The organism is Natronococcus pandeyae, assembly GCF_008122205.1.
GTDB lineage: Archaea > Halobacteriota > Halobacteria > Halobacteriales > Natrialbaceae > Natronococcus > Natronococcus pandeyae.
In genome coordinates this window covers 557,988-670,014 of the sequence record NZ_PHNJ01000001.1, presented here as the reverse complement: position 1 = coordinate 670,014, position 112,027 = coordinate 557,988, and the positions used below count along the sequence as shown (strand labels likewise).

The window sequence follows — 112,027 nt, the reverse complement described above, 5'->3', positions numbered from 1 at the left end:
ACGAGGAAGCGAAGACCGTCGCTGCTCGCGGCATCAAGTCCGCGGCGGAGCGCGACACCGGCTCCGGTAACGGCGTCTTCCTCTGTGAGATTACCGACGAAGGCGTGGACATCCACGGCCACCACGACTTCGAAGAGGTCATCTAACGCGGTCGCTCGTCCCCGCTTCTTTACTCCTCCCCACTCCGTGAGCATCGCGGCTGCCGCGCCCGCAACCGCCGGGGAGCCGACGATGTCGCCAGAACGCAGGGCGTTCTGGCTGGCTCGCAAGAGGCTCTGCTCCTGGGAACGTTGTCATTCCTCGGGCTACCGGTCGGTCCCTTCGAGGGTGAGAGCTCCCTGGCCGAACATCCGGCCGTCGCCGAGGCGGCAGTCGTCCCAAAGCCGGATCGACAGCGTGGAACCATCGTCAAGGCCTCCGTCGTCTCGAGCGAGACGGCCGACCCGTCCGACGAACTGAAAACGGAGATCAAGACCGACGTCCGCGAGGAACTGTCCGCACACGAGTATCCTCGCGAGATCGAGTTCCGTTCCGAACTCCCGGAGACGGTAACCGGAAAGATCCGACGTATCGAGCTTCAAGATGACGCCGCAGAGGAAGCTGACGAGACGACGTGAACAGCTGAAAACGACGGTCGTCGGCTCACGCCCCTCGTCGGAGGAGTGCGATTCAGTCGACTTGCTGTGAGGCTTCGAGGTCGGCCGTTTCGGCTCGCTCGAGGGGAGCCGTCTCGGCTCGTTCGTACTCCGGCATCTCGATCTCCTGTGCACGGCCCGTTTCGCTCGAGCGATAGATGGCGTCGATCACGCGCTGGACCGTCAGCGCCTCCTCGATGGTGTTCGTTTCGGGTTCGACGCCCGCGGCGATGGTCTCGAGGAACTTCGCGTCCTGTTCTTTGTGGCCGGTCAGCGAGGAGTCGCCCGTCATATCGACGTCGGCGTAGTGGTCACAGCCGGCGGTTCCCGCCTCGAGGATCTCCATGTCGGTGGAGCCGATGTCGAACTGTGCACCCGCGTCGGTCCCGCGCACGCGGAAGTCCATACTCGGTTCGCGGTTCGTCGCCCAGGCGGCCTCGAGCGAGATCGTTTTCCCGCCCTTACACCGAACGAACGCGGTGACGGAGTCGTCGACGTCGTAGGTTTCTGCCTCTGCGTCCCAGGCGTCGCCGAAACCGTCGGGATCGGCGTACTCTGGGTCCATGCCGAAGGTCGTCCTGACGACGCCGCTGACCTCGACGATCTCCGGGAAATCCATCGCGTACAGCGCGAGGTCGAGGGCGTGGACGCCGATATCGAGCAGAGAGCCGCCGCCAGCGAGATCTGGATCGGTGAACCAGGAGCCGGGACCCGGAACTCCGCGTCGGCGAACGTAGTTCGCCTCGACGTGAGTCAGATCGCCGAATCGGCCGCGCTTGTCCTGTTCGTCGAACATCGCCATCGATGCGGCGTGGCGGTTGTGGAAACCGACCATGCAGACTCCCGGCGCGGCGGCGGCCGCGTCGGCGATCCGTTCCGCGCTCTCGAGCGTGTGCGCGAGCGGTTTCTCGACGAGAACGTGACAGCCAGCCTCGAGGGCGTCGACGGTGATCGGTTCGTGGAACCGGTTCGGCGTCGTCACGATAACGGCGTCGACGTCGTCGTCGACGACGAGTCCCTCGTGGGTCTCGTAGGTCTTCGCCCCGAACTCGGTAGCGAACTGCTGGCGCTGCTTCTCGACGAGGTCTGCTCCGGCGACGACGTCCGCGCCGAACTGTTCGACGTTTTTCGCGTGGAGATGGCCCATTCCGCCCAGGCCGACAATACCCACGCCGATTCCATCACCAATCACCGAGAAACCCCCCATTTCTCGCCCATCGTGCCGGTTGCCATCTGAAAAATGTCGCATTTCGCCATCGTTTGCGCGCGATCCTGACTCATACTGGAACGCGGGGAGCAACCGGAATAAGTATTGTGTCCCGTAAATCTGTACAACGACGATGTTATATCCTACATCTTACACTATTAATCGGTGCGACAACGGCGTCATATAAGTATTATTATACTATTACCCGAATTATCGCGATATCGCAGGGGGAAATCGATACTTTCGCTGAAGAATCACGGCGGGTGATCGGACCAGCTAAGAACGTCGAGATGAGAACACCCGGCGATGGTCACAGTTACGATCTGGAACGAGTTTCGACACGAGCGAGAAGACGAGGACGCCGCAGCGGTCTACCCCGACGGGATCCACGCGACGATCGCCGACGCCCTCACAGACCACGAGGTGCGGACGGCGACGCTCGACGAACCCGAGCACGGGCTCACCGAGGAGGTTCTCGAGGAGACGGACGTCCTGCTCTGGTGGGGCCACATCGCCCACGACGAGGTCGCAGACGAGGTCGTCGACCGCGTCCAGGAGCGCGTACTCGAGGGGATGGGGCTGCTCGTGCTCCACTCCGGACACTTCTCGAAGGTGTTCAAGCGACTGATGGGGACGACCTGTAACCTCCAGTGGCGCGAGGACGGCGCGACGGAGCGACTGTGGGTCGTCGACCCCGGCCACCCGATTGCGGACGGAGTCGACGAGTCGATCGAACTGCCCCAGACGGAGATGTACGGTGAGCCGTTCGACGTCCCAGAACCCGACCGGCTGGTCTTTACGAGCTGGTTCGAGGGCGGCGAGGTGTTCCGCAGCGGCTGCTGTTACCGCCGCGGGAACGGACGGATCTTCTACTTCCGGCCGGGCCACGAGACGTACCCGATCTACGAGAACGAGGAGATCCGACAGGTGCTTCGAAACGCGGTCGACTGGGCGAGCCCGACCGGTGGCTCCCCACGGACGTTCGGCGAACGCGAATGAATTGATCGGAATTGGGGTGAAGACGGGCGATCTGACGGCCGTCTTAAAATTCTTGGCGGCCCTCGTCGGTGACGACGCTCTCGAGCAGCGAAATGGGTGTCGCGTCGTAGGAGGGGTTCTCGATCGTGAACCCTTCCGCTGGCTCCGACATCACCTCGCTACCCGGCCGGAACTCGTTTTCGAAGACGAAGCCGCTGTCGACGATCTTCGAAGCGGAGCCGATGACCGTGACGGGAACGCCGAGCTGGTTGGCCGTCGATGCGATCGGAAAGGTTCCGACGCGGTTGTACAGCGTCTCGCCGACGATACAGTCCATGCCGATGACGATCCGATCACACTCCTCGAGGTAGACGCCGTGTGCGCTGTCGGTGATCAGGGTCGCGTCGACCCCCTCGAGGTCGGCGAGCGATCGCGCCGTCTTGCGACCGATGAAACGCGGTCGAGCCTCAGTGATGTAGACGTCGAACTCCTTGCCCGCCTCGACGGCCTGTTCGAGGGCCTCGAGGACGGTCGAGGAGTAGTCGTGGGTCAGCAACGTCGCGCCGTCCTCGAGGTACTCGACGGCGTTTTCGGCGGCCAGTTCCTTCCCGGACTCGACCCGGGAGACGACCGCATCGATTCGCTTCTGGGTGAGTCGCTTGGCCTCGTCGACGCTGTCGACGTCGGCTTCGGTAACGTCGTCGACGACCCCCCGGACGGCGTTCTGAAGCGAGGCGTGGGAGGGGTTGGCCCGCCGAAGGACCGAACCGTTCCGCTCGAGGGCGCGCTCGTACTCCTCGACGGTGGCGAACTCGCGCTCGAGCAGTTCCTCGAGCGCACGAGTGGCGTTTACGGCCACTACCGAGGAGCTGTGCGTCTGCATGTCCTTGATCTCCTCGACCGTTTCGTCGATCATATCTCCACGAATTCCCGTAAGGGCAAAAGGTGTTCCGGGTGGCACCGGCGGTCCGTCGCCGCGCTGACCCCGCTCAGTCGTCGAACTCGAAGATCCGTCTCAGTTCGTTCTCGATCCGCTCGCGAAACTCCTCGAGGACGGCGTCGAACTGCTCGTCGTCGCCGACCGTGGCTCGGACCTCCTCGACTCGCTCTTCCGGGAGTTCGACGCGGAACTCCTGGCTGCCGTCGTAGATTGGCTCGCTCTCGCTCAACACCTTTCGGTCGACGGCACGGAGCACCTCGGAGTCGTACCGGCCGTGCAACTGCTGGTAGGCGTTCGAGTACGCCTGCTCGAGTTCCTCGAAGTAGTAGACGTACTTCTCCTCGAACTTTTCGGGATCGAACTCGGTCACGAGTCGTACTGGGTGGGGGAGCGGGTAAACGGTTCGGGAACGCTGGGGGAGCTACCGTCGAACTGTGTTCGACTACTCGGTGATGGTTCGATCCGTCTTTGTTCACCGTGACACCGGGGGTTTCCGCGTCCTCCCCAGCCGATTTCTGCTCACGGGTGCGCAGCACCCGCTGCTCACGGACGCGTAGCGTCCGTTCACACGGTATGCGAGACCTCCGGTCTCGCACTACTCGCATGGTCCGCGGAACCTGCGGTTCCGCGCTCCGCTCACGCTGTTGGCTCATCCCTCGCGCACCGTCGACCGACGGCTCGCTTAGCGCTCTCCGCCGGTCAGCGCACGCCGACGCAACGTAGACCGGCTCTCCAGCAGGAAGATCTCCGCCCGTACCTCTCGTTCTGACTGCTCGTTCCTTACTCTTTGAAGTCGAACCGCGGGCCGCCGTAGGTCGGCGGATCCGGCTCGAGTTCGACCCCGTGCTCGTACCGGACGAAGTTGAGGTAGAAGGGCCGACCGCAGCCCTCGACCGGCTCGCCCTCGAGGTCGGTGACCGGACCGTCCTCGCCGCAGACGAAGGCGATGCCGTCGGCAGACTCGCGGTCCGGATCGTCCGGGGTGGCGTACTCCCACCCCGGCTGCGAGACCTTCGTGACCGAGCGGTCCGCGAGGTCCGGGGGTCGCTCGAGGTTGTGAACGGCGCCGCAGTGTGGACAGGTGTAGCGGACGGTGACGGTCATCGACGGTGCTAGGGGCCTCGAGGACGTAAATCTGCGGTGGCGCGCGCTGTCGGCGGACCGAACGCGAGTGAGGTCGGCCGACGATGGTGTGCAAGGGATGAGCGAACGGGGAGGGACGACCCGTGAACGAATCAGCTGGGGAGGACGTGAAAATCCCTGTTGCCAGCAGACGAGGTCTACTCGAGAAGAATATCGTGTTCTGTACAGGTCGAGCAGATAACGGAGAGGCAATCAATCTCTCCGATAGCTATCGGAAGCAGCGTGCCGAATACAGTCCTTCGTTCGATGGAAAAGGGACTGCTGATCACAATCAATAACGTCACAGAGCGGGCGCTAAAACTCCTGTACGATCACGATCCGTTCGGGTTCGTGAATCTGATCGCCATGCAGCCCGCCGAGTCCGTGAGGGTCGTGCAGGTGAAAACGAACAAATTCACCGCCGAGGACTGTCAGAAGTACCAGAAGCGAACCCGAAAGCTACCCTCTGGACGCGCAGAGTTCGAGGTGTGGGTTCGCGTCGATCGTCATCAGGACTACTATAGACGACGACACTATCACGGCCCTACCGCGTTTCGTTGTCGGTCTGGAGCAGTTCCAGGCGTTCTTTATTCGTAGGGGTTTTCGACGACGACGGTTTCCTCGCGGCCGGGTCCGACGCCGACCGCGTAGATCGACGCCTCGAGTTCGTCGGCGACGTACTCGAGGTAGGTTCGAGCGTTCTCGGGGATCGCCTCGTACCCCTCGGCAGCGACCTCGGCCCAGTCGACCTCGGACCAGCCGTCGAAGCTCTTGAAGGTGGCCTCGCAATCGCCCCACTTCTCGGTCGTCGGCGGCATCGTGTACACCGTCTCGCCGTCGAGTTCGTAGCTGTGTCCGACCTTCACTTCCTCGAGGCCGGCGAGGACGTCGATGTGATTGATCGCGAGTCCGGTAAACCCGTTCGCGCGCGCGGCGTGGCGCAGCATCGGCATATCGAGCCAGCCGACCCGCCGGGGACGACCGGTGACGGTTCCGTACTCGCCACCCTCGTCGCGAATGTAGGTCGCGAGTTCCTCCTCGTCTGTATCTGCACCCGTCTCGGGATCGTACCCTGGCGTCTGTCCCTCGACGCCGCCGAGTTCGGTCGGGAGCGGGCCCGTTCCGACTCGCGAGAGGTAGGCCTTGACAATGCCGATGACCTCGCCCTGCCCGACGACGGTCGGGCCGAGGCCCGTACCGACGGTCGCGCCGCCGGCGGTCGGGTTCGAGGAGGTGACGTAGGGGTAGATACCGTGATCGATGTCGATCGAGGTGCCCTGTGCGCCCTCGAGCATCACGTTGTCGCCCGCGTCGATCCGGTCCTGGAGGTAGGTGCCGCAGTCGACGGTCATGTTCTCTTCTGCCAGGCGCTCGCCGTACTCGCGATAGGTCTCGAAGAGGTGCTCGACGTCGAACGCCTCGCCGACGTCCGCACCGAAGACCTCCTCCGCGAGGGCGCGTTTCTGCGGGACGACGTACTCGAGTCGCTCGCGGAGGACGTCGGGATCGAGCAGATCGCCGACCCGGATGCCGCGGCGGCCGGCCTTGTCCTCGTAGGTCGGGCCGATTCCGCGCTTGGTCGTGCCGGCGGCGAGGTCCGCTTTCTCGTCCTCCTCGATGCCGTCGAGGACGCGGTGGTACGGGAGGATCACGTGCGCGCGCTCGGCCACCCGAACGTCGGGATCCAGTCCCTTGTCGTGGAGCGTGTCGATCTCCTCGAACAGTGTCTCCGGGTTGACGACGCAGCCGTTGCCGAGCACACCGACCTTGCCCCGGACGGCGCCGGACGGAACGAGCGACAGTTTGTACTTCTCGCCGTCGTGAACGACGGTATGGCCTGCGTTGTCGCCACCCTGATACCGGGCGACGACATCGGCGGCATCGCCGTAAAGGTCGACGACGCCACCCTTGCCTTCGTCGCCGAGTTGCGACCCGACGATTGTGACGGTCATAACAGCGGCGGATTCTTGCCCAGCCGATAAACAGATTACGGTATGACGGGGGAGATTCGTCGTTGAATACTCACGAACGTGAACATCTTCCCCGGTTCGTCGGCGCTGCAGGCGACGACGAGACCACTTCCGTGCAGTGAGAACGGTGAACGCCGTCCATCGACGCGTTCCATCACGCGAGAACGGGCGACCGCATCAGCGATTTTCAACGATCGTTAGCGTGAGATCTCCGCGATCGGAAGCGTTAACTACTGACAGGAACTGGCACTCAGTTGAGAATGGTCGTTTCATTCGCAGAGAGTAACTTTTAAAGGGCCCAAAGACAAGTTAACAAATGCCATGATAGACCGACTAGAGAAGGAAGTCGATATGCTGGAACGACATCTGCAGGTCCTGAAGATGGTTATCGAGAACGAACCCATCGGAATCGTCAAGATGTCGAACGAGACGGGGTACCCCCACCACAAGGTCCGCTACTCGCTGCGCGTCCTCGAGGAGGAAAACCTCATCGAGCCCTCGAGCCAGGGCGCGATCAAGACCGAGCGCACCGCCGAGTTCGTCGACGAACTCGACGGCAAGATCGACGACATCGTCGACAAACTCGACGGAATGAAGATCGAAGACGTCGCAGAAATCGAAGGATAGAGTTTCTTTCTCCGCCGTCTGTCGCCGTCACGGTCCCCCGGGACGGCGGCTCACATCCCGTCCGATCCAGCGCGAGCGTCGCCGCTCGCCGGGCGGTATCCCGCGAAATCGGTGAGAATACGGCCGACGTTACAGTTCGGGGACGTTCATGTGGAACCCTTCCGAACGCGATTCGGCCAGACAGAGGTGGTAGCCCTGCTTTCGCGAGAGGTTGACGTAGCTCAGCCGCGAGCCACGGCTGAGGAACCCGCCGCTGGTCGCCTGCTCGACGACCTCGAGCGCGCCCGGCTCGAAGTAACTCGAGGTGACGACGGTCGCCGCCGCGAGGTCGGGGTAGTTCGCCTTGACCGCCGACGCGGCTTTCTCCATTTCCTCGAGCATCGCCTGCGAGGCCGGCTCCCGGGAGTCGTTCAGGTTCGCGACGAGGAGCGGACTCCCCATCTTGTCGTAGGCGACGACGTCGAAACCGACCTGATCGGGAACCGCTTCGGTCTCGTCGTCCTCGAGCGAGATCGAGGCGTGGAGTTCGGCGCGGTCGATCCGGGGAATTGCGTCGTAGAGGTCGCCCAGCGCGTCCGCGTGGCCAGTATCGCGAATCTCGTAGAGGACGACCGACGTGAGCCAGTCGACGAACCGATACTCCATCGACGAGGTGAGCATGTCCTCGTAGGAGTCGCCGTCGACGACGACATCGGACTCGTCGAACTGGGTGTGGTGCTCGAGCCGCAGGTTCGGTTCGACCTCGCTACGGTCGGCACCCCCATCGTGGGCCGTGTCGAGCGTCGGTTGACTCTTCGACGCGTACCGGACGAAGAGGTTCGTCCCGGACAGCGCCTCCTCGCGCGATAGTTGCGTGCCGGCGGTTCGCTCTCGGTCCGCCCCGGTGGCAGCGCGGGCTCGCTCGAGTTCCGTCTCGAGTTCCTCGACGCGCGACCGGAGTTGCTCGACGGTCGACGACAGCTTCCGGTTCTTCGAGCGGAGCTGATCGCGTTCGGTCTCGAGTTTCTCGACTTTCGTCCGGAGCGCGTTCCGCTGTTTCTCGACCGTCGCGAGTTGCTGGTCCGCCGTCTCGCGTCGCTCGTCGTCCGCCCCCGCTCCGGTCGACGTGGCGTCCGAACGCTGTGTGCGATCGGGCTGGCGTGGCGACTGGGAACTCGAGCGTCCCTCCTCGGGGTTCGAGGGTGCCGACTGCGTCGATTCCGTCTGTGTTCGATTCCCGGCAGCGTCCTCTCGCCCGGATGGCCCGGAGCCGCTCACGGAGGTTGCCGCGTCGCTCGCCGCGGTGTTGTCCGGATCGATCGACGGGATGCTTCGCGTCTCGCGCCACTGCTCTTCCTGCTCGAATCGCTCCTCGAGTTCGGCATCCTCCGACTGCTTTGCCCCCTCCGAGTCCTCGTCGATCCAGTCGATGTCCTGTCGATCGAGTTCTCTGGCCGCCGCCTCGACTGCTTCGGGATCCGGCGACGAATCCGTCCGCGTGCTCCCGCCGTCGCTCGCCTCGGTGTCCGGTGCCGTCGATTCGTCGGCGTCCGTACTCGTTTCGTCGGCGTCGGCACTCGTTTCGTCGGTATCCGTCTCCGTCGTGTCGCCGGTGACGGTTGCGGTATCCGCCGACGGGTCGACGGTCTCGTCCCGGTCGTTCACACGATCCGACGCGTTCGGGTCGGCCGGCGCGTTCGACGTCTCGCTGTCGGCGGGCTCGGTGATCCCCGTCGGCGACTCCTGACTCGTCTCGGCCTCGTCGGCCGTGGTGATTCCCGAAGCGGTGTTCGACGTCTCACCGTCGAACGACGCCGAATCGGCGCCGGAACTGGCGGCCGGCGTCGCCGAATCGGTCTGCGGATTCGACGCGCTCGTTCCCTCCGGCTCCGGTGGCTGGCTGTCAGTTGCCGGCTGCTCGTCGGTCTCGGCAGTATCGTCGGTGACGTCGGTCTCGCTGGTGACGTCGGTTTCAGCGGTCTCGTCACGTCCATCGGTCCCGGCGATCGACTCCGTCGCGTCCGAGTCGGGTGTGGAGTCATCCGAGCGGGGAACGTCCGCGACCTCGATCTCAACGTCGATCACCTCGTAGATCCCGACCTCGTCGGCCGCGCGCTCGAACGCCTCGTCGCCGGTGAGCAACCGCTCGGCGCTGCCGATATAGGCGGCAGCCATCCGCCGGCCGCCGTAGTAAATAACGTAGTAGTCCCCGCTGAGAACGTTCTCGCTCAACTCGATGTAGCCGGTGAACGAACCGTTCTGGAGCGTTTCGTCGACCTCGCGGAGCGGGGTCTCGTTCGTGTAGTACTTCGCCCTCGTCTCGCCTCCCTGTTCTTCCATCGCACAGAGCAACGGCAGCGAAGGGTGTGGTGCCTCGTAGCGAGTTCCCGATTCGTTCTCGAAGTCCTCGACGGCACCGCCGACGGTGCCGACGATGCGACCGTTGAGCAGAAAGAGCCAGGATCCAGCCGCGGTAACGGCGCCCGAAAAGTCAGAAGCAACGAGATCCCGGAGCCCGTCGTATCCGCCGCTGAAGGCACGAGAATCCCATTGTTCGACGCGCTCTTGCGTGCGCGAGTCCATAGTCAAACATGCGGGATCCGGGACAAATACGTTTCGCCTAGATTCTCGTTCGCCTATATTTTCGACTCGGCGTCTTCGGCCAGCTCTTTCATGCGCTTGCCGATCCGGCCGGCACTCGAGAACTCGTCTTCGCTCATCGCCTTCGCAAGCGCGTTCCCGAGGACGAAGACGGCGTGTTTGTGTTCGCTCTTCGATTTGTGGACGTGCGAGGGGTCGACATCGAGCTGGCGGTACGGCTCGAACAGCGTCTCGTTGACCTCCTCGCGCTCCGAAAAGTATTCCATGATGACGACGAGTTCTTCGTGGAGCTCGAGGAGTTCGTCTTTATGCATAGACGCGTGTAGGAACGGTTTCAATTTAAGCGTTGTGTGCCGATCGATCGCAAAGCAGGATAGGGGCGCTCAGTCGTGCGATTCCCTCCCTTCGGTATCGGCGAGGTGCAAATCGCCAGCGAGGACGAGGATCCAGCCGCCAAACGCGAGCGCGGCGACGAACTCGGGGACGGCGAACCACGCCCAGGAATCCGTCGTGCCGGCCCGAGACACCAGCCAGACCAGCCACGTGACGGGATGAACGATACCGAACCAGATCGAGAGCAGGCCGAGTCCTCGCGCGCCGTCGAGAACCTGACCGGTGCCGTAGACCCACTGTGCAAACGGCGCCACGCCGAAGAACGTTAGCGCGGCCGCAAAGTGGAGATTCCGCTCGAGGTAGTACTCCGTGTGTCCGAGAAAAAAGACACCGACGCCGATCATACCGACGACCGACGTCACGAGGAGGACGACTCCCAGTCGTTCGACCCGTCCGAAACTCGTCACCCAGAGTCGCCAGGCAAACGGGATTCCGAAGAGGCCACCAGCGATCAGCCCGCCGTTGAACAGCAGGAACGTCCTCGTCCCGGGGCGGCCCATGTCCGAGAGCGCACGTCCGTGCCAGGTGAACGTCTCGGGTGTAGCGAGAACGGTCGCGAGGACGATAGCACTCAGCGCGACGAGTGGCGCAGCGAGCCCGCAGTAGGCCGCAGTCCGTTTCGAAAATCGACTGTGATCGCGAAGACGCACGCTATCGGTTCGAATCTATCAGCACATCAACCTGCTCGTTCGTCACCGCTCGAGCGGGATGTATCGAGACAGCGCGAGAACAGCTGGGGAACAGAACCGAGGCAATCAGTCCGAAGCGACCTGCGGGTTTCTGTCCCGCTGACCCGCCGGGAACCAGGCGAGTTCGTGGTCGGCGGTGACGCGAACGGCGACGCGCTCGTCCAGATCGATCCGGTCCGAGTGGTTGTGCATGCACTCGATGGTCTCACCGGTGTCGAGTTCGACGCGGTAGAGGACGGTCGGTCCGAGGTAGCGCCGGTAGACGACCGTCCCGTCTGCTTCCGTGTCGGCTACCTCGGTCGGGAAGGCGGTCACGTCGTCCGGTCTGACGAGCAGGTCGACGGTAGTCCCGTCGTACTGTTCGGCGAGCCCGTTGACGTTGTCGCGGAGTACCCGTCCGAGCGCGGTGTCGACGTGATCCCCGCGAACCGCACCCGAGAGGAAGCTAGCGTGGCCGAGAAATCCCGCAACGAACCGCGACTCGGGCTGCTGAAAGACCTCTTCGGGGGTATCGATCTGTTCGATATCCCCGTCGTTCATTACGGCGACGCGGTCAGAGATCGACATCGCCTCCTCCTGGTCGTGCGTGACGGAGATGGCGGTGACCCCCGTCTGCTTGATGATCCGGCGAACCTCCTCGCGCATCTCGACGCGCAGATCGACGTCCAGATTCGAGAACGGTTCGTCGAGCAAGAGCATCTCCGGTTCGGGCGCGAGTGATCGCGCGAGCGCGATCCGCTGCTGTTGGCCGCCGGAGAGTTCGTCCGGGTAATCCTCGCCGTGTGTCTCGAGGCCGACGAGTTCGAGCAGTTCTGCGACGCGAGCCTCACGTTCCGGTTCGGACCAGTCCTGGAGTCCGAAAGCGACGTTCTCCCGGGCAGTGAGATGCGGAAAGAGGGCGAACTCCTGAAAGACGACCCCGATACCGCGTTCCTCGGCGGGAACGAACCGACCGTTCCCGGCGACGGGGTCGTTCTGGAGGTGGATATCGCCCTGGTTCGGTTTCTCGAGTCCGGCGATGAGTCGCAGGGTCGTCGTCTTGCCGCAGCCGGACGGTCCGAGCAACGTGAGAATTTCGCCGTCGCGAACGGAAAGCGAGAGATCCGAGATCACGGTCTCGCTGCCGTAGTGTTTGGCGACGTCTTCGAGTTCGAGGACGACATCGTCCGTAGACTGTGGTGACAGCGTCTCCCGCTGCGGTTCGTCGGCCGTCGTCGTGAGTAGTTGTCCGTTCCCCATATCGACTCTCCGGCGTCTGCCGGCGCACATTCGATTTAGGTGTGCCTAAAACACTTATAATTGCCGGTCGATTCCAGCTCGACGGGATTAGAGTTCGATACCGCTCGGGATCAGACTGTGTTTGCGGAGGAGGTTCCCCTCCTCGTCGTAGACCAAGAACGTCTGTTTGTCGTAGCTGACGAACTCGTCGCCGTCGAGCAGGAGTCGAATCTCGTACAGACCCTCGTCGTCCGGTTCCTGTTCGCCGTAGCCGCGGGCGGCTCGGATGAACTTCAGGACGTCGTTAGCATCCTCGTTGAGTTCGAGGACGAACTCGCCGGTGGTTCGGTTGGCCAGACTCACGACACCGTCGGTGTCCGAATCGAGCGACCCCTGCAGCCGAAGCGCGGCGTCGGTTTCGGTGTCCTCGAGAACCTCGCCGTCAGGACCGGTCAGGCGCTCGCGGAGATCCGTCGCTGGGCCGGTAAAATCGATCGATACCGACGGTTTCGACGGTTCGCCATCGGTTTCGACCCAGTCGACATTGCTGACATCTAGCGTGAAGTGCTCGCGCCTCATTCCGTACCGTGGGTTGGCGCTCCCGCCGTATGAACGTAACGCACGACTAGTCACCATTCCAAAATATCCGTCAGTCGGTGTGAGTCTTACAAGCAATCGTGGTGTCTGTTACCGTTCCATCAACATCTAGAGGCTCAATCAATTCTCGAACGACTCGCCAGTTCCGTCTCGATGGCACTCGAAGCGACCGAGCCACGCGGTCGTTTTCGACCGCTCTATCGGTCCGTAGCGAACGCTTTTTGCACCCGCGCGCTCTCGGATCGACCGAGATGGACCGTCGAACAGCCGTCCGGGAGACGTACGACCGGATCGCGAGTCACTTCGCTTCGACCCGCGAGTACGCCTGGCCGGAAGTCGAAACCTTCGTCGAGGGTCACGAGGGGCGGCTTCGCAGCGGCTCCGTCGGTCTCGATCTCGGCTGTGGTAACTGCCGCCACGCCGAACTGTTGGCCGGGGCAGGCCTCGAGCACGTCGTCGGCCTCGACGTGAGTCGCGGATTGCTCGAGACCGGGCGGGAACGAGCGCTCGAGCGCGAGTTCGACGTCTCGCTGGTCCAGGGCGACGCTGCGACGCTCCCGCTGGCTGACGGCGTCGTCGATATCGCCGTCTACGTCGCGACACTCCATCACCTGCCGACGCGGACGGCCCGCCGGGACAGCCTCGACGAACTCGCCCGCGTGCTCGATTCGGACGGCCGAGCGCTCGTCAGCGCCTGGTCGACCGCTCACGACAAGTTCGACGAAACCGAGGGCTTCGACACGACCGTCGAGTGGACCCTCCCCGGCGGCGAAGCCGTCGACCGGTTCTACCACATCTACGCGCCCGACGAGTTCGAGGCCGACCTCGAGGCGAGCGATCTGACGGTGCTCGAGTGGGAACTCTCGAGCGGGAACTGTTACGCGACGGTAGCCGGATCCGAGCGCTGAGATGTGGGGAAGGCTCGCACCGATCGGATCGAAAAGGAAGAGCCTTAAACGAGGAGCGAAAACCAGAGACTGCGCGCGGATGGTCTAGTGGTAGGACCTGAGCCTTCCAAGCTCATGGCCCGGGTTCAAATCCCGGTCCGCGCACTTTTCGACGAACGGACGTGAGGAGAAAATGCGTGATAGAGGAGATTTACGGAAGACGCACGCTCGCGAGTAAAACGAGCGAGACCGTCTTCAGGTGGTTCAAATCCCGGTCCGCGCATTTCTGCTGCGAGCAACACCGCGAGCAGCAGAAATCGTATAGGGATTTGAAGCACGCGAGTCGCAGCGTCCGAACGGAGTGAGGACGACCGTCTCGCAGTCGGGTTCAAATCCCGGTCCGCGCATGGAGACAGCGGAGCTGTCTCGTAGTTTTCTCCGTCCGCAGTAGATGAACACAACATGCAGATCAGAGCTCATACTCCGGGTTCGAATAGCGACCGATCCGTTGTACCGCGATTTCAATACCTGTTAGGATCATATCAGACTCGAGCCTACCGAGTGGAAATGTTCCTGCTGCGGATCGATCGAAATCGCGGAGTAAGACGGCTTCTAGCAGCGTTCTCAGAGACGAGAGTCTCAGAGATTGGTTCTGTCTCAAGTCGTAGCAAATCAGTCTGAGGCTTCAATTACTACGAATCACTGTCCAAAGCCAGATTAACGATGACAGTAGAACCACCCCCATTATTGATAACAAGCCGATCAAGTCAATCCACAGAACAGAGGTGTAGAGATGATAATAGGAAGGACATATAATATTTCGTGTTCATTATAACTTGTTCTAAAATAATTCAAACGTCCAGTTCTTTCCGGCAATCTTAACAATAGCTGTATCCTTTATTTGTAGTATGGATAGACGGACGGTACTAGCGAATACTGGTATTACCTTCTCTGCTGCACTCGCTGGCTGTTCCGAGCTCGAGGACGAGTCTGATGAGGTAAATGGTGACGACCCCGACGATCACGACCAAGACGGCAGTGACGGTCCCGAAGAGGACGATGGCCTCGGTGGGGACGACAGCACCGACGATACCGACGGCCAGGATGACGACCAGGATGACGAAGAAGAGGAGTACGAGATCCAGGAAGAAGAGGAGCAGGAAGAGCAGGAAGAGCAAGACCAGGAAGAAGAAGAGGAACAAGAGGACGCAGAAGACGATGAGGACGATGAGCCGGAAGAACGACCAGATGTGGCCCTTCCCGAGGAAGCTGAAGCGCATCTGGACGTTCTGAGTCACGATCTCGACTCGGATGGGAGCGGGTGCGAGTTTTACGCGGAACTCGAGCGAATCAGCAGCGACGACGAGTACCACGTCTCGTTTGATACCGAGGTAACGCTCTACTCTGATGACGGTGAGACGATCGCGGAGAAATCCGGCCCGAGTGTGAGTAGAGATGATCTTGGTGAAGGTAAGAGCCGAGTCTACACGGTCAGCTTCGACGATTGCGAGGGAGCCGACCAGTATACGTTCGAAGTCGTGAATTTCAGTGCCATCCGTTCAGCCGATGCGATGGAGGCTGACGTCGACATCCATTCCGAACTCGAGGAGAAACTCGAGATCGATCACGAGTTCAGTTGGGTTGGCGAACCTGGGAGTGGTCAGTGTCGGCTCACGATCGGTGCCACGAACGTCACTGACGAGTACGTCATCAGTGCCACCGTGAATAGTGATTATCTCGAGCGCGGGCTCACGAACCTCGGGCCAGGTGAATCAGATGAAAAGGAGATCGAGGGATCCTGTACTGAGGACGTCGAGAGTTATCTGGTTCAGATCGGAACGGAGGACTACGAGTTCGAAGAAGCCGAAGTGGTCAATGATCACAACGAGGAGATTGATGCAGAAGGAGAGGTGATCCTCTCTGAAGAAGCTGAAGAGCATCTGGAGGTTCGAGACCACGCCTTTGTCTGGCGTGATGAGGACAGGACCGAGGTTGAGGTTCGCGTTGAACTTGAGAAAACCAGCGCCGACAAATATCAACTCTCCTTTAGGTTCGATACGCACGTCGATGACGATGACGGTGAGAACATCACCGGAAGTGGACGCCTTGGTGCGAGCGAGCGTGAGCAGCTCGACGAAGGCGAGAGTCGAGTGTACTCAACCGGTGTAGATCTTGTGGAGGGGATTGAAGATGCAGCTGAGTATACAGTCGAGATGGCACGCTTCCATGCTTCCGTGCATGTCGATGATCTGGAACCCGACTTCGATCTGGATTCCGAGCTCGACGAAAAACTCGAGGTCACGGACTCTTCGATCAGTGCTGAAGAGAGTGGTGACTACATTCCGCTTTACAATAGGTACGGTAGGCAAAGCTGCAGTAGGTCCGCAACGGTGGAAAACATCACTGAGGACTATCGGCTCACTGTTAGAGGGCCAGACGGCGAGCGCCACAACAAAACGATCGAACTCGATCCGGGTGAAACAGCCGACTTTTGGTTCAGTAGAGGCTCATGTGCTTCCGACGACCTTACGTACGGTTTCAATATCCATTCGGAGGGAGTCGAGGAGATCGACGACTCGTAGTACAGCTCTTCTCTAATTTCAAAATGGATTTTCTCACCTGCTGGCTAAATTGTAGAGTGGATGGAACCTACCCGTTCTACACTCCCACGTATAGGAGTTTAGTACGTCCGAGTTAGGAATGGACCGGAAGAGAAGCAGATTCCAGAGGCGGCAGAGACGGGGACATTCCTCCGTATAAGCCGGTCTATCTCTCGAGAGAAGCATGGGAGGTAGAGATGTGTATCGATAACGTCGGCTAGGTTAGAAAAGCGCGTGGGCAGCGACCTACTACACTATCTACCGAACCGCTCTGTACAGATGCGGTGTTGAGCAGAGAATTACCCCCTTCGCTGGGCTATTTCGTACGCTAGACCCATTGGTAGAAAGATCCAGAGTACGATGAAACCGATCGTCTCAACGGAGGGAGCAGAGTCGACTAGTGCGCTGTAAAGAAAGAGTGTACCCGTAGCGATAACCCCGACAATACCTGAAACATACTCCGGGTCAGACCACGAATTCGGACGCTTGTCCGTTGTCATACTTCCTATTTGTACTATGATTAGTTTAAAGATAGTCTCGGAACAATACTGGTCCGCACATATTCTCACGCGAACAACGTCACGAGCAGTCGCACTCATACTGCTCGTGCCGCTTCTTATGATACGTGCATAAGCTGGCAGTCACATGTTGGATGGTACCGGAAGCGGGTGGACCTGGCTCGGCACGTGGCTGGTCTTCTTGCTCCTGATCGGTGGCGGTAGGTACCTTCTTTTCAGGGGAATTCTCGAGACCAGCGAGCGGGAATCGGACACCGCCCTCGAGGAACTGCGACTCGCCCTTGCCCGCCGCGAACTCCGGAGCGAGGAGTTCGAAGAACGCCGAAAGCGGCTTCAGGTAGGCGAGTAGGACGCAAAATCCACGACTCGAGTCACTCCTCGGAAACCGAACGCTCCGCTTCACGCGGTGGGTCGAAGACGGTAACCTGGCCGCCCTGGTGGGCCGTGATTTCGTACCCGACCCATTCGAACGTCACGCAGCCCTCTCCGTCGACCGTGTGAAAGAGTTGGGCCAGGGCCTCGGTGTCGATGACGCTGTAGAGGGGCGGATGAAGCTCTGTTGGGGAGACGCCCTCGAGTTCGGCTACCTCCTCGACGATAGCCTCGGGGAAGTCGGGAGCGCTGTCGGTCGGCCGGTCGTGAAACCCTGTAGACACGGATCCTGCTTTCCTGTCTGTTAATAAATGTTTTCTGGTGACAGCGGTCTAATTCTTTAGACAGCTATCATCCAATATTGTCGCGACAGTCGCCGTAGCAACGTACGGAGGGTCGAGGAGGCGCTATCCCAGCCTCTGGAGCTCCGAGAACGAACTCGTCGGTGGTTGTGTCAGATACTCGAAGATAGGATCGAAACCGCCGTCGCGACTCGAACAACGCGCCTTGCGTTTCCTGGCACCGACGATACCGGCGTGGCAGACGTTTCGGCGCGTATGAGCGACACCAGTACCAGGTACGACGAGGGAGATGTCGTCGCGACCCCCGACGGCCGCGGCGTCGTCGCGGCCGTCCTGACGAGCGGGTTCGAGTTCCCGCAGGGCGAGGACGAACTCGCGGATGTCTCGGCGAGCGACGACCAGCCGGCGTACGTCGTCGGACTCGAGGCCGTCGGTTCGGCGGTCTACCGGGCCGGCGCGTTAGAAGCGAGCGAGCTCGAGGACGGCGACGCGACCCGGCAGACCGACGGCGAGGCACTGACCGAAGTCGTCGACGAAGACGTAAACGGGCTGGATGGTCTCCCCGAGGGGTGGGACAGGGATAGCGTCCTCGAGTACTGGTCCTCGATCGGCGGCTCGTGGGCGGAGTGCGCCGACGACATGACCGACGAGTTCGAAGAGGACCGCGCGAAAGAACACTGTTCCGCGATGAAAGACGAGGTGCTGCGGACTCAGCGCTGGCGGAATCGGTTCTGACTGCCGGCGCGGGGATTCTCGATCCAAAAAAGCAAGTATTCCAGGAGCGGCGCTACTCCTCGGTCTCCTCGTCCGACCCCGCGCTCGGGACGACCCACTCGAGTTCGATCTCCAGTTCGATCTCGTCGTGGTCGTCGTCTTCCGGTTCGCGCTCGAGTTCGACCTCGAATTCGAGCGTGTCGGTCGGCAACTCGACCGTGACGGAGTCGTCGTCGGTCGAGACGGTCAGTTCGTCGCCGGCCTCGAGTTCGTCGGCGAGTTCGCGCAGCCAGTCGGCGGCCATCTCCGGGGACTGTTCGAGTTCGGCCTCGAGTAGTTCGCCGTACGTCATCGCGTCGGAGTACGGGACAACCGACAAAAAACCGCTCGGTGATCGTCACCGAGTTCAGCCGTACGTCGAGGCGACGTGCGATGCGATCTCGTCGACGACGGCCGGATCGTAGCTCCAGAAGCCGGCGAACTCGTCCGGATCCCGCTCTTCGGCGAGTAAGGCGCAGGCCTGCTGCTCGTCGTCACCGCCGTCGAACGTGAGAAACCAGAACTCGCCGATCTCGCCGGAAGCGGTATCGGACCCGTCCGAATCGTCGGCGTCGCCGACATCGACCGCGTGGATCGTCAGCCCGTTCGGGTTCGGTGGGGAGTCGTCTGTCCGTCCGTAAACGTGTATCTCGAGGTTCGTCTCCTCGGCCAGCCGCTCGTAAATCGGGAGCTGATGCTGCAGGAGCGACAGTCGCTGGAAGCCGACGCGGAGCGTCCCCTCGCCGACGCGCCACGCTCGATCCTCGATCTCCCGACTCGTCGCGAGAAGCTGGCGACGATCGAGGGAGTACCACACCGTGTCGTCGAGGATCTCGAGCAGAACTCGGTACTCGGCGTTCGCGAACGCCTCGTCCCAGGGGCGGTAGATCGGCGGCTCGAGAAACTCCCGAACCTCGCGCATGCCGATCGAGGCGACGAACCCGCTCGTATCCCGAATGACGAGAAACCCCTCGTCCCGCGCCACTGAGGGAAGCGGGGTGTGCGTAACTGATACCACGCGGGTTTCGAACTGGTCGACGATGTCGGGATGAGAAGTCGGCGCGTAGATGGTGATCGTTCGTTCTGTCCGGTCGAACCGATCGAGAAACTCGCGAAACGTCATCGAGTTCCTCCCCGCCCGTGTGGTAGTTCAGTGGACATACTCAGGGAACGGTTTCCGCGAGACAGGCCAATCGAACGAACGACCGCGTCGCCGGCGGACACGGGGCAAACGAGAGCGTGTCCGTCTCCTCGTCGTAGTCGACGATACCCGCTTCAGCCATCGCTGGAACGTGACGATGCCGGAGATCTCGGAGGACCTGATCCCGAGTTTCGCGGCCGGTTATCCCGTACTCCGACGCTCGCGGCCAGCCAGTGACGATGTCGGCGACCTCCTCTAGCGACGCGGTTTCGTGTTCGAGTAAGAAGTACAGCGCGTACCGTCGCTCCTGGTTCTGAAGGATCAAGAACGCGTTGTCTATCACGCTCCGATCGGTACGGGATCGATCCGAGGCGGACTGTTCGTTATCCATTCGCATGGTAACATATGCCAGTGGTCCGCGTTACGTCTTCCCTTGCACTCGCTACCCACATCGGATCGTCTCACTCCTCGAGCGGCGGCGTCGCCAGCCGATCGGTGAGGTCGACCATCGTGGCGAAGACCAGCCCCAGAACGGTTCCGAACAGAAGGTGGCCGACGAGGCTCTCGGCGGCGAAGACGGGGAACTCGCCGGCCGGGTCGGCACCGAGCGCCTCGACCCAGGCGGGAAGGACGAGTACGGGCAGGATCGCCCAGATTGAGAGGCCGAAGACGAACCCTGCGGCGACGACGCGGAGCCAGACGCCGGTTCGCGAGAGCGCGTCGGTTTCGACGGTCATCCGTAGAGTTCCAAGAATGAACTCGCGCGTGACGAGGAAGCCGAAGAGCACACCGAGCACGACCCCGTGGGCAACGTGGATTCCCCAGCCGACGATACCCACGGGATCCAGCCCGTAGATCGCTGGAATGGCCGCTTGTACGACTGCCGGATCCAGAGCCCAGACGAGCGCGCCGAACGCGAGGGCGCCGATCGCACCGCCGACCGCGCCGCCGACTACCCACCCACCGCTTCCACTCATTCCGGTCTCGGCCGTCTCGCTCTGTTCGGTGCTCATGGCGAGAGGTGCTCCCACGAACAGCAGCAAAAAGGCTCACCCGGAAAGCCTAGCCCGCAGATTCTCCTGGAAAGCCTACCCTGCCGAGTTCCACGGGCACGAGGCCGATCCGTGCCAGCAACTATAGTAGCTGGCACGTAAGCGGCGGGTGTGGAGTACGAACTGCTGGGATGGCCGCCGGACGGACCGAAGCTACGTCTCGATCACGAGCGGTTCAGCTACGCCGGGAAGTTCGTCATGACGAACACGGGAAAGGCGGTCGCTCGAGACGAGTCCGGAACGATCGTCGGAGCCCTCGCGTTCAACGAGGACCGCACGGACGAGGACACCCTCTGGCTGCGGTACGTCACCGTCGCAGACGACCGCCGCGGCGACGGCATCGGACCAGCGCTCGTTCGACACGTTCGCGAGCACGCCATCGAGCGAGGGTACGACCGTTTCCGGATCGCGGTCAACAACCCGTTCGCCTACGAGGCGCTCTACCGGGCTGGCTTCGGCTACACCGGAGAGACGACCGGGATCGCCGAACTGATCCTCGAGCACCCCGACCCCCTCGACGATTCGACCGACGACGGCTCCTCGAGACGCGACCGCTATCAGGACGGCCTCGACGAGTTTCGGAATCGAGATCTCTCGGAGGAAGAAGAGACCTTTCTCGAGGAGAGGAACGACTGCGGGCCGCCCGAACGAGACCACACGACGGACGAACAGCCGCACACCGAGTGAACCAGCAGACTGGAGCTACCGGACTGACCGACTGTAGGCTGTAGTGGTCCGGTCGTCTCACCGGCGCGCAGTGCCGCGGCGAGCGACAGCGAGTCGCGGCTCGAAACGCGAGGGACGAGCGAGCGTTCGCGAACGCGAGCGAGTCGGCTGGGGAGGACGTGGAATCCCTGGTGTTCGTGTGAGTCGCTGTTCTCGAAGTCGTCGGTTACAGCACTGTTTTCGAAGTCGTCCGACGCCACTGTCCCCGAAGTCACTGTTCTCGAAGTCGTCGGTTACGCCACTGTCCCCGAAGTCGCTACGCTGATCTCGAACTCCCTATTCGACTATCGGAATCTCGAGCGAGAAGCCAACGATTCAAATCCGAGAGCCACGAACAACGGGTAATGGGTAACGCTGCACTGCGAGACATCGCGGTCATCGAGGACGTGTCGTTCGACGATATCGAGGGCGTGATCGCCGTCGACGCCCACAACTGGCTCTACCGCTACCTGACGACGACGGTCAAGTGGACGTCCAGCGAGAAGTACACGACCGCCGACGGCACCGAGGTGGCGAACCTCATCGGCATCGTCCAGGGCATCTCGCGCTTCTTCGAGCACGACGTGACGCCGGTGATGGTCTTCGACGGCGGCCCCTCCCAGCTGAAAGAAGACGAGATCGAGTCCCGCCGCGAGCAGCGCCGGAGCTACGAGGAACAGCTCGAGACCGCCCGCGAGAAGGGCGACCAGGTGGCCATCGCCCAGCTCGAGTCCCGCACACAGCGGCTGACGGAGACCATCCAGGAGACCAGTCGGGAACTGCTCGAGTTGCTCGACGTCCCGGTCGTCGAGGCCCCCGCCGAGGGCGAGGCCCAGGCCGCCCACATGGCCAGGCGCGGCGACGCCGACTACGTCGGCTCGGAGGACTACGACGCGTTGCTGTTCGGCGCGCCGCTGACGCTCCGACAGCTGACGAGCAAGGGCGACCCCGAACTCATGGATCTCGAGGCCACCCTCGACCACCACGACCTGACGCTCGAGCAGCTGATCGACGCCGCAATCCTCATCGGGACGGACTTCAATCCGGGCGTCTCGGGAATCGGCCCGAAGACGGCGCTCAGCGAGATCACCGAGCACGGGGACCTCTGGAGCGTGCTCGAGGCCCGCGGCGACACTGTCGAGTATGGCGACCGGGTTCGCCAGCTGTTTCGCGACCCCGACGTGACCGACGACTACGAGTTCGAGACGACGCTCGAGCCGGATCTCGACGCCGCACGGGCCTACGTCGTCGAAGAGTGGGGCGTTCACGCGGACGAGGTCGAGCGCAGCTTCGAGCGGATCGAGGAGCACGCCACCCAGACGGGGCTGGACCGCTGGACGTGAGTCGTGGCGGTGGCGCTCTCACCTACTGTTTCACCAGACAAACAGTCGTAAAATGTGCGTTTATCTGACCGCGAAGGAAGGCGTAAAAACGGACGCGCTTGCATGGTACGCTATTTCATGCCGGTCTGGTTACAATGGTGGGTTTCCGTGAGAAATGCAGCGACTATTCGGGAACTGACAGCGGACGAGCGCTGTGAAACCTTATCTGGGGCATAATAATCCGTCTCTCGGGAATAATCGTAATTGGGTGATTGCCTATGTCCGAACAGACTGAACGCGGTAATTCCCGCACCGAGCCGAAGGACGGTCGACCGCCGGACGAAGAGCCGCGCGGTCGGCGGTTCGCTCCAGGAGCGTGGATGGCCTCGACCGTCGTTCAGACGATCGTTGTACTCGTCGGTCTCGCAGTCGTGCTGTTCGCCGTTGGACAGGCAGTCGGCGCCGACCTCCTCGGCATGGTCGGGGAGGCGCTCGCGACCCACACCGGTCAGTGGCTCGCGGTGGCAGTGATCGCACTGATCGTCGTCGGTGCCGCGCTGCGAGCGATGAGTCTCACACGAGCGCGTTGGTAACACACGCACCCCGTTGGTACCCTCACACGCAACCGACACGACACGATCCGGTTCGACGTAGCTCACCCACATTTTTCGAACGGCACTGATCCGCCCAGTCAGCGGTAAACGACGCTGATACACACGGACAGCGGTAAACAGCGCTGATCCGCTTGATCAGCAGCGGCTGGAACCGGTGGCAGAACCTTCGAGTCGAAACGAATCGCGATCGTCTAGAACAGGTGCTGATCCTCGTCTAACAGCCGTGCGGGACCGCCGACGTCCCAGACGGTCGTCGAGACGCCGCAGTCCGAAACTTCCTCCTCGACGCGGTCGACGTGCTCCTCGGTCGTATTGACGTAGACGCTGGCGCCGGTATCGGTCGAGAAGTAGACCGGGATATCCTCTTCCTCGCGGAGTTTTCGCACCGCGTTGAAGATGGCGAGCGTCGCCGGCTGCCAGTAGACCCACCCCTCGGGGCCGGTCATCGTCGTCGCGGCGAGCGAGAGCGAGTCGTGTTCCGCGAGTTCGAACGCCCGTTCGAAGTCGTCGTTCCGGAGGGCGTCGCGCATCTCGGCGATCTGCCCGTGAATGTGGGCGTTACGGGCCTGGAACATGTGGCTGTCGGCGGCCTCGTCGTGGGCGTCCTCGGTCTCCTTGTGGTAGGGGACGAGGCCGACGACGATCTTCAGGTCCTCGTGGAGATCGCTGGAGAGCCGCTCCGATCGACAGTCGTCGTCGTTCAGTCCGGTGTGAAGCTGCGAGAAGGCGCCGGTAACCGCGCGAGCGGCCGAGGCCGACCCGACGCGAGCGATCGTCGAGATCGTTCCCCGGTCGGCGTCGAGCTCGGCCGCCTCGGCGAGGGCCATCGCCGCGGCGGCGAAGCCCGACGACGAGGAGCCAAGCCCGACGTTCGTCGGGAAGCTGTTCTCGCTCTCGAGGCGCACGGGGTAGACCGTGTGTGCGGCGTCGGAGAGCTTCCGAGCCTTCTCGACGACGGCATCGACGCGCTCGGCGGCGCGACCGTCGAGTTCCTCGCCGTCGACGACGTAGGTGTCCTCGTCGTACTCCATCGAGAACTCGACGGTCGTCCGAGTGTGGCTCGGGGCCGTACAGACGCTGATGCTGTCGTGGTAGGGGAGGCGCTCGATATCGTCGCGCATCCCGTGATACTTGACGAGTCCCTGGATCGGGTGAGCGATCGCGGTCGCTTTCATACCCTGATAGCTGGCTGAGGGCCGCTTAAAGCTCACGGCATCCCGCGACCGGCGATCGCGCCGGCGTGCTCTGGGGGTGTCGTGACGAACGGGAAACGACGAAGTGACGACTCGACCCTCTCAAACCGTCGGCTCGGGGACTGATTCGTCGGCCGCCTCGCGCCACGATCGAGCGGGTTCCCAGCCGAGGACGTCCTCCGCCTTCGCGGTCGAGTACGCGGCCGCGTCCCCCTCGACGGCGCAGTCCTCGGGGAGTCCGCCGTAGTGTTCGCGAACCAGGTTCCGCAGCGGGCGGCCGAGCGCGTTGTCCGGACCCACGCAGTTGAACGCCTCGTGGCCCGCGAAGTCGGCGAGCAGGGCGGCCTCGACCGCGTCGACGACGTCTCTGATATCGACGTACGACCAGAAGTTGCCGGCGCCGGCGGCGAGGTCGCCAACGTACTCGTCGTCGCGACACGGGTAGTCGCCCGGGAACTGGATCCACGAGGGACGCACCGACGCGACCGGGACGCCGTCTCGACGGGCGACGGTCTTGCCGATCTCTTCGGTCACGACCTTCGAGAGGCCGTACGGGTCTTCGGGCCGCAGGGCGTGGTCCTCCGTGACCGGGAGTTCGTCGGGGAGCGGCGTCTCCTCGGCGAAGAAGAAGCCGTAGGCGCCGTCGGACGACGCCTGGACGACTCTGGCCCCGATACGGCCGGCCGCCGTCAGGACGGCGTGTGCCGCGATGGTGTTGTTCCGGTAGAGATCCACACCAGGGTGACGTCCTGCGACCGGAATCGCGGCCCAGTGGACGACCGCGTCCGGCTCTGTAGCCGTGAGCGCGTCGAACACTGCACCCGAGTCGGTCAGGTCCAGCGCGCGGTACTCGACATCGGGGTGGCCCGCCTGCCCGGGATGGGTCCGATCCAGACAGGTGACCGCGTGTTCGTCGGCGAGTCGATCGACGATCCAGCGACCTGACGAGCCCCGACCGCCCGTAACTGCGACGTTCATGGATGATTTCCGCGCGCCAGGGGCCAAAGCGTGGCGATCCGCGACGAGGGACCCCGAAGCAGGCGGCGCTTCGGAACCGGTCGCGCTCGAGTAAATCCGAACGCTGAAACGAGACCCCTCCTACCACACCCCTATGGGAACCCCTCTCGAGAGCCGCGAGGAACAGGCCGCCGAGGTCGTCGACCGACTCGAGTCCGAGTACCCCGACTCGACCATCTCGCTTCGGTACTCGAACCGTCTCGAGTTGCTGATCGCGGTGATCCTCTCGGCGCAGTGTACCGACGAGCGCGTCAACAAGGAGACGAAGCACCTGTTCGAAAAGTACGACGGGCCCGAAGAGTACGCGGCCGTCGACGAGGAGGAACTCGCCGAGGACCTGAACTCGATCACCTACTACAACAGCAAGGCGGGCTACATCAAGAGCAGTTGCGAGACGATCCTCGAGGAGCACGACGGCGAGGTCCCCGACACGATGGACGAACTGACCGAACTCTCCGGCGTCGGCCGGAAGACGGCCAACGTCGTGCTCCAGCACGCCCACGACGTCGTCGAAGGGGTCGTCGTCGACACGCACGTCCAGCGTCTCTCCCGACGGCTCGGGATCACCGAAAAAAAGCGCCCCGAAGCGATCGAACAGGAGCTGATGGAACTCGTCCCCGAGGGCTACTGGCAGCAGTTCACCCACCTCTGTATCGATCACGGGCGCGCGGTCTGTACGGCCCGGAACCCCGACTGTAGCGACTGCGTGCTCGCCGACGTCTGCCCCTCCGAGAAGGGAGACAGCGAGATCGACCTCGCCTCCGGCGAACCCTGGTAGCCGGCCCGTCGCCGACGAAATTCCGCCGCCGTCCGTTGCAAGCCAAACCCCTTTTCGGAAACCGACGGAACCCTCTCGTAGAATCACTATGTCCGACAACAGTGACGAGACCGGAAAGGACGAGCACGGACGAGACGTCGAACTCACACACGAGGACACGGACGTCGAGGAAGAGGACGAAGAAGGGCTGACCGAAGAGGAAAAGGAAGCCCGCGAACGCCAGGACGAGGAGCAGCGACGCCAGGATATCGAACACAAATCCGACGACCGGGAGGACGACGCTCGAGAGCACGTCAATCCGGACAACCACCGAGACGAAGAGCCGTTCAACAGCTAACGAACCTGTTCGACGTCCGAGGCGACTATCTCTCTCCCGTCCGCTACTCGGGAGATCCGGTCCGACTCCGCTTTTATCGTTCGCTCCGCTCGAGTAGCCGTTCCACCGGACGGGGTGCCTGCTCCACCGGGTGAGTATCGAGGGTCAGCATGGCGGTTACCGGCAGTCGGGACTATCGAGCAGAGCTACCGGCAGTTGGGAGTTCGGTTTCGCGGTTCAGAATTAGAGTCGAACCTGAAGCGGTCGAGTCGGTACGTAGCGATGCGGACCGTACGGCACGCCCAAGTAATTCAGAGAACCGAGAATATTATTTCAACTATTTTTGGGAGGAGATATAAATGGTGGGAGAGCAACCGAGTTACAACGATGACCCGAACACACGACAACCTATACGAAGTACTGTCGAACGTGCAACGGCGGCAACTGCTATTCGCCTTGCTGGAAGAGACTCCGCAATCGGATTCACCGAAAGAACTCGAGACACTGCCCGACGCCAGAGGAACCGGTGAAGCGGAAAGAGTCGAACATCGGCACGTTCATCTCCCCAAATTAGACGCGTATGGATTTGTCGACTGGAGTCCCGAGACACGTCGCGTCGAACGGGGACCGCAGTTCGACGAAATCAGACCCGCGTTGGAACTTCTGGCCGCACACCACGAGGGGCTTCCATCAGCAAAATGAGGCGGTATTTCTGTCTTCCTCTGTACTGTCTCGATTCAATTAAACAGCGTTCTCATCGCCTCGACAGTCGTTATCAGCACCCCGATGATAACGAGAGTTATCAAATCCATTGCCAGACCGAAAATAGAAATCTGAATCCCTATCGTCGTGAGAGCAATCGTGTCCTTGAGATCTCGAGTAGTAGAGGACATAACGGGTAGCTATCATCCAGGAATTATATAGTTTAATATATGACAGGGTCGGTGGTCCTCGAGAAAGAGTACACATCGATCCACGACAGGAGCGCGGTTCTCGCTCGCGTCGCTCACGGGTCGTTCCTCCCCGTTCGCGTCCGCAATTCTCTCTACTTCGTTCTGAACCGCACTCACTCCGAACCGCGGACAGTGCGATCGGGTGTGCATCGACGTCCAGCGGCTACTGTTCCCGCTCCTCGAGCGACGCCGTCGGAACGACCAGCGTCTCGAGCGTCCCGTCGGCACCGATACTGACCGGCGAACCCACGGGAGCCGTTCCGACCGACCGGCCGTCGACGACGAGCGTCACCGCACCCTCGTCGCGTTCGACCGCGAGTTCGACCGCGTCGTCGGGGAGCACCCACCGCTGCGTCCGAGTGGTGAACGGTCCGATCGGCGCGACCGCGACGGCGTCGACTGACGCCGAGAGCGAGGGTGCGTTGACGGCACTGGCGTAGCCGCCCGTTCCCGCGGGCGTCGCCACGACGACGCCGTCCGCACGAAACGAGTCGACGAGATCGCCGCCGCTGCGGACGCTGTACTCCGAGATCCGTGCCGGTTCGTCCGTCACCAGCGTCGCGTCGAACAGGGCGCGGGACGTCGCTCCCTCGAGTTCGACGCCGAGAACGGGGTGTGTCTGCGTTCGCGCCTCTCCCTCGAGCGCGGCCTCGAGTGCCTCGGGAAGTCGATCTATCGACACCGACTCGACTCCGCCGACGTCGCCGACGGGAAGCACGGGCGTTCGCGTTCCATTCCGGGCGACGTCCGACAGCGCCGGTTCGCCGGCCGCGAGCAGTAGCGACGGCTCCGCGGCGAGGACGTCCTCGAGCGAGTCGCTGACGATCGTCGCATCGCGATCCGCGAGACGGGTTTCGAGAGCGTCGACGGCACCGGTGAGCGTCTCGCTCGCGGCCGTTTCGTGATCGACGACACCGACGACACTTCCGCCGTCGCCCGGACTCCACGCGGCATCCATGCTCGCCAGTTCACCCGGCCGGTGCAAAAGGATACGGTTGTTCGCGATCGGGACGTCATACGGACTGCTGTAAGTCATTTCCAGAGCAACCGCGAGGGTCCTGCGGTTGCTCTGGCAAATCGTTACAGAAGACCGTCTCAGTCGTCGTACGGCCAGTCGCCGGTGATCCGCATCCCTTCGGCGAGGTCCTGGGCCTCGAGATCCTCGATGATCTCCTCGGTCGAGCGACGTTCGACGGTGGCTTCCTCGCTCGCGAGTGCGACGACCAGATCGGTCAGGAGGATCGCCTGCTCTCGAAGGTCGCGCTTCTCGAGTTTGTCGAACGTGTCGGCGAAGGTGTGGCCCCAGCCGCGACCGACCTCGTCGGAACTCGACATGACGTGGTAGCCGGGGACGCCCCACTGGACGAACGGCCAGTGGTCGCTGTGAGGGCCGAGTCGAGGGACGATATCGACCGAGTGGCCGTACCGGTCGGCGACCGCCTCGGCGGCCTCCTCGAGGCCGTCGAACCCGTGGGTGGTGAACTCGAGCGTTCGACCCCGGACGACGCCGTCGTTGTTGACGATCGCCTCGATCGTGTCGTGGTCGGTCTCGTCGGCGTGGTAGTTGGAGCCGACCAGTCCGACCTCCTCGGCGCCGTAGGCGACGAACTCGACGCGGGTCTCGAGGTCGTCCTCGCGGCCGGCGAGCGCGTTCGCGAGTTCGACGACCATCGCGGTGCCGGCGCCGTTGTCGAGCGCGCCCTCGGCGATGTCGTGGGCGTCGACGTGGCTCGTCACGAGCACGCGCTCGTCCGTGTCGGGGCCGAGTTCGGCGTGGACGTTCTGGCTCTCGGCCGAGTGGATGTCGGCGTCGACCGAGACCGTGACGGCCTCGCCGTCGAACCGCCGGGCCAGGCGCGCCCCAACCTCGCTCGAGACGCCGACGGCCGGAATGTCACCGATCGGATCGTCCGCGGTTCCAACGCTGCCGGTCGGCGGCAGACAGCCCTCGACGTGGTTACGGTAGACGAAGCCGACGGCACCGTTGTCGACGGCGTGGTAGTACTTCTCCCGGCGGTGGACGTACCGGTCGTAGTAGTCCGGAATGTCGCTGCGGACCATGACGACCGCGCCCTCGACGTCGGTCTCCTCGAAGTCGTCGGGGAGGCCGTAGCCGAGGTCGATCAGCGGTGCCTCGACGCGGTCGGACGGGCTCCGGGGAAGCGCGATGCAGTCCTGACTGGTCTCGCCGGCGAGGATCGAACTGTCACCGCGGGCCCAGCCCTGAATGTCGAACGACTCGAGCCGGGCGTTCCGGGCGCCGACGTCTTCGAGCGCGTCGCGGGTGAGCGCTGCAGCTTCTCGCTCGCCGTCGCTGCCGGCCATTCGGTCGCCAATATCGACCAGGCGCTCGAGGTGGTTCCAGCCAACGTCACTGGTGAACAGGTCACCGATCCACGTAGTCATGCGCGAACCGTGGATCCACCATCGGGTAATAGTATCGGCTTCGTCGACGCCAGGTCACGGTTCCGCGCGAAACGCGCGAGCGACGAGAATCGTGGCTCGCGGAGAGACAGGAATAACTGAATCTTTTTTACCCCGCTCGCACTCGAGGGTGGTATGCGGGAGACGCTTGCCGAGTGGCGGCCGGCTATCGACGAGGCGATCGCCGATCTCGTTCCGCGCGAGGTCGACCCCGAGTACCTCGAGGAGTTCTTCGGTGAGCCAACCTACGAGTACGATTCGGAGGGGATCCAGCGAGCGCTGGCGGACCCTCTCTGGGAACTACTCGACCGGGGCGGAAAACGCTGGCGCGCAGTGCTCTTTCTGGTCTTCATCGACGCCTTCGGAGAGGATCCGGCCGACTACCTGCAGTACGCCTGTATTCCGGAAATTCTGCACAACGGAACGATCATCGTCGACGACGTCGAGGACGAGGCCGCGATGCGTCGCGGAGGGCCGGCGCTGCACCACGTCTTCGACGAGGACATCGCGCTGAACGCCGGCAACGCGATGTACTTCCTGCCGCTGAAGATCCTGACCCAGGATCACGCCGACCTCCCGGCGGACCGGCGGCTGGCCGCCTACGAGATGCTGATGGACGAACTCAACCGGACCCACCTCGGCCAGGGGATGGACATCTGCTGGCACAACGAACGCGAGGTCCGGGTCACGCCCGAGCAGTACCTCGAGATGTGCGCGTGCAAGACCGGCTGTCTGGGACGGATCGTCGCGCGACTGGCGGCGATCATCACCGACCAGCCGGCCGACGTCGAGGAGGCCGTCGCCAGCTACGCCGAACTGACCGCCGTCGCCTTCCAGATCGGCGACGACATTCTCGACGTCGAGAACTCGCTCGGTCGCGCCGGCGAGTTCGGCAAGGAGTTCGGCAACGACGTCCGCGAGGGAAAGAAGACGCTGCTCGTGATCCACGCGATGGAAGAGAGCGACCCCGAGACAGCCCACCGACTCCAGGAGCTCCTGCAGGACGACGACAACACCGACGAGGAGATCCTCGAGGCGCTCTCGATCCTCGAGGAGGCGGGGAGCATCGAGTACGCCCGCGAACGCGCACTCGGTCTGGCCGCCGAGGCACGCGGCGAGATCGCCGATCTCGACTTCGACCCGGAAACCACGCGTAAACTCGAGGAGTTCACGGAGTTCGTCATCGACCGCGACGTCTAACAGCGCGATCGCTGCTGTCGGCTCCCGAACGTATTCTGCGGCGTGACTGTTGTCGTATCAGATCGGTAGGATTAGGTACTACAGGCAGGAGGTCGTACGCCCGATATGGCCGACCACTCGACGGGGACCGAGGGGCCGACCACCTCGAGCCCCTGGCCCGTCCTCGTCGCCGTCGGACTCGTCCTCTCCGAGGTCGGCGTCCTCGTCGACCTCTTCCCGATCGCGGTCGGCGGAATCGTACTCTTCGTGGCGAGCATCACCGGCTTCGTCACCGAGTCGGGGCACGTCTCGAGTCCGTGGCCGCTCGCGATCGGTCTGGGACTCGTCTTCGTCGCGCTGGGCTCGCTGCTGTACGCTATCGGGACCGAACTCGTGACCGTCGCCGGCAGCGAGCAACTGTTCGGCCTCGTGACTCGCGGCATCTCGATCGCTGTCGCCGGCGTCGTCACGGTCGTCGGCGCGATCCTCCTGCGCTATCGAAACACCTGATCAACACCGTCCAGATTCACCATGAGCAGACGCGCATTCGACGCCGAAGTCGCACTCGACCTCGCAGTCAACCTGATTCCGCTCGCGATCATGCTCTTTTTCGTCGCGGTCTTCGCCGTGTTCAATCCGTGGGGGTTCGACCCCCTCCGATCGGGAATCCAGTTCGCCATCCTGCTGTCGATGATCGGCAGCCTCGCACTCGTGACCTACATCGCGGCCCGGGTAATCGAGAGCGACGAGCACACGCGGGGCGAGACGCCGGAGTCACGGTGACGCTTCGGCACTGTCGGCTGGAACGGGTTATCGCGACGATAGCGGACCGCCTCGCCGTTGTCCCAGAAATGGTTGCAGCCGACGGTCTCAGTTGATGATGAGGACGAACCCGGTCAGCGCCATCATCAGGGCGATTCCGACGAGCAACAGCCCGAACAGTTCCTTCTCTTCCATACCCGTGTCGACGGGAGAAACCGACAAAAGTCTATATCACGTCACCGAACCGTCGGCTATGACGACCGACGGCGACCGAAACGCTGGCCGAACGTTCGGGGGACGGCGACTCGTCCTCACTCTGGGCCTCGCGCTCGTCCTCGCGACGGCCGCCTTCGGCGCGCTGCTGGGCTCCGTCCTCCCCGCCCAGAGCGGCCTCGAGGAGGTCACCGTCCTCGGCATCAGGTTCGTCGTCTCGCCTGTGACGTTCGCTCTCTACGGCGGCGTCTCCGTAGGGGTCTTCCTGGTGACGCTCGTGCTCGTCGTGACGGCCGTCTCCCGGTTCGACGAGCACGCTGTGTGACGATCGGCGACGCGGTTACGGTATCTTCGATTCCGCTTCGACGTAGATCCGGTCGGCTTCGGGGACGCGCGCTCGAATCGCATCTTCGACGATATCGACCGTCTCCTCGACGCCTGCAGTGTCGAGGTCCGAACGGAACCGGATGTCACACGCCACGAGCACCGACTCCGGACCCAGATGCATCGTCCGGAGGTCGAGCAACTCCTCGACGCCGTCGACCGCGTCGATGGCGTCGACGATCTCGGCGCGTTCGCGGCGAGTAACGCCCTCGCCGACGATGAGACTGCGGTTCTCCCACGCGAGCGCCAGCGCGAGGAACATCAGCAACAGCCCGATCACGATACTCGCCGCGGCGTCGTAGACGACCGCCCCGGTACGGTCCGTGAGGTAGACGCCGAGAATGGCGACGACGACGCCGATGACGGCGACGAAGTTCTCCGTCGCCGCCGTGAGCAGGGGTGCGTCCTTCGAGCGCCGGAACGTCTCGAGCAGCGAGCCAAAGCCCTCGACGTCGCTCTCGCGTTTCATCCCGCCGTAGGACTTGTAGAACGCGTAGGACTCGAACAGCAGGGCGACCCCGAGGACGACGTAGTTGATCCTGACGTCGGCCTCGGCGAACGGCGATCCGAGGGCGCCGTACCCCTCCCGGACCGACGCGAAGCCGGCGATGCCGAACAGGAGCACCGTAACGACGAACGCGAAGAAGTACTGCTCTTTCCCTCGTCCGAACGGGTGTTTCCGGCTCGCGCCCGCCTCGCTGAGTCGAAATCCGAGGAGCAACAACACCTGGTTCCCCGCGTCGCTGAGCGAGTAGTACGTCTGGCTCAGCATGCTCACGTTCCCAGTCAGCAGGTAGGCGACGAACTTCGCAACTGCGATGACGAGACTCGCGACCAGCGAGACGAGGACGACGACGCGCGTCGAGACCATCGGTTACGCTTCGTATCACGTCGCCAGTCGAGTAGGTTGGGGAGGGAACCGCAAGGCGGGGCCGGAACTGGACCGCTCAGGCGAGGCCGATCTGTTCGCTGTAGGCACCGTGCTCGGCCTCGAACACGTCCATGATCTCGCCCATCGTCGCGTAGGCCTTCACCGCGTCGATGATGTACGGCATCGTGTTCTCGCCGCGATCGATGGCCCCCTGGAGTTCCTCGAGCGTCGCCTCCACCTCGGCGTCGTCGCGTTCGTCCTTGACGTCCTCGAGTCGCCCGAGCTGTCGCTCCGCCGTGGTCTCGTCGACCTGGAGAATATCGGGGCTGGTATCCTCCTCGATCGTGTACTCGTTGACGCCGACGACCACTTCCTCCCCGCGTTCGACTCGTTCCTGGTACTCGTAGGAGGCCTCCTGGATCTCGCGGAGGAAGTAGCCCTCGTCGATCCCCTCGAGAATCCCGTCGCGGACCGAGCCGTCGCCCATGTCGCGGATCTCCTCGATGTAGCGCATCGCGCGCTCCTCGGTCTCGTTAGTGATAGACTCGACGGCGAAGCTCCCGCCCAGCGGATCGACGATGTCCGCGGCGCCGGACTCCTCGGCGATGATCTGCTGGGTTCGGAGCGCGACTCGGACGGCCTTCTCGCCGGGCAGCGCGAGCGCCTCGTCGAAGCTGTTGGTGTGCAGCGACTGCGTGCCGCCGAGGACGCCGGCTAAGGCCTGGATCGTCACGCGGGCGACGTTGTTCAGCGGCTGCTGGGCCGTCAGCGACTGGCCCGCGGTCTGGGTGTGGAACTTGAGCCGCTTGGACTCGGCCTTCTCCGCACCGTACCAGTCGTCCATCACGCGGGCGTAGATGCGCCGCGCCGCCCGGTACTTCGCGATCTCCTCGAAGAAGGAGTTGTGACAGTTGAAAAAGAAAGAGAGGCGAGGCGCGAACTCGTCGACGTCCAGCCCGCGATCGATCGCGTCCTCGACGTAGCCGAAGCCGTCGGCGAGGGTAAAGGCGAGTTCCTGGACGGCCGTCGAGCCGGCCTCGCGGATGTGATAGCCCGAGATCGAGACGGGGTGGAACTTCGGCGTCTGCTCGGTCGAGAACTCGATCGTGTCAGTGACTAGATCCAGGGAAGGCTCCGGTGGGATCACCCACTCCTTCTGGGCGATGAACTCCTTGAACATGTCGTTCTGGAGGGTTCCACGGATGTTCTCCCGCGGAACCCCCTGCTGGTCGGCCAGCGCGATGTACATCGCGTAGATCACCGGTGCGGAGGGGTTGATCGTGAAGGAGGTCGAGATCTCCTCTAAGTCGATCCCGTCGAAGAGGATCTCCATGTCTCGGAGGGTGTCGACCGCGACGCCCTCCTTGCCGATCTCGCCCTCGCTCATCGGATCGTCGGAGTCCAGTCCCATCAGCGTCGGCATGTCGAACGCCGTCGAGAGGCCGGTCTGGCCCTGATCGATCAGGTAGTGAAACCGCTCGTTGGTCTCTTCGGCCGTTCCGAAGCCGGCGAACTGACGCATCGTCCACGTGCGCCCGCGATACATCGTCGGATACGGGCCGCGGGTGTAGGGCTCCTCGCCGGGGAAGCCGAGATCCTCGAGGTAGTCCAGATCGCTCACGTCGTCTGGCGTGTAGAGCCGGTCCACCTCGGTGTTCGAGACCGTCGCGAACCGATCCTGGCGCTCGCCGTGTGCCTCGAGTGTCGGTTCGAGCGTCTCTTCCTCCCACTCTTCGGTGGCCTGGCGAATGGACTCGAGATCCTCGTCGTCGTACATGATCGTAATTTTTGCCGGACAATCCATTAAGGATTCCGGGTGCGCGCCTAGAGGCGCATTCGATCCCGATCGGCGTTGATTCGATCGAACGCCCAGTCGACGTCGACCGAGCGCTTTGGCGGACCCGAGAGTCCGCTGCGGCTCACGATCTCGAACGTGTGGTTGCGTGCGTCCGGCGTAAATGGGGCCGCAGCCATGATACGTGCCACGTCGGCACGCGAGATCGACCCAGAGACGGAGTCGCCGCCCTCGCCGACGACGACCTCGCCGCTGGGCGGTTCGTTCGTGAGTTTGCCGGGTCTGAGGATCGTGTACTCGATCCCCGACCGACGGATCGCGGTCTCGGCGTCTCGCTTGGCTCGCAACGACCCCCGGATGATGAGTCTGGCTGGAAGCGGGAGTCCGGGTTTGGAGCTCCCGACGCCGATCGCACTCTGGTAGACGAAATGAGAGATGTCCTCGCTCACCGCCGCCGTCAGCAAGTTGCTGACCCCGGTTCGATCGACCAGCTTGCCACCGATGGTGTGGCGGTAACTCGGCGGCGTGCCGAGCGCACAGCAGACGATATCACAGCCCTCGACGGCCGTCACCGCGTCGGCCGGTTCGAAGAAATCGACCACGGCGACCTCGTCTGCTCCGAGTCGCTCGAGTTGCTCGACGTTCGCGTACGATCTGGTCGTGGCGCGGACGGTGAGATCCGTCGGTCGCAACACGGCCAGCAGTTCCGTTCCCGTCTCACCACTCGCACCCGCAACGAGGACGCGCTCTGAACTCTCGTCGGTCATCGGACGGGATACTCGCTGAAGGCAGAAAACCCTCACCAGTGGTCAGCCGAACGGAGCGTCTCGTCTCCCGTCACTCCTCCTCGGACTGGAGCCGTTTCGTCGTCTGGACCAGCGGGTGGCGCGCGTAGTCGACGACCTCGATGTCATCGATCGACTCCAGGCCCTCCTTCGCCGCCGTCCGGGCCATCCCGAGATCGATCGCCCGGTCGATGACGATCACGTACGCGTCCATCTCGTCGATCGACAGCCGGTCGGCCGCGAGCACGCGATGGTGGCCGTCGGCCAGCAACAGCGCCCCGCCGTTGTCGATCACGACCAGCGGTTCGGCCAGTCCGTGCTCGAGTTCGTAGCGCCGGCCCTCGAGTTCGTCGGCGTACACCCGCCCCTGAGTCGGGGTGAGATTGCCGAGCGGGACCGTCCGTCGCTCCTGGCGCAGTTCGATGTCGTGGATCTGCTCGAGTGTCCGGACGAGTTTGCCGACCTTCTCGGGCGTCGCGCGTTCGATCTGGCTCCGGATCACGTCGGCGTTCGAGATGATGCCGACGAGGTTCCCTGCGTCGTCGACGACGGGGAGTTTCTGGATGCCCGAACGCAGGATGACCCGGGCCGCGTCGGTCACCTTCATCTCCGGGTGTGCGACGAGCAGGTCCGTCGTCATCACCTTGAAGATCGGGTCGTCCTCCTCCGCGACCAGCAGATCGCGAGCGCTGATGAACCCCTCAACGCGGCGACGCTCACAGACCGGAAACCCGCTATGGTTGTCGCTCTCTGCGATTCGATTCGCGACCTTGCCGACCGTCGTGTCCGGCGAGACCGTCACCACGTCGCGGGTCATGTAGTCCTCGACCTGGGGTTTGCTCCTGTCCGACGCAATCTCCATACGGTGCCACACGGGACGCCAGTGCAAAAGCGCTGTCGCCGCGCTGTCGTTCGCTGCCGGCCGTGTTCAGGTGGACTCGCCGGAATCGGTGCTGTCCGGCGCAAACAGCCACTCGCTGGTCCGGACGTAGGTGCCGACCGGCGTCCCCGGTCGCGTCTCCATCGCCTCGAAGAACCGGTTCGTGATTACCTCCTCGACGACGCTGACGATCGATTCGACCTCCTCCACGTCGTCCGCGCTGGCGAGAATTCCGATCTCGAGTTGGGCACCCGCCATGTCCGCGTGACCGCCCGCGCTGCCGATCTGGTCGAAGGCGTCCCGCAGCGTCTCGCCGAGGTCGACGCCGTTCGACCGTGAGCGGGCGGAGACGAACACCATCTCGTCCATGAACCCGAAGACGAGCGTCGTCTCGACCCCCTCCATCGTGAGCAGGCGGTCGGCCGCCTGCGGGAGGGCGTCACGGTCGCCGATCTGGCCAACGCTCGCGACCGCGACCGATCCCCGCTGTTCTCGGTTCTTGATCGCCCGTGCGATCGTCTCTAAGGTGTCGCCCCCGAGTGACGGCTGCTCGATCCGGCAAAGCACGTCCGTGTCGACGTGTGGCCAGAGCGTCGACGCGGCCTCGAAGTCGGCGGCCGAGACCTCTCGCGTAAACTCGTTCGTATCGACCCGGATGCCGTAGAGTAACGCCGTCGCCGTCGCTCGATCGAACGTCTCGAACTGGTCGACGTACTCGGTGAGGACGGTACTGGTCGCGCCCGCGTGTTCGCGCAAATCGACGTACTCGCTCGCCACCGGCCCGCGTGGCGGATGGTGGTCGATGACGATATCGACGTGGAGATCGTCCGGCAACTGGTCGTTTACCCCCGGCCGGGAGTGATCGACCAGCGCGAACGCCGCGTACTCCGAGAGCGAGTCGGTGGGGTCGAGATTGCGCAGGTCGAGTTCGAGCAGGTTGACCATCGCCCGATTCTCCTGGTGTGAGATGTCGCCGAAGTAGCAGGCGTCCGCCGAGACGCCGAGCGACTCCGCGATCTCTGCCAGGGCAACGGCGCTCGCGATGGCGTCGGGATCGGGGTTGTCGTGCATCACGACGGCGAGTCGACCGTCGATCCCCTGCAGGTGACGTCGCAGTTCGATCGCGGACTCGGCCGCCGAACTCGCCGCCTCCTCGAGGACGCCGTCGACCATCGCCTGCTCGGCGTCGACGACGTGGTCCGCGAGTTCGTCGAACGTCTCGCGGTCGTCCGGTGACGGATTTCCGCCGAGATACGCGACGATCGACGCGGTCGGGAACTGTGCCCGGGCGCGCTCGAGCACGAGACGGTTACAGTCGGTTCGATCGCTGCCGACGAGAACGACGTCGGGCGTCTCGATGCTCTCGAGTACCGCGGGATCCGTCGGATCGGCGTTACGAGCCGGGATGCTCTCGTCGCGGAGCGTCTCGACGTTGTTCCCGTTTTCCGTGATGACCAGTAGCTGTCCGTCGTACTCGGGAAGCCGCTCGGCAACCTGCCGACCGACAGTTCCACACCCGAGTACGAGCCGGAAAACCATATACCGCGGCTTGCAACCCCGACGGGTAAAAACTACCGGCTTAGTCGATCCACGCGACCGGAAAGAAGGTGTCGACAGGTTTCACCGAACGACCCGTCGAAATCCGGAAATCGTCCCGCCTGGCCCCTTCAGCCGATAACTACGGCTGCGGCATCGAGAGCCGCGTCCGCGATCGGACCGAACACCGGGAGCGCGACGACGGTCAGCACGGCAGCGAAGACGATCGCCGCGTAGAGTCCCGTCGGCTGGGAGAGCGTGCCGCGATCCGCGACGGGGTCCTCGATCCAGACGGCCTTCACCAGCCGCGCGTAGTAGTACAGCGACAGCGCGCTGTTGACGACCAGCGCCGCGGCGACGACGAGCATTCCGGCTTCGATCGCGCCGACGAACAGGAAGTACTTGCTGAAGAAGCCGCCCAGCGGCGGGATGCCGGCGAGACTGAACATGAAGATCCCGAGCGCGAAACAGGCGACCGGGGCCTGGGTCGCGAGCCCGTTGTAGTCCTCGAACGTGCGGCCGACGCCCCAGTACTCCGCGAGCGCGACGAACAGGAACGCACCCGTGTTCATGAAGCCGTAGACCAGCAGGTGCATCATCGCCGCGCCCATCACGAGTTGCCCGCCGTCCGCGGAGAGACCGGCGAGTCCGATCAGCGCGTAGCCGGCGTGACCGATCGAGGAGTACGCCAGCATCCGCTTGACGTTATCCTGGGTCGCCGCGGCGAAGTTGCCGAGCGTCATCGTGACGATCGCGAGGATGACGAACGCGAGCGACCAGTCGATGCCGATCACCGCCGTCGTCGCCTCGATCGGGAACGCCGTCGTGAACACGCGGAACGCGATCACGAAGCCGGCGGCCTTCGAGGCCGACGAGAGGAACGCCGAGATCGGCGCCGGCGCGCCCTCGTAGGCCTCGGGCGCCCAGAAGTGGAACGGGACGCTCGCGGTCTTGAACGCGAAGCCGCCGATCATCATCAGGATGCCGAGTCCGAGCAGGCCGCCGTACTCGCCGGCACCCTCGAGGTTCTCGGCGATCGCGTCGAGTTGCAGGTGGCCCGTCGCGCCGTAGACCAGCGAGACGCCGTAGACGAAGATCGCCGACGAGAGCGCGCCGATCAGGAAGTACTTCAGGCCGGCCTCGACGCTGCCGCGGTTGTTTTTCAGGATCGAGACGAGCGCGTAGGATGGGAGGCTGGCCAACTCGAGCGCGATGAAGATCGTTACCAGACTGTTGGCGGCGGCCATCGTGGCCATCCCCGTCGCCGCCAGCATGACCAGCGAGTAGTACTCGGCCTGGTAGGCGTGATCTTCCATGTAGTCGTAGCTCGCCACCGCGACGAGCGCGGTGACGACGGCGACGACGACCATGAAGAACAGTGCCATCTGGTCGACGATGAACTGGCCGCCGAACAGTTCGACGACGCCGCGGCCGCCGTCGACCGACGGCGTGCCGACGCCGGCGAGCATGAACCAGACGGCGACGCCCAGCGCGGTCAGCGAACCGATCGCCGACGTCCCTGCGAGCAGCGATCGGTTGCTCGTCCGCGGGTTGATGCTGTCGAAGACGAACAGCAACAGCGCGGTCGCGACGAGGATCAACGCCGGCGCGAGTGCGGTCCACTCGGGCAGTTCGAACACCGCCATTACAGTTCACCTCCGTTCTCGAGTATCGGATCGACTGCGTCGGTAATCATCTCGAAGATCAGTTCGGGCGCCACGCCGAGGAGGATGATGATGCCCAGCAGCACGAACATCGGTGCGACGTCGTGCAGCGGCGCGCGGCCCACTTCGTAGTCGGTTTCCAGGTGATACGGTCCGAAGACGGTGCGCTGCAGTGCAAACAGCAGGTAGCCGGCCACGATGACGATGCCGAACATCGCCAGCGGGGTGAACAGTTCCGAGTACGGAAGCTGTTCTGCGCCGAAGGCCCCGAAGAAGATCGTGAACTCGCCGAAGAAGCCGCTCATTAGCGGCAGCCCCATGTAGCCGAAGGCGCCGGCGACGAGGATGCCGACCGCGACGGGCATCCGGTCTGCCATCCCGGACATATCCGTCACCATTCGGGTGTGGGTCGCGTTGTAGATGACGCCGACCGCCATGAACATCAGTCCGGAGATGAGTCCGTGGCTGACCATCTGGAAGGTCGCGCCACCGACGCCGAACTGCGTGTAGGCGATCAGCCCGAGGATGACGTAGCCCATCGACGAGACCGAAGAGTAGGCGACGATCCGCTTCAGGTCGGTCTGAGCGAGTGCGAGCATCGCGCCGTAGATGACGCTGATTACCGCGATGGCCGCGATCGGGATCGCATACGCTTCGACCTGCTCGGGGAACATCGTGAAGTTGAATCGGAGCAGGGCGTAGGTCCCCATCTTCAGCAGGACGCCGGCCAGCAGCACCGACGCGGGGGTCGGTGCCTCGACGTGGGCGTCCGGCAGCCACGTGTGGAACGGAACGATCGGGACCTTCACCGCGAACCCGAGGAACATCGCGACGAACACGATCGAGGCGAGCGTCGAGCCGCCGACGCCCAGGAAGCCTTCGGGCCCGCCGTCGAGCATCGCCGACGCGACCTCGGGCAGCGCGAAACTCGTGACGGCGTCGCCGAGGCCGAAGACGAGCGTGATGAACGCACCGAACATCAGCAGCGACGCCACGTTCGTGTAGACGAAGAACTTGATCGCTGCGTACTTCCGGCGCGGGCCGCCCCAGACACCGATCAGCAGGTACATCGGGATCAGGACCGCCTCCCAGAAGATGAACCAGACGAAGAAGTCGAGCGCTGTGAAGACGCCGATCAGGTTCGCCTCGATGAACAACAGGAGCCCGTAGAACTGCGACTCACGGTCGTCGATCGGCGTCCACGAGCTCATGATCGCGAGCGTCGTGAGCACCGTCGTCAGGACGACCAGCGGGAGACTGATCCCGTCGAGTCCGACGAACCACGAGATCGTGTAGTCGCCGAGCTGGATCCACTCCATCTGGGACTCGAAGGCGAGTTCGCCGTCGAGTAAGGCGTTTCCGCTGCCGTCGAACACCGTGAACATCCACAGGCTGAGCGCTGCGGGGATCAGGCTGATGGCGAACGCCAGTTTGCCAGCGATACGATTCGGCGCGATGAACGTCACCAGCGCGCCCACCAGTGCGACCGCGATTAGCGCTTCGATCATCATACGAACCACCCTCCGAGGATCCCGAGCACGATCAGTAAGACGATGAACCCGGTCACCAGTAACGCCGCGTAGTTAGTCACGATACCCGTCTGGATCCGCTTCACTCGATCACTGCCGAACAGACTGGCCGTCGAGACGCCGTCGACGGTGCCGTCGATGACCGTCTGGTCGAAGCGGTCGGCCGCTCGAGCCAGCGGGAGCGTCAGTCCCTCGGCGAGCCAGACCTGGTACTCGTCCTGGTAGTAGTTGCTCCGCAGGACGTCGTAGGCGCCGCCGAGCTTCTCGGTGTGGCGCACGGGCTCGGGAACGTTGTAGAGCTTCCAGGCCACGCCGGCGCCCGAGAACGCGAGCGCCAGCGAGAGGCCGGCCGCGATCAGGACCGTCGTCGACTCGGTCCCGATGAAGCCGGTGTCGTAGACGTCCCCGAGGAGTTCCGTGTAGGCGACGTACGTCGTCCCCTCGAGTCCGCCCTCGAGCCAGGACTCGAGGAACGTCAGTTCGATGCCGGTGAGTTTGTAGACCGGCGCGAGATTGGCGATTCCGGCGACGACGGCGAGGACGCCGAGCGTCAGGAGCGGGAGCTTGATGCTCCAGCCGACGCCGTGTGGGTCCTCGGCTGCCTCGCTTCGCGGCTTCCCGTGGAAGGTCAGGAAGACCATCCGGAAGGTGTAGAAGCCGGTGAAGAAGACGGCGACGAGACCCATCGCGTAGGCCGCGAGGATCAGCGGCTCCTCGAGGCCCACGATCAGGGCGTCGTACAGGATTTCGTCCTTCGACCAGAAGCCCGAGAACGGGATGATCCCCGCGAGCGCGAGCGCGCCGGCGACGAACGTCCAGTAGGTGACGGGCGCCTTGTCCTTGAGGCCGCCCATCTTCCACATGTTTTGCTCGTGGTGCATCAGGATGATGACGGCACCGGCACCGAGGAACAGTAGCGCCTTGAAGAAGGCGTGGTTCATGAGGTGGAAGACGCCGGCGACGTAGCCGCCGACGCCCAGTCCGAGCATCATGTAGCCGTACTGGCTGATCGTCGAGTACGCCAGCACCTGCTTGACGTCGTCTTTGACACAACCCATCGTCGCCGCGAACAGGGCCGTGAAGCCGCCGACGAACGCGACGATAGCGAGCGCCGTCGGGCTGAGCGCGTAGTAGCCGAACATCCGGGCGACCAGGTAGACCCCGGCCGCGACCATCGTCGCTGCGTGAATAAGCGCGGAGACGGTGGTCGGCCCCTCCATCGCGTCGGGGAGCCACGTGTGTAGCGGGAACTGGGCGGACTTGCCGACGACGCCGCCCAGCACCAGCAGCGCGGTGATCGTCACCCAGGTCTCGGCACCGAAGCCGAACAGTTGCTCGTTGCCGTCGATGGCGGCCTCTGCGGCCGCGATGAACGAGTCGTTACCGGCGAACTGGAGCGTTCCGAACGTCGCCGCGATGGCGATGACCCCGATCAGGAAGAAGTAGTCACCGAAACGGGTGACGAGGAACGCCTTCTTCGCGGCCGACGGGGCCGAACGGGTGCGAAACCAGAAGCCGATCAGCAGGAACGAACACAGCCCCACCAGTTCGAAGAACATGAACGCCATCAGCAGGTTGTCCGCGTAGACGAACGCGAGCATGCTGAAGGTGAAGAGTCCGAGACCGGCGTAGTACCGCGGCAGCCCGGTCTCGCCCTCGTCGTTCATGTAGCCGAGGCTGAAGACGTGGACGAGGAACGAGATCAGCGAGACGATCACCAGCATCAGCGCCGCGAGCGGATCGATCAGGATGCCGAACGTGAACTCGATCCCCTCGGGGCCGACCTCGCTGGCGGCGTCACCAGCCGCCCACGTGTACAGTGTGTCGTGGTAATACCCTTCCTCACCACCTGCGACGGCCGCGAGCATCGCGAGCGAGAGCGCAAGTGAGCCGCCCGTCGCGACGATACCCGGGATCGCCCCCTTCTTCGGCAGATAGTTGCCGAAGGCGAGGGCGATGACGAACGCCGCAAGCGGGAACAACGCGATCGCCGGAGCGTAGTCGAATAGCCCTTCCATCTTACCACCTCATCGTCGTCGGTACCGTGACGTCGACGTCACGGAAGTTGCGATACAGCACCAGGATGATCCCGAGTCCGACGGCGACCTCGGCGGCGGCGAGCGCCATCGTGAACAGGGCGAAGACCTGTCCCGTGAGGTTGCCGTGGTAGAACGCGAACGCGATCAGATTGATGTTCGCCGCGTTCAGCATGATCTCGACGGACATCAGGAACATCAGTGCGTTTCGGCGCGTCAGAATCCCGAAGAGGCCGATGCAGAACAGCGCCATCGACAGCAACACGTAGTACTCGATGGCGACGCTCATCGGTCCTCACCTCCCGTCTCGGTGTCGGAGGCGTCCTCGCGGGCGACGTCCGTTTCAGCCTCGTCCCCGAAGCCGCCGTCCGTCGTGGCCACCTGACTGCTGTCGGTGCTGCCCGGACTGCCGGAGACGCTCGTGAGCGCCGCGACCGGCTGTCCCTCGCTCTCGCGTTTCGCGAGCACGAGCGAGGCGTCGAGTGCGGCGTCGAGCACGACCGCGATCAGGATGAACGCGGCGAGGAACGGTTCGGTGTTGCCGACGTTCCCCTCGGTCGACTGCAGGGCCGTGAGATCGAGCATCGCGTAGCCGATCTCGGAGGTGATCGAAATCCCCTCGGGATAGCCGGCGTCGGCCATCTGCGTCGTAAAGGACGTGTTCAGTACGACCAGCGCCATTACGCCGAAAAGCGCGACGGCGAGCACGCCGGGAAGCAGTGATTCGCCGAGTCGGAGTCGCGGACCGGTCGTCATGTCTGTACCACCTCGCTCGTCTCGGTCTCGTCGCGCTGTGTGAGCATCACGGCGAACGTGATGAGGATGAGGACCCCGCCCACGTAGACGAGAATCTGCATCATGGCGACGAACTCGGCCGCCAGCATCACGTAGTAAACCGCGACGCTGACCAGCGTTACGCCAAGCATTAGCGCCGAGTGCCACGGGTCGGCCAGGAGCACGACGCCGAGCGCACTGGTGAGCGTGACGAACGCAAACAGCGCGAACGCGATCAGCTCGTATGTCATTGGTTTTGTAAACTGCCCGTTCTCGGGGACGGGCGACCCGGTTACTGGTAATCGACCTCTCCCTCACCCTCGCCGATCCACGCGCCTCGGTCGGGTTCGCGTGACTCGAGCGGGTCGATGTCCTTGTACCACGGTACCGCTTTCAACTGCTCTTTGTTGTACACCAGGTCGTGTTTGGTGTCGCCCGTGAACTCGAAGTTCTGGGTGAGCAGGATGGCGTCGACGGGACAGACCTCCTCGCAGAGTCGGCAGTAGATACACTGTCCGATGTGGAGGTTGTACTGTTCGCCGTTGCGCTTGTCGTCCATCACGATCTGGATCGTGTCGTTCGGACAGACGTTCTCGCACTGGCGACACCAGATACAGCGCTCCTGGCTGAACTTGTGGACGCCCCGGAACCGCGGGGAGACGTCCGGTGCGGTTTCGGGATACTCGACGGTGAACGTCGAGCCGTCCAGTGCGTGTTTCATCGTCGTTGCCATCGATTTGAGTAGTCCGATCATGCTATCAGCCCCACAATTACCGCGGTCAGGATGAGGTTCGCGAACGCGAGGACGAGCAGTCCCTTCCAGCCGATCTCGATCAGCTGGTCGATGCGGACCCGGGGCACCGCCGAGCGGAGCCACTGGGTCAGCAAGAACACGCCCCAGATCTTGACGAGGAACCAGACGATCCCGATCGACTCGGGGCCAGGTCCGTCCGGACCGCCGAGGAAGATCGTCGCGATGATCGCCCCGCCGAGGAAGATGTGCAGGAACTCGCCGAGGTAGATCAACACGAAGTAGACCGAGGAGTACTCGGTCTGGTAGCCCGCGATGATCTCGGTCGGTGCCTCGGGTGTGTCGAACGGGTTCCGACCGACCTCCGCGAAGTTCGCCAGCAGGAACAGCACGAACGCGAACGGGTTGACGATCGCGAACCAGGCCGGGATCGCGACGGGCCCGAGCGCGACGAGCGTCTCTTGCTGGACGGCGACGATCTCGCTCATCCGCAGGGAGCCGGCGAAGATGACGACCGACATCCCCGTGATGACGAGCGGGATCTCGTAGGCGACGTTCTGTGCGACCGCCCGCAGTCCGCCGAGCATCGAGTACTTGTTCGCCGAGGCATAGCCGGCCATCACCAGGCCGATACTCGCGATGCCGGCGACGGCGAAGACGAACGCCAGACCGACTTCGGGGTCGGCGAGGTGGATCCCGCTCCCCATCGGGATGACGGCGAAGCCGAGCAGCGCCGACGACGCCACGACGATCGGTGCGAGGTCGTAGGCCGGTCGGTCGGCGTTCTCGGGGATGATGATCTCCTTGGAGAGCAGGCGAACCGAGTCGGCGACGATAATCAGCAGGCCGGCCGGTCCGAGTCGGTTGACCGCGATTCGATCCGTGAACGCGGCGGTGATCTTCCGTTTCGCCCACGGGCCGGCGACACCGGTCATCGCCAGCATCAGGTTTCCGACGACGAACGCCGCGAGAAACGCCGCGAGCAGTTCGCCGGCCATACCGAACTGATCCAGCCCGGTTAGCTCGCCGATCCGTTCGGGGAGCAAGACGGTGTCGCTTTGCTGTAGTGGCACCTCGATCATCGATCCACCTCCCCGAGTACGATGTCGAGGCTGCCGAGCGAGGCGATGAGGTCAGGAATGTACTCCCCCTCGGTCATCACTCCGAGCGTCGAGAGGTTGTGGTAACACGGGCTGCGGATCTTGAACCGACCGGGCTTGTCGGTGCCGTCCGACCGAATGTAGATGCCGAGTTCGCCTTTCGCCCCTTCGACGGCGCGGTAGACTTCGGTGTCGGCATCCGGCTTGAGCGTCCGCGGAACGTTGGCCTGGATGTTTCGCTCGTCTTCGGGCCACTCCTCGAGCAGGTCGAGACACTGCTCGATGATCTTCGCGGACTCCTCGACTTCCTGCATGCGACAGAGGACGCGGGCGTAGTTGTCACAGCCGTCTCGAGTGACGACGTCCCACTCCAGGTTCTCGTAGTAGCCGTAGGGGTCGTCCCGGCGGAGGTCGTAGTCGACGCCCGAGGCGCGGGCGACTGGTCCCGTGCAGCCGTAGGATTTGGCGACTTCCGGCTCGAGGATCCCCGTATCCGTACACCGAACCTGGAAGATCTCGTTGCTGGTGACCATGTCGTTGTACTCGTCGATCTTCGCGGGGAGTTCGTCGAGGAAATCACGGGTCTTCTCGAGGAACTCCTCGCGGGGTTCGGGCAGGTCCCAGGCGACCCCGCCGAGTCGGAAGTAGTTGAACATCAGTCGCTGACCGGTGAGGTCCTCGAGGATGTCCTGGACGACCTCGCGGTCGCGGAAGGCGTACTGGAAGACGGCGGTGAAGTCGCCGTAGACGTCGAGACAGAACGTCCCGAGCGCGAGCATGTGCGAGGCGATCCGACACAGTTCGGCGCCCATCGTCCGGATGATCTGGGCGTACTCCGGGACCTCGATGTCCGCGAGGTCCTCGGCCGCACGGGCGTACGCCCACTCGTTCAGCAGCCCCGCCGAGACGTAGTCCCAGCGGTCCGGGTAGGGCATGATCTGGTGGCGGTAGGTGCCCTGCTGGCACATCTGCTCCTCGCAGCGGTGCAGATAGCCGATGTCGGGGTCGACGTCGACGACCGTCTCACCGTCGAGGACGGTCTTGACGTGGAGCACGCCGTGGGTGGCCGGGTGGTGTGGCCCGACGTTCAGGAACATCGTGTCGGACTCCTCGTCGTGATGGTCCGGCTGGATCGGGTTGGCGTGCTCGGAAAGCGTGACGATCTGGGGTTTCTCCTGGTCGTAGTCGAGCGAGAGCGGGTGGCCCTGCCAGGTTTCGGGCAGGAGGATTCGCCGCGGATCGGGGTGGCCCTCGTAGTCGATGCCGACCAGGTCGAACGCCTCCCGTTCGTGCCAGTCGGCCGTCCGGAACACCGGCTCTGCCGTCTGACTGACGGGCTCGGTGGTCGACGTCGGAACGACGACCGAAACCTCCTGGGTCGGATCGTCGTACTTCTTCAGGTGGTAGATCGACTCGTACCGGTCCTCGTACTGCTGTGCGGTGAGACAGGAGAGGTGGTCGAACCCCGCCTCATCTCGCAGGTCGAAGAGGACGTCCTGGACGTCGTCCGGCCGGATGACGAAGCCGGGAGCATTGAGATGATCGTCGCGCCTGAGCGCACGATCACCGATCAGCGCCTCGAGTTCGTCCTCCGTGACCTCGCCTGGAGTCTGCTTTTCGAGTCCCGTGCTCATGGTGAATCAGCCCAGTTGTACCGCATGACGAGGTCCTCCTCGTCGATGTCGTCCGCGAGTTTCTGTACGAGTTCGTCCTTCGGGAGGTCGCCGAACTGCTCGAGTTCGTACGGTTTGACCACGACGGGCGAGGTCTCGCCGTTGCGGATCCGCTCTTGCAGTTTGGCGACGCCGTAGATCAGCGCCTCCGGACGGGGCGGGCAGCCGGGGACGTGGATGTCGATCGGGATGATCTCCTCGGCACCTTTGACGACGTTGTACCCTTCCTGGAACGGGCCGCCGGAGATCGTACAGGAACCCATCCCGACGACGAACTTGGGTTCGGGCATCTGGTCGTAGACGCGCTTCATCCGGGGTCCGAACTTCGAGACGATAGTTCCCGGAACGATCATCACGTCGGCCTGGCGCGGCGAGGCGCGGGGAACCCCCGCACCGAAGCGGTCCAGGTCGTGTTTGATCGCGTAGGTGTGGATCATCTCGATACTGCAGCAGGCGATCCCGAACTGCAGCATGAACATCGAGTTCCCCCGAACCCAGTTCATGAACTTGTCGAACTTCGTGAGGATAAACGGCGACGATCCGAACGCCTCGCGAAGCTTCGAGTTGAAACGGTCGTCGGGACCGGCACCCATCCGCGACTCCCGGGTATCAGTCGACGGGACGGTACTCTCGTAGATATCTTGCCGTGGTTTGTCACTACTCATGGTCGATCAGCTCCGGGGTCGACCTGTCGGGGCGTTTGTGCCCACTCTACTGCACCGTTGCGCCACGCCCAGGCGAGTCCGACCAGCAGGATGGCGACGAACAGCAGCATCGGCCCGAGCGCGTGGAGCAGGCCGTACTCCTCCGCGGCGAGTGCATCCTGGTAGACGACCGCCCACGGAAACAGCAGGACGGTCTCGATGTCGAAGACGACGAACAGAAGCGCAACCATGTAGTACTGGATATTGAAACGGATGCGCGTTCCGCCGGTCGGAACTTCGCCACTCTCGTAGGTGGCACGTTTGCTCGTTTCGGGGACACTTGGTCGCAGGAGGTAGGATACCGCCATCATCCCGAGCGGTATCAGCAATCCTACGAGCGCAAGCGCTCCGATAGCGATCCAATCATTCATCTCCGTAACGTTCGAAGGTTCAGACCGCACCCATATAAGGGTTGATTCTTCGAGTTTCGGCCGATAGGAGCACCAGCGTCCGTTTTCGTAGCCGAAGATTTCGGTCGAATGATCTCGGATGACGTTCGCTGACCGATCTGTCCGTAAAGAACAGGTTACCGTTCAGTTACGTACCGATCAGAATCCGTTGAACGGACGGCAGCAGACGGTATATAGCTCGTTGACAGTCGGCTACCAGTCGCTCGTCTGATCGTTCACGATTTGCACTAGTACCGAACGCGATAGGAGTCGTCGATTCCGGCGGGTTTCATACGGACTGTTGTAACTGTTTACCGGCGCAGACGGAGGGCGGGTCCCGGGTGCGCCGGAAATGACTTACAGCAGACCGTATCACTCGCTCGAGAACTCCGCCGTTCCCCGGTCGTGGAGCGCCCGAGAGACCTGTCCGACCTCCTCCTGTAGCCCTTCGTGGTACTCGAGGAGTCGCTCTCGGACGGTCTCGTGCTGTCGGGCGAGGATCTGGGCCGCGGAGAGCGCCGCGTTGAACGACTTGCCCGCGTCGACAGCTACCAGCGGCGCGCCGGTCGGCATCCCGATGACGCTGTCGACGGACTTCTCCTGGACGGGAACCCCGATCACCGGCAGGGGGTAGGCGATCGAGGCCGTCATGTTCGGCAGGTCCGCGGACTTGCCCCCGGCGCCGGCGATGAGCACCTCGAGGCCCCGCTCCTCCGCCGTCTCGGCGTACGCCGTCATCAGGTCCGGCGTACGGTGGGCCGAGGTGACGTAGGTCTCGAAGGTGAATCGGGCGTCGGGCGGATTCTCGTAGTCGGTCTGCTCCTCGAAGCCGAGTTCGTCGACGAACGCGTCGTAGGCCCCCTGACGGGAGCCGCCGGTCGACATGACCCCGAGATCCGAGTCGCTGCCCATCACGATCCCCACGTCGGGGGTTTCTGCGTCGGGCAGATCCATCTCGGCCTCGCGGTGCAATCGATCGATCAGATCGGATACGGTGTCGCTCATGGGTTCAGTGGGACTCACTCCGAGGTGAAGGTGACGGAGTTCTCGAGGGCGCGTGCGGTCTCGAGCAACTCCTCAGTCGTCTCGTCGTCCCGCGCGGACAGCGTCACGTGACCCATCTTCCGCAGGGGACGCACCTGGCGCTTGCCGTACCAGTGGAGGTGAGCGGCGGGCGTCTCGAGGATCCGCTCGACGTTCCGCATCTCGGCATCCTGGGAGTCGTCGACGTCGCCGAGCAGGTTCACCGACACCGTCGGCGATCGGAGCTCCGTCGAGGCGAGCGGCCACCCGAGAACCGCCCGGACGTGCTGTTCGAACTGGGAGCTGTGGGCGCCCTCGATCGTCCAGTGGCCCGAATTGTGCGGACGGGGTGCGATCTCGTTGAGCAGGATTTCTCCATCACTCGTTTCGAAGAGTTCGATGCCGTAGACCCCGCGACCGTCCATCACCTCGAGCACGTCCCTCGCAACTTCGCGGGCACGCTCTTCGGCGGCCGCGTCCGAACCCGCCGGAACGATCGTCTCCCGCAGGATCTCGTCCTCGTGGACGTTCTCGCCGATGGGGAACGTGGCGGTCTCGCCGTAGCCCTTCACGGCGATCACCGAAATTTCGCGTTCGAAGTCGACGAACGATTCGACCATCGCGGGGCCGGCGACCGACTCGAGGGCCGCGTCGGCCTCCTCGGCCGACTCGACGGGGACGTTTCCGCGCCCGTCGTAGCCACCCGTCCGAGCCTTGAGCATCACCGGCGCACCGTAGTCGTCGATGGCCTCCCGGACGTCGTCGGCATCCTCGACCGCCCGGAACGGCGGTACCGGGACGCCGGCGTCCTCGAGCGCCCGTTTCTGGACGAGTTTGTCGTGGATCGTCTGGAGCGTCGACGGCCTGGGATGGACCGGCGTGCCCGAATCCTCGCTGACGCGCTCGAGGGCCTCCTGGTCGGCCAGTTCGATCTCGAACGTGAGGGCGTCGGCACGCGCGGCGAGTTCGCGAATTCCCGCCTCGTCGTCGAAGTCGGCGACGATCTGGTCCCGAGCGACGGGTGCGGCCGGACAGTCCGGCGTCGGGTCGAGCACGACGATCTCGACACCGAGCGGCGCGGCCGCCTCGGCGAGCATCCGTCCTAGCTGTCCCCCGCCGACCACGCCGAGCGTCGGTCCTGGCGTCTGTAACGTCGTCATTGCGCGCTCGTTCGCTTCGGGCTCGTTTAAGGGTTCTCACTTCACGTCACGATCGTGCTCACTATCTGGAACCGACGGTTCGAATGTGAGCACAATCGAGAACACTACGAAAGCCCTGCCCTTTCCGTGGTGATCTCGGTGCCTGCGTGTCGTCTCCGGTTACGATCGATCGCAACACGCGACCGGAATCAGCTACTGGATCGGTCACGCGAGAACGGTACCTCTTTTACTCACCCAGACTACGGCTCGCGTATGACCACGCTCGGACTGGTGGTTGCGGAGTTCAACCGATCGATCACCGAGCAGATGGAAGACGTCGCCCTCGAGGCCGCCAACGACGCCGGCGCCGAGGTGTACGAGACGGTCCACGTCCCCGGTGCGTACGACGCGCCGCTCGCGGCCGACCGGCTCGCTCGCCTCGACGACGTCGATGCGGTAGCCGTCATCGGCACGGTCATCACGGGCGACACCAACCACGACCAGGTGATCACCGACGCCGCCGCACAGCGGCTCTCCGACGTCAGTCTCGAGCGTGACACTCCCGTGACGCTCGGCGTGACGGGCCCCGGCATGTCCGCCGCCGAAGCGCGCGAACGCGTCGAGAACGCGGCGAAGGCTGTCGACGGCGCGCTCGATCTCGTCGCCGAACTCCCGGATCCCGATTCACAACAATGACGATGGAATTCACCGACCGCGTAACCCGAGTCGAACCGTCCGCAACGCTCGCCATCTCCGCGCTCGCGACCGAACTCGAGAACGACGGCGTCGACGTCGTCGACCTTTCCGTCGGCGAACCCGACTTCCCGACGCCCGAGAACGTCGTTCAGGCCGGGAAGGACGCGATGGACGCCGGCCACACCGGCTACACGACCTCCGCCGGCATCCTCGAACTTCGCGAGGCGATCGCCGACAAGCTGGCCGACGACGGTCTCGATCACAGCACGGACGAGATCATCGTCACGCCCGGCGCGAAGCAGGCGCTGTACGAGATCGTCAGCGCGCTCGTTCAGGACGGCGACGAGGTCGTCCTGCTCGACCCCGCCTGGGTCTCCTACGAGGCGATGGTCAAGATGGCCGGCGGCGACCTCACGCGCGTCGACCTCTCCGATTCCGACTTCCAGCTCGAGCCCGCGCTCGACGACCTCGAGGCCGCGGTCTCCGACGAGACCGACCTGCTGATCGTCAACTCACCGTCGAACCCGACGGGCGCCGTCTACTCCGACGAGGCGCTCGAGGGCGTCCGCGATCTGGCCGTCGAACACGACGTCACCGTCATCTCCGACGAGATCTACAAGGAGATCACCTACGGCGTCGAACCGACGAGTCTGGGTACGCTCGAAGGGATGGCCGACCGCACGATCACGGTCAACGGCTTCTCGAAGGCCTACTCGATGACCGGCTGGCGGCTGGGCTACTTCGCCGGCCCCGAGGAACTGATCGACCAGGCCGGCAAGCTTCACAGCCACTCCGTCTCCTCGGCCGTGAACTTCGTCCAGCACGCCGGCATCGAGGCGCTCGAGAACACCGACACCGCCGTCGACCAGATGGTCCAGGCGTTCCGCGAGCGCCGCGATCTGGTCGTCGACCTGCTCGAGGAACACGACGTCGACGTCGCCGTCCCCGAGGGCGCGTTCTACATGATGCTCCCGGTGGCCGACGACGATCAGGAGTGGTGTGAGGGGGCGCTCGAGGACGCCCACGTCGCGACGGTTCCGGGGAGCGCGTTCGGAACGCCGGGCTACGCCCGGATCTCCTACGCCGCGAGCGAGGAACGACTCCGCGAGGGAATCGAGCGGCTGGCCGAGGAAGGCTACCTCTAATTGGCTATAGCGACCGACGGATATTCTCAGCCTCTGTTTTGTGGATCTCGTTTCAAATTAACGAGTGTGTCGCGTAAATCAGGGTCTTAGTCATCTTTTTTCTCGCTACCTCGAATTTAAATCGGATAATACGGCGAAAGTCCACATGGAGTGTCCAACGTGCGAGAAAATTCTATCCACGGAACGGGGAATGCGGCAACACCATACGAAGGTTCACGGAAAACCGCTCCCGAATCGCACATGCGCTGGTTGTAAGACGGAGTTCTATGATCCCAAAGCGAGACGAAAATTTTGCGAGAATTGTAATCCGAACGCAGGGAAACACAACGGCAATTGGAGAAATAAAAAGGAAGCGGCGGAGTGCAAGCGATGTGATGCGGAGTTCGAGTATTATCCATCAGATAAAGAAGGGATATACTGTTCGACGTGCGTCGAAGAGAGCGATGAATTCCTCGGCGTTCCGTACTACGAAGTACACGATATCGAACGGACGAAAAAAGTCTGCGAATTCTGTGGGCGGATCATAGACGTCCTTCAATCGAGAGCGGACAGATACCCGTCCGGTTTTGCAGTCATAACTGTCACGCCCTCTCATTATCGGAACCAGAGACCGTCGCCGAGAATGTCTACAGAGGGAAGTGGTACAAAATACGACAGCAGGTGCTGGAACGAGACGAGTATCGATGCCAAAACTGTGGAATATCGTGCGATGAGATGGGACGCGAACCGGACGTTCACCACATCACACCCGTTCGTGAATTTGAGAACCCACAACGAGCCCACACAGTGGACAATCTTATCAGTCTTTGTCGGAGTTGTCACCGGTTAGCCGAAATCGGATCGATCGACGTTTCTCCGAGCAGGACAAACAATAACTCATAAGCCGACACGCAGATAACTCGCATCTGCGGACGAAGTCCCGTGGTGTAGTGGCCAATCATAGCGGCCTTTGGAGCCGCTGACGGCGGTTCGAATCCGCCCGGGACTATTTTTAATCATTTATGGGCGTGAAATAAACCATTTGGCGGATTCGACCTCAGGGAACGAGCGTCCTCGCGGTTCGAATCCTGGATGCAGCAAGACGATCCTGGTCGTTTCTCGTTGACTTCGCCAATCAGCCGCTCGCTCGGTGTGCAGATCGAACGAACGCCGAAAACGAGGCCCGATCGTTATAGTAACAACTGAAACTGTTTGCACACCGATCGCACTGTCCGCGGTTCTCGCTTACGTCGCTCACGGGTCGTTCCTCCCCGTTCGCGGTCCGCGGTTCTCACTCACTTCGTGCTCACGGGTCGTTCCTCCCCGTTCGCGGTCCGCGGTTCTCACTCACTTCGTGCTCACGGGTCGTTCCTCCCCGTTCGCGGTCCGCGGTTCTCACTCACTTCGTGCTCACGGGTCGTTCCTCCCCGTTCGCGGTCCGCGGTTCTCACTCACTTCGTTCGTTCCGAACCGCGCTCGTTCCGAACCGCGCTCGCTCCGAGCCGCGTTCCCGTCGCGCGATCGGGTGCGCACTGACGTTCAGTGGCTACTATAGCTCGAGTCCTGGACGAACGCGAGCACCTCCTCGACGAAGCGGTCCGGCTCGCTGACCATCGCGAAGTGTTTTGCCCCATCGATGGTAGCGATCCGGCTGTTCGGGAGCGCGTCGTCGAGCGCTTCCGTCCCGTCTGTGAACCACTGGGGGCTCTCGCCGCCGGCTACCAACAGGGTTGGCGTGGTCATCCCTGCGAATCGCTCGGCATCGAACTCGTACTCGAGGAGCGCTTGTCCTTCGCGGAGCATCGTCTGGGCCGCGTCAACTTTCCCCTGCCAGTGCGGCGCCGCTCGAGCGGCATCGACGTGCGCCGACGGAAACTCTACGACGTCCAGTAGCGAGAGGAGCGCCTGCTCGTTCTCACCGTCGGCCAGCAGCGGCTCTATCTCGCTGAACATCGCTCCGAAGTCGGGTTCGTTGCCGACTCCGACGCCGGGTTCGTGCAGGATGAGGTTGCCTCCGGGTTCGTACAGGATGAGTCCGCGAAGAGCGTCGGTTCGTAGGGACGCCTCCAGCGCACAGAGCCCCCCGAACGAATGTCCGAAGACCGTCGCCGGATCGTCGATCGAATCGACGACTGCGGCCACGTCCTCGGCCTCCCGTTCCAGCCCGTACTCGTCGGCATCGCCGCTTTCGCCGCGGCCACGACGATCGATCGCGTAGACCGTACAGTGTTCCGCGAGGGCGGGACGAACGTCGGCGAGTTCCCACCATCCCGAGCGATCGATGGCGCCCCCGGGAACGAGCACGAGCGGTGGCCCGCTCCCTGTCCGTTCGAACGCGATTTCCGTCCCGTCCGCAGAGGTGACCGTTTCTACGTCCGTTCCTTCGTCCGGTGATGTTGCTTCGGCCATGGTTTCTCCTCCGTTCCTCCTCCCTGGAGAGCGGTTGTGCCCCGCTATATCGAGAGTGACGTTATCGAGGAACACCTCAGTTGACAGTGCGAGACTGGAAAGCGCTATCTACTGCTATTCTGGCGGCCACTGACTGGTGTGCAGACGATACAGGGGAGTCACCGGGTGCACACGAACTGCTGATCGTTCCGTGCCTCACCGTTTTGATCCGCCCAGCAGATGAGAGCGAGCCAGATCGCAACTCGAACTGAAAGCCGGCGTGTTAGGGTCGCTCGACGGTCGCCTTCGATATTCGATGGCCACGTTGGGTCCAGGGACAGTTGTCTGTCATCAGCTCCTAGACGAACTATTTCTATGCTGCAAGCTAACTAACATCATGGCGTTTGCAGACGGCCGAAGTCACCTCTCGAAGGTGACTCTGGAACAGTGGTTCGGGGTGTTGCTTTTAGCGGGCCTGGGCGTCCTGGTGGTCGACCTCGTTCGTCGAGTAGTCATCGGTGACCTTCGGTTCGGCACGCTCTCGCTGTTCCTCTGGCGAGGGCTGGTCGACGGGCTAATCATCGCGCTCGCCGCCGTCGGTCTGTCGATGACCTACGCGATTCTCAAGTTTGCGAACTTTTCGCAGGGTGATCTCGTCACGACCGGTGCGTTCACGGGGTGGACCGCTGCCTACGTCGTCGGGGGAATCGGAGTCGCCGAGTTCGGCTCGACGATCCTCCTGAACGCCGATCGTGGGACCTCCGCCCGCGAGCTCGACATGCACCTGTTCGGGGCGCCGCTTGCGATCATCATCGGATTGATCGTCGCGGCAGTCGCGACGATCCTCGTGGCGCTGGCGATCGATCGAGTAGTGTACAGGCGCATGCGAAATGCTGGCGGGATACCGTTGTTGATCGCGAGCATCGGGGTCGCGCTGGCGCTCCGGTACGTGATCGTGTTCTTCTACGGCGAACAGACACGCGGCGTAACCAGGAGTTCACCGACGGTCGATCACGAACTCTTCTTCTGGACCGATTCGCTGAACGTCCATCAGTCGAGTCTCGTCGTGATCGGGGTCGCACTGATGATCGCGCTCCACCTTCTGTTGCAGTACACGAAGCTCGGAAAAGCCATGCGGGCGATGGCCGACAACCGTGATCTCGCGCTCATCACCGGAATTCCGACCGAGCGAGTGATCCTGATGACCTGGATCATCGGTGCGGGACTGACCGGAGTGGCCGGCTATCTGATCGTCCTCGAGACGGAGACGCTCAGCTTCAACACCGGGTGGTTCCTCCTCCTGTTGATCTTCTCGGCGGTCATCCTCGGCGGCATCGGATCGATCTACGGCGCAATCGCCGGCGGATTGATCATCGGGCTGGCGACGAACGTCTCGCTGGTGTGGATTCCGGGAGACCTGACGGAGGTCGCCGCGTTCACGCTCATGATCATGATTCTCATCTTCAGGCCATCCGGGATCTTCGGGGGGGTGGAGACAGCATGACCCGCGACACCCCCTTCGAGCCGGACGGGGGCGACGGTCCCGGCGCGTTCCTCCTGAACGCCGACGCACGTCCCCGCTGGCTCGACGACGTCGTCATCATCGGAAAGGCCACACTCGTGGTGTACGGCCTCTTTATCGGCCTCGGCCTCGCGGCGGGACTGGACTTCAACGGTATCGTCAGCACGCTTCAGCAGGTGACGTTGCTGGCGACGTCGTTTGCGCTGGTCGCCCTGGCGCTCAACCTTCACTGGGGCTATACGGGGCTGTTCAACATCGGTATCGCCGGCTTCATGGCCGTCGGTGCATACACGATGGCGCTGGTAACAGCCGCACCGGATGCCACCTTCCCCGGACTCGGGCTGCCGCTGTGGATCGGCGTTCTGGCGGGACTCGCTGCCGCGGCGCTCGTCGGATTCGTGGTTGCTCTACCGGCGTTGCGTCTCCGTGCTGACTACTTCGCGATCGTCACCCTGGCGTTCGCGGAGGTGATCCGGCTGGTGTACAACTCGAGTGCGCTCCAGGAGTTCGATTTACTCGGCGTCGAGCTCGGGACCGGCGGTGGACAGGGAATGTCCTTCCCGAACCTTCGAAATACGGTTTCGCGGAGACTCATGTACGTCGACGGGGACCCGACGGCGGGCCCGTCCCTCGTCGGACGGCCGTTCCTGGCGATCGGGGACGCGCTGGAGCTGAGTCCGTCGGTCGTCGAGGGGTGGGTGTACACCGCCGTTCTGGTGGTGCTGGTCGCGTTCGTGTTCGTCGTCATCACCTGGATCGGCAACTCCCCGTTCGGCAGGGTGTTGAAAGCTATCAGGGAGGACGAACTCGCCGCACGGTCGCTCGGCAAGAACACCGATCGCGTGAAGATCAAGGTGTTCATGCTCGGGTGTGCGTTCATGGGTCTGGCAGGCATGGTCTGGCAGGGCCGACGGGGATACGTCGATCCGAACCTGTTCCTGCCGATCATTACGTTCTACATCTTTATCGCGCTGATCATCGGCGGCTCAGGGTCGAACACCGGGAGCGTCGTCGGGGCGCTCCTGTTCGCCGGATTGCTCTTCGAGGGTCCGCCGTTCGTCCAGCGCATCGTGGACGCCACCTTCGACCTGCCACGACCCCCGACGGTCTACGACGGAGTGATCGCACTGGGTGACCTCGATCCGATGCCCCTGCTGGGATACGCGGTAGGTGAACTCCCGAATCTTCGGTTCGTCCTCTTCGGTGTGGTCCTGATCGCACTGATGATCTATCGTCCCGACGGGATACTCGGCCACCGGAACGAACCCGCATCGCCCCTCGACCTGACGAAGGAACGACCGCCCCGCGAGCGTGACCCCGCTTCCCCAGAGGGAGGTGAATCGGATGAGTGAAGCCGGGGTCAGTGAGCAGGAGCGAGCGGAGGCCGACATGCTTCGCGTTTCGAACCTCGAGAAGCGATTCGGCGGCATCGTCGCGGTCGACGGCGCCAGTTTCGAGATCGAGCGAGGAACGATAACGGGGCTCATCGGCCCGAACGGGGCCGGGAAATCGACGGTATTCAACCTGATCACCGGTGTCTACAACCCGGACGCTGGACGGGTGATCTTCGAGGGCGAGGACGTGACCGGACTGCGGCCCTACCAGCTGGTAGACCGCGGGCTGGTACGAACCTTCCAGATCAGCCGGGAGCTCAGCGGGATGACAGTGCTCGAGAACATGTTGCTGGCGTTCGACGACCAGCTCGGCGAGTCGCTCTGGCGCACAGTCGTCCCCGGCGTTCGTCGGTCGATCGTCGAACAGGAGCGAGCGCTGCTCGAACGCGTCTGGGAGACCCTCGAACTGTTCGAAATCGATCACCTGGCCCACGAGGACGCGGCGAACCTGTCGGGTGGCCAGCGAAAACTTCTCGAACTCTCCCGGGCGCTCCTGACGGATCCGGAGATGTTGTTACTCGACGAGCCGATGGCCGGCGTCAACCCGACGCTCGAGAAGAAACTCCTCGAGCGCATCCACGAACTCAGATCGCAGGGATACACGTTTCTCCTCGTCGAGCACGACATGGACGTCATCATGAACAACTGCGAGACGGTGATCGTCATGCACCAGGGGAGAGTGCTCTCGCGTGGCTCTCCCGAGGAGATACAGGCGGACGAACGCGTCATCGAGGCCTATCTCGGAGGTGAGATCTGATGCTCGTCGTCGAGGATCGATGTCAGATCGTCCAGATCTCGGTCTCGAGGAGCTGAAGAGACGTCGAGATCATCCGTATGGGCTCCTGGAGGTCGTTGACGCCGCGAAGGTGAACTGCTCCAGATGCTCGTTCGATCGATCCAGTTTCGCGACGGTTGCTCGAGTAGTTCATCGAGACGTGAACGAATTTACTGATACGAAATATCAGATTCTCGATTACTAGTCCGCCGCCGCCCCAATCTCTAGATATCCCAACATTCGAGGGCAAAGGCCCCCATGAGCGACGAAATTTGACCGTGAAGGACAACTTTCTTCAATCGTGTCTGAAAAGGCGAATTACAATGAACCCTGGGAGCGATGGTACCGACGAAGCGGGCTGGACCGCGCCGAGTCTGGCGGTCGTCGAAGCCGTGGCCGACGCAGAAGGGGTTCAGCCGGAAGATCTCTGTCCACCAGAGTACGAGTCCCTGTACACGGCCGTCGATCCGGAGGCACTCGACAAACTCTTCGCACCGAAGGCCGTCGGTACCCCGCGATTCGGTTGTAAGGTTTCGTTTCGGTACTGTGACTATCGCGTGACGATCGATCGGCACGGAACGGTCTCTCTCGAGTAGCCCCCGATCAGGTTCGGCGAGTTACGACTGCGTTCCGGAACAGCAAGACAGATACGGAGTCTCTCCTAACGCCCGACAATGGCAACGGCGAACGCGAGACGACGGCTCCGGGAACGACCGGTCGGCGTGACGATCGTGCTCACGATCGTCGGCTACACGCTGGTTATCGGGACGTTCGTCGCCGACATCCCGATCTATCCGGATCTCACGAACGCTCAGGTGAACGCGTTTACGCACGCGATCGCGGGTATCAACGCGGTAACGACGGTATTGCTGGTGCTAGGCTGGTACTGGATCCGAACCGGCGAAGTCGAAAAACACCGCCTCGCGATGACGGGTGCGTTCACGACGATCCTCCTGTTTCTCGTCGTCTACCTGATCAGGGTCGGCGGCGGCGGGACGAAGGAGTTCGTCGGTCAGGAACTGGTTCGGAACGTCTACCTCGTGATGCTGGCGATCCACATCCTCCTCTCGATCGTCGCGGTCCCCGTCGTGCTCTACGCGCTGATCCTGGGGCTCACGCATACGCCGACGGAGTTGCGCGACACCGCCCACGCTCGAGTCGGGCGCATCGCCGCGGGGTCGTGGATCTTGAGTCTCGTCCTCGGGATCGTTACCTACCTGATGCTCAACCACATCTACGGCTACGAGTTCGCGTCGATGCTCGTCCCGTCGTTCTGATCGCGGCGTCCGTTCGTCGTCGCCTTACCGCTCTCGATCGCGGAGTTGCCGGACGAGCTGTTCTCCCCATCGTGACTCCTGCTCCGGGTGATTACTCCAGAGCCACTTGCAGTAGCGAAGGTGGCCGATACACTCTTCGTGAGACAGCTGTCGCTTGCAGCCGGGGCACGTAGGCATAGCCGTCTGAACGCTGCCGAACGGAGAGTAGCTTCTGGTGAGACTCGGCGCCGACCGATCGGCAACAAAGACCGCCGGGAACGCACGACTGTCTGCCAGTGAGACGGGTTGGTAAGCGCTTTTCGTGTCTGCCATGGGGTATAGGGGTATGCAGTTTGGTGCAGCCGCGATCGGACTCGGGGGGCTCGGCCAACTCGAGATCGAGATCCTGGCCGGGCTCGAGGGTGTCGAGGTGCTGGCGGGGGCCGACGTCTCTGACGAAGCCAGGAACGTCTTCGAGCGCGAGTTCGACGCCCCGGCGTACGCCACCCACGGCGAGTTGCTCGACGCCCACGGAGACGAGATCGATATCGCACTGATCGTCACCCCACACACCCTCCACTTCGAGCAAGCCAGGGCGTGTCTCGCGTCCGACGTCCACGTCTACCTCGAGAAGCCGATGGTGACCGACGTCGGAGATGCCGTCGAGCTAGTCGAACTGGCCGACGACCAAAACCTCGTCGTCCAGGTGGGCTACCAGCGCCACTTCCACCCGGGGTTCACCGAAGTCAAGCGCCTCGTCGACAGCGGCAGGATCGGCGAGATCCACGCCGCGAACGCGTACCTCGGCCAGGACTGGATCGGGCTCCACGAGGGGACCTGGCGCGTCGACCCGGCGCTTTCGGGAGGGGGACAGCTGTACGATACGGGTTCGCATCTGATCGATGCACTGTGCTGGATCCTCGACGGCACTCCGACCCAGGTGTCGGCCAGGATCGAGTACGCAAAAGAACAGATCGACGTCAACAGCGCGCTCTCGGTACAGTTCGAGCGAGACGATCGATCGATCCTCGCCGGCGTCACAGTCAGCGGGAACGGCGTCGAACTCACGCCGTCGGAGGGGTACGCCATCTGGGGGACGGGCGGACAGGTCACCTTCGACGGCGAGCGGATTCGACTCGCCGAACGCGGGGCGACGGTTTACGAGAGCGTGATCGAGGCCCAGACCGACTTCACGACGCTGACGACGGCGAAGCTCCAGAACTTCCTCGATTCGATCAGCGGCACCACCGATCCGGCCGTCCCGGGAACGATCGGACTCCAGGTAACCGCGCTGACGGAGGCGGCCTACCGAGCGAACGAAGAGGAGCGTCAGGTCGACATCCAGGCGCTGATCGACGACGCCCACTGACGTCGACTCGTCGGCCACCGGTACCTCGGTTTAGTATAGGGGGCAAGCGTACGTTCGGTATGAAGGTTCGCGGCTCGCGCTCACGCGACGACATCACGGCGTTTCTCGAGACGCAGACGATTCCGGTCAGGCTCGGCTGCCAGACGCCGTCCGGACACCTCTGGATGGTATCGCTGTGGTATCGATACCGTCCGGGAGAGACGGACGAAAACGGGGACGACTGGCGACTCGAGTGTGCCACGTCCGCATCGGCAGACGTCGTCAGCTATCTGCGCGAGAACCCCGGCGTCGCGTTCGAGATTTCGACGAACGAGCCGCCCTACGCGGGAGTCCGAGGGCGGGGCAGCGCATCGATGGAACCGGACCCCGAGAAGGAGGTTCTTCGGGACCTCCTCGAGCGGTATCTCGGAGGCACCGAGTCGGAACTCGCACGGAGCCTTCTGCGAGAGGACCGCGACGAGGTCGTGATCACGATCGATCCCGCCGTCGTCTACGGCTGGGACTTCTCGGAACGGATGTGAGAGCGGGAAACGCAGCCGTCGATGTGTTCGTCAATCGGTCCGCGGAATCGAGCGTGCGCCGAGGGCGAACGCGGCGATGGCAAGTGCTGTGAGAATAGCCAGGTTCGCCAGCGCGGGGTCGACTCCGGCCACGGCCGGCGTTCCGGCGTCCGGATACGTGGCCGCACGCACGCCGCGGGCGAAGTACGTCAGCGGCGAGAGGTTCACGAGTGGTTCGAACCAGCCGGGAAGCTGCTCGAGCGAGACGAACGTCTCGGAGAGGAAGAGCAGCGGCAGTCCGATGGCGTTGCTGGCGGCGACCGCGCCGTCCCGAGAGTCCGTGTAGCTGCCGAGCATCGTCCCGACTCCGCAGAAGCAGACGACGCCGACGAGCACGTACGGCACCAGTAGCGGCGAGAAGGCGATCTCGGCGCCCGTGAGGATCACGACGAGCGCGAGGATGAGCAGGCTCGCCAGGCCGATGATGACGGCGTTGACCACGGTCTGGGCGAGCAACCACTCGCCGCGGGTTAGCGGCGTCGTCGCGAGTTTCTCGAAGCGGTTGCCCTCGCGGTGACGGGCGACCTCGCTCCCCAGGCGCGACAGCGGCGTAAAGAGGACGACGACCGCGAGGTAGCCCGGCACGTAGTACGCCGGCGGCTCCGTGAACAGCCCCTCACCGGTCGGATCCGTCCGTACCAGCGCGCCGAAGATGACGATCAGGATCACCGGGAAGAAGAACGTAAAGAAGACCGCGGTCCGCCGACGGACGAACGATCGCCAGCCGGCGCCGGTCTCGGCCCGAACGCGGTCGACGACGCTCACGCCGTCTCACCCGTGTGAGCAAGTGTCTCGCCGGTTCGGTCGGTTCGGTTGGTTCGCTCGAGTTCGGTCTCGTCGGCCAGCGCGAGGTAGACGTCCTCTAAGTCGGGTTCGGACCAGGAGAGCCCGGAGTACTCGAGGTCCCGGGCGTCGAGATAGTCGACCACGGCGCCGATATCGGCGGGGGAAACGCCACGGACGATAACCTCCTCCCCTCGAGCGGCGACCGGGAAGGCGAGGTCCTCGAACGCGCTCGGCTCGGCGGTCGTCTCGATCTCGAGTCGGCTCGAGCCGGCGTGCTCGGCGACGAGGTCCTCGGGGGTCCCTCGCGCGACGAGGTCGCCGCCGGCGAGCAGCCCGACGCGGTCCGCAAGGCGTTCGGCCTCGGCCATGTCGTGGGTCGTGAGGAAGACCGTGGTCCCGGCCTCGGCGAGGGCCTCGATCAGTCGCCAGACCGTCCGGCGCCCGGCGGGGTCGATGCCGGTGGTCGGCTCGTCGAGGAAGAGCACGCCAGGGTCGTTCACCAGCGTCGTCCCGACGCAGACCCGGCGCTGCTGACCGCCCGAGAGGTCCTCGTACCACGTCTCGCCCGCGTCTGCGAGGCCGACGTCGGCCAACACGTCTTCGGGATCGCGGTGCTCGGCGTAGAGGCCGGCGTAGTAGGCGAGCAGTTCGCGGGCCGTGAGTCGGCCTGGCGGCGAGAACGCCTGCGGGAGGACGCCGAGTCGGTCTCGGTCGACGGCCGTCGGCTCCGCCTCGAGAACGCGTGCGGTGCCGGCGTCCGGTTCCGTCGTACCCGTGAGTGCGCGGACGAGCGTCGTCTTGCCCGCACCGTTCGGGCCGATGAGTGCGAACACCTCGCCCCGTTCGACCGACAGCGTCACGCCCGAAAGTGCGACCGTCTCGCCGTAGCGCTTTTCCAGCCCCTCGGCGACGACCGGGGTATCCATACGGGCCGCTATCGGCGCGGCCGGCGTAAGCCGTTCGATTCCCGGCCGGCGGCGACTCCCTCGACGCTACGCAATGCGGGCGACGACGACGTCCTCGACGGCGAGCGTCGTCGATCCCTCACCGCTCTCGGCCTCGAGGTCGTCACCGGTGACGAGATCAGTTGGCTCGAGGGTGCAGTCGAGTTCCACCTGCGCGGGCTCCTCCCCGAAGTTCAGGGCGACAGCGACGCGTTCGTCCTCGGTTTCGCGGGCGAACGCGACGACCCGCTCGGAGTCGGCTTCGGACTCGATCGAGGCGAGGTCACCGCGAGAGAGCGCCGCGGAGTCGCGTCGAGCGGCGACGAGTCGCCGGTGGAACGTCGTCGCCCGGCTGTCGCCCTCCCAGGGCATCAGCTGGCGGTACTCGGTCGCACCGCGCTCCTGGCCGTAGTAGACCATGGGGACGCCCGGCAGCGTGAGCACGGCCGCGACGGCCGCGCGCTGGGCGTCTTCGCCGCACTCCGTGAGGTACCGCGTTTCGTCGTGGTTCTCGACGTAGCGCATGTGCAGCGACCACTCCGGGAACCCCTCGCGGTCGGGCGCCGTCGCGGCCTCGAGGATGGCCTTGGCCGGTCGCTCTCCGTTGCCGACGTCGCGCAGCGCGTAGTACAGCGTCGTGTCGTAGTGGACGTTGAACTCGCACTCGGCGTAGGCCGGATCGCGCGGAATGGTCTCGTCGAGCAGCAGGAACTCGTCGTCCTGCGCCCTGACGCGTTCGTTGATCTCCTTCCAGAAGCCGTGCGGGACGCCCCACGCGACGTCACAGCGGAAGCCGTCGACGACGTCGACCCACTCGTCGACGACCGAGCCGAAAAAGGATCGCACCGCGAGCGAGTCGTAGTTGACGTTCGGGATGCCGTGCCAGTTGAAGTAGTAGTCGGCGACCTCGGTCTGCCCGTCCGCGGTGATCCGTGACGGGGGCGCGTAGACGTCCCGCCCACCCTCGAGATCGTCGGCTTCGACGGCGGCCTCCTCGAGCGGCTCCCAGATGTACCAGTCGTCGTACGCGGGAACCTGGGCCGCGCTCATGTCGAACGCCGCGTGTTCTCGTGCGGTGTGGTTGATCACGAGATCGAAGACGACCTTGATCCCGGCCTCGTGACAGCGATCGACGAACGACTCGAACTCCTCGCGGGTTCCGAGATCCGAGGCGGTGTCGAAGTAGTCCGTGGTGTGGTAGCCGTGCTCCGTCGGACTCTCGAGAACCGGCGTCAGCCAGAGACAGTCGATCCCCAGCGACTCGAGGTAGGGTACGCGACGCTCGAGCGCCTGGAAGCTGGCGGGGTCGGTAAACGACCGGACGAAAATCTCGTAGACGATGGCGTCCCGGGCCCACTCCGGCGGATCGTTCGGCCGCTCGACCCGCCCGTCGGGGTGGACGACGACGCAGTCCGCGACGCTGTGGCGCTCGCCGACGGCAACCGCGTGGACGCGGACGGCCTCCTCGAGATCGGCGAGCGGAACTCGAACCACGTGTTCGTCGATCTCGAGATCGGCGTCCGAAAGCGAGTCGCGGTCGTCCGCGTAGAACTCGACTGCGAGGTCGGCAGCGTCGTACTCGCTGTCCGTTCCGGGCGTCGCGTCGGCGGTGACGACGACCGCCGCATCCTCCTCGTCGACGGCTCCGTCGAGGCGGACCCGCGGTCGGCCGGGGCCGGGAACGGTAACCTCCTCCCAGACGGCGCTCTCGAAGTCCTCGCCCGGCACGTAGCCGTAGCGGTGCGTTCCCGGCTGACGGTCGATCTCGTAGCGGTAGGTGCCGTCCTCGAGCGTCGGATACTCGCGACCGAACCGGTGCTCGTTGAACGGCCCCATGATCGACACGTCCTCGGGGTCGTGTTCCGGCAGTTCGTCCCGCTCGAGGTCGAAACTCGTCGGCCGGCGAACGTCGGGGAAGACGCGAACGCGCTGTTCGTGCGTTCCGGCGGGCGACTCGAGCGCGAACCGGTAGATTCCGGGCGCATCCGGTTCGATCTCCAGGACCGGGCTGTCAGGGGCCGAAAGGGTACTTTCGGCGGGTTTCTCGAGCAGCGACCACTCGTAGCTCGCGTCCGGATCCGGAGACCGCGGTGCGAGCTCGATGCGCTCGCCGACGGCACAGAATCGCGGCGGCCCTGGGTGTTGCATGTGAACGCGAAGGAGATCGTCCGCCTTTACTGTTTATGATTGAGATACTATTACAGCAAGTTTTGAGAGAGGCGGTGGACGGCGGCGTATCGCAACCTGATTCTACACTCGTAAGTAGCAGTCGGAGAGACCCGATCGAGAGAAACTGTGGAGTTTCGCCGCGTCTTCAGGGTTCCGGCGTCGGCACCGGTTCGCTCGAGTGGAGCAGCGATTCTCCGTTGTCGTCGTCAAAGAGTCTGATCTTCGACTCCTCGAAGGTGACTTCGACGGAGTCGCCGACCTCCGGTTCGAAGTCGGCGCTGACTCGCGCCATGAACTCGTCGCCGATGTCGAGGTAGAGATAGTTGTCGCTACCGATCGGTTCGACGACGTCGACCGTCGTCCTGATCCCGTCCTCGCCGTCGGCGGGGTGGACGTCTTCCGGGCGAATCCCGAGGATCACGGACTCCCCGTCGTCGACCGCCATCTCCGTCGAGTACTCGGGGGAAAGCGAGTACTGGAACGCCTCGCCGTCGGTCAGGACGAGGTGATCGCCCGATCGCTGGGCGACGACGTCGACGAAGTTCATCGACGGCGAGCCGATGAATCCGCCGACGAACCGGTTCGCCGGCTCGTCGTAGACGGCCTTGGGTTCGCCGGTCTGCTGGAGTTCGCCGTCGTTCAAGATCACGATCTTGTCACCCATTGTCATCGCCTCCTCCTGGTCGTGCGTGACGTAGACGGACGTGATTCCGAGTTCGTCCTGCAGACGCTGGATCTCCGCCCGCATCGTCGTTCGAAGCTTCGCGTCGAGGTTACTGAGCGGCTCGTCGAACAGGAACAGCTTCGGCTCGCGAACGATCGCCCGCCCGAGCGCGACGCGCTGTTGTTGCCCTCCCGAGAGTTCGTCGGGTGTGTCCTCCAGCAGGTCCTCGATATCCATCATCTCGGCGGCCCATTCGACTTTCTCTCGGCGCTCCGGCTTCGAGAGATCGGTGCTCATCCGCAGGCCGAACTCCATGTTTTTGAAGACGGTCTTGTGCGGATACAGTGCGTAGTTCTGGAACACCATCGCGACGTCGCGAGTGCGTGCGCTCTGGTCCGTCACGTCCTCGTCGCCGAGGTGAATCGATCCGGAGGTCGGCTCCTCGAGTCCCGCGATCATCCGTAACGTGGTCGTTTTTCCACAACCCGAGGGGCCAACGACGGTGACGAACTCGCCGTCTTCGACCTCGAGGTTGACGTCGTCGACGGCTACGATCGAACCTCTGTCGAACTCCTTTCGGAGATTTTCTACTTTCAGACGCGCCATTTGTGTAGTGTCTGGCGATCGGGCATATAGTTCTTTTCCTCGTTTTCCAATATGTGATGCACTATTTCTTCTCGCTTCTCCATCTAGAACGGACGGCACGATCTTGGCGAACGGTCGGTAGTAGCGCTCCCGACGCATAGATACGGCGAACCATACCGTGGGACGTGCCATCGTAACACCAAAAGACTAAATATATGAAGTCATAATTCATCACGTATTCCCCATGACAATGGAACGGAGAACAATGGTGAAGTATCTCGCGGGCGCTTCGGCTGCCGGCGTCCTCGCAGGGTGCATCAGTACGGAAGAACCGGAATCGGGCGACGACGACGGCGGGAACGGCGGCGCCGAGGACTACGACGAACACGAGGACTGGGAAACGGTCGAACCAGAGGACATCTCGGGAGAAGCGACGCTCTGGCACTCGCTCTCCGGCGGGGAGCAAGACGACTTCGAAGCGAATCTCGAGAGCTTCAACGGTCAGTTCGACGCCGACATCGGACCGAACCACATCTCGGACCTCGAAGAGCAGACGATGGCCGCGATCCCCGCCGGTGACGGCCCCGAACTCTTCATGTGGGCCCACGACTGGATCGGCGAATACCACCAGAACGGCTTCCTCAGCGACCAGTCCGCCGACGTGAGCTTCGATCTCGAGGAGTACTTCGGCGAGAACGCGGAGTCGGGTATGTTCGATGGCGAGCTTCACGGACTTCCCCACGCCGCGGAGACCGTCGGGTTGATCTACAACAAGGAGTACGTCGACGAGCCGCCGGAGACCTTCGAGGAGTTGCTGGACATCGCCGCAGAGCACCACGACCCCGAGGACGGCACCTACGGCCTGGGATGGCCCATGGACGCCTACCACGTGAGCGCGTTCCCGCACGGGTTCGGGGGGCACTATTACGACGACGAGGCGGGCGAGCTCGGACTGACGAACAGCGAAACCGTCGAAGGGTTCGAGTACGTCCTCGACGAGGTCTGGGAGTACATGCCGGGCGATCCGGACGGCGAGGCACAGGAAGCCGTTTTCCTCGAAGGAAACGCCCCGTTCCTCTTCAGCGGCCCGTGGCAGCTCGGGCAGCTCGACGAAGACGAGTTCGAGTGGGGTGTCGCACCGTGGCCGGAAGTCGAGGGGCACACGCCGAGTCCGTTCACTGGCGTTCAGCTCATCTACTTCGCGTCCGCGATGGACGAGGACGACGAGCGAGCCGACGCGGCACGTGCCTTCGCCGAGTGGTACACGACGAACACTGCTGTCATCGCGCAGATGGCCGACGACCACGGATTCATCCCGGTTCACAACGCGTTCGCCGAGGACGGCGAAGAGGAGGACGAACTCACCGACGACCTTCAGGGCTTCGCGGCAGCGGTCGACCAGGGCCAGCCGATGCCCGTCGATCCCGATTTCCAGGCCGTCTGGGAACCGCTCGAGGACGAGTGGTGGGAGGCGCTCAACGGGAACAAGTCGGTCGCCGACGCGATGGCTGACGCGGAGAGTCGAATCGAAGACGCCTGGGACTGAACTCGAACAATGAGTCTTTCTTCAGTCGGAGATCGGACGCGAGAACGCTATCAGGCGACCGTGCCGAAACACCTCAGAGAGCGCCTCGACGAGCACCGGCCGCTGTTTCTCGTCCTTCCGGGACTGTTGGCGTTCTCACTGTTCATGTTTTTTCCGCTCGCGTACACGATCTACCTCTCGTTTACCGACGCGGAGCCGTCGACCGTCTTTCAGGACGGTCCGGGCGGTGTAACCGGCTTCTTCGGCCTGCGAGGTGAGGAGTCGTTCGTCGGCCTCGAGAACTATATCGCGGTGTTCTCGGACCCGACGTTCTGGAACTCGCTCGGCATCACCTGGCTGTTCGTTATCTGCAGCGTCGCGCTGAAGGTGGCGTTCGGCGTCGGCATCGCGATGATCATGACGAGCGACCGGGTGAAAGGGAAGCGGTACATGCGCTCGATAATCATCATCCCGTGGGCGCTGCCGCCGATCTTCACGATCACGATCTGGAGCGGCATCTTCAGTTCTGCGCGGTTCGGACTGGCCAACCAGGCCGTGATCTTCCTGGGATTCAGCGAACAGGCGTGGCTCAACGATCGATGGATGGCGTTCGCCAGCTACCTCGTCACGGAAATGTGGCTGGCGTACCCGTTCATGGTGATCATCACCGTGAGCGCCCTGCAGGCAGTCTCGGACGAACTCATGGACGCGGCGAAAGTCGATGGCGCCGGCTACTTCCACCGATTCTGGCACGTGACCGTGCCGTCGATCAAGCGGCCCGTGATGTTCGCGTCGATCCTCACGGCCGCGGCCTCGTTCACGCAGTTCCTCATCCCGTACGTGTTCAACCGCGGCGGACCGAACAGAGCGAACGAACTCATCGTCCTGCACGGCTACCAGGAGGCGTTTAACTTCAACGCCTACGGGGCTGGTGCGGCGATCATGATGTCTGCAGTCGCGTTCATTGGTGCCTTCATGATAGTTGCAGTCTGGAAAGGCCGTCTCGCCGAAGGGGTGGACGGTCCATGACGATGCGTGACTGGCTCTCGAACAGAGTACGCAACGACGTTCGGACGGCCCTCGAGAAGCCGGCAGAGTGGCGCGCCGACGTTGCGTACACCATCGACGGGATGCGTCGAGGGACGATCGATCCCAGAGACGTCGCGAAGACGGTGTTCGCCACGATGGCGACGGTCGTGTTCGTCTTCGTGCTGTTGATCCCCGTCTACTGGATCTTCATCATCGCGCTACAGGGCGAAGGAGCAACGCTGTACTCGACCGACAGCGCCGGGTTGATTCCGGAGCAGTTCGATCCCGCGGCGTTCATCTGGGTTGTCGGCGACATCGCCATTCCCGGTGCGATTATCGGGATCACGATTCCGTTCATCGACGTCGAGTTCTACCTCTCCTGGCCCCGGATCGTCTTCCTCGATGCCGGGAACTACGTGGACTCGACGTCCGACTTCCCGCGGTACTTCTGGAACAGCCTGTACATCAGCTTCTGGACGGTCGTGTTCGCGATGCTGATGATCGTTCCGGCAGCGTACGCGTTCTCCCGGAAGGAGTTCGCCGGTCGGATGAAACTGCTCTACGGCTACATCCTGTTCACGCAGGTCGGTGCCGGACTGGGTATCGCCTCGGTCATCGCGCTGTACACGATCTTCTCGAGCATGGGCGTGACGAACAATCGGCTCGTCCTGTCGCTGTACTACGCCGCGATGGCCGTGCCGTTCAACACATGGTTGTTAAAGACGTACATGGACTCGATACCCACCTCCCTCGAGGAGGCGGCCGTCATGGACGGCGCGTCGCCGTTCCGCGTCGCCTGGGAGGTCGTGTTACCGCTGGCCAAACCCGGCATCGCCACGATCTTCATCTTCATCTTCCTCGTAGGCTGGATGGAGTTCATCATCGCACAGCTGATCCTCTCGCCCGAACACTACACGCTCCCGGTCGGACTGTTCGCGCTCATCGACGAGCACAACGTTCCCTGGGGGCAGTTCGCGGCGTTCGCGCTCGTCTACGCGTCGCCGGTCGTCTTCATCTACATGTTCGCCCAGCGGTACATCGAAGACGGGTTCTCCTTCGGCGGTACGAAGGGGTAACTCGACCGAGTACCCGACCTCTCTTTTCTGCGTGATCTCTCTACGACGGCCGCGAGACTCGAGTGACAGCTCCGTAGGCGTGTGCAAGGCCAGCATCTACTCACAGGGTCGTCGAAGCCGGAATATGGCACAACTCGGGTACACGCTCTCGAGCGAGGAGCACGAGCCGAACGAACTCGTCGAGATCGCCGAACGGGCGGAGCAAGCGGGCTTCGACTTTCTCTCGATTTCGGATCACTTCCACCCGTGGGTCTCCGCGCAGGGCGAGTCGCCGTTCGTCTGGTCGACGCTCGGCGCGATCGCGAACGCGACCGACGAGATCGAAGTCGGCGTCGGCGTCACCTGCCCGACGATCCGCATCCACCCAGTCAACGTCGCCCACGCCGTCGCGACGGTCGACGAGATGTTCGGCGACCGGTTCACCTTCGGCGTCGGCACCGGCGAGAACCTGAACGAACACGTCACGGGCGAGCGCTGGCCCGAACACGACGTCCGCCTCGAGATGCTGGACGAGGCGATGGACGTCATGCGAAAGCTCTGGACCGGGCAGACGACGAGCCACCGCGGCGAGCACTACACGGTCGAGAACGCCCGGCTCTTCACCTGTCCCGACGAACAACCGACGGTGATCGGGAGCGCGTTCGGGCCCCAGACGGCCGAGTGGGTCGCCGACAACACCGACGGACTCTGGTGTTCCGGTCCGAAGGAGAAGCCGGCCGAGGTCTACGCAGATGCCGGCGGCGACGGACCGAAATACACCCAGCTGCACGGCTGTTACGCCGAGACCGAGGAGGAGGCCGTCGAGACGATCTACGAGTACTGGCCCAACGGCTCGATTCCGGGCGAACTCGGCCAGGAACTGCCGACGCCGGCGCACTTCGAGCAGGCGGCCCAGATGGTCGAGAAGGAGGACATCGCGGAGTCGGGAACGACGACCAGTCCCGACCCGCAGGATCACATCGAGAGCATCGAGCAGGCGCTCGACGTCGGCTACGACCACATTCACTACCACCAGGTCGGCCCCGAGCAGGAGCCCGCGATCGAGTTCTACGAGGAGGAAGTGTTGCCGTCGTTCGATCTGTAGCCGCCCGATTCGTCGTTCGCCGCAGCCCAATCCGTTTTGTCGCTCGCGGGAGAACCGCCGGATATGGAGTACACTACGCTCGGAAACACGGGCACGACCGTCTCGAAACTCTGCTTTGGTACCTGGCGGTTCGGTCGCGCGACCGGTGGCGTCGAGAACGAAACCGACCGCGAGGAGGCCCACGAACTGCTCGACGCCTGCCGGGAGCACGGCATCAACTTCATCGACACCGCCAACGTCTACGGCGACCCCGACGGCACCAGCGAGGAGTGGATCGGCGAGTGGCTCGCAGACCGCGACGTCGACCGCGAGGACGTCGTCATCGCCTCGAAGGTGTACTTCCCGTTTAACGGCTGGGGCGAGCCCGGACCGAACGATTCGGGACTCGGACGAAAGCACATCCGCGCCCAGATCGAAGGCACGCTCGACCGACTCGGCACCGACTACCTCGACCTCTACTACATTCACCGCTGGGACGAGGACACTCCGATCGAGGAGACCATGTCGGTGCTGACCGACCTCGTCCGCGAGGGGAAAGTCAACCACCTCGGGGCTTCGACGATGGCCGCCTGGCAGCTCACGAAGGCACTCTGGACCAGCGACGTCGAGGGCCTCGAGCGGTTCGACGTCACCCAGCCGATGGTCAACGCCGCCCACTACGACGCCGTCGGCGACTACCTCGACGTCTGCGCCGACCAGGATCTCGCGGTCTGTCCGTACTCGCCGCTGGCCGGCGGCTTCCTGACGGGCAAGTACGAGCGCACCGATGACGGCGGCGTCGAAGCACCCGACGGCTCGCGGGGCAGCCTGGACGACGTCTTCGAGGACCGCTACGCGACCGACCGGGCGTGGGACGTCCTCGAGGCGGTCGAGAGCGTCGCGAGCGAGGTCGACGCCTCGCCGGCACAGGTCTCGTTGCGCTGGCTCACACAGCAGGACCGGTTTACCTGCGTGCCGATCGTCGGCGCGCGAACGCCCGACCAGCTCGAGGAGAACGTCGGCGCCGTCGACCTCGACCTCAGCGAGGACCAGTTCGAGCGGATCGACTCGGCTCGTCGAGACGACGAGTAGCAACGGCGTCAAAAGAGGAGGATGTCTCTCAGGCAGCAGTGGTGAAATCGACGTTCGGCACGTTCGGGTGTTCGAGCGTCACGAGGTTGTAGACCGGTGAGCGCTTCGGATAGTTGCGAACGGCGATCTTCTCCTCCGGTGTGAGATCACCCATCACCTCGACGTCGATCTCGAGCTCGCCGTACATGTCGTGAGCACGGTCGATATCGTGGATCCCGAACAGCATCCGGAGGTCGACCGGCGCGCGAACCGTCGTCGCTACTCCCTCGACGTCGATCCCCTCGCGGATCGCGTTGTAGACGATGGTTCCGTTGATGCACGCGGTGAGTCCCGCTAGCGCACCTTCGATCGCTTCGTGTCGGTCGGTCGATTCGACGTATCCCATCGCCTCCTCGAGTTCCGGCGGGAGGCCGAATTCGAGCGTGTGTTCGCGTACGTCGCCCATCTCGTCGCCGCCAAGCGCCCAGTCGCCGATCGTCGCGGTCGTCCGGTTCGCGATTTCCTCGGCGACGCCAGAGGCCCGGAACTCGAGCATCGCCTCGTCCGGGTTCGCCTCGACCCAGTCGATGAACTCGAGGTGTTTCCCCGCATCGACGCCGTGTTCGATTTCGCCGGTCCGCCGCTCTGCAGTCGGTTGTAACTCGTCTGTCGGCATTGGTCTCCCTCACCGGAGGATACGTCGCTCGAGGTAGTAACAATATACTACGAAACTCCCGGACAGTCCGCAAATCGGGCCGACAGGTGCATAGTTCTGTCCAAACGTCCAGAAAACAGTTGGAAGCTGCCGGATCGACAGGAAGTCGTCGATTCGGTAGCGACGCTACCGTGATAGGACCCAGCGTGCCGTTATGCGGCGTTTTCGACGGCCGAAACGATCTCGTCGACGTCGAGCGGATCCTCGACTGGCTCCCCGTCGACCAGCACCGTCGGGGTGCTGTCGACGCCGTTCTCGTCGCCTCGGTTCCAGTCGGCGGCGAGCGTCGGGTAGTAGGTTTTCTCCTCGAGTCCGTCGAGGACGTTGTTCGGGTCGATGTCGGTCTCGGCTTCCGCGAGATTCGCCAGCCCCTCGTCGCTCCAGTCGCTGGCCTCCATCACCGCTCGCTTGTACTCGAAGAACTGGCCCGTGGGTTCGTCGTCGGTACCCGTCGCGGCCTGGACCGTGCGAGCGGCGTTTGCCATCGGAATCGACTCGTCCTCTACCGGCAGCGGGAAGTCGTAGTGTCGATACGTCGCCTCGTCGTCCTCGAGGAGCCGCTGCTCGAGTTGGGGGAACACGTCGGCCTGAAACTCCTGGCAGGCGGGACAGCCGAAGTCTTCGTACACGTCGATGGTGACGTCGCCCTCGCCGACCGTCGGTGTCGGGAGCTGGTCGGCGTCCGGTTCGACGTCCTCGAGTTCGCTGGGAAGCGAGGCATCGAACAACGCCGTACAGCCTGCGAGCGCCAGAGACGTGCCGACTCCGGCAGCCAGTGTCAGAAACGAACGGCGGTTCATTCGACAATCGCTATGGGGTGGGGGGTGTTATGGATACCGCTTCTGCGCGGTCGGCCCGCACGCAGGCCGATTCCAGAACCGATAGTCGACACTCCGGAACGCGGCCGCTCAGGCGGGAATTCCGACGACCTCGAGCGTCACGACGCCGACGACCGCGAGCAGCGCCAGCACGACGACGACGGTGAACCAGGCGATACCCGAAACCTTGGCTGCGTCGACCCAATCGGCCGGATAGCGGTGGCGGATCATCGCGACGTAGACGAAAAACAGCAGGAGCTGACCCAGCACCGGCACCCAGCCGAAGAGCAGGCCGCCGCCGACCAGGACGACGGCTCCGAGTAACCCGGTGACGACCGCGTTGATGCGGTCGTCCGAGCCGAGGACGAGTCGCGCGCCGAGGTACACACCCAGCCCGCCGGTTACGAGACTGACGACGAAGGTAGTGACGAATACCATACGCGTCGACCGCACTCGGCGACGACCGACAGTGACGGTGTCGCTTGCACCTTGCGGGGTAGCGAGCGAAAATCAGACCAGCGACGTAGTAAGCACGAGCGCGTCGACGAGGATCGCGACGAGCACGGCGCCGAGGAACGCGTTCGAGGCGTGGAACGAGCGGAACGCCGCGGCCTCGGTCTGCTCGAAGTGGAGGACGACGGCGGTCCAGAGGAAGACCCCGCCGAAGACGACGACCGTCGTCGCGTAGAGCGCGCCGAGATCGGTGATCCAGGCGAGTCCGACCGTTCCGACGAGCGTCGCGGCGAGGTAGTAGAGGATGTGCTTTCTGGTTTCGGTCTCGCCGCGGACGACGGGCATCATCGGGAAGCCGCCGCGGGCGTAGTCGTCCTTGTACGCCAGTGCGAGGTTGTAGAAGTGCGCCGGCGTCCAGAGGAAGATGACGCCCGCGAGCGCGAGGGCGGGGAGACCGATCTCGTTGGTGACGGCCGCCCAGCCGATCAGCGCCGGCAGCGCACCTGCGAGTCCGCCGAGGACCGTGTTCTGGACCGTGTTCGGCTTGAGCAACAGCGTGTAGACGACGCTGTAGAACAGGATCGCGGCGAGCCCGAGCGCGGCCGCGAGGGCGTTGATCGTCAGGAAGACGGCCATCGACGCACCCGACAGGAAGAAGCCGAACAGCAGCGCGTTCCGGACCGGAATCAGGTCGGTCGCCAGCGGTCGGTCGGCCGTCCGGGACATCTGCTGGTCGACGTCGCGCTCGAGGACGTGGTTGAACGTCCCCGAGGCACCGATCGCGAGGACACCGCCAGCGAGGGTGGCGACGATCGTGTAGCGGTCGAGGGCGGGTCCGGCGGCGAGCGCCATTCCCGCGGCGGCGACGAGACAGAGCAGCCACATCAGCCGCGGCTTCATCATCTTGAAGTACGCGAACGCGGTGAGTCGGGCCCGAGCGAGTCGCCCCGAGGGCAGCGATCGTCCGCTCTCGGCGGCGGGTTCCGGCTCGAGCGGTTCCGGCGATTCGATGATATCGTTCTCGCGTCCCGTTGCCAGTTCGAGGTCCCAGGCGAGCGCGAGGACGACGGCCGTGAAGATCACGAGGCCGAGCGCGAGGTGGAGCCCGGGAACGATCGCGGCGGGTCCGAGCGTGGCGGTGGCGGCGCCGACGCCGATCTGGACGACGTACAGCGCGGCCCCGGCGAGGAGGACGGCCTGGACGCGACTCGAGGCGTCACCGAGCGTCGCGGCGACCGCGCTCGCTGCGACGAGCAGGCCGACGAAAACGGCGGCGATCCGGTGACCCCAGGCGATTGCCAGATCCGTCTGACTCAGGGGATCGACCGGTGCGTGACAGGTCGGCCACGTCGAACACGCCGCGGCCGCGTTAGTGATCGACGTCGTCGCACCGATAATCAACAGGAGGTAGACGCCGAGGGCAGTCGCTGCGAGCAATCCAGTGAAGCGACGGCGCGTACCGATCGGGCGGGGGAACGACTCGGTTGCCACGGCTATTCTCGTCTACACCGTTCGACTCTGCGTATTTATGATTCCCGTTTTCGTCGCCATCTTTCGCTCGATCCGGCCGTCTACGGACGGTGGAGCCGAACATCTACTGTCCGTGACGACGTAGGTCGGCCTACCGTGGCTGGATTCGACACCGAGGCCCCGAACGCGGAGTCGGGCGAGCGCAGTGACGCAGCTGACGCCGCCGGCCCGCCGACCGTGTCGATTCGCGGCGACGAGTCGCCCGTCCGCTGTCCCTACTGCGGACAGCCGTTCCACGAGCGGCGGCTGCGGACGTTACACTGCGGGCTCGAGCACCCGGATCGTCTCTCCGAGCGCGAGCGAGCCGCCTTCGAGCGCGCCTACGTCGAGGAGGGCGCAGAAATCCGGCGGTTCCGGCTCTACGCGCTCGGAACGCTGATTCTGGTCTACTTCGTAATGTTGTTTCTGTACGCGTTTGTCACCTGAGCGATCTTCTCGAAACGTGGTTCGGAGAGGGTGCCTCGCCAAGGGAGGAATGGAACGTCCGGCATCGAGACTGTAGTCCTGATGGACCACCGCTGGGTGGGACTGAAAGGGGCCAGGGACTTTCGGAGTAGTCGTCGAGAGTACTGGTCATCGAGAGTACTGGTCATCGAGAGTACGTATCGTTCCCGCACGAACACGTGGGATGGCCACACCCTCCCCAGCCGATTCGTTCACTCGCTGACGGGCGAACGGCCAGCGGCCGTTCGCCTCTCCGCGGCGCGTCTTCCGAGCCGTTCGCTCGCACGGTCTGCTCACGGACGCGACGCGTCCGTTCGCACGGTACGCGGGACCGGCGGTCCCGCGCTACTCGCGAAGACCTCGCACAGTATCGTCGATCGGGTCTCGCTGTACTCGCGGTTCCTGCCGGTCACCGCTCGTTTTTCGAGGTGCTCGCACGCTCGCACCTCGCTTCGCTCGAACCCAATCGACAGCGCGCGCCACCGCAGCGAGGGGTGGCCGCCTCAAAACGAGACGTAGTTCGCCTGTACGTGATGGGGGGCCAATAATAGAAGAGTTCGACGAGTCGGTACCGATCACATCCCCATGTCCGCGGCCGCGTCCGGAATCGGCAGGTCGTGGGGCGAAACGCCGAGCAACTCTCCGACGTGATCGAGCGCCATGTCGAAGCCGTAGTAGCGCTCGAGTTCGTCGCCGTCGGCCGTCGGCCGCACCTTCAACATCGCGTACCCCTCGAGGTTCTGGGCGATGGCGGCGGTTTCGCCGGTCCGCCCGCCCGCGCTCGCGTCGGTCACCTCGAACGAGAGGCGACGCTCGGTTTCGGTCTCGTCGTAGCTGGCCCTGATTCCGCTAGCTTCGGCAGTTCGATCGCCGTCGGTCATGCCCGACACTCCGGAACCGACCACCGGGAAGCTGTCGGTTTCCGCCGGCCGCCGCGGGCGAACACCGACACCCATTTTTCAGTACCCTCGAGAGTAGGAACCGTGCCAGTCTCGGTGCCAGATACGTCCGATTCCGGTGACCCAATCGCGACGTTTCGGCTCACACAGTCGGTCGCGATCCAGTGGGTGCTCACCTCGGTCGTCGGGTTCTTCGCGTTCGCCTACTGCTTCGCGTTCGTCCTCGCCGCGATTCGCGGGACGTCGCTCGAGCCGATCGTCGTCACGGGCACGGCACTGCCGGGCAGCGGTCTCTGGCTGCTCGCCGCGGGAGGACTGCTCGTCCTCGTGGTCGTTCCCCACGAACTCCTTCACGGGGCGTTCATGGCGCGCTACGCCGACTCGCCGTCCTACGGCGTCGGCGTCTCCCACTTCGTGCTGCCGTACGCCTACGCCCAGACTCGAAACGCGAGCTACACCCGCAATCAGCTGCTCGTCGTGCTCCTGGCTCCGTTCACGATCATCTCCGTCGTCGGACTCCTCGCGATGGCGATCTATCCGTCCCCGCTACTGATCGTCCCGCTCGCGGCCAACGCCGCCGGCTCGATCGGCGACCTCTGGATGGCAGGCGTCCTCTGTCAGTACCGGGCCGACGTCCGCGTTAGCGGACACCCACAACCGGGCGCCCAGGGGTTCGCCGTCTACAGCCCGGCTGGGACGACCGTCGAGCGACTGCCGGGTGCCACGATCCTCGCGACGGCCGTCACCGGCGCCGTCGGCACTCTCGCGGTGAGTACGACGGTCCTGGTCGGCCTCGTCTTCCAGTCGCTCGCGTTCGGGAGCGGAAGCCTCGTCGTCGATCCCAACGGCTGGACGGTCCTGCGCCACGAACTTCGCCCCGACGGGACCGCCGCGATCGAGATCGGCGGCCGCGTGCTCGCCGCGCTGGCGCTCACCGGCGGCGTCGCCTGGGCGGTCCTCACGATGGCGTGGCGGTCCCGATAGGCGCCCGAACGCGCTTTCTCGGCGTCTCGAACGAAGGCCTCGAGTTGGCCCGACCGTCACAGGCCCTCGAGATCGATCGAGCACGCGACGGGTGGTGGTGTGGTTTATCATACCAAATGCCGTAGCTAGATCCGCGATGAGTTTCGAAAACGACGGCCAGTACACCGACGAGAAACCCGACAACAAGGAGGAGACCGAGATTCCGATCGGCGAACCGCGGGAGCCCGCGGCCCAGGGCCACGTCATGTGGCGGTGTGGGGAGTGCGGCGAAATGGGGCGCTTCCGCGACGACCTACCCGAGGAGTGCTCGAACTGTTCGGCCCCGAAAGAGGAACTGTACTACTGGGAGGAAGATTAACCACCATCGCGGTGACCGGGAGCGACTCCCCAGCGTCCCCGGTGATCTGCCGACCGACCGCGCTACGACCGATTTTTCGTCCGGCTCGAGGTGGACGCCGTGTTCGGATCGTTCGATCACCCGGAACCGTAACGTTCGAGCGAGCGCCCGAACGAGTACCACGCATGTCCAAGTGGCTCCAGAGCGGCCGTCGCCGGGATCTCTGTTTCCTGCTCGCGGCCAACGGCGAGATGCGCAGCCAGCAACTCAAGTCCCGTCTCGAGTCCCACTACGACGACCGACTCGAGCCGAAATCGTTCTACGGCTCGCTCTCGGCACTGGTCGACGCGGGATTCGTCGAGAAGCGAACCGAAGGGATTCACGACGTCTACGCGCTCACGGAGGCCGGGGAACGGGGGGTGCGCGAGCACGGAGCGTGGGTCCGAGAGTGTCTCGAGGCGGCCGAAGCCGGCGAGGAAACCGAGTGAGTTTCCCTACTCGTCGAGAACCTGCTCGCCGATCGTGTTCCGCAGCACCTCGCTGGTCCCCTCGTAAATCTCGTTGAGTTTGGCGTCGCGGTAGAACCGCTCGGCGGGGAAGTCCTTGGTGTAGCCGTAGCCGCCGTGGATCTGGATCCCCTCGTTTGCGACCTCGCGGCTCACCTCGGAGGCGTAGAGCTTCGCCTGGGCCGAGGCCTTGATGTAGTCCTCGCCGCGGATCTTTTTGTCGGCAGCCTTGTGCATCAGCAGCTTCGCGGCCTGGATCTTCGTATCCATATCCGCCAGCTTGTGTTTGATCGCCTGGAACTCGCCGATCGGCTGGTCGAACTGCTCGCGCTCGTTGGCGTAGTCGCGGGCCTCGTCGAGGGCCGCGCGGGCGATGCCGACGCCGCGAGCCGCGATGGTGATGCGGCCGCCGTTTAGCGTCTTCAGTGCCTGCACGAATCCCTCGCCCTCCTCACCGAGCAGGCGATCCTCGGGGATCCGGAGGTCGTCGAACCGGAGTTCCGCCGTGGGACAGCCCTTGTCGCCGAGTTTCTCCTCCGTGCCTTCGACGTAGAAACCGTCGTCCTCCTCGGGCCGGACGACGAACGAGGAGATTCCCTTGTTGCCCGCCTCGGGATCCGTCTTCGCGAAGACGGTGACCGTCTCCGCGACGGAACCGTTCGAGATCCAGAGCTTTCCGCCGTTCAGGACGTACTCGCCGTCGTCCCGTTCTGCGGTCGTCTCCATCGCCGGAACGTCGCTTCCCGCGCCCGCCTCCGAGAGGGCGAACGCGCCGACGTCGGTTCCCTCCGCCAGCGGCGTCAGGTACGTTTCCTTCTGGTCGTCGTCGCCGAACTCGTAGAGCATGTTACCCGCGAGCGAGGTGTGGGCGGCAACGACCGTTCCAAGGCCGCCGGAACCGCGCGAGATCTCCTCGAGTCCGATCGCGTAGGAGTGGTAGTCCAGTCCTGCGCCGCCGTACTCCTCGGGGAAGGGCATCCCCATCAGTCCCAGCTCACCCATCTCGTCGACGAGGTCGCGGGGGAACTCGTCGTCGTGATCGATCTCGCTCGCGACGGGGACGACCTCCTCGTCGACGAACTCGGAAACCATGTCCCGGATCTGCTGTTGCTCGGCCGAGAGTGTGAACTCCATACCGCGCTATTCGTCGCTCGGTTCTTTATTGTTATTGCAACGGAATTCCCGTTTTTTCGCGTACCACTCGTCGATCGGAACATCCCGCCGCGACCGCGGTGTTTTTCCGGGATGGGGACGAAACGATATCGAGTAGATGACAACGGGCCAGCCCGAAACAGACATCGACGCCGACCTCGAGTGGTGTTACGAGGCGGTTCATGGGGTCTCGCGGACCTTCTCGATCACTATCGATCGGCTCGAAGAACCGATGTCGAGGCATATCTGTCTTGGCTATCTCCTCTGTCGGGTCGCGGACACGATCGAGGACGCAGGCCACATTCCGCCGGAAGCACAGACCGAGCTGTTGACCGCGTACGATCGCCTCCTCGATCCGGACGATCCGTTCGAGGCCGACGCGTTCATGGACGACGTCGAACCCTGGATCCCCGCCGATCCGGACGAGGACTGGACAGTGGTCGCGGAGACGCCGCGCGTCCTGCGGACGTTCGAGTCCCTCGACGAGGAACCCCGGGAGATCATGCGCGATCCCGTCCGCGAACTCGTCGACGGGATGGCGATGTTTACCGATCGCTACGCCGACGAGGGCGGGCTACGCCTCCAGACCCTCGAGGAACTCGAGGAGTACTGCTGGTACGCCGCCGGCACCGTCGGGACGCTCATCACCGGGCTGGTCGCTCGCAGCGCCTCACCCGACCGGGCCGAAGAGATGCGCCAGAACGCCCGCTCGTTCGCCCTCCTCTTACAGCTGGTCAACATCGCCAAGGACGTCGAGAGCGACTACCACGAGGAGAACAACGTCTACCTCCCCGCGGAGTGGCTCGCCGAGGAGAACGTCGACGTCGAGGCGGTGACCGCGGAAGCCAACCAGAGCGGCGTCACCAACGTCATCCGGCGGGTCACCGGTCGCGCAGAGAACTACCTCGACGACGCTCACCGGTATCTCGAGGTCGTCCCCGAGCGCCACGGCAACCGGCTCTCGGCGTGGGCAATTCCGTACCTGCTCGCCGTCGGGACGATGCGCGAACTCCGCGAGCGGCCCGAAGACGTCGTTCGTGAGGGCGACGTGAAGATCTCCCGTGCGGAAGTGTTCGCCGTCATCCAGCAGTTCGAGGACGGCGTCTCCCGGTCGCACCTTCGGGACCTCCGCCGCGAGATATCCGAGAAGCCGCTACACCACTAACACCTGAAACCGTAGCGTCGACACCACCGTTCCCGCGACCTCAACACGTCTCCGAGGGCGCGATCCGACTCTCGAGGTCACCGGTCGCCGTGACGACGATCGTGACGTGCGCACAGTCTGGCCCCCACCCGGCGCCCTCGAGGCGGTCGGTGATCACCGCGGCCTCGAGTTCGAGGCGCTGCTCGCCGTGTTCCGCCCGAATCGTCCACTCGTCCGCGTGTTTCGTCCAGCGACCCGGCAACCGGCTCCTGTCGTCATCACCTTCGTTACCGACGGGTTCCAGCAGGACCGTTCGCGGCGATTCGAACCCCTCGCGTTCGACGGTGATCTCGAGCGTGATAGCGTCGGCCGACTCGTTGACGGCCTCGAGCGGGCGAAACCGGAGGTGCCGTCGCGTCGCGTACTGGTTCCACGTGTATCCCCCCGCGAGCACGGCACCGGCACCGCCGAGTGCCGTACCAACGAGTTGGCGGCGGCTATATCCGGAGGGCATCGACCGTAGGTTCACTTCCGTTGATAAAAAAGTGCCGAGCGAGACGATCAGTCGTACTCGTAGAATCCCTCGCCGGTCTTCTTGCCGAGGTCGCCCGCTTCGACCTTTCGTTTGAGGAGGTACGCCGGCTTGTAGCGGTCGCCGAGTTCCTCGTGAAGGGTCTCGGAGGCGTGCAGACAGATGTCGAGACCAATGTGGTCCGCCAGGGTGAGGGGACCCATCGGCACGTTCGTTCCGAGTTCCATCCCTGCGTCGATATCCTCCTTCGTCGCGACGCCCTCGTCGTACGCCCGGATTCCCTCGTTGATCCAGGGCATCAGGATTCGGTTCGTGACGAAGCCGGGCTTGTCGTCGGACTCCCAGGTCGTCTTCTCGAGGTCTTCGGCGATCTCGTGGGCCAGTTTCGTCACGTCGTCGGTCGTCTTCTCCCCGACGACGACTTCGACGCCCTCCATGATCGGCACGGGGTTCATAAAGTGCAGGCCGATTACGCGCTCGGGACGCTCGAGGTCCGAGGCGATCGAGGTGATCGAGAGCGTGCTCGTGTTCGTCGCGAGCACCACGTCCTCCCCACAGGCACGCTCCAGGTCCGCAAAGATCTCCCGCTTGACGTCCATTTCCTCGAGTGCGGCCTCCACGACGAGATCGCAGTCCGCAAGCTCGTCGATAGCCGTCGTTCCGTCGATCCGATCGCGGATCCTCTCTGGATCCTCCTCGAGCGCGTCGCGATTCTCGAGTCGACCGAGACTGTCGTCGATGGTGTCGAACCCGTTCTCGACGAACTCCTGTTCGATATCACGGAGCACGACGTCGTAGCCGTGGGTGGCGGCGACCTGTGCGATTCCACTGCCCATCGTCCCTGCGCCGACGACGCCGATTCGATCGATCTGGTCCCGTACCATACGGTCGAGTTCTCCGATCGCTCCCGTAAATATGCCGATGGGTGTTCGGTCTCGAACAGGTCAGTCTGAAGAACGTTTCCCATCCTCTCAACGAGTGACAATATTCAAGATGGGCGCGTGTGAGATACGGATAGCCGGTGAGTCGTGTGAGCAACGAGTGCGTCGTGAGCGAACTGGAAACGGACACTGCAGAGGCCGAACAACGCGTCGCCGTCGAAGCGGACGATCAGTCGCCGCTCGAGGCGGCCATCGAATCGCTGTTCAGCGGTGCGACCGGGCCATCGATCGAGTCGGACGCGGACTCGAGGATCGACGACGTCGAGCGGGCGGCGCTTACGTCGGCCGAGGTCGACCCCGGGGCCGTCGCAGACAAGGAGTACTCTTACCGCATGCTGCTGGACGCGGGAGTCGACGAGACGGTCGCGACCGCGCTTCGCCGCCGGTTCTCACTGCCCTGGTCGTTCGAGAGCGACGCCGATCTCGACCGTCGATCGAGCGAGGTCCGCGGACTCGGCGACGCCGAGCGCGAGTGGATCTCCGTGAGCGGGGACGAAGACTGGAAGACGTTCGAGTACGACCACGCCGACCCAATCACGGCACGGGACGACGGTCCCGACGAGCGGCCGTGGCCGAAGCCGACGCCGGTCACCGCCGTTACCGGCGTCAGCGCCGACGACGCCGACACGCTGGCCGACGCCGGGATCGTCTCGGCCGAGTGTCTGGCGACGATCGACGCCGCGACGGTCGCGAACCTGCTCGAGTTCGACGTATTGCACGTTCGAACCTGGCGCTACAACGCGCGTGAACTCGTCGAGTAGTTCGGTTCGCGTTCTCGGGAGGTTACCGGAGCAATTTCAAACTATTTCAGATTTTCCTACTGCGGCGAACAATTGTCGTGTTCGACCGTGTATTACTACGGCTGTAAGTAATTTAAATCGGGTAGACCACCAGAGATTTATACTGGCTTGTTGGACCATCTATCAGATGCTTCCGATCGACGACTCTCCGATCGTACGCGATGGTAAGTCACTGATTCTCGCGATGGACCACGGCCTCGAACATGGGCCGGTCGACTTCGAGGACGTCCCGGAGAAGCTCGACCCGTCAACCGTTTTCGAGACGGCGACCCACGATGCCGTCACCTGTATGGCCGTCCAGAAGGGGATCGCAGAGGGGTACTACCCCAGCTACGAGGACGACGTGAACCTGCTGTTGAAGGTCAACGGGACCTCGAACCTCTGGATGGGCGAGTACGACTCGGCGGTCAACTGTTCGGTCGACTACGCGGCCGAACTCGGCGCCGACGCCGTCGGTTTTACTCTCTACGGCGGCTCGAACCACGAGGTCGAGATGGCCGAGGAGTTCCGGGACGTCCAGGAGGACGCTCGCGAGCACGACCTCCCCGTCGTCATGTGGTCGTACCCGCGTGGACAGGGGCTCAAGAACGACACCAAGCCGGAGGTCATCTCCTACGCGACCCGGCTCGGCCTCGAGCTCGGTGCCGACATCGCGAAGGTCAAGTACCCCGGCGATCCCGACGCGATGGAACACGCCTGCAGGGCCGCCGGCGACATGAAGGTCGTGATGAGCGGGGGCTCGAAGACCTCGGACTACGAGTTCCTCTCGACGGTCGAGTCCGCCGTCAACGCCGGCGCGAAGGGACTGGCCGTCGGACGTAACGTCTGGCAGCGCGAGAACCCCACGCGAATCCTCGACGCCCTCGAGCGAGTCATCTTCGAGGAGGAGACCGCAGACGCCGCACTCGAGGAATGACCGGACGCGACACCGATCGCGTGGTTGACGAGGTGATCGAGACGATTGCCGGGTCTGCGACGGAGATCAGACAGGGGCTCGTCGGCCGGCGCGAGGACGCCGACGAGGAGAACCCCAGCGGCGAGACCCAGGCCGAAGCCGATGTCTGGGCCGACGACCTGCTCGCAGATCGGCTCTCGTCGATCGACGGTGTCCGCCAGTACGCCAGTGAGGAGCGCCTCGAGACGATCGACTGCGGCGACGACGGCCTTTCGATCGGTGTCGACCCCCTCGACGGCTCCTCGAATCTCAAGTCGAACAACACGATGGGGACGGTGTTCGGCGTCTACGACGAGCCACTGCCGGCGCCAGGAACCGCCCTCGTCGCCTCGGGCTGGATCCTCTACGGTCCGATCACGACGATGGCCTGTGCCCGCGACGGGACAGTCAAGAAGTACGAACTCTCGAGCGACGAGCGCACCCTCGTCGACGACGACGTCACCATTCCCGAGGATCCCCTCGTCTACGGCTTCGGCGGGCGCGTCCCCGACTGGTTGGACGAGTTCGAGGCCTACGTCCGCGAGATCGAATCCGATTCGAGCCACAAGCTCCGCTACGGCGGCGCGATGATCGGCGACGTCAACCAGGTGCTCACCTACGGCGGGATCTTCGCCTACCCCGCCCTCGAGGACGCCCCCCGCGGCAAACTCCGCCTGCAGTTCGAGGGGAACCCGATCGCGTACCTCATCGAGACCGCCGGCGGCAGCTCTTCGGACGGCACCCGATCGATCCTCGAGGTCGAACCGGACGACCTCCACGACCGAGTGCCGCTCCACGTCGGCAACGACGAACTGATCGAGCGCCTCGAGGACGCCCTCGAGTAAACGCGTTCGACCGTCTTTTTCGCGCTCAGGAGGACTCTAGCTCCGCGACGGTCAGGAGCGTCTCGACGGCGACGTCCGGCGAGACCGAGATCGAGTCGATTCCGGCCTCGAGCAGGAACTCGGTGTACCCATCGATCGTCGAGGGAGCGTCGCCACAGATCCCGACCGGCCGATCGTGGCGGTGGGCCTCCTCGATCACCTCGCTGATCGATCGCGTCACCGCATCGTTGGTTTCGTCGAACAGCGACGCGAGTTGCTCGGAGTTGCGATCCACGCCGAGGGTCAACTGCGTGAGGTCGTTCGAACCGATCGAGAAGCCGTCGAACAGTTCGGCGAACCGATCCGCGAGGACGACGTTCGCAGGCAGTTCGGCCATCACGTAGACGTCCATGTCGTCGCGGGACAGGCCGAACTCGTCCATCAGTTCGAGGACCCGCTCGCCCTCCTCGGGGGTGCGACAGAACGGGATCATCACGGTCACGTTCTCCAGTCCGACGTCGTCGCGAACGCGGCGGAGCGCCTCGCACTCGAGACGGAACGCCTCCCGGAACTCCTCGTCGTAGTACCGGGAGGCTCCGCGCCAGCCGATCATCGGGTTCGCCTCGTCGGGTTCGTACTTCCAGCCGCCCTCGAGGTTGCGATACTCGTCGGTCTTGAAGTCGCTGAGCCGGAAGAGGACCTCGTCGGGATAGAACGCGGCGCCGATCTTCGCGATTCCCGTTCGAAGGGCATCGATGAACTGCTCCTCCTCGCCGCGGTCGAGCAACTCGAGCGGGTGGGAGCCGACGTGGGAGGTGACGATGAACTCCTCGCGTGCGAGACCGACGCCGTCGACCGGCAGATCCGCGAGGGCGAACGCCCGGCCGGGATCGCCGAGGATCAGCCTGACGTCGGTATCGGTCTCGGGGAGGTCGTCGACGACCTCTTCGGTGACGTCGAACTCGAGTTCGCCCGCGTATACCCGTCCGGTATCGGTCGAACAGTCGACCGTTACGGCGTCCCCGTTCGACAGCGAGTCGGTCGCCGTCCCGGTGCGAACGATCGCGGGGATGCCCAGCTCCCGGGAGACGATCGCGGCGTGTGAGGTCTTGCCACCCCTGTCGGTGACGATGGCGCTCGCTCGCTTCATAACCGGCACCCAGTCGGGGTCGGTCATCTCGGTGACGAGAACGTCACCCTCCTCGACCTGATCCATCTCCCGGTGGTCGGAGAGGACGTGGACGGCCCCGCCCGCGATCGCGTTTCCGATCGCGACGCCCTCGAGCAGTGGCTCGTCGGTCTCCTCGAGACTGTACGTGCGGAGGACGTTCCCCTCGGCCGACCCGTGGACCGTCTCGGGTCTGGCCTGGACGACGAACAGCTCGTCGAGGTCGCCGTCGATCAGCCACTCGACGTCCTGTGACGTCCCGAAGTGCTCCTCGATCCGGGTCGCGTACGTCGCCAGCTCCGTGATCCGGTCGTCCGAAAGCGCGAACTGTTCCCGTTCCGCTTCGGGGACCGACTCGAGTTTGGTGCCACCGTTTCGCCGGACCATCCGCTGGGACTTCCCGCCGAGTTCCTTCTCGACGATCCCCGTCGTCGGCTTGAAGACGACGTACCTGTCGGGGTCGACGACGCCCTGGACGATCGGTTCGCCGAAGCCGTAGGCCGCCTCGATCGTGACGACCTCGTCGAACCCGGTGTCCGGATCGAGCGTGAACAGGACGCCCGAGGACGCCAGGTCTGCCCGCCCCATCTTCTGGACTGCACAGGCGAGTTTGACGTCGAAGTGATCGAAGTCGTTGTTCTCGCGGTAGACGATCGCCCGGTCGGTAAACAGCGAAGCGAAGCAGTGTTTGATCGACTCGAGCAGCTCCGTCTCGCCGGCGACGTTCAGAAACGTCTCCTGCTGGCCCGCGAAGGAGGCCTCCGGGAGGTCCTCGGCGGTCGCGGAACTCCTGACGGCGACTTCCGGGTCGTCGATCCCGAGTTCGTCACCGAGTTCGGCGTACCGATCGAGGATCGTCGACTCGAGTGCCGGCGGCATCGACGCCTCCGAGATCGTGCGCCTGATCCGCTCTCCGCGTCGCTGGAGGTCAGCGACGTCGTCGACGTCCAGCCCCTCGAGTTGCGATTCGATCTCCACGTGGATCCCGGTCGCCTCGACGTAGTAGTCGTACGCCGACGCAGTCGTCGTGAACCCGGGCAGGACGGGGACGTCGAGGTCGGCGAGTTCGCCGAGATTCGCACTCTTTCCGCCGACCGCGTCCGTGTCGTCGCCGCTCAGTTCTTCCAGCCACCGGACGAACGAATCTCGTGACATCGGCCCGTCATTCGGACTACGAGCGCGGCAATAAGTTCGCGGGGGCGACGGACGGCACGGCCACCCCAGGATTATCCCGCTGCGTCTGGGAGAGAGCCGTGCCATGCAGGACACCCACGCTCAACTGGAGGCGGACATCGCCGCGCTCGAGGATCTTCCGGTGTTCGTCGCGTACAACGCCAACGTCGACGCGATCGTTCGGGTCGACGAGGAACTGGAATCGGTCCTCGAACGACCGTCCGATCCCGGGGCGGACGTCCCGCCGAGCCCGCTGGATTCGAAGCGGGAACTCGCGGCGGCCATTGCGCACACGATGGCGGCCGGCCGGGGCGACGAGATCGCGATGACCGACGAGTTCGCGATGACCCTCGAGTCAGAACTGGAACCCGACAGCCAGCAGATGGGCGGCCAGGCGGGGATCATGACCAACCTGCTCACCGCACTGGGGACGGCGCCGATCACGTACACGTACATGGTCTCCGAGCGACAGCTCTCGATGTTCGAACACCCCGACGAGGTACGGTATCCGGTAGTCGAGGACGAACAGGTAGACTACGTTTCCCTGCCCGAAGCCGTCAACACGGATCGAACGAAGATCAACTGGGTGTTCGAGTTCAGGGAGGGGGACGAACTCTTCGGCGTGCGTGCGACCGAAGATACGCGATTCATCGCCGCCTCGAGGCCGCCGGAGTTCGACCTCGTTGCCGGCGACCTCGACGAGACGATCGACCAGGTCGGCGAGGTCGTCGACGGCGCGTTGCTCGCGGGCTATCACAACCTCACGCCCGACCACGTCGAGGAGGGGTACGAGACGGCGCATCGCCACGCGCGGGACGTCATCCGCCGACTCAGATCGGAGACCGATCTGGACGTGCACATCGAGTACGCCGTGACCCACGACGACGACCTCAGGGAGAGCATGTACGAGTGGATCCTGCCGGAGGCGAACGTCGTGGGGACGGATACGCACGAACTGACCATGCTGCACGACGACGCGGGGATCGACGCCGTGGAGGAGCCCCCGTCGGAGGCGACGCCGTTCGAACCGGACGAGATACTCGATCACTACCGGATGCTCGAGGCGGTACGCGACGAACTCGGCGTCGACTGCATTCAGCTACACGCCATGGAGTACCACCTCGCCGTGATGGAGGCGTACCACTCGCCGGAAGCCCTTCTTCGAGGACTCGAGTTCGCCGCCATCAACGCCGCGACCAAGGCCGCTCGCGGACACATCTCGTCGCCCGACGACCTCGAGACGGGACTGGAGTACGAGCCCTCGGCAATGGGCCGTGAGGCGATCGAACTGCTGGCAGATCACGTTGGCGGGCAGGCCAAGGACGGCACCCTCTGCGAACCGACGGTCGCCGCCTGCCCGAACCGCGTCGTCGACGAGCCGGCGGGGACGGTCGGCATCGGCGACATCGTCTCGTCCTCGAGTTTCATACTGGAACTGGCCGTCGCCAACGACCGCGACTAAGCGTTCGACGGTGTCTCCGGGAAGGTCCCGTGCTGGACGAAGTGGACCCGTGGGGTATTTTCGGCCGAACTCGAGTCCAGTGACTCTGCGGCGGACGTTTCACCGCGGTCAGGATTCCCTCTCGGAGGATCCTAGCCAGCCGGCGGTGAACTGCACGTAGAGTCCGACGCCGAGCAGGAGCGAGAGGTAGAACGCCCAGCGCGGCCAGCCGGTCGAGAGGAACAGCAGCGTCAGAAACAGCACCCAGAGACCGATGACGAGGGCGTCGACGATGATGCGACCGCCAGCGCTCGCGAGCGCGACGAGGGGAGAGCGGGAACGAGCGGAACGAGTGGTGTGATCTTCGGTCATCAGCTGTCGGTGGTCTGGATCTGTCGTGGCTGGTTCGATCGTACTCAGAAGTGGTAGCCGTACTGTTCGGTGATTCGATAAGCGGCAACGCCCCAGACGTAGCTCTGGCCCGGCCACCAGGTGCGGGCGTTGTTGAACCCCGCGACGAGCACGTCTCCGTCGTCGCCCTCCGGATCGGGGTGGTAGCTCACCGAGCCGCTGTCGCCGTCGGTCAGGTCCATCTCGCCGCCCCAGCGGATCTGGCCGCGACGACAGAACTCGTCGGTGAAGCAGGTCACCGCGTCGAAGCCCTGGACCCGGCCGGTCGTGTGGCCGGTCAGCGCGCCGACCTTCTCGAGTCGTTCGTCTCGAGCGATGAGATCTGCGAGTCCCCAGCGGGTAAGCTGACCCCGAACCTGGGCCGGCTCCGGTGCATCGATCCACGTCGAGGGGACGAGGTCGCCGGCGGGTTCGACGGCGACGACGTCCTCGATCGGATGATCGTACGCGACCGCACCCAGTTCGACGGGGTCGTCCCCCGAGAGCGGCAGCGAGAGCGGGGCGCCGCTGGCGTTGGTTTCGCCCTCGAACGCGTGCTCGGCCGTCACGAAGTACTGCTGTCGTTCGTCCGGATGGAACAGTGCGGGACCGAGGGTCGCCAGACTCGTGGGTGTCTCGCAGGCGACTCCGGCCGGAACCCGGTCGTCGGAGAGCGAGTCGATCATCCGCGGCTGGTAGAAGTCGGCGCCGTCCTCGACCTCCTCGACGTCGACGATCGTCTGAACGTCGAGCGAGACTCCCGCCGCGAGATCGCCGATCGCGTCCCGAATCGAGCCGGCGTCCTTCGAGACGCCGATGGAGACCGTCGCACTCCCGGAGCCGTACGAACCCGGGACGACCGCACTGCCGAGATACCCCGTAAACGCGCTCCTGGCGAGACGGTCGTTCAGTTCGATCGCCTTCTCGACCGCAGCGTACCACTCCGCGGGAACGTATCGGGTTCGTTCCTCGAGTGACCAGGGATCGTCCGGATCCGACCGGACGAGCGCGGTGACGACGGGCACCTCGCCGTCGTCGGCCGCGAGAAAGTCCTCCACGCCGAGCAGGTGTGCCATCCCGACTGCGTACCCGCCGGTAGCGAGGGTCCGAACGAATTCGCGGCGGTCCATCTCACCGTCCACTCGGTCGCGAATCGTCGCGAGTTGATGGACGAAACGTTCTCTCTTCACTCCAGATACACCTACGGGACTGGTGGGACTGCACTCGTTCGGCGTTTGCTCCGGCCCGTCATAGCTAATCTTCACGTACACCCAGAGAGTCGGTTGCTACTGGGAAACTAGCCGGATTTGAGGATACCAGTTGTGCCTGCAGATGCTGCTCGTTTCTCGGGGCGAAAGTCAGGGAAACCGACGTCGTGAGAGTCGAAATTCAGGAGCGAACCAACCGACGACGAGGGAAAACGATTTTAGCGCCCCCCGACGCAACATTTGCCATGAAAGTTCGTATCGCTGCAGGGGCGTCCGACGAGGAAGCATCGGCGATCGCGGCCGCACTGGCCGAACACGTCGGTGCGTCCGTCGAACTGTACGTCGGTGACGAGGACGAACCGACCGCTACCCACGAGGCCGATTCGGCCCCGGAGGAGACGCCCTCGGCGAGCGGCGACAGTCGAGGCGAGAATCTCGGCCCGACCGAACGCGAGGAGTTGCTGTGGGAGGAGATCGAGGACATCCTCGAGGGCGGTCCCGAGAAGTACAAAGAGCAACTGCCCGAGGAGGGGAAACTGTTCGTCCGCGACCGGCTCGACCTCTGGTTCGACGGCGAGAACGACGATCTACTGTTCGAGGACGGCAAGTTCGCAGCCTTCGACGACTGGCACCCGCGTGGCGCCGACACGGACGAGGACACCGACGACCGGCTCCCGGCGGACGGCCTGATCACGGGCGCGGCAGAGTTCGAGGGACGAGACGTCCACTTCATGGCCAACGACTACACCGTCAAGCGCGGGAGCATGGCCGGGAAGGGCGTCGAGAAATTCCTCCGGATGCAACAGCGGGCGCTGAAGACCGGCCAGCCAGTGTTCTACCTGATGGATTCGTCGGGCGGGCGGATCGACCAGCAGACCGGCTTCTTCGCCAACCGCGAGGGGATCGGGAAGTACTACTACAACCACTCGATGCTCTCCGGGCGCGTCCCCCAGATCTGCGTGCTCTACGGCCCCTGTATCGCCGGTGCGGCGTACACGCCGGTGTTCGCCGACTTCACGATCATGGTCGAGGAGATGTCCGCGATGGCGATCGCCTCGCCGCGGATGGTCCAGATGGTCACCGGCGAGGACATCAGCATGCAAGAGCTGGGCGGTCCTGACGTCCACGCCCGCGAGTCAGGGTCCGCGGACCTGGTCGCGAAAGACGAGGAGCACGCCCGCGAACTCGTCTCTCAGCTGATCACCTACCTGCCGGACAACGCCGACGAGAGCCCGCCCCGTCAGGAGACGAAACCGCCGGCCGCCTCGCCCGAGGGGATCGACGCGATCGTTCCCCAGGAGCCCAACAAAGGCTACGACATGACGGACGTCATCGACCGCGTCGTCGACGAGGGCTCGTACTTCGAGTTACGGCCCGACTACGGCGAGGAGATCATCACGGCCTACGCGCGCATCGACGGTCGTCCCGTCGGCATCGTCGCGAACCAGCCGGCCCACCGCGCCGGTGCGATCTTCCCCGACGCCGCCGAGAAGGCCGCGGAGTTCATCTGGAAGTCGGACGCGTTCAACATTCCGCTGCTCTACCTCTGTGACACCCCCGGCTTCATGGCCGGCTCGCAGGTCGAGAAAGAGGGCATCTTAGAGCAGGGCAAGAAGATGATCTACGCGACCTCCTCGGCGACGGTGCCGAAACAGACGGTCGTCGTCCGCAAGGCCTACGGCGCGGGAATCTACGCGATGGGCGGCCCGGCCTACGATCCGGAGGGCGTCATCGGACTGCCGTCGGGCGAGATCGCCATTATGGGCCCCGAAGCGGCGATCAACGCCGTCTACGCCCGCAAGCTCTCCGAGATCGACGATCCGGAGGAACGCGAGCGACGGGAGCAGGAACTCCGCGAGGAGTACCGTGAGGACATCGACGTCCACCGGATGGCCAGCGAGGTCGTCATCGACGAGATCGTTCCCCCCAGCACCCTCCGCGAGGAACTCGCCGCCCGCTTCGCGTTCTACGAGGACGTCGAGAAGGAGCTGCCCGACAAGAAACACGGCACCATCCTGTAGACGGTCGGTCCCCTCTCGTTTTCGCCGCCGGATCTCCGCGCTCGCCGTCCGCTCTCGCTCCCGAGCACAGCCTTCGTTACCGCAATTCCGCCGCGTACGACCGTTTAACAGCCGCCTATCCTGTTCTATGCCTGCCATAACAATACCCCGAGTGCTGAAAGGGCGGGTGTGGATCGGCCCACGCTCCCCTGGGTACGGAACCGGTTCGACTCCGGTTGGGAGCCTCATGAGTTTCGATGGCGCATACGCCCGCCGATGGTTACCTGTCGAGATATCACCGGTTGCACTCGAGCGCGCCCTCTGGATCCTCGTCGGCGTCTCGCTGGTCGGCGACATCGTCACGACGTTCGTCGGACTCCACCTCGGCCTCGCCGAGTCGAACCCGGTCGCCCGAAACGCGATCTACAGCTACGGGCTGGCGGGAATGATCGCCCTGAAAGCGCTCGCGATCGGCGTCGGACTCGTCTGTCGACCCATGCTCCCCCGCGCGTACCGAGCGATCGTTCCGGCGGGCCTCGCCCTCCCGTGGACGATCGCCGTCTTCGTCAACATCTACATGATCTCGACGGTCGTCTGACCGCGGCTCCGAGTCGGTCTCGGACACCGACGACGGCTGGTGTAGAAGGCAGCGAGTCCGCGTCCTTATTGCGAGTCACGTTCGTTCCCGACGTTCACTCACCCTCGCACTCCTCTATCGCGCGTCGCCACCCACGCACTTCTTCGAGGACGGACTGCCACTGCTCCGGCGTTCCGGGAACGCCCCCCTTTTCGAGACGATCGGCGGAGCTCTCGAGTTCGGCCCGGACGGCGAGCGGTTCGTCGACGTTCCAGAACGCGAGATCCGACCCGCCCGCCGTCTCGATCACGACGGTCCCGTAGCCGATCAGTCGGCCGAGCGAGCCCTGCGTGACGGTCGTGTTCTGGATCCGATCGAGCGCGACGCTGTTGACGGTCACGCCGAGCACGCCGCGTCTGGTCGCGAGCCGTCGATCCGTGATCACGAAGACCGTCTTCGCGATCCGAGCGTACTGCCACAGTGGGAGTACGGCGAACACCGGCAACCAGAGCAGTCCGCGGACGGAAAGCACGTCGAGGGCGACGGCGGCGCTGAGGGCAACCATGCCGAGCACTGCGACGGCGAACCACGAGTAGACAGTCTGGAGCCGCGGCTGTCCGTGCCAGCGGATCTCCTCGTCCGACTCGAGCGCCAGCCACGAGAGACTCCGTTCGATCGTCCCAGAAGCGCCGTCTCGGGGGTGGTCCGATGGCGCGGCGGTGTCGGTCGTCATCAGCGGGACGTGTCGCCGTCGCCGGGTGGCGCCTGGACCTCGCCGCGCGTCGCGTTCGGGTCACGAGAACCGTCCCGTCCGTCGTCGTGGACAGGGTCGTCGTCACCTGTCGCACCAGGAACGGTGCTCCCGTCGGGAAGGGAGTCGGACACGCCCTCTGTATCCGAATCGGACGCGACGCCCGCGTCGGGAACGGGGCCGTCGACAGCCGACCGAATCGCCCGCAGTTCGGCGAGAATTTCCTCGAGTACGTCGCCGTTCGCCGCGGAATCACCCGAATCGCGGTGGCGTTTGAGCTGTTCGCTGATCCGCTGCTGGACCGTTCGCGGGTCGGGGACCGCCTTGAATGCCATTTCGACACCGGAGCCGCCCGCGGTCGTGAGTTCGACGGTCCCGTAACCGAAGAAGGCGCCGAGCGCGGACTGACTGTAGGAGATGTCCTGGACCTTCTCGTGTTCGATCCGCTTGACGTCCCGAGAGAGGACGCCGGTTTTCTTGTACACCGCGCTGTCCGTGACGACGTAGTGGGTGTTCGTCACGCGGAGGTACTCCCCGACGATGATGAACACCCCGATCAGGACGATCGAGAGCGGGATCCCGATCGCGAACGCCGGGATGAGCGTCCGTCGATCGGGACCGTTGGTCCAGACGATCTCTTCGCCGTCGTCGAGCGAGAGCCACTCGAGGTCGCGCTCGTCGGCTCGCTCCCTCGAGGCCGCCATCGTCAGGCGTCCTCCGCGTGCTCGCGTTTCAGTGAGAGCACGGTGCGGTCGAACTCGCAGACGAGGTCGTCGTCCTGGTTGAAGACCTCGACGTGCATGGTGACGATGCCGCGCTCGCCGTCGCTGGTCTCGCGCTTATCGGTCACCGTCGACTGGACACGGACCGTGTCACCGTGAAAGACCGGGTTCGGGTGCTCGACGTCGTCGTAGGAGAGATTCGCGACGATCGTCCCGTCGGTCGTTTCCGGGATCGATATCCCCACCGCGAGCGACATGGTGTAGAGTCCGTTGACCAGCCGTTCCTCGAACTGCGTCTCGGCGGCGAACTCCTCGTCCAGATGGAGCGGCTGCTGATTCATCGTCATGTCACAGAACCGTTGATTGTCGCTCTCGGAGATCGTTCGGCGACGCTCGTGTTGGATCGGTTCACCGACTTCGAACTCCTCGTAGTACAGGCCCACCATAAGTTTCAGGTCGACGAGGCGCACCAAAAACGCGTCGCAATCCCGAGGGATCTGCCGGCAGTTCGTCACGATAGGAATCCGCGACTGTAGCTGACGAGTACTGGCGCCGGCGACTGCGACCAGGGACCGTGCCCGACGAACGCAAGGATCAGGCCAAAGACGGCTCGTGATCGACGACCGACCAGGTGAGTCACGTGACTGCACGGCGAGTGAACACCACGGATCTCGGCGATCCGGAGCGTGCGGCAGCCGCTATCGAGGAGCGCGCGACGCCGCTCGAGGAGGGATTCGACGACCTCGCCGCGGACGTTTCCGACGCGGAGGTCGTTCTGCTGGGCGAGGCCTCCCACGGGACCTCGGAGTATTACCGCCTGCGGGCCAGGCTGTCGGCCGAGTTGCTCGCGAACCACGACTTCTCGTTCGTCGCCGTCGAGGGGGACTGGACCGACTGCTTCGAGGTGACGCGGTACGTGACCGGCCGCTCGGGCGCCGAAAGCGCGCGCGACGTCCTCGAGACCTTCGAGCGCTGGCCGACGTGGATGTGGGCCAACTGGGAGGTCCTCGAGTTCCTCGAGTGGCTCCGCGAGCACAACGAGGACCGCCCGATCGACGAGCGCGCCGGCTTCTACGGGCTGGACGTCTACAGCCTCTACGAGTCGATGGCGGAAGTGATCGACTACCTCGAAGACCTCGACCCCGACCTCGCGGCCCGCGCGCGAGACGCCTACCACTGCTTCGAACCGTACGGCGAGGACGCTCGCGAGTACGCCCAGTCGATCCGACTCGTACCCGAGGACTGCGAGGAGGAAGTGCTCGAGGTGCTCCGGACGCTGCGCGAAGACGTCGCGGCGACGGAGTACGACGGCGACGACCCACTGGAGTCCTTCGCGGCCGATCAGAACGCACTGGTCGCGAAGAACGCCGAGTCTTACTACCGCGCGATGGCCCGCGGCAACGAGACGTCCTGGAACGTCCGCGATCGGCACATGAGCGAGACCCTGGAACGGTTGCTCGAGTTCCACGACGGGCCGGGCATCGTCTGGGCGCACAACACCCACGTCGGCGACGCTCGTGCGACCGACATGATCGACCGCGGCAAGCTGAACCTGGGCCAACTCGCCCGCGAGGAGGTCTGCGAGGACGACACCGACGTCGCCGTCGTCGGCTTCGGCTCCCACCGCGGGAGCGTCGTCGCCGGCGACGAATGGGGCGCACCGATGGCGCGGATGCCCGTCCCCGAAGCGAAAGCGGGGAGTCACGAGGACGTCTTTCACCGCGCCGGGCTCGAGGACGCCGTTCTGCGGTTCGATCGCGGCTACGGGATCGCGGACGATGCGAGCGTCGATCCCGTAGCCGAGCGCCGCGGACACCGTGCGATCGGCGTCGTCTACGATCCCGCCTACGAGGGCGGCAACTACGTTCCGACCGTCCTTCCGGACCGGTACGACGCGTTCGTCCACGTCGACGAGACCGAAGCGCTCCACCCGCTGGGTATCGAGGGCGGCGAGACGCCACCGGAGACGTATCCGTGGGGGCTCTAACCGGCGACGAAAGCGGAGCGTTAGACCGGGGGCAGACCGAGATCGGGTGTGCAAATATTGCACGAACCGGATCTGATTGACAAGGATTATAATTCGGCATAGACATCCTTCACACCTGCACCCGGGGAGCGGTCGCAGCGGGGAGTGCTGTTGACCGACGGTCGCTCGCGATCGACGCTCCAGTCGGTGCAGAGATCGGATCACAATGACTGTTGCCGAACCTACATCGGAACCGGAAGCAGAGAGCGCCGTCGAAACTGCCCGTCGCCAACTCGAGCGCGCCGCCGCACACCTCGACGTCGACGAAGGGATCGTCGAACGACTCCGTCACCCGACCAGCGTCTACAGGGTGACGATCCCGCTCGAGCGCGACGACGGTACCACCGAGATGTTCACGGGGTATCGCGCCCACCACGACAGCGTCCGGGGTCCGTACAAGGGCGGACTTCGCTACCACCCCGACGTGAACGAGGACGAGTGCATCGGACTCTCGATGTGGATGACCTGGAAGTGCGCCGTCATGGACCTCCCGTTCGGCGGTGCGAAGGGTGGCGTCGTCGTCAACCCCAAGGAGCTCAGCAACACGGAAAAGGAGCGACTCACCCGCCGATTCGCCGAAGAGCTCCGGCCGGTCATCGGTCCGATGAAGGACATCCCCGCCCCCGACATGGGAACCGATCCCGAGACGATGGCGTGGTTCATGGACGCCTACTCGATGCAGGAGGGAGAAACGACGCCCGGAGCCGTCACCGGAAAGCCGCCCGTCGTCGGCGGCTCCCACGGACGGGAGAAAGCGCCCGGCCGGAGCGTCGGGATCATCGCGCGCGAAGCGATCGACTACTACGACTGGGATATCGAGAACACGACCGTCGCCGTACAGGGATTCGGCAGTGTCGGCGCCAACGCGGCTCGCTATCTCGACGAGCGCGGCGCGACCATCGTCGCAGTGTCCGACGTCGACGGCGCGATCTACAACCCCGACGGGTTCGATACGAACGACGTCGAAGATCACGACGAGACGCCGGGGATGGTCTCGGGCTACGACGCCCCCGAGACACTCACGAACGCGGAACTGCTCGAACTCGACGTCGACGTCCTCATCCCGGCGGCGATCGGGAACGTGTTGACCGGCGAGAACGCTCGCCGAGTCAGCGCCGACCTGATCATCGAGGGGGCGAACGGCCCGACGACCTCGACCGCCGATCAGATCTTCGAGGAGCGCGACGTCCCAGTAATCCCGGACATCCTCGCCAACGCCGGCGGTGTGACCGTCTCGTACTTCGAGTGGCTCCAGGACATCAACCGCCGCGCGTGGAGCTTAGATCGCGTCCACGAGGAACTCGAGACCGAGATGCTCCGCGCCTGGGAGGCCGTCCGCGAGGAGTACGACGCTCGAGACGTCACCTGGCGCGACGCAGCCTACCTCGTCGCCCTGCAGCGGATCGCGGCGGCCCACGAGGCCCGTGGACTCTGGCCGTAGCGATCACAGGGTAGCTTCCGTCGCTGGGAGTGGAGGGTGAACTCCCCGGTGTGAGTGGTTTTTCGAGGGACCCACCCCTCGTTCAGACTGTAACGGGACGCGAAACGGTAGTCGAGTCTCGGCAGGTGAGACGGCAGTTGGCTGTTGGTCGCCGGTGGTAGGGGAACGAAGTGGCGGTCGCTGATAGCTCGGGAACGAGAGGTCGTTTCCTCGTAACTCGGGAACGAGAGGTCGATTGCTGGTAGGCAAGACGAGGAGGCGGTTGCTAATAGCTCAAGAACGAGGGTCGACCACAGTACTCAGGAAAACGAAGAGAGATCGACGCGTTCGCGCGTCGAGTCGCTGCTGTCGATGAGTTTGTCGTACGGCGGCAGTTCCTCGAGCGAGGAGTCGCGGCGAACGGCTTTGACGATGTGTTTCGGATCGGTGACCAGCCGGTGTAAGAGGTAGCTCCCCTGCGAGCGGCCGCCGCCGGTCTTCTCCGACTCGATGACGCCGAGGAACGCCTGCTCTTTGAGCTGGCGGTAGAGCCCGTTCTCCGTGATGGGGTCGGTTGCGACCAGTTCGCAGATGCCGACGTAGCGCTGGTAGACCTCCCGGGTCTTGTACGTCTCTCGGTCCCCGGTGACGATGCAACTCGCCAGCGCGTACAGCGCCAGTTTTGCGTGGGCGGTCGCCCCGCTCGTCAGTTCCTCGATCCGGTTGATCTCGGCGACCTCCTGGGCCTGCTGAATGTGGCGCTCGGAGACGGTCTCCGAGCCGGTCCGGCGAGCGAGTTCGCCGGCTTCCTTGAGGATCTCGATCGCCTTTCGCGCGTCGCCGTGTTTCTTCGCGGCGAGCGCGGCACAGAGTTCGATCGTGCCGTCCTCGAGAACGTCCGGCTGGAAGGCGTCCTGGCGGTTGCGCATGATCTCGCGGAGCTGCGAGGCGTCGTAGGGATGGAAGAACAGTTCGCGGTGGCCGAAGCTGCTGTCGATGCGCTCGTCGAGGGTCTCTCGATACTGGACCTTGTTACTGATGCCGATGACGCCGATGTAGGCGTCAGTTTTCCGCGCCTCACGGGCTCGCGAGAGCTGCATCAGGATGTTGCTGTTGTCCAGTTTGTCGATCTCGTCCAGGATGACGACGACCGAATCGAAAAACGACTCGAGGATCGACCAGATGTGCTGGTAGTACTCCATCGTGCCGACGCCCCGCACGGGGATGTGGTCCTCGTAGCCAGTCTGGTCCGCGAGGTTGAGCGCCAGTTGCCGCGTCGCGCGGGTCTCGGTGTTGGCCTCGGAGCAGTCGACGTAGAGCACGCCGCAATCGATCTTGTTGTTCTCGGCAGCGTCCCGGGCGCGGGTCGCGACGTGCCGAGAGATGAGACTCTTCCCCGTTCCGGTCTTGCCGTAGATCATCACGTTGTTCGGCGGATCCCCCCGCGTGATCGCCCCAACCTCGGCCGCGACGGACTGCATTTCGTCGTCCCGGCCGACGATCCGATCCTCTTCTGGCACGTGACCGACGTGAAGGAGTTCCTTCCGATTGAAGATCGGATCCTGTGATTGAAAGAGTGGATCCCCACCCGCCTGCTCGGTCATGTCTCGTTCTTGGAGAGTCGTATAATAAAACTATGGAAGCTCGCTCAGACTGATAACGTGCGGTGAGAGCGCTTGTTAGGTCGTATTTCGGCGACCTCACGACCAACGAACGATGTAGCCGGATGCAGACTGAACTCGCGGTGGCCTCGAATGCTGGACCTCGCCGTAGTCTCAAGCGCCTGACCTCACTGTGTCCTCGGGCGACTGACCCCACTGTGTCCTCGGGCGACTGACCCCACCGTGGTCCTGAGCGTCGGACGTCACCGCAGTCTCGAGCGTCGCACTCGAGTCGTTCCGCTCTCCACCCCCACCACCCACCCCCCTCGTTCAGAGTGAAAAGTGGGACGGAAACGGCCGGGTGCGACGGTTGTAGGACTTTTAGTGAATACAGGCAGGGAACGAATTATAGAGAGTCGTTCTCCAGACTACCTGTACAGGGAGCGTTCTACGTAGGGTCTACGGGGATTCTTTCGATAGTAGCCGTCTCCTACAGGAGCGTACGCTCACTATTCCCAGCGATAGAAGGATTACTATCTGTAATCACATTACTAGTAATAACTAGAATACTAGAACCAGAATACTAGACATAGTATTATATGTTACGATAGCGGAAACATGATCTGGGTCGAGTGACCGGTTACAGCAGATTATCTGTAGCAAATACATCCGGAGCAAACTGTCTACGACAGATCGTCTGCAGTGGACTGCCTCGGGATCAAGCCCTGTGGCATTCGCCTCGACCGCGTGCAACAGTAGATAGTAGCACTGGTTCTTTTTTTAGAACATCGCGTGAAGATCGTGTTACGTACAGAGTGTACGGATAGCATCAGCTCAAATGTACAACCTTCTGAAAATTGAGATTGTTACTGTCGCTGTGAACGACAGTTGTGTCTCAGTATTACTGCCGGACGACGTTCGCCGCGCGAGGTCCCTTGGGCGAGGACTCGATGTCGAACTCGACCTCAGTACCTTCCGTGAGGTCTTCGCCGCCGACGTCCTCCATGTGGAAGAAAACGTCTTCGTCGTCGTCGAGGTCGCCGTCGTCAGTCGAAATGAAACCGTAGCCGCCAGTGTCGTTGAAGAAGTCAACCTTACCGTTTGCCATTACAAACAGACAGAGGGTTGGATGAGGGATAACCCTTCCGAGGGTCGAGGTACCACGACTCCTCACACTACATCCGCATCTGTAGGTAACGATTCGACCGATTCAGATTCACAAATAACGCTGAATACCAAAACCGTGTTACCAACTGCTGGTAAACATGTCCGGAATAGATTCTCGTTCGAGTAGACGTGCTCTGGACTCTCCGACTCGCTTTTCGTAGCAACCCTACTGTGTCGTGTAGTCTCGGCGATCCCGTGGCTCTTCAGGTATCTCCGAATGGCCGTCCACGGCGAACTCCCGTCCGTCTCCCTCCCTTTCCCCCTCCCCCCTCCCCCGAGATCGAACCGCACTTTCACTCTGAGTAAGGGGTGTGGGATCCCCAGTCGACGACAGGTTCCCTGGAGATCATCGCTGACACTCGAGTCCGATCCCCGACTGTTCGATCGCTCGCCGCTCGAGCCCTGGCTGCCCCTCGTCCATATCAAACCCAGCCACCCCCGTTCAGTTCGAACCCCAGCCAACCCTCGTTCAGCCCGAACACCAGCCAACCCTCGTTCAGCCCGAACACCAGCCAACCCTCGTTCAGCCCGAACACCAGCCAACCCTCGTTCAGCCCGAACACCAGCCAACCCTCGTTCAGCCCGAACACCAGCCAACCCTCGTTCAGCCCGAACACCAACCACCCCTCGTTCAGAGTGAAAACCACGATCCCCTCGAGCGATTGTCGAAGCACACATCCCCTGAGAGAGAACGCCACCACTCGGCTGTTCGACAGATGCTGGCGGCGGTCTCTGTCTGTCGCTACAGATCCCGTCGACACGCGGTCCTCGCACCCACCCCCCCACCGTCGCACCCCGTTTCACTCTGAACGAGGGGTCCGGGCCAGACGACGACCGACCGAAGCGGGCGACAACGTCCCCTCTCGTACACTGAAAAACCTCCGCCAGTATTCGGCGAACCATCGACAACCGCCACCAGTTCCGAGGGTCGTCGTAACGCTCGGTTCCAGTCTCGCCGAGTCCAGTCTCACCGAGTCAAGTCTCGCCGAGTAGCGTTCTCGAGGCGGACGACTCGTCCGTTCACGAGGACGACCCCCACTTTCACGGTGGCGGTACGCGCACACGGCAGTATGGTACGTAGAAGCGTGCTCTTCACGCCGGGCGACCGTCCGGAAATGCTTCGGAAGGCACCCGACTCCGACGCCGACGTGATCGTGTTCGACCTCGAGGACGCCGTCTCCCCCCAGCGGAAGGACGAGGCGCTCGAAACCGTTCGTGAGGTGCTCGAGGACCCCGATTTCGATCCCGACTGCGAGGTCTGCGTGCGGGTCAACGCCGACCGGTCGGCGATCGACCGCGACCTCGAGGGCCTCTGCGGTGGGGCCGAACGGCTCCGCCTTGACAGCGTCATGCTCCCGAAGGCGGCGACGGCTACAGACGTTCGAAAGCTGGCTGACTCGCTCGAGGCGCACGACCGGCCGGTCCCCGTCCTGGCGCTGATCGAGAGCGCGGCGGGCGTGCTCGCGGCGCCCGAAATCGCGGCCGTCCCCGCGACCGACGCGCTCGTCTTCGGCGCGGAGGACCTCTCGGCCGACGTCGGTGCGACCCGCACCGAGGAGGGAACCGAAATACTCTACGCCCGCGAGCGGGTCGTCCTCGCGGCGGCGGCCCACGACTGCGCGGCCATCGATACGCTCGTCACCGACTTCGGAGACGAAGAGCGTCTGCGCGAGGATACCGCGTTCGCGATCGAACTCGGCTACGACGGAAAGCTGGCGATCCACCCCGCGCAGGTCGGGCCGATCAACGAGGCGTTCACGCCCGCCGACGAGGAGGTCGAGTGGGCCGAGTCCGTCCTCGAGGGCAAACGCGAGGCCGACGCCGAGGGACGGGGGGTCTTCGAGGTCGACGGCGAGATGATCGACGCGCCGCTTATCGCGCAGGCCGAACGAATTCTCGCTCGAGCGGACGCCGCGAATCGCTGACCCGATGCCGGGAAATTGAAGAAGAATAGAATGTCCTAAATCACTGCATATATAATTCACTATGATAGATATTCGCTACGCTTATCCTCGGGTCGCAGAAACAGTGCTAGCATGACCGGGCAGGCGAACCCCTTCGAAAGTCTCCAATCACAGATCGACGACGCCGCCGCCTACCTCGACGTCGGCGACGACGTGATCGAACGGCTCAAACACCCCGAGCGAGTTCTCGAGACGAACCTCACGGTCGAACTCGACGACGGGACCCTCGAGCGGTTCAAAGCCTTCCGCTCGCAGTTCAACGGCGACCGCGGCCCCTACAAGGGCGGCATCCGTTACCATCCGGACGTCAACCGCGACGAGGTGAAGGCCCTCTCGGGGTGGATGGTCTACAAGTGTGCGACGGCCGACATCCCCTACGGCGGCGGGAAAGGCGGAATCGTCATCGACCCGAGCGACTACTCCGAAGCCGAACTCGAGCGGGTCACCCGCGCGTTCGCGACGGAACTCCGCCCGCTGGTCGGCGAGGACCGCGACATCCCCGCACCCGACGTGAACACGGGCCAGCGGGAGATGAATTGGATCAAAGACACCTACGAGACGCTCGAGAACACGACGGAACCGGGCGTCGTCACGGGCAAAAACCTTGCCAGCGGCGGCAGCGAGGGTCGTGTCGAGGCGACCGGCCGCTCGACCGTCATCGCCGCCCGCGAGGCGTTCGACTACCTCGACATGGACCTCGAAGGCGCGACGGTCGCGGTTCAGGGCTACGGTAACGCCGGCTGGATCGCCGCCAAACTGATCGACGAGATGGGCGCGACCGTCGTCGCCGCCAGCGACTCGAGCGGCGGCATCTACAACCCCGACGGCTTCGACCCGGTCGCGGCGAAGGAGCACAAGAGCGAGACCGGCAGCATCGTCGGCTACGAGGAGAGCGAGGAGGAACTCACCAACGAGGACGTCCTGACGATGGACGTCGACCTGCTGATCCCCGCCGCCCTCGAGAACGCCATCGACGGCGACCTCGCGAGCGAGGTCGAGGCGGACGTCATCTCCGAGGCCGCGAACGGCCCGCTGACGCCCGAAGCCGACGCTCACCTCGCCGAGGAGGACGTCTTCGTCATCCCGGACATCCTCGCCAACGCGGGCGGCGTCACCGTCTCGTACTTCGAGTGGGTGCAGAACCGCCAGCGCTTCTACTGGACCGAGGAGAAGGTCAACGCGGAACTCGAGGACCTCATCGTCGACGCCTTCGACGCGCTGGTCGACACGCTCGAGGAGCACGGTATCGATAATCCGCGAACCGCGGCCTACGTCGTCGCGATCCAGCGCGTCGCCGACGCCTACGACGAGAGCGGGAGCTGGCCCTGAGTGGTCGGCTCCGTCCGGCAGATTCGTTTTCGGCCCCTGTGAATACGGACTGCTCAGGTTCGTCTCATAACCTCCCCGATCGCTTTCTTGTATGCCGTAACATGCTACACGGCTACTGGAGAGATACTGTTGGACTGTTGACTCAAGCCTCGAGGACGTCGATATCTTTTTGCCGACTGGACAATTCTGATCCATAGAGCGTGATTCGAGAACGGCTCGCCAGATATCGCAACCGGGTCCGTCGGGAGCTGACGACCGCCTTCCGAGAGGAGCACACGCCCCACGAGGTGGGATTGAGCTTCTCGGTGGGAATCTTCGTAACGGCCCTACCGACCGGCGGGCTCGGCATCGGCCTGCTGGCCGGATTCGCGGCCTGGTGGTCGTGGGTCAGCAAACCCGCGATCATCGCGTCGATCGCCGTTCTCAACCCGCTGATCAAGCCCGCCGTCTACGTCGCGAGTTTTCAGACGGGCGGACTGCTCCTCGGAACTCGCGGACTTCGGTCGAGTACGACGCCCGCCTCGATCACCGAAATGGCGGGCGCCGCCATCAGACAGCTCCTGATCGGTAACCTGGTGATCGCCGTCCTGCTCTCGATCTCGAGCTACGCAGTCGTCGTCTACCTCACGCGAATCCATCAAAAACGGGAACAACGACGCTCCGAGCAATCACTCGCGTCGGCGGCGCTCGGCCCGTTCCGTCGAAGGTGAGCTACACCAGTCCGACGCCGTAGCCGACGAGGGCGAACCCGATCAGGACGACGACGACCGCCGTTCCCTTCGTCACCCGCACACGGTCCTCTTCCTCGAGTTCCTCGTCTCCCTCGAACGGCATCATTCGCTGCCTGCGCTGGGCCGCGACGATTTCAGGGGCGTACCGAACCCCGGCGAGTCCGGTGACGATGAGGGCGATTCCGAAAGCGGTCGCGAGCATCGCGTTACAGGCCGAGCTCTCGACCGATGACGAGGTGTTGAATCTCGCTCGTCCCCTCGCCGATCTCCATCAGCTTCGCGTCGCGGTAGAATCGCTGTGGCGCGAAGTCGGTGGTGTAGCCGTAGCCGCCGAGCACCTGAACGGCCTCTTCGGCGACCTCTCGTGCGGCTTCGCTGGCGTCGAGTTTCGCGAGGGCGGACTCCCGCGTCACGGGTTCTCCCTGGTCGTACCGGTAGGCGGACTGGTGTGTGAGCAGCCGCGCGCGCTCGGTCTTGCGGTGCATGTCGACGACCTTGTCCCGGATCGCGTCGAACTCGGAGATCGGCTGTCCGAACTGCTCGCGCTCCTGGCTGTACTCCTTGGCGTGTTCGTAGGCACCCTGAGCCAGCCCCGTCGAGAGCGCCGCGATCGAGATGCGACCGCCGTCGAGGGTCTTTTTTGTCTGGTTCCAGCCCTCGCCCTCCTCGCCGAGCAGGCGGTCCTCCGAGAGGCGGACGTCGTCGAGCGTAATCTCACAGGTCGGGGAGGCGTTGAGCCCCATCTTGTCCCAGATCGTCGTCACCTCGAACCCCTCGTCCTCGCGGGGATCGACGATGAACGTCGAGATGCCGTCGTAGCCGGCGCCGGGATCGGTGACGGCCTTGACCAGCACCGAGCCCGCCTCGGAGGCGTTCGTGATGAACTGCTTGGTGCCGTTTATCACCCACTCGTCCCCGTCCTTTTCGGCTACCGTATCCATATCGGAGGCGTCCGAACCGCTGCTCGGTTCGGTCAGCGCCCAGCCGCCCATGTACTCGCCCTCCGCGAGCGGTCGCAGCCAGCGCTCTTTCTGTTCGGGCGTGCCGAACAACTCGAGCGGTTTCGACGCCAGCGAGATGTGTGCGACGTAGGAGAGGCCGACCGAGCCGGAGACGCGGCCGATCTCCTCGGCGACCAGCGAGTACATGAGCGTGTCGCCGCCGAGTCCGCCGTACTCCTCGTCGATAGGGACGCCCATCATGTCCAGTTCGGCGAGCTGGTCGAAGATCTCGTCGGGGAACCGGTGTTCGTCCTCGATCTCCTGGGCGATCGGTTCGATCTCCTGCTGACAGAAGTCCCTGACCGTCTCCTGGACCATCCGATGCTCGTCCGGCAGGTCGAAGTCCATATGCAATACTTGCCAGCATCCGGAATAAACGCTCCGAAAGCGTAACTGAATCGAGGGATCTCGGGGTTACCAGCCGCGATCCTGGTCGTCGTCGCGGTCCTCGTCCTCACCGCGGTCCTCACGATCCCCACGGTCGTCCAGGTCGGCGTCGTCCCAGTCGTCCATCCCGTCCTCGTCCGTCCACCCGTAGTCGGCCTGCCAGTCGCTTTCCGAGTCTGGCTCTTTCTGGCCCGTCCCTTCGTCCTCACGCTCCCAGCGATCGGCCGGGGTCATTGGCTCCTCGTAGTCGGCGTCGGATCCGGCTTCGCCGCCGTCGGTCCGGATCGCCGCTCGCTGGTCGGGGATGAGATCGAGTTCCCCGTTGGTATCCCCGAGCAACAGCAGGGCGTAGTACTTGAAGTACGACACCACGGGCACCTGAACGAGCAGCGCGAACAGCGCGAACGCGACGACGCCGGCGAGGACGACGATCGCCGCGAGGACGGCGCCGATATCACCCAACAGGAGAACGAAGGCGACGGCGAGAAGCACAAACGGGATGGCGACGACGATACCGCCAGTGAGCATGAGGATACCAACGGCGAGTCCGACTGCGGCCTGGATGATCCAGACCAGAATCAGATAGACGGCGTACTCCGTCCAGTTCGATCCGAGCGTCGACCAGAACCGACGCCACGCGCTGAGAACGCCGCGCTCCTCGAGCAGCATGACCGGTGCCACGAACTCGGAGGTGAACCGGTTCACGATGGCGTAGACGACGTAGACGGCGATCGCGAACAATGCGGCGATGACCGTCGCACCCGCGCCCCCGACGCCGTCGAGACCGAGCAGCGTCGCCGCGACGGGCGTCCCGCCGACCAGGAGCGCGGTGAGGACGAGGAACACCCGAAAGCCGAACAGGCGGATCCCGCGACCGACGTTCTCGTTCGAATATCGTCGGACGCGGACGTCCATCGAGCGCAGCGACTCGATGAAGACGAACTCCATAATCGCGGAAATAAACGCGAAGATCAGCCAGACGATGAACAAGAACCCGAGAGCGACGGCTGCGGCGATCAGAACGTCTTCGGGGAGCGCTTCGGTGCCCACGTCCGGGGCTTGCTCTTCTACCGGACCGACGTCGCCGGACGGAATCGACGGGAATCCCGTCCCGAAGCCGCCGACGAAGAGCGCGACGATCGCCAGTCGGAGCCACACCCCCGCTCGTACCGGCGTCAGGAAATTTCTTGTCGCCTCGATAGAATCTCTGAGATCGTCGACAGCATCCATGCGTACTCGACCGTATCATCGCATCTGTGAAAATGATACTGTTCTAACTCTCTCGGACAGATCGACAGGGGAACGCCGGACAGTTGCTCGTCGGGAGGAGGGGCCGTCGTGCCGATTCGACCGCGCCGTTCGAGGTGAAAAACGACGCTCACGGTACCGGACTATCCACTCGTCCGATTCGTCTCGATCACAACACTTCGGGAGGCATTTAACCCCTTGTGCCCTCTCTCCGACGTATGGATATCCGCCAGCTCGCTCGAGGGACCGTCGAGTGGAGCCGCATCGAGCGCGTGATCCACACGCTGGCGGAACGGTACGGTCGCGAGGAGGTTCGCGTCGAGTTTCTCGAGGCCGACAACTGGCTGTCGACGCCGTGTGTCATCGACGACGAGTGGTTCGTCAAGATCGTTTCCCGGCAGAACGCGCTCGTCCACGCGCTCCTGACGACCGGTCGCAACGTCGGCGCGGTCTCCTCGGGAACGGGCGGCTTCTTCGACCGGTTCGACACGCCCCGCGAGATGGTCGAACACGAGTACGAGGCCACCAGGCGGATGCGCGAGATCGGCGTCAACGCGCCGCGACCCATCGACGCCTTCGAGGTCAACGGACTCGGCGTGCTCGTCCTCGAGTATCTGCCGGCGTTCGAATCGCTCGAGAACGTTCCCGACGCCGACGTCGAAGCGCGCGCGCCGGAACTGTTCGAGATGCTGTCGACGTTACACGAGCACGGACTGGCACACGGCGACCTGCGGGCCGAAAACATCCTGGTCTGTGACGGCGAACTCTACTTCATCGACGCCACCAGCGTCCACGAGGATCGCGTCGCCGAGACGTCCGCCTACGACCTCGCCTGTGCGCTCGCCGTCCTCGAGCCGCGGATCGGCGCTCGCGACGCGGTCTACGCGGCGTCGACCGTGTACGATCCGAACTCGCTCCTCTCCGCCCGGCGCTTCCTCGATTTCGTCCGGCTGCGACCGGACCACGAGTTCGATTCGACGACCCTGCGGAGCGAACTCGAGAAGGCGGCGGATCTGGGTCGACGGTGAGTCGGTCGCCACCCCTGTTTCGGATTCCCACGCCAGTGCAGGCACCACAGGCTTTTCGAGCGTCAAACTAGCGTGGGCTACGATGTTCACCGACGACGAAATCGGCAAGCACGTCGAGACCGCGAGCGGCGAGACGATCGGCGTCGTGGTATCGGTCGACGGTGCGACAGCCTACGTCGACCGGGATCCGAGCGCGATGGACGCCATCAACGCCCTGTTCGGCCGAGAGACCGACGAAGAGGGGACGGTCCCGATCGACGAGGAAGACGTCGAGACCGTCACTGACGACGCAATTCGTCTCGAAAAAAATCGCTCGTCTCGAGACGAAGATGCCGAGGGCGGCACCGATCCCGTGTTCGAACGCAACGAAGAAACGGTAGACGAGGACGTGAACGCCGAAAGCCGTAGAATCGGCTCGGATGCCGGTGACGCAGCGGAAACGGCCGACGAAGAGGGGAGATCGGGCGAGGCCATGGAGCCGTCGACCGAGGAGATGGACGAGTCCGGCGCGGAGCGCCACGACGAGACCGAGGACATGCCACCGGAGGGCGAGCGGACGGTGACCGACGAGCGCGGCGAGAACGAGGACAGATGACGTCCCGGTGACGGCTGTCCGCCCTCGAACGTCAACTGACGACCATCAACGTTTTCACGGCGTTCGTCCTCAACACGTATATGAGCCAACAGGCCACAGAGCAGGTACACAGCCACTACATCGGTGGCGAGTGGACGGAGGGAACCGGTTCGGAGACGTTCGAGAGCGAGAACCCGGCGACGGGCGAGACCCTCGCGGAGTTCCACCGCGGAACGGCCGACGACGTCGACGCCGCCCTCGAGGCGGCCGAGGACGCCTTCGAGGAGTGGCGCGACCTCTCCTACATCGACCGCGCGGAGTACCTCTGGGACATCTACCACGAACTTCGTGAGCGACACGAGGAACTCGGCGAGGTCGTCTCCAAGGAGTGCGGCAAGGAGATTTCGGAGGGGAAAGCCGACGTCACCGAGGCCTGGCACATGGTCGAGTGGGCCGCCGGCAACGCCCGTCACCCCCACGGCGACCTCGTCCCGAGCGAGGTCGGGAGCAAGGACGCCTACATGCGCCGGAAACCCCGCGGCGTCATCGGCTGCATCACGCCCTGGAACTTCCCGGTCGCAATCCCGTTCTGGCACATGGCCATCGCGCTGGTCGAGGGTAACACGGTCGTCTGGAAGCCCGCCGAGCAGACGCCGTGGTGCGGTCAGATCATCGCCGAAATGATGGAGGAATCGGGGATTCCCGAGGGTGTCTTCAACATGGTCCAGGGCTTCGGCGACGCCGGCGCGGCGATCACCGACGACGGCCGCGTCGATACGGTGCTGTTCACCGGCTCCGCGGAAGTCGGTCACGAGATCGCCGGCAAGGTCGGCGGCGAACCCGGCAAACTCGCAGCCTGCGAGATGGGTGGCAAGAACGGCATCGTCATCACCGAGGAGGCGGACCTCGACATCGCCGTCCACTCGGCGATTATGTCGAGCTTCAAGACGACGGGCCAGCGCTGCGTCTCGAGTGAGCGGCTGATCGTCCACGAGGACATCTACGACGAGTTCAAGGAACGGTACGTCGACATCGCCGAGGACATCGCGGTCGGCGACCCGCTCGAGGAGGACACGTTCATGGGGCCGGCCATCGAGGCCGAGCACGTCGAGAAGATCCGCAAACACAACGAACTCGCCGAGCAGGAGGGTGCCGACGTGCTCGTCGACCGCTTCGAGCTCGAGGACGACGAGATCCCAGACGGTCACGAGGACGGCCACTGGGTCGGCCCGTTCGTCTACGAGACCGAGTACGACTCCGACCTGCGCTGTCTCCAGGAGGAGTGTTTCGGTCCCCACGTCGCCCTAGTCGAGTACTCGGGTGATATCGAGGACGCCGTCGAGATCCACAACGACACGCCCTACGGACTGGCCGGCGCGATCATCTCGGAGGACTACCGCCAGATCAACTACTTCCGCGACCACGCCGAAATCGGCCTCGCGTACGCGAACCTGCCGTGTATCGGCGCCGAGGTCCAGTTGCCGTTCGGCGGCGTCAAGAAGTCCGGCAACGGCTATCCGAGCGCTCGAGAGGCCATCGAGGCCGTCACCGAGCGCACCGCCTGGACGCTCAACAACTCGAAGGAGATCGAGATGGCACAGGGGCTGTCGGCGGATATCGTGACGCGAGAGGACTGACCGCCGCGTTCGACGCCCGACTTTTTTCGAGCCGATCGTCCGATAGCGTCTCGCTCGGCGTGACGAGAGCAGTAGTAACAGTAGTTGGTAGTCCGGTTTTGTTATTCAGTCTAAACCGTGAGTCTGAACTGGTCGATTCGTTACGTAGAGAAGCACATCGAAGTTTTTGCGCCGAGGGTTCGCTCGCTCTGCTCGTTCACCCTCGGCGCAAAAACTTCGATGAAAAAGGCCGCCTGCGCGGACTTCGTCCGCTCCGGCGGTGAACCGCTCGCTTCGCTCGCGGATGCGAACTGTGATATCTAGTTGCCCTGTACGTAACGCGAGTTTCACACAAGAATCTGAATAGAGAAACCGTGCTACTATCTATTGGTAACTGAAAGCGAAG

114 protein-coding genes, 2 tRNA genes and 1 pseudogene (1 of these 117 running past the window's edge) are annotated in these 112,027 nt (G+C 63.8%); 53 read left to right on the top strand and 64 right to left on the bottom strand.

Features of this window, described 5'->3' with window-relative positions; translation table 11 throughout:
* A protein-coding gene (gene psmB / locus CV102_RS03420) for an archaeal proteasome endopeptidase complex subunit beta (RefSeq protein ID WP_148856472.1) crosses the window boundary here: on the top strand, positions 1–146 show its 3' portion. Its footprint begins 586 nt before the window's first position; the window shows 146 of its 732 coding nt (coding positions 587–732); the start codon falls outside the window, past its left edge; it ends in the stop codon at positions 144–146.
* 156 nt (positions 147–302) lie between these two features.
* Positions 303–617 (top strand): annotated as a pseudogene (locus tag CV102_RS03415) (AMP-binding enzyme); the annotation flags it as partial.
* 52 nt (positions 618–669) lie between these two features.
* Here the strand turns inward: CV102_RS03415 and CV102_RS03410 are convergent.
* Positions 670–1,827, bottom strand: coding sequence for a Gfo/Idh/MocA family protein (locus CV102_RS03410; protein ID WP_148856545.1), 1,158 nt, complete (start codon positions 1,825–1,827; stop codon positions 670–672).
* 321 nt (positions 1,828–2,148) lie between these two features.
* Between CV102_RS03410 and CV102_RS03405 the strand changes: the two genes are divergently transcribed.
* A complete protein-coding gene (locus tag CV102_RS03405; RefSeq protein ID WP_148856471.1) occupies positions 2,149–2,841 on the top strand; it encodes a ThuA domain-containing protein in 693 nt (230 codons plus the stop codon).
* Positions 2,842–2,884: 43 nt separating this feature from the next.
* Here the strand turns inward: CV102_RS03405 and CV102_RS03400 are convergent, their stop codons facing one another.
* From CV102_RS03400 to CV102_RS03385, 4 genes are all read right to left on the bottom strand, one after another.
* On the bottom strand, positions 2,885–3,736 hold the full coding sequence (locus CV102_RS03400; protein WP_148856470.1) for a translation initiation factor eIF-2B: 852 nt from the start codon (positions 3,734–3,736) through the stop codon (positions 2,885–2,887).
* Between the two features lie 73 nt (positions 3,737–3,809).
* Positions 3,810–4,130, bottom strand: coding sequence for a DUF5783 family protein (locus CV102_RS03395; protein ID WP_148856469.1), 321 nt, complete (start codon positions 4,128–4,130; stop codon positions 3,810–3,812).
* Positions 4,131–4,540: 410 nt separating this feature from the next.
* The gene (locus CV102_RS03390; RefSeq protein ID WP_148856468.1) at positions 4,541–4,864 is read right to left on the bottom strand and encodes a hypothetical protein; all 324 of its coding nucleotides are present in this window, start codon (positions 4,862–4,864) and stop codon (positions 4,541–4,543) included.
* 605 nt (positions 4,865–5,469) lie between these two features.
* Entirely contained in the window at positions 5,470–6,834 is a 1,365-nt protein-coding gene (locus tag CV102_RS03385) for an adenylosuccinate synthase (RefSeq protein WP_148856467.1), read from the bottom strand.
* Between the two features lie 339 nt (positions 6,835–7,173).
* Here CV102_RS03385 and CV102_RS03380 point away from each other — a divergent pair, with 339 nt between their 5' ends.
* Positions 7,174–7,479 carry a hypothetical protein gene (locus CV102_RS03380; protein WP_006429686.1) on the top strand — a complete coding sequence of 102 codons (306 nt, stop codon included), beginning with the start codon at positions 7,174–7,176 and terminating at the stop codon, positions 7,477–7,479.
* 129 nt (positions 7,480–7,608) lie between these two features.
* Here CV102_RS03380 and CV102_RS03375 read toward each other — a convergent pair whose 3' ends face one another.
* The 5 genes from CV102_RS03375 to CV102_RS03355 all read right to left on the bottom strand — a co-directional run bounded on the left by CV102_RS03375 (position 7,609) and on the right by CV102_RS03355 (position 12,938).
* Entirely contained in the window at positions 7,609–10,041 is a 2,433-nt protein-coding gene (locus CV102_RS03375) for a DUF7527 domain-containing protein (RefSeq protein ID WP_148856466.1), read from the bottom strand.
* Positions 10,042–10,094: 53 nt separating this feature from the next.
* On the bottom strand, positions 10,095–10,373 hold the full coding sequence (locus CV102_RS03370; RefSeq protein WP_148856465.1) for a UPF0058 family protein: 279 nt from the start codon (positions 10,371–10,373) through the stop codon (positions 10,095–10,097).
* 69 nt (positions 10,374–10,442) lie between these two features.
* The gene (locus tag CV102_RS03365) at positions 10,443–11,102 is read right to left on the bottom strand and encodes a DUF998 domain-containing protein (protein WP_148856464.1); all 660 of its coding nucleotides are present in this window, start codon (positions 11,100–11,102) and stop codon (positions 10,443–10,445) included.
* Between the two features lie 105 nt (positions 11,103–11,207).
* The gene (locus CV102_RS03360) at positions 11,208–12,380 is read right to left on the bottom strand and encodes an ABC transporter ATP-binding protein (RefSeq protein WP_148856463.1); all 1,173 of its coding nucleotides are present in this window, start codon (positions 12,378–12,380) and stop codon (positions 11,208–11,210) included.
* Positions 12,381–12,467: 87 nt separating this feature from the next.
* Positions 12,468–12,938, bottom strand: coding sequence for a DUF5793 family protein (locus CV102_RS03355; RefSeq protein ID WP_148856462.1), 471 nt, complete (start codon positions 12,936–12,938; stop codon positions 12,468–12,470).
* 269 nt (positions 12,939–13,207) lie between these two features.
* On the opposite strand from CV102_RS03355, the gene CV102_RS03350 reads away from it, so the two are divergent.
* The 4 genes from CV102_RS03350 to CV102_RS03330 all read left to right on the top strand — a co-directional run bounded on the left by CV102_RS03350 (position 13,208) and on the right by CV102_RS03330 (position 17,310).
* A complete protein-coding gene (locus tag CV102_RS03350) occupies positions 13,208–13,864 on the top strand; it encodes a class I SAM-dependent methyltransferase (protein ID WP_148856461.1) in 657 nt (218 codons plus the stop codon).
* Positions 13,865–13,937: 73 nt separating this feature from the next.
* Positions 13,938–14,008: transfer RNA gene (locus CV102_RS03345), tRNA-Gly, on the top strand.
* Positions 14,009–14,751: 743 nt separating this feature from the next.
* Complete coding sequence (locus CV102_RS03340; protein WP_148856460.1) at positions 14,752–16,425, top strand: hypothetical protein; 1,674 nt, start codon at positions 14,752–14,754, stop codon at positions 16,423–16,425.
* 663 nt (positions 16,426–17,088) lie between these two features.
* Positions 17,089–17,310: a hypothetical protein gene (locus CV102_RS03330; RefSeq protein ID WP_148856458.1), complete on the top strand. Its 222-nt coding sequence runs from the start codon at positions 17,089–17,091 to the stop codon at positions 17,308–17,310.
* A gap of 22 nt (positions 17,311–17,332) precedes the next feature.
* On the opposite strand, the gene CV102_RS03325 is transcribed toward CV102_RS03330, so the two are convergent.
* Positions 17,333–17,617: a HalOD1 output domain-containing protein gene (locus CV102_RS03325; RefSeq protein ID WP_148856457.1), complete on the bottom strand. Its 285-nt coding sequence runs from the start codon at positions 17,615–17,617 to the stop codon at positions 17,333–17,335.
* A gap of 273 nt (positions 17,618–17,890) precedes the next feature.
* Between CV102_RS03325 and CV102_RS03320 the strand changes: the two genes are divergently transcribed.
* Positions 17,891–18,370 carry a hypothetical protein gene (locus CV102_RS03320; RefSeq protein WP_148856456.1) on the top strand — a complete coding sequence of 160 codons (480 nt, stop codon included), beginning with the start codon at positions 17,891–17,893 and terminating at the stop codon, positions 18,368–18,370.
* A gap of 52 nt (positions 18,371–18,422) precedes the next feature.
* On the opposite strand, the gene CV102_RS03315 is transcribed toward CV102_RS03320, so the two are convergent.
* The 4 genes from CV102_RS03315 to CV102_RS03300 all read right to left on the bottom strand — a co-directional run bounded on the left by CV102_RS03315 (position 18,423) and on the right by CV102_RS03300 (position 20,542).
* A complete protein-coding gene (locus CV102_RS03315; protein ID WP_148856455.1) occupies positions 18,423–18,701 on the bottom strand; it encodes an amphi-Trp domain-containing protein in 279 nt (92 codons plus the stop codon).
* Positions 18,702–18,755: 54 nt separating this feature from the next.
* Positions 18,756–19,511, bottom strand: a complete 756-nt coding sequence (locus tag CV102_RS03310) for a DICT sensory domain-containing protein (protein ID WP_148856454.1) — start codon at positions 19,509–19,511, stop codon at positions 18,756–18,758.
* Positions 19,512–19,551: 40 nt separating this feature from the next.
* Positions 19,552–19,926 carry a DUF7344 domain-containing protein gene (locus tag CV102_RS03305; protein WP_148856453.1) on the bottom strand — a complete coding sequence of 125 codons (375 nt, stop codon included), beginning with the start codon at positions 19,924–19,926 and terminating at the stop codon, positions 19,552–19,554.
* A 64-nt stretch (positions 19,927–19,990) separates the two neighbouring features.
* Positions 19,991–20,542 carry a hypothetical protein gene (locus CV102_RS03300; protein ID WP_148856452.1) on the bottom strand — a complete coding sequence of 184 codons (552 nt, stop codon included), beginning with the start codon at positions 20,540–20,542 and terminating at the stop codon, positions 19,991–19,993.
* A gap of 150 nt (positions 20,543–20,692) precedes the next feature.
* Between CV102_RS03300 and CV102_RS03295 the strand changes: the two genes are divergently transcribed.
* From CV102_RS03295 to CV102_RS03285, 3 genes are all read left to right on the top strand, one after another.
* A complete protein-coding gene (locus tag CV102_RS03295) occupies positions 20,693–21,268 on the top strand; it encodes a GNAT family N-acetyltransferase (protein WP_148856451.1) in 576 nt (191 codons plus the stop codon).
* Between the two features lie 383 nt (positions 21,269–21,651).
* A complete protein-coding gene (gene fen / locus CV102_RS03290) occupies positions 21,652–22,629 on the top strand; it encodes a flap endonuclease-1 (protein ID WP_148856450.1) in 978 nt (325 codons plus the stop codon).
* Positions 22,630–22,886: 257 nt separating this feature from the next.
* Positions 22,887–23,201: a hypothetical protein gene (locus tag CV102_RS03285; protein WP_148856449.1), complete on the top strand. Its 315-nt coding sequence runs from the start codon at positions 22,887–22,889 to the stop codon at positions 23,199–23,201.
* A gap of 212 nt (positions 23,202–23,413) precedes the next feature.
* Here CV102_RS03285 and mvaD read toward each other — a convergent pair whose 3' ends face one another.
* Together mvaD and CV102_RS03275 are read right to left on the bottom strand one after the other, a co-directional pair.
* Positions 23,414–24,397: a phosphomevalonate decarboxylase MvaD gene (gene mvaD, locus CV102_RS03280; protein ID WP_148856448.1), complete on the bottom strand. Its 984-nt coding sequence runs from the start codon at positions 24,395–24,397 to the stop codon at positions 23,414–23,416.
* Positions 24,398–24,517: 120 nt separating this feature from the next.
* Entirely contained in the window at positions 24,518–25,393 is an 876-nt protein-coding gene (locus tag CV102_RS03275; protein WP_148856447.1) for an NAD-dependent epimerase/dehydratase family protein, read from the bottom strand.
* Between the two features lie 133 nt (positions 25,394–25,526).
* Here CV102_RS03275 and nth point away from each other — a divergent pair, with 133 nt between their 5' ends.
* The gene (nth, locus tag CV102_RS03270) at positions 25,527–26,210 is read left to right on the top strand and encodes an endonuclease III (RefSeq protein WP_148856446.1); all 684 of its coding nucleotides are present in this window, start codon (positions 25,527–25,529) and stop codon (positions 26,208–26,210) included.
* 88 nt (positions 26,211–26,298) lie between these two features.
* The gene (locus CV102_RS03265) at positions 26,299–26,547 is read left to right on the top strand and encodes a hypothetical protein (RefSeq protein WP_148856445.1); all 249 of its coding nucleotides are present in this window, start codon (positions 26,299–26,301) and stop codon (positions 26,545–26,547) included.
* A 1,095-nt stretch (positions 26,548–27,642) separates the two neighbouring features.
* Here CV102_RS03265 and CV102_RS03255 read toward each other — a convergent pair.
* The gene (locus CV102_RS03255) at positions 27,643–28,437 is read right to left on the bottom strand and encodes an NAD(+)/NADH kinase (protein ID WP_148856443.1); all 795 of its coding nucleotides are present in this window, start codon (positions 28,435–28,437) and stop codon (positions 27,643–27,645) included.
* A gap of 137 nt (positions 28,438–28,574) precedes the next feature.
* A complete protein-coding gene (locus CV102_RS03250) occupies positions 28,575–29,885 on the bottom strand; it encodes a M28 family peptidase (protein WP_148856442.1) in 1,311 nt (436 codons plus the stop codon).
* Positions 29,886–30,038: 153 nt separating this feature from the next.
* Here CV102_RS03250 and CV102_RS03245 point away from each other — a divergent pair, with 153 nt between their 5' ends.
* The 4 genes from CV102_RS03245 (at position 30,039) to CV102_RS03230 (ending at position 32,382) form a co-directional block, all read left to right on the top strand.
* A complete protein-coding gene (locus tag CV102_RS03245) occupies positions 30,039–31,103 on the top strand; it encodes a polyprenyl synthetase family protein (protein ID WP_148856441.1) in 1,065 nt (354 codons plus the stop codon).
* A gap of 105 nt (positions 31,104–31,208) precedes the next feature.
* Positions 31,209–31,592 (top strand): DUF7541 family protein, encoded by a 384-nt coding sequence (locus CV102_RS03240; protein ID WP_148856440.1) that lies wholly within the window; start codon positions 31,209–31,211, stop codon positions 31,590–31,592.
* Positions 31,593–31,613: 21 nt separating this feature from the next.
* A complete protein-coding gene (locus CV102_RS03235) occupies positions 31,614–31,865 on the top strand; it encodes a DUF6684 family protein (RefSeq protein WP_148856439.1) in 252 nt (83 codons plus the stop codon).
* A gap of 232 nt (positions 31,866–32,097) precedes the next feature.
* The gene (locus tag CV102_RS03230; RefSeq protein ID WP_148856438.1) at positions 32,098–32,382 is read left to right on the top strand and encodes a DUF7520 family protein; all 285 of its coding nucleotides are present in this window, start codon (positions 32,098–32,100) and stop codon (positions 32,380–32,382) included.
* 15 nt (positions 32,383–32,397) lie between these two features.
* Here CV102_RS03230 and CV102_RS03225 read toward each other — a convergent pair whose 3' ends face one another.
* The 18 genes from CV102_RS03225 to CV102_RS03140 all read right to left on the bottom strand — a co-directional run bounded on the left by CV102_RS03225 (position 32,398) and on the right by CV102_RS03140 (position 51,111).
* On the bottom strand, positions 32,398–33,312 hold the full coding sequence (locus CV102_RS03225) for a cation diffusion facilitator family transporter (protein ID WP_148856437.1): 915 nt from the start codon (positions 33,310–33,312) through the stop codon (positions 32,398–32,400).
* Between the two features lie 76 nt (positions 33,313–33,388).
* A complete protein-coding gene (locus CV102_RS03220; RefSeq protein WP_148856436.1) occupies positions 33,389–35,089 on the bottom strand; it encodes an acyl-CoA mutase large subunit family protein in 1,701 nt (566 codons plus the stop codon).
* A gap of 47 nt (positions 35,090–35,136) precedes the next feature.
* Positions 35,137–35,874: an NAD(P)-binding oxidoreductase gene (locus CV102_RS03215; protein ID WP_148856435.1), complete on the bottom strand. Its 738-nt coding sequence runs from the start codon at positions 35,872–35,874 to the stop codon at positions 35,137–35,139.
* A gap of 70 nt (positions 35,875–35,944) precedes the next feature.
* Positions 35,945–36,754 (bottom strand): CBS domain-containing protein, encoded by an 810-nt coding sequence (locus tag CV102_RS03210; RefSeq protein ID WP_148856434.1) that lies wholly within the window; start codon positions 36,752–36,754, stop codon positions 35,945–35,947.
* Between the two features lie 66 nt (positions 36,755–36,820).
* Positions 36,821–38,311, bottom strand: a complete 1,491-nt coding sequence (locus CV102_RS03205) for a DHH family phosphoesterase (RefSeq protein ID WP_148856433.1) — start codon at positions 38,309–38,311, stop codon at positions 36,821–36,823.
* Between the two features lie 128 nt (positions 38,312–38,439).
* Complete coding sequence (locus CV102_RS03200; protein ID WP_148856432.1) at positions 38,440–39,954, bottom strand: NADH-quinone oxidoreductase subunit N; 1,515 nt, start codon at positions 39,952–39,954, stop codon at positions 38,440–38,442.
* Positions 39,954–41,483, bottom strand: a complete 1,530-nt coding sequence (locus CV102_RS03195; RefSeq protein ID WP_148856431.1) for a complex I subunit 4 family protein — start codon at positions 41,481–41,483, stop codon at positions 39,954–39,956. Before CV102_RS03195 ends, CV102_RS03200 begins: the two co-directional genes overlap by 1 nt.
* A complete protein-coding gene (nuoL, locus tag CV102_RS03190; protein ID WP_148856430.1) occupies positions 41,480–43,519 on the bottom strand; it encodes an NADH-quinone oxidoreductase subunit L in 2,040 nt (679 codons plus the stop codon). The genes CV102_RS03195 and nuoL overlap by 4 nt, the downstream gene beginning before the upstream one ends.
* A gap of 1 nt (position 43,520) precedes the next feature.
* A complete protein-coding gene (nuoK, locus tag CV102_RS03185; protein WP_148856429.1) occupies positions 43,521–43,826 on the bottom strand; it encodes an NADH-quinone oxidoreductase subunit NuoK in 306 nt (101 codons plus the stop codon).
* Positions 43,823–44,293, bottom strand: a complete 471-nt coding sequence (locus tag CV102_RS03180; protein ID WP_148856428.1) for a hypothetical protein — start codon at positions 44,291–44,293, stop codon at positions 43,823–43,825. The genes nuoK and CV102_RS03180 overlap by 4 nt, the downstream gene beginning before the upstream one ends.
* Positions 44,290–44,562: an NADH-quinone oxidoreductase subunit J gene (locus CV102_RS03175; RefSeq protein WP_148856427.1), complete on the bottom strand. Its 273-nt coding sequence runs from the start codon at positions 44,560–44,562 to the stop codon at positions 44,290–44,292. The genes CV102_RS03180 and CV102_RS03175 overlap by 4 nt, the downstream gene beginning before the upstream one ends.
* Before the next feature lie 41 nt (positions 44,563–44,603).
* Complete coding sequence (locus tag CV102_RS03170) at positions 44,604–45,065, bottom strand: NuoI/complex I 23 kDa subunit family protein (protein WP_148856426.1); 462 nt, start codon at positions 45,063–45,065, stop codon at positions 44,604–44,606.
* On the bottom strand, positions 45,062–46,144 hold the full coding sequence (locus CV102_RS03165; RefSeq protein ID WP_148856425.1) for a complex I subunit 1/NuoH family protein: 1,083 nt from the start codon (positions 46,142–46,144) through the stop codon (positions 45,062–45,064). Before CV102_RS03165 ends, CV102_RS03170 begins: the two co-directional genes overlap by 4 nt.
* Positions 46,141–47,796 carry an NADH-quinone oxidoreductase subunit D gene (locus tag CV102_RS03160; RefSeq protein WP_148856424.1) on the bottom strand — a complete coding sequence of 552 codons (1,656 nt, stop codon included), beginning with the start codon at positions 47,794–47,796 and terminating at the stop codon, positions 46,141–46,143. Before CV102_RS03160 ends, CV102_RS03165 begins: the two co-directional genes overlap by 4 nt.
* Complete coding sequence (locus CV102_RS03155; protein ID WP_148856422.1) at positions 47,793–48,500, bottom strand: NADH-quinone oxidoreductase subunit B; 708 nt, start codon at positions 48,498–48,500, stop codon at positions 47,793–47,795. Before CV102_RS03155 ends, CV102_RS03160 begins: the two co-directional genes overlap by 4 nt.
* Complete coding sequence (locus CV102_RS03150; protein ID WP_148856420.1) at positions 48,497–48,910, bottom strand: NADH-quinone oxidoreductase subunit A; 414 nt, start codon at positions 48,908–48,910, stop codon at positions 48,497–48,499. The genes CV102_RS03155 and CV102_RS03150 overlap by 4 nt, the downstream gene beginning before the upstream one ends.
* 390 nt (positions 48,911–49,300) lie before the next feature.
* On the bottom strand, positions 49,301–49,933 hold the full coding sequence (locus tag CV102_RS03145; protein ID WP_148856418.1) for an AIR carboxylase family protein: 633 nt from the start codon (positions 49,931–49,933) through the stop codon (positions 49,301–49,303).
* Between the two features lie 14 nt (positions 49,934–49,947).
* Positions 49,948–51,111: a 5-(carboxyamino)imidazole ribonucleotide synthase gene (locus tag CV102_RS03140; protein WP_148856416.1), complete on the bottom strand. Its 1,164-nt coding sequence runs from the start codon at positions 51,109–51,111 to the stop codon at positions 49,948–49,950.
* A 252-nt stretch (positions 51,112–51,363) separates the two neighbouring features.
* Between CV102_RS03140 and ribH the strand changes: the two genes are divergently transcribed.
* From ribH to CV102_RS03120, 4 genes are all read left to right on the top strand, one after another.
* A complete protein-coding gene (ribH, locus tag CV102_RS03135) occupies positions 51,364–51,786 on the top strand; it encodes a 6,7-dimethyl-8-ribityllumazine synthase (RefSeq protein ID WP_148856414.1) in 423 nt (140 codons plus the stop codon).
* Complete coding sequence (locus CV102_RS03130; protein ID WP_148856412.1) at positions 51,783–52,931, top strand: pyridoxal phosphate-dependent aminotransferase; 1,149 nt, start codon at positions 51,783–51,785, stop codon at positions 52,929–52,931. Before ribH ends, CV102_RS03130 begins: the two co-directional genes overlap by 4 nt.
* 714 nt (positions 52,932–53,645) lie before the next feature.
* Positions 53,646–53,813 (top strand): HNH endonuclease, encoded by a 168-nt coding sequence (locus tag CV102_RS27130; RefSeq protein ID WP_306438828.1) that lies wholly within the window; start codon positions 53,646–53,648, stop codon positions 53,811–53,813.
* 33 nt (positions 53,814–53,846) lie between these two features.
* Positions 53,847–53,919: transfer RNA gene (locus tag CV102_RS03120), tRNA-Gln, on the top strand.
* 530 nt (positions 53,920–54,449) lie between these two features.
* Here the strand turns inward: CV102_RS03120 and CV102_RS03110 are convergent.
* Positions 54,450–55,319, bottom strand: a complete 870-nt coding sequence (locus tag CV102_RS03110; RefSeq protein WP_148856410.1) for an alpha/beta fold hydrolase — start codon at positions 55,317–55,319, stop codon at positions 54,450–54,452.
* Between the two features lie 376 nt (positions 55,320–55,695).
* Between CV102_RS03110 and CV102_RS03105 the strand changes: the two genes are divergently transcribed.
* The 3 genes from CV102_RS03105 to CV102_RS03095 are packed head-to-tail and all read left to right on the top strand — an operon-like array spanning position 55,696 to position 58,971.
* Positions 55,696–56,802, top strand: a complete 1,107-nt coding sequence (locus CV102_RS03105) for a branched-chain amino acid ABC transporter permease (RefSeq protein ID WP_148856408.1) — start codon at positions 55,696–55,698, stop codon at positions 56,800–56,802.
* Entirely contained in the window at positions 56,799–58,172 is a 1,374-nt protein-coding gene (locus CV102_RS03100) for a branched-chain amino acid ABC transporter permease (protein ID WP_148856407.1), read from the top strand. Before CV102_RS03105 ends, CV102_RS03100 begins: the two co-directional genes overlap by 4 nt.
* Entirely contained in the window at positions 58,165–58,971 is an 807-nt protein-coding gene (locus CV102_RS03095; RefSeq protein WP_148856406.1) for an ABC transporter ATP-binding protein, read from the top strand. Before CV102_RS03100 ends, CV102_RS03095 begins: the two co-directional genes overlap by 8 nt.
* Before the next feature lie 22 nt (positions 58,972–58,993).
* On the opposite strand, the gene CV102_RS25730 is transcribed toward CV102_RS03095, so the two are convergent.
* Positions 58,994–59,143 carry a hypothetical protein gene (locus CV102_RS25730; RefSeq protein WP_187432844.1) on the bottom strand — a complete coding sequence of 50 codons (150 nt, stop codon included), beginning with the start codon at positions 59,141–59,143 and terminating at the stop codon, positions 58,994–58,996.
* Between the two features lie 169 nt (positions 59,144–59,312).
* Here CV102_RS25730 and CV102_RS03090 point away from each other — a divergent pair, with 169 nt between their 5' ends.
* Positions 59,313–59,585 (top strand): HalOD1 output domain-containing protein, encoded by a 273-nt coding sequence (locus CV102_RS03090; RefSeq protein WP_148856404.1) that lies wholly within the window; start codon positions 59,313–59,315, stop codon positions 59,583–59,585.
* A gap of 78 nt (positions 59,586–59,663) precedes the next feature.
* The gene (locus CV102_RS03085) at positions 59,664–60,266 is read left to right on the top strand and encodes a DUF420 domain-containing protein (protein ID WP_148856402.1); all 603 of its coding nucleotides are present in this window, start codon (positions 59,664–59,666) and stop codon (positions 60,264–60,266) included.
* Positions 60,267–60,290: 24 nt separating this feature from the next.
* Here CV102_RS03085 and CV102_RS25725 read toward each other — a convergent pair whose 3' ends face one another.
* Positions 60,291–60,443 (bottom strand): hypothetical protein, encoded by a 153-nt coding sequence (locus tag CV102_RS25725; RefSeq protein WP_187432843.1) that lies wholly within the window; start codon positions 60,441–60,443, stop codon positions 60,291–60,293.
* Between the two features lie 148 nt (positions 60,444–60,591).
* On the opposite strand from CV102_RS25725, the gene CV102_RS03080 reads away from it, so the two are divergent.
* Together CV102_RS03080 and CV102_RS03075 are read left to right on the top strand one after the other, a co-directional pair.
* A complete protein-coding gene (locus CV102_RS03080; protein WP_148856401.1) occupies positions 60,592–61,614 on the top strand; it encodes a Gfo/Idh/MocA family protein in 1,023 nt (340 codons plus the stop codon).
* 59 nt (positions 61,615–61,673) lie between these two features.
* Positions 61,674–62,135, top strand: coding sequence for a pyridoxamine 5'-phosphate oxidase family protein (locus CV102_RS03075; RefSeq protein WP_148856399.1), 462 nt, complete (start codon positions 61,674–61,676; stop codon positions 62,133–62,135).
* Between the two features lie 30 nt (positions 62,136–62,165).
* Here CV102_RS03075 and CV102_RS03070 read toward each other — a convergent pair whose 3' ends face one another.
* The 4 genes from CV102_RS03070 to CV102_RS03055 form a co-directional block, all read right to left on the bottom strand.
* The gene (locus CV102_RS03070) at positions 62,166–62,939 is read right to left on the bottom strand and encodes an ABC transporter permease (protein ID WP_148856398.1); all 774 of its coding nucleotides are present in this window, start codon (positions 62,937–62,939) and stop codon (positions 62,166–62,168) included.
* A complete protein-coding gene (locus CV102_RS03065) occupies positions 62,936–63,886 on the bottom strand; it encodes an ABC transporter ATP-binding protein (protein ID WP_148856397.1) in 951 nt (316 codons plus the stop codon). The genes CV102_RS03070 and CV102_RS03065 overlap by 4 nt, the downstream gene beginning before the upstream one ends.
* A 66-nt stretch (positions 63,887–63,952) precedes the next feature.
* A complete protein-coding gene (locus CV102_RS03060) occupies positions 63,953–66,052 on the bottom strand; it encodes an alpha-amylase family glycosyl hydrolase (RefSeq protein WP_148856396.1) in 2,100 nt (699 codons plus the stop codon).
* Between the two features lie 166 nt (positions 66,053–66,218).
* Complete coding sequence (locus CV102_RS03055) at positions 66,219–67,343, bottom strand: ABC transporter ATP-binding protein (protein ID WP_148856395.1); 1,125 nt, start codon at positions 67,341–67,343, stop codon at positions 66,219–66,221.
* 229 nt (positions 67,344–67,572) lie between these two features.
* Here CV102_RS03055 and CV102_RS03050 point away from each other — a divergent pair, with 229 nt between their 5' ends.
* The 5 genes from CV102_RS03050 (at position 67,573) to CV102_RS03030 (ending at position 73,107) form a co-directional block, all read left to right on the top strand.
* Complete coding sequence (locus CV102_RS03050) at positions 67,573–68,868, top strand: extracellular solute-binding protein (RefSeq protein ID WP_187432842.1); 1,296 nt, start codon at positions 67,573–67,575, stop codon at positions 68,866–68,868.
* A 9-nt stretch (positions 68,869–68,877) separates the two neighbouring features.
* On the top strand, positions 68,878–69,876 hold the full coding sequence (locus CV102_RS03045; RefSeq protein ID WP_148856391.1) for a carbohydrate ABC transporter permease: 999 nt from the start codon (positions 68,878–68,880) through the stop codon (positions 69,874–69,876).
* Positions 69,873–70,952: a sugar ABC transporter permease gene (locus tag CV102_RS03040; RefSeq protein ID WP_148856389.1), complete on the top strand. Its 1,080-nt coding sequence runs from the start codon at positions 69,873–69,875 to the stop codon at positions 70,950–70,952. The genes CV102_RS03045 and CV102_RS03040 overlap by 4 nt, the downstream gene beginning before the upstream one ends.
* A gap of 124 nt (positions 70,953–71,076) precedes the next feature.
* Positions 71,077–72,036, top strand: a complete 960-nt coding sequence (locus CV102_RS03035) for a TIGR03557 family F420-dependent LLM class oxidoreductase (protein WP_148856387.1) — start codon at positions 71,077–71,079, stop codon at positions 72,034–72,036.
* Positions 72,037–72,099: 63 nt separating this feature from the next.
* Positions 72,100–73,107, top strand: coding sequence for an aldo/keto reductase (locus CV102_RS03030; protein WP_148856385.1), 1,008 nt, complete (start codon positions 72,100–72,102; stop codon positions 73,105–73,107).
* A 28-nt stretch (positions 73,108–73,135) separates the two neighbouring features.
* Here CV102_RS03030 and CV102_RS03025 read toward each other — a convergent pair whose 3' ends face one another.
* The 4 genes from CV102_RS03025 to CV102_RS03010 all read right to left on the bottom strand — a co-directional run bounded on the left by CV102_RS03025 (position 73,136) and on the right by CV102_RS03010 (position 76,569).
* Positions 73,136–73,762, bottom strand: a complete 627-nt coding sequence (locus tag CV102_RS03025) for an OsmC family protein (RefSeq protein WP_148856382.1) — start codon at positions 73,760–73,762, stop codon at positions 73,136–73,138.
* Positions 73,763–73,953: 191 nt separating this feature from the next.
* Positions 73,954–74,601: a thioredoxin domain-containing protein gene (locus tag CV102_RS03020; RefSeq protein ID WP_148856380.1), complete on the bottom strand. Its 648-nt coding sequence runs from the start codon at positions 74,599–74,601 to the stop codon at positions 73,954–73,956.
* 108 nt (positions 74,602–74,709) lie between these two features.
* Positions 74,710–75,057 (bottom strand): hypothetical protein, encoded by a 348-nt coding sequence (locus tag CV102_RS03015; protein WP_148856378.1) that lies wholly within the window; start codon positions 75,055–75,057, stop codon positions 74,710–74,712.
* A gap of 72 nt (positions 75,058–75,129) precedes the next feature.
* Positions 75,130–76,569, bottom strand: coding sequence for a heme o synthase (locus tag CV102_RS03010; RefSeq protein ID WP_148856376.1), 1,440 nt, complete (start codon positions 76,567–76,569; stop codon positions 75,130–75,132).
* Between the two features lie 129 nt (positions 76,570–76,698).
* Here CV102_RS03010 and CV102_RS03005 point away from each other — a divergent pair, with 129 nt between their 5' ends.
* Complete coding sequence (locus tag CV102_RS03005; protein ID WP_148856374.1) at positions 76,699–77,028, top strand: DUF7410 domain-containing protein; 330 nt, start codon at positions 76,699–76,701, stop codon at positions 77,026–77,028.
* 593 nt (positions 77,029–77,621) lie between these two features.
* Here the strand turns inward: CV102_RS03005 and CV102_RS03000 are convergent.
* On the bottom strand, positions 77,622–77,927 hold the full coding sequence (locus tag CV102_RS03000; RefSeq protein ID WP_148856372.1) for a DUF7111 family protein: 306 nt from the start codon (positions 77,925–77,927) through the stop codon (positions 77,622–77,624).
* Positions 77,928–78,041: 114 nt separating this feature from the next.
* Between CV102_RS03000 and CV102_RS02995 the strand changes: the two genes are divergently transcribed.
* The 3 genes from CV102_RS02995 to CV102_RS02985 all read left to right on the top strand — a co-directional run bounded on the left by CV102_RS02995 (position 78,042) and on the right by CV102_RS02985 (position 79,754).
* The gene (locus CV102_RS02995) at positions 78,042–78,929 is read left to right on the top strand and encodes a DUF3267 domain-containing protein (RefSeq protein ID WP_187432852.1); all 888 of its coding nucleotides are present in this window, start codon (positions 78,042–78,044) and stop codon (positions 78,927–78,929) included.
* A 136-nt stretch (positions 78,930–79,065) separates the two neighbouring features.
* Positions 79,066–79,287, top strand: coding sequence for a DUF7130 family rubredoxin-like protein (locus tag CV102_RS02990; RefSeq protein WP_148856368.1), 222 nt, complete (start codon positions 79,066–79,068; stop codon positions 79,285–79,287).
* A 164-nt stretch (positions 79,288–79,451) separates the two neighbouring features.
* Positions 79,452–79,754, top strand: a complete 303-nt coding sequence (locus CV102_RS02985; RefSeq protein ID WP_148856365.1) for a PadR family transcriptional regulator — start codon at positions 79,452–79,454, stop codon at positions 79,752–79,754.
* A 6-nt stretch (positions 79,755–79,760) separates the two neighbouring features.
* Here CV102_RS02985 and CV102_RS02980 read toward each other — a convergent pair whose 3' ends face one another.
* Positions 79,761–80,906, bottom strand: a complete 1,146-nt coding sequence (locus tag CV102_RS02980; RefSeq protein ID WP_148856363.1) for an acyl-CoA dehydrogenase — start codon at positions 80,904–80,906, stop codon at positions 79,761–79,763.
* 136 nt (positions 80,907–81,042) lie between these two features.
* Between CV102_RS02980 and CV102_RS02975 the strand changes: the two genes are divergently transcribed.
* On the top strand, positions 81,043–82,089 hold the full coding sequence (locus CV102_RS02975) for a phytoene/squalene synthase family protein (protein ID WP_148856361.1): 1,047 nt from the start codon (positions 81,043–81,045) through the stop codon (positions 82,087–82,089).
* Between the two features lie 40 nt (positions 82,090–82,129).
* On the opposite strand, the gene CV102_RS02970 is transcribed toward CV102_RS02975, so the two are convergent.
* Positions 82,130–82,582: a hypothetical protein gene (locus tag CV102_RS02970; protein ID WP_148856359.1), complete on the bottom strand. Its 453-nt coding sequence runs from the start codon at positions 82,580–82,582 to the stop codon at positions 82,130–82,132.
* 47 nt (positions 82,583–82,629) lie between these two features.
* Positions 82,630–83,484: a 3-hydroxyacyl-CoA dehydrogenase family protein gene (locus CV102_RS02965; RefSeq protein WP_148856357.1), complete on the bottom strand. Its 855-nt coding sequence runs from the start codon at positions 83,482–83,484 to the stop codon at positions 82,630–82,632.
* 146 nt (positions 83,485–83,630) lie between these two features.
* On the opposite strand from CV102_RS02965, the gene CV102_RS02960 reads away from it, so the two are divergent.
* The 3 genes from CV102_RS02960 (at position 83,631) to CV102_RS02950 (ending at position 86,120) form a co-directional block, all read left to right on the top strand.
* Positions 83,631–84,302: a DUF7409 domain-containing protein gene (locus CV102_RS02960; RefSeq protein WP_233710619.1), complete on the top strand. Its 672-nt coding sequence runs from the start codon at positions 83,631–83,633 to the stop codon at positions 84,300–84,302.
* A 166-nt stretch (positions 84,303–84,468) separates the two neighbouring features.
* A complete protein-coding gene (locus CV102_RS02955; RefSeq protein ID WP_148856353.1) occupies positions 84,469–85,257 on the top strand; it encodes a class I fructose-bisphosphate aldolase in 789 nt (262 codons plus the stop codon).
* A complete protein-coding gene (locus CV102_RS02950) occupies positions 85,254–86,120 on the top strand; it encodes a class 1 fructose-bisphosphatase (RefSeq protein WP_148856351.1) in 867 nt (288 codons plus the stop codon). The genes CV102_RS02955 and CV102_RS02950 overlap by 4 nt, the downstream gene beginning before the upstream one ends.
* A gap of 25 nt (positions 86,121–86,145) precedes the next feature.
* Here the strand turns inward: CV102_RS02950 and ppsA are convergent, their stop codons facing one another.
* Positions 86,146–88,422 (bottom strand): pyruvate, water dikinase, encoded by a 2,277-nt coding sequence (ppsA, locus tag CV102_RS02945; RefSeq protein WP_148856348.1) that lies wholly within the window; start codon positions 88,420–88,422, stop codon positions 86,146–86,148.
* 103 nt (positions 88,423–88,525) lie between these two features.
* Here ppsA and CV102_RS02940 point away from each other — a divergent pair, with 103 nt between their 5' ends.
* Positions 88,526–89,902 carry an ADP-dependent glucokinase/phosphofructokinase gene (locus CV102_RS02940; protein ID WP_148856346.1) on the top strand — a complete coding sequence of 459 codons (1,377 nt, stop codon included), beginning with the start codon at positions 88,526–88,528 and terminating at the stop codon, positions 89,900–89,902.
* 108 nt (positions 89,903–90,010) lie between these two features.
* Here the strand turns inward: CV102_RS02940 and CV102_RS02935 are convergent, their stop codons facing one another.
* Both CV102_RS02935 and CV102_RS02930 read right to left on the bottom strand, forming a co-directional pair.
* Entirely contained in the window at positions 90,011–90,253 is a 243-nt protein-coding gene (locus CV102_RS02935) for a hypothetical protein (protein WP_148856345.1), read from the bottom strand.
* Between the two features lie 44 nt (positions 90,254–90,297).
* The gene (locus CV102_RS02930; protein ID WP_233710618.1) at positions 90,298–91,401 is read right to left on the bottom strand and encodes a hypothetical protein; all 1,104 of its coding nucleotides are present in this window, start codon (positions 91,399–91,401) and stop codon (positions 90,298–90,300) included.
* A gap of 323 nt (positions 91,402–91,724) precedes the next feature.
* On the opposite strand from CV102_RS02930, the gene CV102_RS02925 reads away from it, so the two are divergent.
* Positions 91,725–93,500, top strand: a complete 1,776-nt coding sequence (locus tag CV102_RS02925; RefSeq protein WP_148856342.1) for an acyl-CoA carboxylase subunit beta — start codon at positions 91,725–91,727, stop codon at positions 93,498–93,500.
* Positions 93,501–93,726: 226 nt separating this feature from the next.
* Positions 93,727–94,077 carry a DUF5658 family protein gene (locus tag CV102_RS02920; protein WP_148856340.1) on the top strand — a complete coding sequence of 117 codons (351 nt, stop codon included), beginning with the start codon at positions 93,727–93,729 and terminating at the stop codon, positions 94,075–94,077.
* A 94-nt stretch (positions 94,078–94,171) separates the two neighbouring features.
* Here CV102_RS02920 and CV102_RS02915 read toward each other — a convergent pair whose 3' ends face one another.
* Genes CV102_RS02915 through CV102_RS02905 form a run of 3 tightly spaced genes read right to left on the bottom strand, consistent with a single transcriptional unit; the run spans position 94,172 to position 95,975 of the window.
* Positions 94,172–94,789 (bottom strand): PH domain-containing protein, encoded by a 618-nt coding sequence (locus CV102_RS02915; RefSeq protein WP_148856339.1) that lies wholly within the window; start codon positions 94,787–94,789, stop codon positions 94,172–94,174.
* A complete protein-coding gene (locus CV102_RS02910) occupies positions 94,789–95,511 on the bottom strand; it encodes a PH domain-containing protein (protein ID WP_148856337.1) in 723 nt (240 codons plus the stop codon). Before CV102_RS02910 ends, CV102_RS02915 begins: the two co-directional genes overlap by 1 nt.
* 2 nt (positions 95,512–95,513) lie before the next feature.
* On the bottom strand, positions 95,514–95,975 hold the full coding sequence (locus tag CV102_RS02905) for a MaoC family dehydratase (RefSeq protein ID WP_148856336.1): 462 nt from the start codon (positions 95,973–95,975) through the stop codon (positions 95,514–95,516).
* 194 nt (positions 95,976–96,169) lie between these two features.
* On the opposite strand from CV102_RS02905, the gene CV102_RS02900 reads away from it, so the two are divergent.
* Together CV102_RS02900 and gdhB are read left to right on the top strand one after the other, a co-directional pair.
* A complete protein-coding gene (locus CV102_RS02900) occupies positions 96,170–97,516 on the top strand; it encodes an erythromycin esterase family protein (RefSeq protein ID WP_233710617.1) in 1,347 nt (448 codons plus the stop codon).
* Positions 97,517–97,721: 205 nt separating this feature from the next.
* Positions 97,722–98,996, top strand: a complete 1,275-nt coding sequence (gene gdhB, locus CV102_RS02895; protein ID WP_148856334.1) for a glutamate dehydrogenase GdhB — start codon at positions 97,722–97,724, stop codon at positions 98,994–98,996.
* A 299-nt stretch (positions 98,997–99,295) separates the two neighbouring features.
* Here gdhB and CV102_RS02890 read toward each other — a convergent pair whose 3' ends face one another.
* The 3 genes from CV102_RS02890 to CV102_RS02880 all read right to left on the bottom strand — a co-directional run bounded on the left by CV102_RS02890 (position 99,296) and on the right by CV102_RS02880 (position 102,504).
* Positions 99,296–100,579: a Cdc6/Cdc18 family protein gene (locus CV102_RS02890; protein ID WP_148856329.1), complete on the bottom strand. Its 1,284-nt coding sequence runs from the start codon at positions 100,577–100,579 to the stop codon at positions 99,296–99,298.
* A gap of 898 nt (positions 100,580–101,477) precedes the next feature.
* Positions 101,478–101,684, bottom strand: a complete 207-nt coding sequence (locus tag CV102_RS02885) for a cold-shock protein (protein WP_008418277.1) — start codon at positions 101,682–101,684, stop codon at positions 101,478–101,480.
* Positions 101,685–102,165: 481 nt separating this feature from the next.
* Positions 102,166–102,504, bottom strand: a complete 339-nt coding sequence (locus CV102_RS02880; protein ID WP_148856328.1) for a hypothetical protein — start codon at positions 102,502–102,504, stop codon at positions 102,166–102,168.
* A 309-nt stretch (positions 102,505–102,813) separates the two neighbouring features.
* Here CV102_RS02880 and CV102_RS02875 point away from each other — a divergent pair, with 309 nt between their 5' ends.
* From CV102_RS02875 to CV102_RS02865, 3 genes are all read left to right on the top strand, one after another.
* Positions 102,814–103,668 (top strand): HpcH/HpaI aldolase/citrate lyase family protein, encoded by an 855-nt coding sequence (locus CV102_RS02875; protein WP_148856327.1) that lies wholly within the window; start codon positions 102,814–102,816, stop codon positions 103,666–103,668.
* A 111-nt stretch (positions 103,669–103,779) separates the two neighbouring features.
* Positions 103,780–105,036: a Glu/Leu/Phe/Val family dehydrogenase gene (locus CV102_RS02870; protein WP_148856326.1), complete on the top strand. Its 1,257-nt coding sequence runs from the start codon at positions 103,780–103,782 to the stop codon at positions 105,034–105,036.
* A gap of 200 nt (positions 105,037–105,236) precedes the next feature.
* Complete coding sequence (locus CV102_RS02865; RefSeq protein WP_148856325.1) at positions 105,237–105,746, top strand: DUF2062 domain-containing protein; 510 nt, start codon at positions 105,237–105,239, stop codon at positions 105,744–105,746.
* Position 105,747: 1 nt separating this feature from the next.
* Here CV102_RS02865 and CV102_RS02860 read toward each other — a convergent pair whose 3' ends face one another.
* From CV102_RS02860 to CV102_RS02850, 3 genes are all read right to left on the bottom strand, one after another.
* Positions 105,748–105,969, bottom strand: a complete 222-nt coding sequence (locus tag CV102_RS02860; protein ID WP_148856324.1) for a hypothetical protein — start codon at positions 105,967–105,969, stop codon at positions 105,748–105,750.
* Between the two features lie 4 nt (positions 105,970–105,973).
* Positions 105,974–107,116 carry an acyl-CoA dehydrogenase family protein gene (locus tag CV102_RS02855; RefSeq protein ID WP_148856323.1) on the bottom strand — a complete coding sequence of 381 codons (1,143 nt, stop codon included), beginning with the start codon at positions 107,114–107,116 and terminating at the stop codon, positions 105,974–105,976.
* Between the two features lie 66 nt (positions 107,117–107,182).
* Complete coding sequence (locus tag CV102_RS02850) at positions 107,183–108,385, bottom strand: DUF7544 domain-containing protein (RefSeq protein ID WP_148856322.1); 1,203 nt, start codon at positions 108,383–108,385, stop codon at positions 107,183–107,185.
* A gap of 236 nt (positions 108,386–108,621) precedes the next feature.
* On the opposite strand from CV102_RS02850, the gene CV102_RS02845 reads away from it, so the two are divergent.
* The 3 genes from CV102_RS02845 to CV102_RS02835 all read left to right on the top strand — a co-directional run bounded on the left by CV102_RS02845 (position 108,622) and on the right by CV102_RS02835 (position 111,642).
* A complete protein-coding gene (locus CV102_RS02845) occupies positions 108,622–109,431 on the top strand; it encodes an RIO1 family regulatory kinase/ATPase domain-containing protein (RefSeq protein WP_148856321.1) in 810 nt (269 codons plus the stop codon).
* Between the two features lie 82 nt (positions 109,432–109,513).
* Positions 109,514–110,026: a hypothetical protein gene (locus CV102_RS02840; RefSeq protein ID WP_148856320.1), complete on the top strand. Its 513-nt coding sequence runs from the start codon at positions 109,514–109,516 to the stop codon at positions 110,024–110,026.
* Positions 110,027–110,106: 80 nt separating this feature from the next.
* Positions 110,107–111,642 (top strand): aldehyde dehydrogenase family protein, encoded by a 1,536-nt coding sequence (locus tag CV102_RS02835; RefSeq protein ID WP_148856319.1) that lies wholly within the window; start codon positions 110,107–110,109, stop codon positions 111,640–111,642.
* Positions 111,643–112,027: the final 385 nt, after the last annotated feature.

Coding starts and splice junctions, on each gene's coding strand:
- CV102_RS03405 (WP_148856471.1), top strand. CDS start 2,149: ATGGTCACAGTTACGATCTGGAACGAGTTTCGACACGAGCGAGAAGAC.
- CV102_RS03400 (WP_148856470.1), bottom strand. CDS start 3,736: ATGATCGACGAAACGGTCGAGGAGATCAAGGACATGCAGACGCACAGC.
- CV102_RS03390 (WP_148856468.1), bottom strand. CDS start 4,864: ATGACCGTCACCGTCCGCTACACCTGTCCACACTGCGGCGCCGTTCAC.
- CV102_RS03385 (WP_148856467.1), bottom strand. CDS start 6,834: ATGACCGTCACAATCGTCGGGTCGCAACTCGGCGACGAAGGCAAGGGT.
- CV102_RS03380 (WP_006429686.1), top strand. CDS start 7,174: ATGATAGACCGACTAGAGAAGGAAGTCGATATGCTGGAACGACATCTG.
- CV102_RS03375 (WP_148856466.1), bottom strand. CDS start 10,041: ATGGACTCGCGCACGCAAGAGCGCGTCGAACAATGGGATTCTCGTGCC.
- CV102_RS03370 (WP_148856465.1), bottom strand. CDS start 10,373: ATGCATAAAGACGAACTCCTCGAGCTCCACGAAGAACTCGTCGTCATC.
- CV102_RS03360 (WP_148856463.1), bottom strand. CDS start 12,380: ATGGGGAACGGACAACTACTCACGACGACGGCCGACGAACCGCAGCGG.
- CV102_RS03355 (WP_148856462.1), bottom strand. CDS start 12,938: ATGAGGCGCGAGCACTTCACGCTAGATGTCAGCAATGTCGACTGGGTC.
- CV102_RS03350 (WP_148856461.1), top strand. CDS start 13,208: ATGGACCGTCGAACAGCCGTCCGGGAGACGTACGACCGGATCGCGAGT.
- CV102_RS03340 (WP_148856460.1), top strand. CDS start 14,752: ATGGATAGACGGACGGTACTAGCGAATACTGGTATTACCTTCTCTGCT.
- CV102_RS03330 (WP_148856458.1), top strand. CDS start 17,089: ATGTTGGATGGTACCGGAAGCGGGTGGACCTGGCTCGGCACGTGGCTG.
- CV102_RS03320 (WP_148856456.1), top strand. CDS start 17,891: ATGAGCGACACCAGTACCAGGTACGACGAGGGAGATGTCGTCGCGACC.
- CV102_RS03315 (WP_148856455.1), bottom strand. CDS start 18,701: ATGACGTACGGCGAACTACTCGAGGCCGAACTCGAACAGTCCCCGGAG.
- CV102_RS03310 (WP_148856454.1), bottom strand. CDS start 19,511: ATGACGTTTCGCGAGTTTCTCGATCGGTTCGACCGGACAGAACGAACG.
- CV102_RS03305 (WP_148856453.1), bottom strand. CDS start 19,926: ATGCGAATGGATAACGAACAGTCCGCCTCGGATCGATCCCGTACCGAT.
- CV102_RS03300 (WP_148856452.1), bottom strand. CDS start 20,542: ATGAGCACCGAACAGAGCGAGACGGCCGAGACCGGAATGAGTGGAAGC.
- fen (WP_148856450.1), top strand. CDS start 21,652: ATGGGTAACGCTGCACTGCGAGACATCGCGGTCATCGAGGACGTGTCG.
- CV102_RS03285 (WP_148856449.1), top strand. CDS start 22,887: ATGTCCGAACAGACTGAACGCGGTAATTCCCGCACCGAGCCGAAGGAC.
- mvaD (WP_148856448.1), bottom strand. CDS start 24,397: ATGAAAGCGACCGCGATCGCTCACCCGATCCAGGGACTCGTCAAGTAT.
- CV102_RS03275 (WP_148856447.1), bottom strand. CDS start 25,393: ATGAACGTCGCAGTTACGGGCGGTCGGGGCTCGTCAGGTCGCTGGATC.
- nth (WP_148856446.1), top strand. CDS start 25,527: ATGGGAACCCCTCTCGAGAGCCGCGAGGAACAGGCCGCCGAGGTCGTC.
- CV102_RS03265 (WP_148856445.1), top strand. CDS start 26,299: ATGTCCGACAACAGTGACGAGACCGGAAAGGACGAGCACGGACGAGAC.
- CV102_RS03255 (WP_148856443.1), bottom strand. CDS start 28,437: ATGGATGCCGCGTGGAGTCCGGGCGACGGCGGAAGTGTCGTCGGTGTC.
- CV102_RS03250 (WP_148856442.1), bottom strand. CDS start 29,885: ATGACTACGTGGATCGGTGACCTGTTCACCAGTGACGTTGGCTGGAAC.
- CV102_RS03245 (WP_148856441.1), top strand. CDS start 30,039: ATGCGGGAGACGCTTGCCGAGTGGCGGCCGGCTATCGACGAGGCGATC.
- CV102_RS03240 (WP_148856440.1), top strand. CDS start 31,209: ATGGCCGACCACTCGACGGGGACCGAGGGGCCGACCACCTCGAGCCCC.
- CV102_RS03235 (WP_148856439.1), top strand. CDS start 31,614: ATGAGCAGACGCGCATTCGACGCCGAAGTCGCACTCGACCTCGCAGTC.
- CV102_RS03230 (WP_148856438.1), top strand. CDS start 32,098: ATGACGACCGACGGCGACCGAAACGCTGGCCGAACGTTCGGGGGACGG.
- CV102_RS03225 (WP_148856437.1), bottom strand. CDS start 33,312: ATGGTCTCGACGCGCGTCGTCGTCCTCGTCTCGCTGGTCGCGAGTCTC.
- CV102_RS03220 (WP_148856436.1), bottom strand. CDS start 35,089: ATGTACGACGACGAGGATCTCGAGTCCATTCGCCAGGCCACCGAAGAG.
- CV102_RS03215 (WP_148856435.1), bottom strand. CDS start 35,874: ATGACCGACGAGAGTTCAGAGCGCGTCCTCGTTGCGGGTGCGAGTGGT.
- CV102_RS03210 (WP_148856434.1), bottom strand. CDS start 36,754: ATGGAGATTGCGTCGGACAGGAGCAAACCCCAGGTCGAGGACTACATG.
- CV102_RS03205 (WP_148856433.1), bottom strand. CDS start 38,311: ATGGTTTTCCGGCTCGTACTCGGGTGTGGAACTGTCGGTCGGCAGGTT.
- CV102_RS03200 (WP_148856432.1), bottom strand. CDS start 39,954: ATGGCGGTGTTCGAACTGCCCGAGTGGACCGCACTCGCGCCGGCGTTG.
- CV102_RS03195 (WP_148856431.1), bottom strand. CDS start 41,483: ATGATGATCGAAGCGCTAATCGCGGTCGCACTGGTGGGCGCGCTGGTG.
- nuoL (WP_148856430.1), bottom strand. CDS start 43,519: ATGGAAGGGCTATTCGACTACGCTCCGGCGATCGCGTTGTTCCCGCTT.
- nuoK (WP_148856429.1), bottom strand. CDS start 43,826: ATGAGCGTCGCCATCGAGTACTACGTGTTGCTGTCGATGGCGCTGTTC.
- CV102_RS03180 (WP_148856428.1), bottom strand. CDS start 44,293: ATGACGACCGGTCCGCGACTCCGACTCGGCGAATCACTGCTTCCCGGC.
- CV102_RS03175 (WP_148856427.1), bottom strand. CDS start 44,562: ATGACATACGAGCTGATCGCGTTCGCGCTGTTTGCGTTCGTCACGCTC.
- CV102_RS03170 (WP_148856426.1), bottom strand. CDS start 45,065: ATGATCGGACTACTCAAATCGATGGCAACGACGATGAAACACGCACTG.
- CV102_RS03165 (WP_148856425.1), bottom strand. CDS start 46,144: ATGATCGAGGTGCCACTACAGCAAAGCGACACCGTCTTGCTCCCCGAA.
- CV102_RS03160 (WP_148856424.1), bottom strand. CDS start 47,796: ATGAGCACGGGACTCGAAAAGCAGACTCCAGGCGAGGTCACGGAGGAC.
- CV102_RS03155 (WP_148856422.1), bottom strand. CDS start 48,500: ATGAGTAGTGACAAACCACGGCAAGATATCTACGAGAGTACCGTCCCG.
- CV102_RS03150 (WP_148856420.1), bottom strand. CDS start 48,910: ATGAATGATTGGATCGCTATCGGAGCGCTTGCGCTCGTAGGATTGCTG.
- CV102_RS03145 (WP_148856418.1), bottom strand. CDS start 49,933: ATGAGCGACACCGTATCCGATCTGATCGATCGATTGCACCGCGAGGCC.
- CV102_RS03140 (WP_148856416.1), bottom strand. CDS start 51,111: ATGACGACGTTACAGACGCCAGGACCGACGCTCGGCGTGGTCGGCGGG.
- ribH (WP_148856414.1), top strand. CDS start 51,364: ATGACCACGCTCGGACTGGTGGTTGCGGAGTTCAACCGATCGATCACC.
- CV102_RS03130 (WP_148856412.1), top strand. CDS start 51,783: ATGACGATGGAATTCACCGACCGCGTAACCCGAGTCGAACCGTCCGCA.
- CV102_RS27130 (WP_306438828.1), top strand. CDS start 53,646: ATGGGACGCGAACCGGACGTTCACCACATCACACCCGTTCGTGAATTT.
- CV102_RS03110 (WP_148856410.1), bottom strand. CDS start 55,319: ATGGCCGAAGCAACATCACCGGACGAAGGAACGGACGTAGAAACGGTC.
- CV102_RS03105 (WP_148856408.1), top strand. CDS start 55,696: ATGGCGTTTGCAGACGGCCGAAGTCACCTCTCGAAGGTGACTCTGGAA.
- CV102_RS03100 (WP_148856407.1), top strand. CDS start 56,799: ATGACCCGCGACACCCCCTTCGAGCCGGACGGGGGCGACGGTCCCGGC.
- CV102_RS03095 (WP_148856406.1), top strand. CDS start 58,165: ATGAGTGAAGCCGGGGTCAGTGAGCAGGAGCGAGCGGAGGCCGACATG.
- CV102_RS25730 (WP_187432844.1), bottom strand. CDS start 59,143: ATGAACTACTCGAGCAACCGTCGCGAAACTGGATCGATCGAACGAGCA.
- CV102_RS03090 (WP_148856404.1), top strand. CDS start 59,313: ATGAACCCTGGGAGCGATGGTACCGACGAAGCGGGCTGGACCGCGCCG.
- CV102_RS03085 (WP_148856402.1), top strand. CDS start 59,664: ATGGCAACGGCGAACGCGAGACGACGGCTCCGGGAACGACCGGTCGGC.
- CV102_RS25725 (WP_187432843.1), bottom strand. CDS start 60,443: ATGCCTACGTGCCCCGGCTGCAAGCGACAGCTGTCTCACGAAGAGTGT.
- CV102_RS03080 (WP_148856401.1), top strand. CDS start 60,592: ATGCAGTTTGGTGCAGCCGCGATCGGACTCGGGGGGCTCGGCCAACTC.
- CV102_RS03075 (WP_148856399.1), top strand. CDS start 61,674: ATGAAGGTTCGCGGCTCGCGCTCACGCGACGACATCACGGCGTTTCTC.
- CV102_RS03065 (WP_148856397.1), bottom strand. CDS start 63,886: ATGGATACCCCGGTCGTCGCCGAGGGGCTGGAAAAGCGCTACGGCGAG.
- CV102_RS03060 (WP_148856396.1), bottom strand. CDS start 66,052: ATGCAACACCCAGGGCCGCCGCGATTCTGTGCCGTCGGCGAGCGCATC.
- CV102_RS03055 (WP_148856395.1), bottom strand. CDS start 67,343: ATGGCGCGTCTGAAAGTAGAAAATCTCCGAAAGGAGTTCGACAGAGGT.
- CV102_RS03050 (WP_187432842.1), top strand. CDS start 67,573: ATGGAACGGAGAACAATGGTGAAGTATCTCGCGGGCGCTTCGGCTGCC.
- CV102_RS03045 (WP_148856391.1), top strand. CDS start 68,878: ATGAGTCTTTCTTCAGTCGGAGATCGGACGCGAGAACGCTATCAGGCG.
- CV102_RS03040 (WP_148856389.1), top strand. CDS start 69,873: ATGACGATGCGTGACTGGCTCTCGAACAGAGTACGCAACGACGTTCGG.
- CV102_RS03035 (WP_148856387.1), top strand. CDS start 71,077: ATGGCACAACTCGGGTACACGCTCTCGAGCGAGGAGCACGAGCCGAAC.
- CV102_RS03030 (WP_148856385.1), top strand. CDS start 72,100: ATGGAGTACACTACGCTCGGAAACACGGGCACGACCGTCTCGAAACTC.
- CV102_RS03025 (WP_148856382.1), bottom strand. CDS start 73,762: ATGCCGACAGACGAGTTACAACCGACTGCAGAGCGGCGGACCGGCGAA.
- CV102_RS03020 (WP_148856380.1), bottom strand. CDS start 74,601: ATGAACCGCCGTTCGTTTCTGACACTGGCTGCCGGAGTCGGCACGTCT.
- CV102_RS03015 (WP_148856378.1), bottom strand. CDS start 75,057: ATGGTATTCGTCACTACCTTCGTCGTCAGTCTCGTAACCGGCGGGCTG.
- CV102_RS03000 (WP_148856372.1), bottom strand. CDS start 77,927: ATGACCGACGGCGATCGAACTGCCGAAGCTAGCGGAATCAGGGCCAGC.
- CV102_RS02990 (WP_148856368.1), top strand. CDS start 79,066: ATGAGTTTCGAAAACGACGGCCAGTACACCGACGAGAAACCCGACAAC.
- CV102_RS02985 (WP_148856365.1), top strand. CDS start 79,452: ATGTCCAAGTGGCTCCAGAGCGGCCGTCGCCGGGATCTCTGTTTCCTG.
- CV102_RS02980 (WP_148856363.1), bottom strand. CDS start 80,906: ATGGAGTTCACACTCTCGGCCGAGCAACAGCAGATCCGGGACATGGTT.
- CV102_RS02975 (WP_148856361.1), top strand. CDS start 81,043: ATGACAACGGGCCAGCCCGAAACAGACATCGACGCCGACCTCGAGTGG.
- CV102_RS02970 (WP_148856359.1), bottom strand. CDS start 82,582: ATGCCCTCCGGATATAGCCGCCGCCAACTCGTTGGTACGGCACTCGGC.
- CV102_RS02965 (WP_148856357.1), bottom strand. CDS start 83,484: ATGGTACGGGACCAGATCGATCGAATCGGCGTCGTCGGCGCAGGGACG.
- CV102_RS02955 (WP_148856353.1), top strand. CDS start 84,469: ATGCTTCCGATCGACGACTCTCCGATCGTACGCGATGGTAAGTCACTG.
- CV102_RS02950 (WP_148856351.1), top strand. CDS start 85,254: ATGACCGGACGCGACACCGATCGCGTGGTTGACGAGGTGATCGAGACG.
- ppsA (WP_148856348.1), bottom strand. CDS start 88,422: ATGTCACGAGATTCGTTCGTCCGGTGGCTGGAAGAACTGAGCGGCGAC.
- CV102_RS02940 (WP_148856346.1), top strand. CDS start 88,526: ATGCAGGACACCCACGCTCAACTGGAGGCGGACATCGCCGCGCTCGAG.
- CV102_RS02935 (WP_148856345.1), bottom strand. CDS start 90,253: ATGACCGAAGATCACACCACTCGTTCCGCTCGTTCCCGCTCTCCCCTC.
- CV102_RS02930 (WP_233710618.1), bottom strand. CDS start 91,401: ATGGACCGCCGCGAATTCGTTCGGACCCTCGCTACCGGCGGGTACGCA.
- CV102_RS02925 (WP_148856342.1), top strand. CDS start 91,725: ATGAAAGTTCGTATCGCTGCAGGGGCGTCCGACGAGGAAGCATCGGCG.
- CV102_RS02920 (WP_148856340.1), top strand. CDS start 93,727: ATGAGTTTCGATGGCGCATACGCCCGCCGATGGTTACCTGTCGAGATA.
- CV102_RS02915 (WP_148856339.1), bottom strand. CDS start 94,789: ATGACGACCGACACCGCCGCGCCATCGGACCACCCCCGAGACGGCGCT.
- CV102_RS02910 (WP_148856337.1), bottom strand. CDS start 95,511: ATGGCGGCCTCGAGGGAGCGAGCCGACGAGCGCGACCTCGAGTGGCTC.
- CV102_RS02905 (WP_148856336.1), bottom strand. CDS start 95,975: ATGGTGGGCCTGTACTACGAGGAGTTCGAAGTCGGTGAACCGATCCAA.
- gdhB (WP_148856334.1), top strand. CDS start 97,722: ATGACTGTTGCCGAACCTACATCGGAACCGGAAGCAGAGAGCGCCGTC.
- CV102_RS02890 (WP_148856329.1), bottom strand. CDS start 100,579: ATGACCGAGCAGGCGGGTGGGGATCCACTCTTTCAATCACAGGATCCG.
- CV102_RS02885 (WP_008418277.1), bottom strand. CDS start 101,684: ATGGCAAACGGTAAGGTTGACTTCTTCAACGACACTGGCGGCTACGGT.
- CV102_RS02875 (WP_148856327.1), top strand. CDS start 102,814: ATGGTACGTAGAAGCGTGCTCTTCACGCCGGGCGACCGTCCGGAAATG.
- CV102_RS02870 (WP_148856326.1), top strand. CDS start 103,780: ATGACCGGGCAGGCGAACCCCTTCGAAAGTCTCCAATCACAGATCGAC.
- CV102_RS02860 (WP_148856324.1), bottom strand. CDS start 105,969: ATGCTCGCGACCGCTTTCGGAATCGCCCTCATCGTCACCGGACTCGCC.
- CV102_RS02855 (WP_148856323.1), bottom strand. CDS start 107,116: ATGGACTTCGACCTGCCGGACGAGCATCGGATGGTCCAGGAGACGGTC.
- CV102_RS02850 (WP_148856322.1), bottom strand. CDS start 108,385: ATGGATGCTGTCGACGATCTCAGAGATTCTATCGAGGCGACAAGAAAT.
- CV102_RS02845 (WP_148856321.1), top strand. CDS start 108,622: ATGGATATCCGCCAGCTCGCTCGAGGGACCGTCGAGTGGAGCCGCATC.
- CV102_RS02840 (WP_148856320.1), top strand. CDS start 109,514: ATGTTCACCGACGACGAAATCGGCAAGCACGTCGAGACCGCGAGCGGC.
- CV102_RS02835 (WP_148856319.1), top strand. CDS start 110,107: ATGAGCCAACAGGCCACAGAGCAGGTACACAGCCACTACATCGGTGGC.